Source organism: Prolixibacter bellariivorans ATCC BAA-1284 (genome assembly GCF_000621705.1).
Taxonomy (GTDB): domain Bacteria; phylum Bacteroidota; class Bacteroidia; order Bacteroidales; family Prolixibacteraceae; genus Prolixibacter; species Prolixibacter bellariivorans.
The window spans coordinates 1-115,343 of sequence record NZ_JHXO01000010.1; the positions used below are offsets into that span (position 1 = coordinate 1).

The following is a 115,343-nucleotide window of genomic DNA, read 5'->3' on the forward strand; positions in this document are numbered from 1 at the left end:
CTGAGCGGGAAACGAGACTCGAACTCGCGACCCTAACCTTGGCAAGGTTATGCTCTACCAACTGAGCTATTCCCGCATGTTGCTTCCACCTAAATCCTGCGATAGCGGACGCAAATATAAAAACATTTTTCCTTACGCTGAAAAATCAAATTGATTTTATCTCCGTTTTTTCGTTAAACAGCGTTCCTTTCTGCCGAAAGTTATTGTCCGGCAATTTTTTTGATTTCATTCAGCTTGTTTAATGCCTCCATTGGCGTCAGGTTATTAATATCCAGACTGGCAATTTCGTCACGAATCTGTTTGAGTACCGGGTCGTCTAACTGAAAAAAACTGAGCTGTAAACCCTCCCGGTTTCCCGCTATTTCGCCAACAGGTTTGGCCGGATACTCCTTTCGGTTGTTTTCCTCCAGCTGCTTCAGAATATCATCGGCACGCTTCACCACACTTGGCGGCATACCAGCCATCCGGGCCACGTGAATACCGAAGCTATGGTTGCTTCCCCCCCTAATTAGCTTACGCAGAAAGATGACTTTATTTCCGACTTCCTTCACCGTCACATTATAATTTCGTACCCGATTAAACGATTTTTCCATTTCGTTCAATTCATGGTAATGCGTGGCAAACAGGGTTTTGGCACGGAATTTCGGATGTTCATGAATATACTCCACAATCGACCAGGCGATGGAAATTCCATCATAGGTACTGGTACCACGTCCCAACTCGTCAAGCAGAATAAGGCTCCGCTCCGAAAGGTTGTTCAGTATACTGGCCGCTTCATTCATTTCTACCATGAAGGTCGATTCGCCCAGCGAAATATTGTCCGAAGCGCCGACTCGCGTAAAGATTTTGTCGACAAAGCCTATTTTGGCAGCTTCCGCCGGAACAAAACTTCCCATCTGGGACATCAGCACAATCAACGCGGTTTGTCGTAGCAATGCCGATTTACCGGCCATATTCGGTCCCGTGATGATGATGACCTGCTGTTCGTCGTTATCCAGGTAAACATCATTGGTAATGTAGCTCTCACCTATTGGAAGTTGCTGTTCAATCACCGGATGACGTCCGTCCTTAATATCGATGATCATCGAATCGTTTACTTCCGGCCGTTTATAGTTGTTCTCTTCTGCGATGGTTCCAAACGAAAGCAAACAATCAATCCGGGCGAGAATGACCGCATCGAGCTGAATGGCCTGGATATAATCGGAAATGGAAAAGACCAGATCGGAAAAAAGTTTCGATTCCAGCTCCAGTATTCGTTCTTCTGCTCCCAGAATTTTTGTTTCATACTCTTTCAGTTCCTCGGTAATGTACCGCTCTGCACTAACCAGCGTTTGTTTGCGAATCCACTCCGGCGGAACTTTATCTTTATGCGTATTTCGAACTTCGATGTAGTAACCGAATACGTTATTGAAACCGATCTTCAGCGAAGTAATACCGGTCCGTTCAATCTCCCGGTCAACAATCTTCTTCAGGTAATCTTTTCCCGAAAAGGCGATTCCTCTCAGTTCATCCAGTTCTTCCGAAATACCATCAGCAAGTACCCGTCCTTTCCCAATTTGCGTAGGAGGTTCCGGCACCAGTTCTTTGTCAATGCGCTCTTTGATTGACGTACATGGATTCAGTTGTTCGGCATACCTTTGCAAACTATCGTTTCCCGATTGGTCACAGGCAGTTTTAATCGGCTCAATGGCAGCAAGCGAATTCTTCAAGTGAACCACTTCGCGCGGATTGATACGGCCGGTAGCCACTTTGGAAATGATGCGCTCCAGATCACCAATTTGCCGCAGCGAATCTTCCAGCTCCTCCTTCAAGCCCGGATGAGAGACGAAGTGCTCCACCACATCGAGCCGCTCATTAATGCGCTTGATTTCTTTCAGCGGAAGCGCCACCCACCGTTTTAGTAAACGGGCACCCATCGGCGAAATGGTCCGATCGATAACTTGTACCAGTGTTTTCGCACCTTCGTTTATCGCCGAAAAAAGTTCCAGGTTACGAATGGTAAACCGGTCGAGCCAGACATACCGATCTTCCTCGATGCGCGATAAGCCGGTAATATGCTTTAACTGGTGGTGTTGCGTAAAATCGAGGTACTGCAAAATAGCGCCCGAAGCAATAATTCCCAGTTGTAGCCCATGTACACCAAAACCCTTCAGCGTTTTGGTCTCAAAATGTCGTGTCAGCCTGTCAAAGGCAGTATCTTCAGTATAAACCCAGTCGTCGAGGGTGTATGTATAGAAATTATGCCCGAACGTTTCCTTGAAAAGCTTTTCCTTTCCCTTCTGGAATAACACCTCTTTGGGCTGAAAACTGTTCAGCAACTTATCCACATACTCAAAGTTTCCTTCGGCAGTCATGAATTCGCCGGTGGAAATATCGAGAAACGCTACGCCTGCCATCTGCTTGTCGATGTGCAGCGAGGCCAGAAAATTATTTTCGCGGTGCTCCAGAATGTTATCATTAATGGAAACTCCCGGAGTTACCAACTCGGTAATTCCACGCTTGACAATTTTCTTTGTGGTTTTCGGATCTTCGAGTTGCTCACAAATGGCCACCCGTTGCCCGGCCCTGACAAGCTTAGGCAAGTATGTATCTAAGGCATGATACGGAAATCCGGCCAGTTCCACATAGCTCGCCGAGCCGTTAGCCCGACGGGTTAAGGTAATGCCCAAAATTTCGGCCGCTTTAATGGCGTCTTCACCGAATGTTTCGTAAAAGTCTCCCACACGAAACAGTAATACAGCGTCGGGATGTTTCGACTTGACGCTGTAATATTGCTTCATCAACGGGGTTTCGACGTATTTTTTTGTGCTTTTTGCCAAAGGAATTCAGGTTTTAACAATCTGCGAAAACAAATATAGGAACAATCCAACGGCTGGAAAAGCGTCCTGTTTTCCCGTAACCGGAAGTTTTCAACAAGCGGTCTGCAACACTTGTTTTGCCTATCTAAAAAATATTGTCAACTCTATTTATTTTTCCGTAAACGGATGTCCTCCAGTACATGCTTCCCCGAACGCATTAACAATATCAGCGAAAGCGGAATAACCAGCCAGTGAAACGTTTGCGGCAACAAGGGCATACTTACCAGGAACAATACCAACAGGCCGGCGGTAAACCAGTGATATCCCTTTATTTTTTCACGCATTGGTTTTATCAGCAATATAAAGGCAAACAAAAAATGTGTGGGTAGCGCCCAAATAAGGTTCAGGTTCCAACCTGTTGCCGGATGTGTGGAAACAAATGTCAGGAAAGCCAGTACAAGTCCGGCAATTCCAAAAAGGAGATAAATAATAAAACCAAGCCAAATACCGGCTTTCTTTTTCCGATACTGCCAAACCGATAATGCAAGGACGAGAATAAAGAAAGTCCAAATCACATTGACCGGCGACCATAATTCCGGCTTGAATTTCTTCGGAGGAGCTTCATAAATAGTAGTTCGCGGTAAACACAGTTGAGCATCGACCGAATCTCTGGGGACTTTTGCCTCAGCAAAATCCTTCGAAAGGTAGTCGGGCAGAAACATCTTCTGATAATAGGTAATCTGTTTATCAGCCGGAACGCCTAACGCCATTTTTATTCCAACCCCTGCCCAGGTATTTCCGGGTACGTACCGGTCGAGTAAATTTCGGAAAGTGACCGGCTTTTCTGTTTCCTTTGCCCAAATAATTTTATTATTCAACACTTCTTCCACCCTGTCGCGAATACGTGTTGCACAATTGTCAAAAAAGAAGTTGTACCGGTAAACCCGATTTTCCGGTTTGGCATTTTCAACCAGCAAATCGAAAAGATGCTGCCTTTCATCCGGTGTCAAATCAATTTCCTGTTCATACACACTTCTTTTATAATAGATGTACTCCTGCATAAAATCGGAAAAATACTGCACCGCCAGCATGTAATCCGTTTCTCCCTTGGCAAAGCGATAAACGAAATTCGGAGCATCGAAACTGAATACACCATAGTTGAACACCAGGTCAATTTTATTGGCCGGATCGTGCACCCGCAAGGCTGTATGGCCAAAATAGGAATAGATTTCGTTTCCGGGTTCACAGGTCAAAAGAGAAATACGGGCAGTTGGAGATAACTGAAGGGCACGCGATGCCTGAACAGACAGCGTAAAAAACAACAGGAGAAGCAATAACTTTCGACTCATAATGCAGGGATGAAAATATTTTTGATGGCTAAAAATAAAAAACCGCCGGAAAATTGTCCGGTATTTCCAGTTTTAAAGTTTTAAATAATAGTCTTTTGTCAGTATACGATACGCCTCGGTGTAGTTTCCATCCGCATCCCGGATACATAATTCACTCACCTGGCGATCATCCGGCTTCTTGCTGAATTCCAGCAAAACACGATTGGCTGGTTTGCCTTCGCGGGGAATCACATTGACCACTTTTATCAAATAAAAGCCGTTCAAACGAGCGGTTTCCCTGAACTCATCATATGCAGCGAATGGGATAATAACACAAAAGCGGCCTTCCGGCGAAAGCTTCTTCGTTGCGCCTTCAATCAATTCGGAAAAGGACAAATGCTGATCGTGACGGGCGACAGTGCGATTCTTATCGGGTGATGCAAGCGAATTGGCAAAATAGGGCGGATTGCTTACAATTAAATCATACTGGTCCGGCATTTCTTCAACAAACTCCTGAAATGAAGAGTGAAAGACGGTTACGCGATCAGCCCAGGGTGAAGCTACCACATTCTGATTGGCTTCACAAAATGTGACAGGTTCAATCTCCACCGCATCGACGATGGCTTCCGAACGCTGTGCAAGCATAAGCGCTACCAACCCTGTTCCGGCTCCCACATCCAGAATGGTTTTAGCCCCGGCTACATCAGCCCACGCACCGAGCAGAACACCGTCGGTTCCAACCTTCATGGCCGCCTTTTCCTGTTTGATTTCAAACTGCTTAAAGGTAAATGACTTTGATTCCATTGGTTTAGAATTTCTCAAAAACGCCCAATCCGAACAGGGCAAAATCGTATTTAACCGGATCTTCCGAATCGAAATCCCGAAGACGGGAAGTTAATTCATCCACCGCTTTCCAATCGTTCTGTTTTCGTTTTAACAAGCCCAGCTTTCGTGCTACATTACCTGAATGAACGTCCAATGGCATCATCAGGGCCGAAGCCGGGATATCTTTCCACAAACCAAAATCAACCCCTGTTTGGTTATCCCTTACCATCCACCGCAAAAACATGTTGATACGCTTGGCTGACGAACCTTTCATCGGGTTGGCTACGTGCTTCTGCGTGCGGATCTCCGGCTGGTAACTCAAAAACTTTTCGCGGAAACGGAAAATCCCCTCCATCATACTTCCACTATGTTGAAACCCTTCTGTAAATAAAGCTTCCAAACCATCCTCGTTTCGATAAATTTCCCGTAAGGCAAGAAGAAAATAGCGGCAATCAATTCCATTAAAAGTCCGGTGTACAAAGTCACCAAAACGATCAAACTTTTCCACATCACCCTGAGTGACAAACTCAAACGGGCGGTATCCCATCCAATCCATCAGCCTATGCGCATTGCGAATAATGGTGGGGCGCTGCCCCCAGGCAATGGTCGCAGCCAGAAATCCTGCAATTTCTATGTCCTCCTTACGGGAAAAAAGTCGCGGAATAGAGATGGGATCGGTTTCAATGAACCGGGGCTGGTTATATAAAAGGTATTTTTCGTCGAGAAAGCTTTTCAGTTCCTGGTCGGTCATGCGTTCTAATTCTCAATCACACCATCGCGAATGCGCAACATCCGGTCGGTGGTTTTGGCAAAATGTTCGTCGTGGGTAACAATGATGAAGGTCTGCTGAAACTTTTCCTTCAACTTAAAAAACAGGGTGAACAGATCTTCCTGGTTACGCGAGTCGAGGTTTCCGGAAGGTTCGTCGGCTAATATCACCGATGGGTCGTTGATCAGCGCTCGCGCTACCGCCACACGCTGCTTTTCGCCGCCCGATAACTCCGATGGCTTATGATGAAACCGATCTTTCAGATCGAGACTTTCGAGCAGTTCCTGCGCCTTCGCTTCTACCTCTTTCCTGTCGCGCTTCGAAATATACCCGGGAATACAGACATTTTCGAAGGCAGTAAATTCCGGTAACAAATGATGAAACTGAAAAACAAAACCAATTTCACTATTCCGGAACCGGGAAAGTTCCCGCTCTCCCATTTTAAATACTTCCTTTTTATTGATCTGAACTTTGCCGCTGTCAGGCTTTCCCAAAGTTCCCAGGATTTGTAGTAAAGTGGTTTTTCCAGCACCACTGGCACCAACGATCGATACAACTTCACCCTGGTAAACTTCCAGCGATACACTTTTCAACACCTGTAAATCGCCAAACGATTTGGTGATATTGGTTGCCTGTAATATGATATTCTTTTTACTCATTTTTTTACTGTCACTGCCATTTCAGGTTAGCTAAAAGTACCGAAAAAATAAATGCCGCTCTCCTTTCTTATCGGAAACTCAAATGATGGAAACCACATAAACAACGTAAAATACGAAGAGTAAAAACCCCTCAATACGCAACAACCTCCCTCCATCGAGATTCCCAAGCACAGAAAATTTATGCCAACCCGACTCGCGCAGAGCTACCATATTCTCCCGTAAAGGAATAACAAACAAGAATAAAGCGAGGGCAAATCCCAGCATCCAAATAGTATCAAACCGGAATGCCGTAAAATCTACCGGAATAGGATGAATGGCCGCAGTAAGCCCGATGACACCAAACAGATTGAAAATATTGGACCCAATGATGTTGCCGATAGATATATCAGCTTCTTTTTTTAGCGCGGCCATAACCGATGCAGCAAGCTCCGGAAGACTGGTTCCAAATGCAACGATCGTTATGGAAATAATTCGCTCGGTAATTCCCAGGCTTCGGGCAATGGTCGAAGCACCATCAATCAGGATACGTGAGCCAAATGCCAAAATTCCTACAGAAAGAGCAATAATAAAGAAACTGACGGTGATAGAATAACGCGGTGGAAGTATCTCATGAGCTTCTTTCTGTCGCCGCGAACGCTGGAAACTTTTCCAAACAAACCAAAGCAAAGCGACAAAAAAGACGATTCCTTCGACCCGTTCCACCTTTCCATCCGATATAAAAAAATAAAACACAACGCTGGCAACAAACATAACCGGCCAGGCAAAACGTATCGTTTCCCGCTTAACCGGCATCGCCATCAACGTGGCAGTCAATCCGAGTACCAAAGCGATATTGGCAATATTGGAACCCACCACATTTCCGATAGAAATTTCAGGGTGCCCCGAAATCGCAGCGTCCAGGCTTACGATGAACTCGGGAGCCGACGTTCCAAAGGCTACAACCGTGATTCCAATAACAAGGGTCGAAACTTTAAAATGGCGGGCAAGACTCACCCCTCCCCGTACCAGCAAATCTCCACCGGCAAGTAAAAGAATTAAGCCACCTAGTAATTTCAGATATTCCACACAGGGTAGTTAACGGTAATATTTTTTTCCAATTCTTTTCTATAAAATAAAAACCTCCTTTCACCTCGTGGCGAAAAGAGATCCATCTATATTAAACACAACAAACGCCGACACTTTAGGGTTTACCGATGTGTCGCATCATTGTTTTTTATCCTCAAGCTCTTCCTCAATCTTTCTGCTCAGCTTATTGGATTCGCTGTTTACCGAATCGGTAAAATTGTTGACGTCCTTTTTCAAGTCTGAGGTATGATTTTCAAACTCTTTCTGAATATCACTTGTCGCTTTTTTAAACTCGCGCATCCCTTTACCCAGCGTACGGGCAATTTCAGGAATACTGTTCGCCCCGAAAAACAGCAGCGCCAGTAATAAGACCAGAACCAACTCTGAACCACTCACAAAGAGCAACACATTCCCCATAGTAATTGATTTTGAACAAATATAACATTCATCCGGCAATTGTCATCGCCCTACATCAGATTTTAAAGTTACACCATAAAAAATGCCCGGTTGCTAAAAAGCGACCGGGCATTCATTTAGAAAATATCTTTGTTATTCAGATTATTTCTTCTTGGTAACTCTTTCCTTCACTCTATTGACTGTATCGTAAACAATCGGTGTAGCGATGAAAATCGAAGAATAGGTACCGACAACCACACCCATCATCAAGGCAAAGGTAAATCCTTTAATGGACGTTCCACCGAACAGGAAGATGGCCAGCAGTACCACAAAGGTTGACAGTGACGTACTGAATGTACGACGCAGTGTACTGTTGATGGCTGAATCCATCATTTCCTTACGGTCCTTCTTCGGATGCAAATGGAGGTACTCACGGATACGGTCAAATACAACCACCGTATCGTTTATGGAGTAACCAAGTACCGTTAGAATGGCCGCAATAAAGGCCTGGTCGACCTCCAGCGAGAATGAGAACCAGCCGTCAAATAAGGCAAACATTCCAACAACGATGAAGGTATCGTGCGCCAATGCCACAATTGCACCAAGCGAGTATTGCCACTGCCGGAACCGAATCAAAATATAAAGGAAGATGATTACCAGTGCAAAGAAGATGGATATCAATGCATCTTTCCGGATATCATCCGAAATGGTCGGTCCCACTTTTTGCGAACTCATCCGGTAATCGGAGAGGAATTCCTTCTCAGATGTATTGGCTGGTAAGTACTGTTTTATCCCATCGTACAATTTGGCTTCGATATCTGAATCCACATTATTTCCATCCTCATCGATACGATAATCGGTTGTTATGCGTAACTGGTTGTCACCACCGAAAGTTTTCACTTCAGGCGCCGAACCAAACTCAGGAGTCAATGAATTCATCACTTTCTGTACGGGAACCGGTTGCTCGAAACGAACAACATAAGTACGACCTCCTTTAAAGTCAATTCCGTAATTCAAGCCTTTAAATATCAAGGCCAGAAGAGCTATTGTAATCATGGTTCCTGAAACCATGTAGAAAATCTTCCGTTTATCCAGGAACTTGATAGCTGCATTGCGCAGCCAGCCAGCTGTAAATCTCGAGACAAAACTGATTTTGCGATCCTTTGCCAACCATCTTTCAAATATCAGGCGGGTAATGAAAATCGCGGTAAACATGGAAGTCAGAATACCTATGATAAGTGTAGTCGCAAAACCTTTAATCGGACCAGAACCAAACATGTACAGAACCACACCGGTAAGCAACGTAGTTACCTGTCCGTCGATGATGGCCGAATAAGCATTCCGATAACCATCCTGGATGGCCAGTTTCATCCCCTTACCAGCTTTTAGCTCTTCCTGAACACGTTCATAAATCAGCACGTTCGCATCTACCGACATACCGATGGTTAATACGATACCCGCGATTCCCGGCAGGGTAAGCACAGCCCCCAATGATGCCAGAATACCAATAATATAAAAGAGGTTCGCCACAAGTGCTACGTTGGCTACCATTCCAGCGCTTCCACTATAGAAGAACAACATATAAATAAGGATGAGCACAAAGGCAATCACGAACGACCACATACCGCTGCGAATCGATTCTTTACCCAGTGTCGGTCCTACAATTTCTTCCTGAACGATGTGAGCCGGAGCAGGCATTTTACCTGACTTCAGCATGTTTGCAAGGTCTTTCGCCTCATTTACCGAGAAATTTCCGGTAATGGATGAACGACCTCCAGTAATCTCACCCTGCACAGTCGGGAATGATTGAACCAGGCCGTCAAGAACAATGGCAATGGACTTACCAACATTTTCGCGGGTTAGACGGGCCCAGGTTTTAGCTCCTTCACTGTTCATGGTCATGGATACCTCGCTGGTTGCACGGTTTTGACCGAATTCCTGACGTGCATCAGTAACAGCATCTCCGGTGAGCGGCGCTTTACCATCACGGTTCGTGACCTTCAGCGCAATCAACTGATAATAATCGCCTTTCTTATCCATCGGCTTGGATGTCCAGCGGAATATCATGTTACGCGGGAAGATGGAACGAATCTGCGGCATTTTCAGATATTGGTCAACCCGGGCTGTATCTTTAAAATGCGAGTAGCCAACCACCGGACCACGAAACAACTGTCCGTCGCGTGAAGTATTGGGCGACAATACAGAAAAGAGTGGAAAGTTTTTCGCGATATCAGCAGTCGAACCAGCAGCAAGCGAATCTTTGGTTTGTGCTTTATCCAACTCATTCAACAGACCGGTACCAGTAGTATCTTTCTTCGCTTCAGCTGTTTTTCCTTCCGGTTTTACTTCAGCTGTTTCTGTTGTTTTCTTAGCAGCCTTATCAACCGTATTCTCACCGGTTTCATTCATTTCACGCAAACGCTGGTTTGCTTTCAGCAGGTAAGGATAAACATCACTGTTTTCCCAGGTTTCCCAGAACTCCAACTTGGCAGTTCCTTCCAGCAGCTTCCGGACACGGTCAGCATCTTTTACACCCGGCAATTCGATAAGGATACGACCTTTGGTCTGCAATTGCTGAATGTTAGGCTGAGCCACACCAAAACGGTCGATACGATTACGAAGAATATTAAAGGCATTATCGATGGCACCATCCGTCTCTTTCCTGATAACCTGCAATACCTGTGCGTTAGTCGAATTGTAATTCACCTTATCGCGCAAGTCAACCGTATTAAATATGGCAGCCAGGCGACCATTTGGATCAATTTGCTCGAAAGCCTGACCAAACAGGGTTACAAAATCTTCCTGGCTGTTCTTCTGACGTTCGATCGCCTGTTTCAGCGCAGCATTAAATGTTGAATCTTTACTGTAATTAGCCAGCGAGCGAATCAAATCCGGAACCGAAATTTCGAGGGTTACGTTCATACCACCTTTCAGGTCCAGACCGAGGTTCATCTCGTATTCTTTCACTTCACGGTAAGTATATTTACGAATTCCCAGGAAATTAAATACGGGCTGTCCTGCAACTGAATCGAGATAATACGTTTCACGTTGAGGATTACCGTTTGCGTACTCCAGAGCATCTTTCTCGACCTGTTTGGCCTTGAAAGTAAAGGTTAGCTGGTAAACACAAATTAAGGCTAGCAGGATTGCGAAAAGCCTTATCAATCCTTTATTCTGCATTGGGATATCAGTTTAATTTTCCTATGTAATTTGACAATTCTATACGTTTTCAGCTTAGCACGCAAAGATATTTATTTTTTTCTGAATACAATGGTTTTCACCGGAGCAATGCCCGTCATGTCAGATGCCTCGCAACACATACGAGAGAATGTTATGCAAACTCCACCTCATCGGGCAGTTTCAATAGGAGTTGTTGTTGACCATAATCGATGATTGCTTTGTACCGAATGAGGAAGTCAGAGCCGAGCAGTCCCACAATTTGTTTGTCTGAGAATCTTGCATACTCCTGATTAATGTGTGACAGATCGATTAGCGCAATCGTCAACGAGCCGAAATTGAACTGTCCCAGCCACAATTCACCAATTTCACCAGAAGCGGTTTCCACCAAATCCTTGCCCAAACCAGTTGCCTGCTTTACAGGGTTTTCATCGGGTTGATAATGCTCAGCCATACTTTTGTCGAAAACCGATTTCGATGCGCCGGAATCGATTACCCACCATCCAACATACTCGTTTCCGAACCGGGCTTTCACCAACGGATGGTACGTTCCGGTTTCCAGTTCACACAGTTCAATCGGGATAATAATTTCCATAATGGAGGCATAAAAAAGGGGAACCTGTTTCAGTTCCCCTCCCATTATAATGAAGTATTGATTACTTGCTATTCAATTTGTCGAGTACGCTCATTACTTCGCGAACATGACCTTCACTCTCTTTCAACAGAGCCATTTCATCTTCGTTCAGTTCAAGCTCAATTACTTTCTCGATACCGTTTTTACCCAAAATAACCGGTACCCCCAGGTAGCAATTGTCGATACCGTACTCGCCTTCCAGTCTCACACATACCGGGAATACACGACGCTGATCTTTCACGATGGCTTCAACCATTTGAGCTGCTGCAGCACCCGGAGCATACCATGCCGAGGTACCCATCAATTTCACCAACTCGCCACCACCGGTTTTTGTACGCGATACAATGGCTTCCAGTTTCTCTTCATCAATCAGTTCGGTAACCGGAATACCAGCAACCGTAGTATAACGTGGCAGCGGAACCATGGTATCACCATGACCGCCCATCAACACTGCCTGAATCTCCTTCGGTGAAACACTCAATGCTTCAGCCAGGAATGCACGATAACGGGCAGTATCAAGAATACCAGCCATTCCCATCACCCTCGAGCGTGGGAATTTCGACGACAGGTGTGCCTGATAAGTCATTACATCCAATGGGTTGGATACAATAATAACAATGGCTTCCGGCGAATGCTTAATCACATTCTCGGTAACCGATTTCACGATACCTGCGTTGGTCTCAATCAAGTCATCGCGGCTCATTCCGGGTTTCCGCGGAAGTCCTGACGTAATAACCACAACATCCGAACCAGCTGTTTTTGAATAATCGTTTGATACACCTACCGTGCGGGTATCATATACATTGATGGGAGCTTTTTCCCAAATATCGAGGGCTTTACCTTCTGCCAATCCCTCTTTAATATCGACCAGAATTACTTCGTTTACCACTTCGCGGTAAGCTAATACATCGGCGCAAGTTGCACCAACATTTCCTGCACCTACTACAGTAACTTTCATAAACCTTGCAATTAAGAATTCAGTTATCAATCAGTTTCTATACTTTTTCTAAAAAGCAAACAAATATAACCAGAATAGGATGTAATCAAAAGTATTTTTGCAAGGCTTTCGAAAATCTAAAAGGGTATAACATGGCTGCATTACAGGTAAATCCACATATTTCATTCATCCCCTCGCTTATCTTTATTCATTAGAAATAAGAGTCCCCTTGTGGTAATACTTCCATAAAAAGAGAAGGCCGATTCCTTCGTTAAGGGAAACCGACCTTGTCTCTATATGACTTATAAATGAAAATATTAATTGTCCACTATTGCTTTGATTTCACCAATTATTTTCTCTGCCAGTGCTTCTGCTTTTTCCATGCTTTTACTTTCGGAATATATACGAATGATGGGTTCGGTATTCGATTTTCTTAAATGCACCCATTCTTCAGCAAAATCAATCTTCACACCATCTACATCGTTTACTTGCTCGTGCTTATATTTTTCCTTCATGGCAATCAATACAGCATCTACATTGATTTCCGGTGTCAGTTCAATTTTATTCTTCGAAATAAAATAATTGGGATACTGCGTCCGCAATTCCGAACACTTCTTGCCTGATTTAGCCAGATGAGTCAGGAACAAACCAATTCCCACCAACGAATCGCGTCCATAATGACTGGCCGGATAGATAACTCCACCGTTTCCCTCGCCACCAATCACTGCACCGGTCTCTTTCATCAGAGTGGTTACGTTCACTTCTCCCACTGCCGAGGGCGCATAGGTTCCACCATGTTTTTCGGTGATATCCCGCAGTGCCCGGGAAGAAGATAAGTTGGAAACGGTATTGCCCGGTGTCTGACTCAACACATAATCGGCCACCGCCACCAAGGTATATTCTTCATTGAACATGGTGCCATCTTCGTTGATAATGGCCAGCCGATCAACATCCGGATCGACGACAAATCCAACATCCACACCTTTATCACGAATAATCGCTGAAGTTTCCTGCAGGTTTTCCGGAATAGGTTCGGGTGTATGCGCAAAATGTCCGTGCGGTTCACAGTTGATCTCCACTACCTCTGATACACCGAGCGCTTTTAACATGGCAGGAACGGCCACACCTCCCACAGAATTAACCGCGTCAACCGCTACTTTAAATTTCGCTGCGCGGATGGCTTCCACATCTACCAGGTCGAGGCCAAGCACATGCTGAACATGGTAGTTCGTGTAATCTTTCACCGTTTCCACTCCCAAATCATCCACTTCGGCGAAATAAAAATCTCCTTTTTCAGCAATTGCCAGCACCGTTTTTCCAGCTGCATCGTCAAGAAATTCGCCTTTATTATTCAGTAATTTCAGCGCATTCCACTGTTTGGGGTTATGGCTGGCAGTCAAAATGATTCCACCGTCGGCATTCTCTGTTGTCACCGCGATTTCAGTGGTTGGCGTTGTTGCCAAACCAATATTAATCACATCGGCTCCCATTCCCATTAAGGTTCCGGATACCAAAGCGTTGACCATTTTTCCCGAAATCCGGGCATCGCGACCGACAACGATACGCAGTTTTCCTTCGCTGGTTTGATTATTCTTCGCCCAGGTGCAATAGGCTGCGGTAAATTTTACCACATCGAGCGGACTTAATCCCTCGCCGGGCACTCCACCAATGGTGCCCCGTATTCCTGAAATGGATTTTATCAGTGTCATACAGTGGATCGTTTTGTTTTGGATTGAATGAGCAAAATTGCCGAAAAAGGGTTTCATTTCAAAGGAAAAACCGGTGAACCCAGACTGGCCTCTTTTCAACCCATAAAACACTACCTGTCATCACCAACACTACTGAACCCAATTACACAAAACTTAACTCACTGAAAGACTTCGTGTTTTGCCCCATTGTTATTTTCATGTTAAATGCATCAAATCACATAAAATCATAACGCGATATCCATTTTTTTACGAACTTTGCGGCGATTTAATTAGTTTACAGAATATATTGAAATGATGAAAAAAGGAAGAGGACAGGACCGCCCACAAAAGCGGACCGTCGGAGGAAGAAGCAGCAGCCGTTTGGGCACGAATAAAACCACTGAGCGAGTAGGAAAGCGCAAACGGATTCCCGGAGCAAAAGGCTCAACAAACAGCAATAGTTCTGGGCGATTCTCAGGCCCAAGAGATGCTGAAAGAAATGAAAGACCCAGTCGTTACTCAAGACCGGGAAGCACAGAAAGAAGTGAAAGACCCAGCCGGAATTCACGAACTGAAGGTTCGGAAAGAAGAGGAAATCCAAAGCATTTTTCAAGAACTGAGCGCCCCGACAGAAGCGAACGCCCCAATCGGTTTTCCAGGAACGAAGGTACCGACAGGAGAGAATACTCCGATAGAAAAGACTCTCGCTTTGGGCGTGACAACCACCGATCAGATAATTCTAACTACCGTAAAAACGATCGTTTTTCTGGACGGAATGAAGATCGGGGTGACCGCCGCCAGGAACGTAACCCACGAAGAATTGAGGAAAGACCCGATTCGGACCGCTACATGAACAAGGATGGAAAAGTCATCCGTGGTCGGTTTGGTGAGCAAAATCTGCGCAACAAACGCGTCGGTCGCACCGAGCGCATACAGAGTGTTAAGCGGGAGGATGACGGAACCATTCGCCTCAATCGCTTCATTGCCAATGCAGGCATTTGCTCACGAAGAGAAGCTGATACATTCATTGCTTCGGGTGTGGTAACTGTCAACGGAAAGCCTGTAAACGAAATGGGTATTCGCGTAAAACCTGGTGATGATGTGCGTTTTAATGGTCAGCGTATTTCTGCTGAGCGTAAAGTATATGTATTACTGAATAAACCGAAGGGATTTGTCACTACCGTGGAAGATCCACACGCCGATCGCACGGTGATGGAGTTAATCAGTAATGCCTGTCCCGAAAGGATTTATCCGGTAGGACGACTCGATAGAACCACAACGGGACTGTTGCTTTTTACCAACGATGGTGAAATGACCAAACGTCTCACCCATCCGAAATACAACCGTAAAAAGATTTATCACGTTCATCTCGACAAAAATGTCAGCAAGAACGACCTGCAGCAGATCGTCGATGGAATTACGCTGGAGGACGGTTTAGTGGCAGCTGATTCGGTTAGCTATGTAGAGCCGGAAGACAAAAAACAGGTGGGAATCGAAATCCATTCCGGCAAAAATCGCGTGGTACGCCGTATTTTCGCGCACCTTGGCTACAAGGTACAGAAGCTCGACCGCGTATATTTTTGCGGATTGACAAAGAAAAATCTGCCTCGTGGCAGATGGCGTTTCCTTTCCGAAGACGAAGTGAGCTTCCTAAAAATGGGCTCATTTTAAGGAAGATTTTCAATTTTCGTCTATCTTAGTGTAATTCAAACTTCACAGGTACGACTTATACTTTAGCAAATTGGATCGGGAATTTCTACGAAAAATATCTGAGAACCAAGGGATCATTCATAAGGTCACAGGCATCTACTGTGATAATCCCGAGGATCGAAAGGATCTTTTTCAGGAAATTCTGATTCAGCTATGGAAGTCGTACGAATCCTTCCGAAACGAATCAAAATTTTCTACATGGATGTATCGCGTTGCCCTGAATACGGCCATTACGGCTTTTAAAAAGGCATCGCGGCATCCGTTGAATAATCAGATTGAGTTGGTCAGTTTTCAGCTGACTGCGGAAGAGTACGACTACGAGTTTGAAGAGAATTTGAAGTTGCTCCATAAAGCGATTGAGCAATTGACAGGGGTGGAAAAATCGATCATTTTGCTTTATCTGGAGGATAAAAAATACGAAGAGATAGCTGAAATTACGGGGATTACCCAAAACTACGTCAGGGTGAAAATGAACCGTATCAAAAAGAAACTGAAAGCGATTTTAAACGTGGATGCCTGATGGAACTATCCGAACTGAAAACAGCGTGGGAAAAAGTGGCCGATCGCTCGGCTGATGAAAACAGGCTTGAAGAAGACCAGCTCAGAGAGATTTTGTCCAACCGTGGCAAAGGCATTATTTCCCGGCTCGACCGAAATGTAAAAATCGGGTTTGGTCTGTTGGCTCTGTTCATTCTGCTTACGTTCATCGATAAGTTACTACCCAACTCGATATTAAATAACGGTCTGTTCGAAGAAGTGCCGCAACCACCGGTGTGGCTGTTATTCTCAGGGTGGGTTGTCAGTATTTTCATTGCCTTCACCTTTATCTCATTTGCATGGAAATATTACCGGTTACGCGTACCACATTTGGCTGCCGAACATTTACCTACAGCACTCAACAAATTGCTGATGGTACTGGGTACCTTCAAAAAGCAGTTCTACCTGGCGCTTTTTCTGTTTATTTTCGAAGCCGGATTATCGTTTTCCATCGGGATGTATCATGGATATACTTCAGTGAGTAATACTTTAGGCGATTCGTTTCTGCTTGTCGCACTGGTTATCCTTATCATGCTTTTCATCCTCGGTATTTTCGTCGCTATTCTTGCCTTTATTTTTCACCTGGGGTTCAAGAACCTTTACGGGAAATATCACCAACAACTGAAGGATACCCTTCATGAGCTCAACGAACTCGAAGATTAACAGAATTATCAGATTATTCATCACCGGATGGGCATTGTTCTTTGCCTTACCGGCACATGCCCAAAGTATTTCCGGGCGGGTGCTCGACGAAAGAACCGGTGAACCGCTTCCGTTTGTCAACATTGTGTATAATGCCAACCAGGAAGGAACAGTCACCAACATCGATGGTTATTTCACCATTCCATCGGCGAAAGTGGAATACCTGCGGGCGAGTTACATGGGCTACCGGACGCAATACCTCGACAAGCAACATCTCCTGAAAAAACCGTTACTCATCAGGCTATTGCCCGCCGAAATCCAACTGGAAGCCGTGAATATCTTTCCAGGAAAGAATCCGGCTGAGACCATCATGGAGAAAGTTCTCCGTAACCGGAAGAAGAACGATCCAGACGAGCTGAATGGATATCGCTATACCGCTTACCACCGTTTCTGGGTTACAGCCGAGAGTACCAATAAAACATCTCTCGCGGCTGATACAACATCGATTCGGTTGTTGAAACGGTCACAAAAACAACATCTTTTCCTGATGGAAACCATTAGCCGAAAAAATGTGGAGAAACCCGAGCGGGAACATGAAGAGATTTTACAATCGCGCGTGTCCGGAATTCAAAATCCCTCGTTCATGGTGCTGGCTACGCAACTGCAATCATTTTCCGTTTACCGGAATCAATTCCAATTGTTGGATCAGGAATTTCTTTCGCCACTCAGCCGGAATGCCATTCGTAATTACCTGTTCCTGCTTCGCGATACACTCTATTCACCGGAAGGCGATTCGCTTTTCGTGATTTCCTTTCAACCACGAAAAAACAGGAATTTCAACGGCATGACGGGAACATTGCACATTAACAGCAACGGTTATGCTGTAGAAACCTTCCTGTCCAGGCCGGCGCAAATTCAGAAAGGCACACCCGAAATTAACATCCTCCAAAAATACAACCGCTTACCGGATGGACACTGGTTCCCGCTCGAACTGGACACCGAACTAAAGTTTCGCATGAGCGAACTGCCCGGGTCCAAATCGTCAGACAGCACGCTGAACAAACTATTACTGGTGGGAAAAAGCCGTACCTACCTGATGCAGCGGGAGATTAACCCCGCATTCACGAAGAAAGATTTCCCTAAAAATGCCGTTACTTATTCCGGGGTCAACCAACCGCTTCCGACAGATGTAAAGCAATTCAGGGAACGTCATACCAGTCCGCTCGATGCTGAAACCTATCGTGTTATTGATAGCTTGGGGCGAGCCAGCCACCTGGAAGAAAAGCTGCAAAACTTCAAGTCGCTGATTGACGGACAAGTTCCGTTGGGACCTATCGACTGGGACTGGAAACGATTGGTAAACTACAACGATTACGAAGGATTCAAACCCGGACTCGGACTGGAAACCAACTCAAAACTGTCGCGATACTTCAGCGTTGGGGGATATGCTACATACGGTTTTCAGGATAGGAAAATCCGACACGGCGAATGGTTTAATCTATTTCCATCAGGCTACCGCGATTTACGACTTCAATTGGGCTACCACGATGAAAACCTGGAGATAGGGGGAAATGATTTTCTGGAGAAAAGAGACCTGTTGCAACCGGAATTTTTCCGCGATCTGCTCATTCGGCACATGTATGCCACCCGCCGGTATTCGGCCAAATTCCTGTTCCGTCCGTTACAGACATTGAAGTTGCAACTGACGGCTGATGCTTCGGATAATCGCTTCAGCATCATCGGAGCTGATTCGATTCAGAAATACAAGCTCAGCCGTATTGGCCTTCAGCTACGGTTTGCTCCGGGCGAAAAAACCTATAAAGCACCCGACGGTCTCTATACCTTTAAGCCGGCATCCAGCGAGTGGTTCGTGAATGCTTACAGAGGGGTTCACTGGTTCGACGGGCCGTATTCCTTCACCAAACTGGAGATGAAAGGCCGGATGAAATTCATGCTAACGCCTTCGGGCCCGACACGCGTGATGGTCAAAGCGGGAAATGTAACCGGTGATGTACCGTATCCGGAACTGTTCAACGGCAACGGTAGTTACACGTCGTCTTTTACCCTGTTGGCGCCCTACTCCTTTGCCACCATGCGCATGAACGAATTCACCGCAAACCAGTATGCATCCATTTTTATCAGGCAAAGCCTGGGAAAAATGTTCATGCACCGCAACACCAGCTTTCATCCTGAAATTCTTGTCGTTCAACATGCGGGTGTCGGAAAACTGGACGACAAATACCAAAATGCGTATCAACTGTCACCGAGCGATTTCCGGAAAGGCTATTTCGAGTCCGGCTTCGAAGTGGACAATTTATTACCAAGCGGTTTGCTAAGCTATGGTCTTGGTGTTTATTACCGATATGGACCTTATGCGCTACCGACGGCGTCGGATAACTGGGCTTTTAAAATCGGGATGTTTCTGAATTTTCAAAAACAGTAATCAGCAACATGATTAAAACAACATGAATATAACTCCGGCTTCGGATAACCGATGTCGGGATAAAGCGATATTATTATCTTTGTACCAAAATATTAAGAATAACGAACGTATGGGACATAAATCCGGATTTGTCAACATTATCGGAAATCCGAATGTGGGAAAATCAACCCTGATGAACGCAATGGTAGGCGAAAAACTATCCATCATCACATCCAAGATGCAGACAACCCGTCATCGCATCAAAGGAATTGTGAACGGCGAGGATTTTCAGATTATTTACTCCGACACGCCGGGTATCCTGAAACCGAACTACAAGTTGCAGGAATCGATGATGAAGTTTGTGTCGACAGCTCTCGTCGATGCCGATATCATCCTCTATGTAACTGACGTGGTGGAAGATTTTGAAAAAAATATTGAATACATTGAAAAGATTCGGCAAAACGATATTCCGATCCTGGTTTTATTAAATAAGATCGATCTCTCGAATCAGGAAGAGGTGGAAAGTAAGATGACTCGCTGGCGCGAATTACTGCCCAACGCCGAAGTCTTTCCAATTTCCGCGACTGAAAATTTCAACATCGATGTAGTGTTCAACCGAATCCTGGCACTACTGCCGGAAGGTGCTCCCTTCTTCCCGAAAGATGAATTGACCGACCGGAACGAACGCTTTTTCACGCAAGAGATTATTCGTGAGAAAATCCTATTGAACTATCAAAAAGAAGTTCCTTACTCGGTAGAAATCGAAGTAGAGTCGTTCAAGGACGAAGAAAAACTTCTTCGTATTGATGCCGTGATTTATGTGGCCCGTGACAGTCAGAAGGGAATCATCATCGGGCACCAGGGAAAAGCCCTGAAAAAAGTGGGAACCGAAGCCCGCAAGGACATGGAAGAATTCTTCGGGAAAAAAGTATTTTTGCAGCTTTATGTGAAAGTCGCCAAAGAGTGGCGCGATAAAGAAAACATGCTGAGAAACTTCGGATACGAGTTTCAATAAATTTAGAAGACCGGTAAATGAGCAATATAGTAGCGATAGTTGGACGGCCCAACGTAGGTAAATCGACCCTGTTTAACCGATTAACCGAATCACGGAGGGCCATTGTGGATGATGAATCGGGCGTAACACGCGACCGCCTCTACGGCAAGGTGCTGTGGAATGGCGTGGAGTTTTCGCTCATCGATACCGGAGGTTATGTTTCCGGCTCCGATGATATTTTTGAAGAAAGCATTCGCGAACAGGTGCATGTGGCCATCGAAGAGGCTGATGTGATTATGTTTGTAGTGGATGTGGAAAGTGGCATCACCGATTTGGACCAGTCAGTGGCCCAAATGCTCCGCCGTGTGAGCAAGAAAGTGGTTGTAGTAGCAAACAAGGTGGATAACCATCAGCGTGCACTGGACGCTGTTGAGTTTTATTCACTGGGATTGGATGAAGTATATACCGTTTCGTCTGTTAACGGTTCAGGCACCGGCGATCTGCTTGACGCAGTCGTAAACATTCTGCCAAAGGATACTGAAGAGGAGGAAGAGGAAACCATTCCCAAGATTGCCATTGTAGGAAGGCCCAATGTGGGGAAATCGTCGACTATTAATACCCTTGTCGGGGAAGATCGGCACATTGTAACCGATATTGCCGGCACGACCCGCGATTCGGTTTCGCAACGTTACAACAAATTCGGATACGATTTTATTCTGATCGATACGGCCGGATTGCGGAAAAAGAAAAACGTCAGGGAAGACCTGGAATTCTATTCTGTTCTGCGCTCCGTTCGTACCATCGAAGATGCCGATGTGTGTTTGCTGCTCCTCGATGCCACCCTTGGCGTCGAAGCCCAGGATGTGAACATCTTCAACCTGATTGCACGGAACCGTAAAGGTGTGGTAGCGGTAGTGAACAAGTGGGATTTGGTTGAAAAAGACAACCACACCATGGAACAGTTTCGCCGGAAAATTCTGGAACGATTCGAACCCTTCACCGATATTCCGGTTGTTTTCACATCGGCGGTAACCAAACAACGCATATTCAAAGCACTGGAAGAGGCTCTGCATGTGTACGCCAACCGGACGCAACGTATTCCTACATCGAAAGTAAACGAGGTGATGCAAAAGGTCATAGAGGCCTATCCTCCACCAGCATACAAAGGAAAATACATCCGCATTAAATACGTTACTCAGCTTCCGACGCATACCCCGGCATTTGCTTTTTACTGTAACCTGCCGCAATATGTTCGCGAACCATACAAACGTTACCTCGAAAACAAAATCAGAGAAAACTTCGATTTCACCGGGGTTCCCATTCAGATATTTATGCGGAAAAAATAAAAGCCTATTATGATCAAAAACTATCCTGGCGAAAAATGGAAAGAGATAATCATGGAGGAGGGTGCCCTTCGCATGCGTTATGCCATATCCACTTACGGCAGGATAGCCAGTTTTTCCGATTCACTGAAAGCCGACGGTCAGCTGCTCAAAGGCGGTCTGATTGGCGGTTATCCTTCGCTTCCGCTTCGCCCTTTCGGGAAACCCAAAACGTTTTACATCCATAAACTGGTGGGTGAATATTTTCTGGAACAAAACCGCGAAGGAAAAACCCACATCATCCACCTCGATTACAACAAACAGAACAACCACGTCGACAACCTGAAATGGGCCACGAAAGCCGGAATGATTGCTCATCAGCAAGCTAACCCGGCCGTACTGGAAGGACGTGAAAAGAAGAAAGCCCGCAAAACACAGAAAGGCCACAAACTCACCTCAACGCAGGTTCTCTTGATCAAAAAGAAGATTTTCGACCCAAACCGAAAAACCCGCATGAAGATGATTGCCAAACAATTTGGCATCAGCGAGATGCAGCTATACCGGATCAAATCGGGCGAGAACTGGGGACATGTAAAGGAAGATGAGAACCGCGATAAGGAGAACAAAAAAGGAACGGAGGCGCTGTGAGAAAATTCTCCGCCGCTATATTTCTCCTGTTATTGATTCCTGTCACGTTGCCGGCACAGGAGCAAAAATCCGTGCTCGGGATCAGAAAAGCTTCCCGGATTGTGCATTCGGAAAAGAAACACCGAAAATTTAAATCGGTTGACGAATTGCCGCTTACCTACCGTAAAGCGGCCCGGATTGCGCTAAGTTACTACCCCGAACTGAAAAACACCCGCATCATTTTCAGGGAAAAGAACATCAAAACAACCATGGCGACCCGCCCGCGCATGGACTTTCTGTTTCACCATAAAGGGAAACGGGCATACCGTATTTTTCTCGATACCAGGGTTAAACATGAAGATGGCCTCTTACCTTCTGAGGTGCCGTTCCATGCCTTGGTTGGTCTATTCGGACATGAGCTGGCACATGTCATCGATTACAAACATAAAAGTGCCATCGGTATTGTAACCACAGGAATTCGTTACTTGGGGCACCACTACCGTGAAGAACTTGAGAATGCGACTGACCGGGAGACCATTTCACGTGGACTGGGCTGGCAATTGTATGACTGGTCTGAATTTGTGTTGGAAGCACCGGATGTGTCGGAGAAATACAGGGAATACAAGGAGACGTATTATTATGACCCGGCTCAACTAAAGAAAATCATCCGGCATCAGTAGTTGACGCCCCAAAATGCGCCATCGTCAATTATAAATTTCACAAGGTCCCGAATCCTTCCTCATTTTTAACCTTTCTTAGTTAACATTTCAACACTTTTCCTGTTAGTTTTTATTGAATACGTCGAACATAAAACGACTAAATCATATGGACATTACAGATTTACAAGGAACTGTTACGTTAAGTAATCAGGTAGAAATGCCCTATTTCGGATTGGGTGTTTTCCAGTCGGAAGAAGGTCAAGAAGTGATGAACGCTGTCAAATGGGCGATAGAAGCAGGATACCGCCACGTAGATACTGCCGCGCTTTACCGCAACGAAAAAGGCGTGGGCCAGGCTATTCGCGAAAGCGGCATCGGCCGGAAAGAAATCTTTGTTACTTCCAAGGTCTGGAATTCCGACCAGGGGTATGACCAAACCCTAAAAGCCTTTGAGATCAGCCTGAATAAATTGGGTTTCGACTACCTTGATTTGTACCTGGTTCACTGGCCGGTAAGCGGAAAGTACAAGGATACCTGGAGAGCCCTCGAAAAATTGTATCAAGATGGGAAAGTACGCGCTATTGGCGTTTCCAATTTCATGCAACATCACCTGAAAGATCTCGTGCAGGATGCTGAGATTATGCCGATGGTTAATCAGGTCGAATTTCACCCGCGACTGGTACAACAGGATCTGGTGGATTTCTGCCTGAAAAATAACGTCCGCCACGAAGCGTGGAGCCCGTTGATGCAGGGGAAAGTGCTCGACTTGCCCGAAATCAAAGCCATCGCTGAAAAGTATGGTAAAAGTACCGCTCAAGTGATTTTGCGTTGGGATTTGCAAAAAGGTGTCATCACCATTCCCAAATCGGTACACAGAGAACGCATCATCAGCAATGCCAACATTTTCGATTTCTCTCTGAGTGATGAGGAAATGAAAACACTCGATAGTCTGGACAAAGGAGAACGCAATGGTCCTGACCCAAACAATTTTAATTTCTAGACAATCAATATCGGAAGGCCACTGTGGCAGGTGGCCTTTTTCAATTCGTCACGATTGATCATCATTTTCCAAAACATAACAATGCTTCCAATCTCTCTTAATTGTTATGATTTGCCCTATTGCCTAACATGAACGGCAATTCATTCCTATTTGATGAAAAATCGTTGTACATTTGCCCGACTTTTCCCGACAGGTTGGAAAAGCGTTAATGATTTGTGGCAGACTTGGTTTAACGGTTCGATTAAAGCGGGAAGGCCCAATTAAAATTTTTACATGATACAATTTGAAGAAATGGGCCTGGATCCGAGGATTATCAAAGGGATCCACGAACTGGGATTTAAAGAACCCTCTCCGATTCAGGAGAAAATTATTCCACAATATTTGCAATCACCCGGCGACATGGTCGGTCTGGCACAAACAGGAACCGGTAAAACGGCTGCTTTTGGATTGCCAATACTGCAAAGCATTGATACCAATAAAAAAGTACCGCAGGTACTGATTTTAAGTCCAACCCGTGAGTTGTGCGTACAGATTGCCCGCGAAATGGAACTTTACGCCAAGTATCTCTCTAACGTAGATATTCTTTCGGTGTATGGTGGCGCGGCCATCGAGCCACAAATTCGGGCACTGAAAAAAGGTCCGCAAATTATTACAGCTACTCCCGGACGTATGCACGACATGGTTCGCCGGAGAAAAGCCGACCTTTCCAGCATCGACATCCTGGTGCTTGACGAAGCAGACGAAATGCTGAACATGGGCTTCCAGGAAGATTTGGATGCCATTTTGGCCGGAACGCCGAAGACCAAACGCACGTTGCTCTTCTCGGCTACTATGCCGAAAGAGGTGGCTACCATCTCCAAAAAATACATGACTTCGCCGGTGGAAATTACCGTGGGTAAGAAAAACGCCGGTGCCGATAATGTAAGTCACATCTATCACATGGTGCATGCCCGCGACCGTTATGCGGCGCTCAAAAGGGTTATGGACTTTCATCCCGACATTTACGGTATTGTTTTTTGCCGTACCCGGATGGAAACTAAAGATGTGGCTTCCAAGTTAATTCAGGACGGTTATAATGCCGAAGCTTTGCATGGCGACTTGTCGCAGGCGCAGCGCGATTTTGTGATGGATAAATTCCGCACCCGTGGGGTACAGATGCTGGTAGCTACCGACGTGGCTGCCCGCGGGCTGGATGTGAACCATCTGACCCACGTTATCAACTTTAACCTGCCCGACGACACGGAGAACTATACCCACCGAAGTGGCCGTACCGGTCGCGCCGGACGTTCCGGAACTTCCATCTCCATCATTCACATGAAGGAGCAAGGGAAAATCCGAATGATTGAAAAGAGCATCGGTAAGAAATTTGAAAAGATGCCTGTTCCGGCTGGTGAAGCTATTTGCGAACGGCAGTTGCTTCATTACATCGATCGCCTCGGTGAAACAGAGGTTGATGATTCTCAGATTGAAAGTTACATACCGGCCATTCACGAAAAACTGGAAGGCTTAACCCGCGAAGAGCTTATCAAGCATTTCGTGGCTATGGAGTTTAACCAGTTGTTGAAATACTACCGTGAAACGGAAGATCTGAATACGGTAGAAGCTCCGGCAGGCAGAGACGGAAGACAGCGGAACAGCAAACGGGAGAGTCACAACGAAAAGGGTATCCCGATGACTCGCTTCCATATTAATATCGGCAGCAAAAAAGGATTAAGTCCCAAAGAATTAATTTCCATTGCTGTGCGCGCCACGGGAAAACGCAACCTGGAGGTAGGTCGCATTGACCTTCTGCGCAATTTCTCGTTTGTAGAAATCGATAGTTCACAGGCAGGTTCATTCGTTCAACAGGTGAAAAAACTGATGTTCGATGGTATTCCAATTGTGGCTACCGAATCAAACGAACGTCCGCCGCAACAAAAGCCGCGCTTCAATAGCAACAGCAACGGCAAGAGACGTGGTGGTGGCGGTGGCGGTGGCGATTTCCGCAGGAACAACGACAGAAGAAAACGACGCTAAGTCAGTTCATAGATATTAGATAATACAAAGCCCGGAAATAACTTCCGGGTTTCTTTTTGCCTTAAAAAAAGCCCTGCCATTTCCGGCAGGGCTTTTCCTTACTGTTTGATGATTTTATCAAGGCTTAATTCTTTGCAGGCTTTTCGGGCTTTGCTGGTTTTTCTGGCTTCTCTCCCTTTTCAATATCATTCAGGTGCTCCAGCCCATCGATGTGAACGCCCTGACCGATTTTGGCAATCTCATTCATATCGAGATTACCCGTAATACTGATGATTGCATTATCGTCGCCGCCAACCACCATCAACAGGTGCGATACACGTTTCTCCTTGTTCTCTTTGATGTAGAACCTAACGACTTGACCTTTTTCCTTCACATCCATCAACAGCTCATATTCGCCTTTGATTTTGTCGAAGAAATGATCCTTGTTCAGTTCATCATAGAAGTTGAGGGATTTGTTCAGGGCTTCATCGTCCACCGAAAGGATGCGAATTCCCGAAAGGCTCGACAGCATGTTCTGGGCTTCCTTGTCGTCCTGCTCAAACTGCGAGGCCATTCCCAATAGTTTTCCTGAAATATTCACGGTAGTAAATCCATCCTTACCTGAATATTTATCAAATAATTTAGTTACTGCATCCTGTGCCATCATCTGAAACGGCAACAACATCAACAGGATAATAATTAACTTCTTCATGGCTTATTGTTTTAACTTCAAATTGACAATTACATTCATTTGCGCATACCCTTTACCATAGAATTCCAGTGCCTGGTAAAGTGGTTTCGTATCTTTTTCCATATTTGGAATCTTGTCCAGCTGCTTAATTCCCTTGTTGTAATTCACCGATACATACTTCAGCGCATCCATGCTCATTTCGTAGGCTTGCTTTGGATTTTCCGGCGCGTTCATGGCCAGTTGATTTTTCTGCATTTGCTGGTTATTCCAGATATTCAGTGTAAACAGCACCACAATTATCGCTGCAGCAATACCGGCCATCCAGGTAACCTGGTGTGTAAAACGCTTCCGCTGAATAATCCGTTCGCGCGTTTCTATCGCTCCGGTAATTCTTTCGGCAAATGCCATCTCCTCCATCGTATCCACCGGTTCATCCAGTCCTTCGAAAAACGGACGGTTGATTTCCAACGCTTCCGGCAAATCCCGGTTTTCCCGGAAAAAGTCCCGAAGCTGCTGCTCTTCCTCTAAGGTGCTTTGCCCTTCAAAGAACTTTTCCAGTAATATTTCTACTCTTCGGGTTTCCATAGTTCATTCGTTTAATCATTTCATCACGCACTTTTTTTCGTGCCCTCGACAGATTTGCCCGAACTGCACTGTTCTGCATATCCAGTACCCGGGCAATTTCATTCAGTTCATAGTGTTCGATATCCCGCAGGTGAATCACGGCTCGCTGCTGTTCCGGCAGCATGTCGATGATTTCTTTTGCCAACCGGGCAGTATCTTTTTGCTCAGCCAACTCGTCGGCCTGCTTCATATTCGATATCCATTCGTTCCGGGCCTTTAACTGTTCCATCGGAATCGTCCGATGCTTCTGTATCTCGTCAACGCACAAATTCCTTGTCATCCGCATCGCGTAAGCTTCCATGTTATCGACTCCTGCCAGGTCCTTCCGACGGCTCCACAATTTCATGAATACCTCCTGCACCACATCTCTCGCCTGCTCATCGTCGCGGAGAAACCGGACGGCGAACCGGAGCAACTTACCGGACATCGGGACAACCTCTGTTTTAAATGTTTTGGAATCCATTGCTTGCGAACGATTCGTTTGGTTCTGTCAGTATCATGACTCCCCTATCGGGAATTCGTTACACCAACCGGTTTACTTTTTCACCTTTACGCTGTCAATCCTGCTCAGCTGCTGCATTCCATCCATGTGGAGCGAACGATCGAGCTCGGCTATCTTTTTCAAATCCATCCGGCCGGTGATGGATACCAGCGTATTTTCCTGACCTCCCACAATAATGATCAACTCGCGGATGTAATCCATTTTATCCATTAGGGCAAAAATGTGCACGCGATCACCATGGTCATTCGTTTCCAAAAGCAAATCGTAATTCTTCTTCAGCTTATCAAGAGCGCCACTGGCCCGAAGGTCGGTGTAAAAATCAACCCGGTTATTCAGCTCCTTATCTTCGATGCTTATCACACGTACTGAATTAACCTGACTGAGAATCTCTTTGGCATCCTGATCCTCGTCATCTACAAACCACCGGGCAAACCAGATGAGCAGATGCGGAACATTCACACTTTCCACCCCTTCGCGACCAGCATATTTATCGAACAGGTAATCGGTGGGGTTGCTTTGCGCCATCGATGCGAATGGCAACAAAAGAAACAGAAGGATAACAAGCTTTTTCATTTGACTGGTATTTTAGGTTTCATTGACAACGATTCAACATTCTCATATTTTGCCACCTTAATGTAGGTGTTTTATCAAGAAGACCCGGTTCGGGAAAATATGTTACACGCGCTGATGCTTTTTTTTGAAATAAATAAAAACAAAAAGCCCCTCCGTTTCCGGAGAGGCCGTTGAGAAATCTTGCTGAATGTTAATCCGGCAGTAAAATTAGCACAATGTTGATCATTAATATTTTCTGCGTCAAGACCAATCACATCGAACGATTGAGGTGCCCTAGCGAGTTTACATATTCAGCAGATTGCCGATTTTTATTCCTATATAAATGGAACGAGGTAGTCCCGGCCCATAAATATATCCCGGATCACGATCAACTCCCCGGTCAAAATCTTCTTGATAGGAATTAAAGATATTTTTTACTCCTCCATAAAGTTGCAAGATCGCCCCGTTGAGTTTGATGTTATATCGAACCTTCATCCCAAAATCAAAAAACGGATCCGATTCGCGCAATTCCCCTTCTTCCGGGTTTGCCAGGGTATTACCAAAATAGGGAATTAGCATCTTTCCTGTATAGTTTGACGAGGAAGAGATTCCCAAATTAGCTATCGGCTTCCAATCCAATGTCAGGTATCCATAGCTATTGGGAGTACGGAAGAACCGCTTCTCGTTAAACTCCTGCACCTCACTATACCGACTGCGTTGAAAGGTTAATCCTGACTTCATCGAGAAACTTTTCCCGGGAACAAAATTCAGCTCCAGGTTAACTCCCTGAACAGTCGCTCCTCCTTTTGCATTCGTCCGGGTATACACCACCACGCCGTTTCCATCGGGTGCCCCGTATTCGTTCACAAAGGCATCGTTCAGCTGGGTGTAAAATCCTTCAGCTAGGAATCCCAAAGACACCTTGCCCAATTGTTTGTTAAAATCAAGCGATGCCATGGTACTGTGGCTCGTTTCCTGTTTCAAGTCCGGATCATTTTGGTGAATCACTTGGCGAGAACCAGACGTCTCGATGTGCAAATCTTCGTCAAAAATTTGAGGAGCACGATACCCCTTTGAGTAACTTATTCGCACCTGTAAATAATCCTGAATGTCATATTTCAACGTTACACGGGGACTGAAAACATTTCCCTCTTTTTCTTCGCCCGAAGTAGTTTCATCAGTGACCTTATAATGGTCAAGACGACCTCCAACCGACACATTCGTTTTATTCCAGGTAACATCATATTGTCCGAATATCCCAAAGGTATTGCTGGTTTGATCGGCTACCAGGGTATTGCTGGTATGCGGAATTTCCACAATCCTATTATTAACAATAATCGCATTCTCCCAGTCGGGATAACCCAGTTTTTTATCATTCAATGTTTCTCTCCGATTTTCCAGTCCCACGATTAAATTGGTACCGTCGAAACGGGCATTGTACTGTGTGCCTGCGACACCTGTAACTCCTTTGGTTTTCCCATAATCTTGTAATGATTGTTCTGCTCCGTAATAGGAATCACGATTGATCAGTTGACCCGAAACATAAACAGACCACAAATCGGTTTCCCGGAAAAACTGCTCATACGTAAGCGCACCCGTAATCATATCATGATTCACTGCTTCGGCAATATCCGATTCATGCTCCGGATAATCAAACTTGTCCCCGCCACGACGGTTCTCCTTAATATTAAAAAAATCGGCCGTTAGTTTGTTACGAAACCCAAATCGATGAAAAAGCCGGGTTCCGAAAGTTGTATTATTCATTTTAGGAAGCTCCGAAAAGCCGTCACCATTCGCATCAAACGGAGCCTTGTCACGGAAAAAACCATAGACAGACATTCCTGTTTTATTATCGCTTGAAACCACCGATGCGTTGGCATTTACACTGTAGTCCTGTGCCGGATCACCTGCATCTTTAATTCCGACACCATTGACACCCCCATTCACTCCAAACTCATATGAGTTCCGGATAGGTTCCTGAAGAATCAGGTTAATGGTCCCTGCAATCGCATTACTTCCGTACAAAGCAGAACCACCACCGCGAACCACCTCTATCCGTTCGATCATGTTCGATGGAATCAGTTCCAGCCCATATACGCCAGCCAATCCGCTAAAAATGGGCCGACCGTTGATCAGTATCTGGGAATAAGGACCTTCCATACCATTAATCCGTACCTGGCTGAACCCACAATTCTGGCAATCATTCTCCATGCGAACTCCCGGGCTAAAATTCAATCCTTCGCTAAGTGTAATCGCATTCATCGTGGTCAGCAGTTTGGGAGTAATTGTATTAACAATGACCGATGACTCTTTCCGGTCTTTCGCGTTTCTATCCCCCGTTACTACAACCTCATTAATGTTTAATACATCAGGAGAAAGCTGAAAATTGACCTCTTCCGTTTCTCCCTTTTTTATAAAAATCTTCTTCGTTATTGGTTTATATCCCAATGTCTGAGCTTTTATTGTCCATGTACCTTCCTGAAGATTAAGCAAACGGTAATGACCGGTTTCATCGGTCACTGTACCCATAGTGGTTCCCTCAACTACGATGGAAACAAATGGCAGATGCTCATCAACCGACTTGACATGACCTACAATATTGGCATCGGTATTTAAACGTTGAGCTTTAACGCCAGGAACAAATAATATGAACGAATACAGAATATATAGAATGAATTGTTTCACGTTTGAGAATATTTAATGGTTGATGTATAACTCCTTTATTGCAGCATTACTCTTAGATTTGTAGCTGCTCTAATTTTACATGAGAAAAATAATACGCGCATTTATCTGTCATGCCACCAGTATCCCTGATTTCTCTTTCGTTATTTTTTTCATCACCTTATAAACCAGGCAATTACACATAATTAGTTACTCCGGAGATGGCAGATCCATTCCCGACAAGACAAACAACTAATGAAAATCCATGTGCTCATCCTGCAAAGAGTAAATCAGGGTATCAGCAGAGAGAGCTGATACAGCTGCTAATGCTCAAATTGCGTATTATATACTTGAATATCTAATGGGTGGGGCTCTCTCTGAATTTTGTGAGAGCAATGTCTGATAATAAGAAGAATGACAAAGAATAGAACGCTTTAACAGCTTTGAGTGAGTGAATACCGTTAAAACGAAAAATGAAGAAATAAAAAGAATATGAACGCTGTGAACATGCATACAACCTTCGGTCGTATGATGATGATGTTTTATTGGCTTGGAATCACTGTGCTTGTTGTATGGATGAGCATGTACCAGAACCTGTCCGTTCGGTAACTGGTGCACATGCATAAACAAAGCATCGTTAGTCACCAACAAAAGGACGACCATAGCGCCAAGGAGCGCGACAATTTGTTTACCCCTATTTTTAAAAGACAGGTTCATTTAACGAATATAGACAAATTCAAGTTATTATAGCTGTCAAAAGCCCCTCCGTTTCCGGAGAGGCGATTGAGGTCTGCTCTTTTCATTAGACCGACTATTCAACAGAGCAGATTGGTTAGGCAGGTATATGAATACGAATCGCTGTGTTTTCTTTTCAGGAACAACAGGAATGACTTTTACTCACCTGTTTAACCGGACTATGACAGGCTTTGGCACCGGCCATATTTTTTAAATCGCAACCACTGCATCCGGCACATCCTCCTGACGCACCTTTCGAGCGCAAACTTTTGACAATGCTGTATACCATATAGGCAAACGCTGAAAAGACAATGATATAGACCAATATATTTTGTACCATCACGTGTGATTTTTTCGGGTTAAACAAACAAACTTCCAATCTGGTACGTGGCAAAGGCCACCACCCAGGCAATCCCCGTGGTATACACCATACTAAAGACAGCCCACTTCCAGTTCGACTCTTTCTTGATGGCAGCAATCACCGCTACGCACGGGAAATAGATCAAAATAAACAGCATAAAACCAAAGGCAACCAACGGTGTAAACACCCTCTCTCCTTTTAGTTTTCCGGAAGAATGTCTCTGTTGCTGCAGCTTCTGCACCAGCGTGCCCGAATCGCCGTCACCCTTTGCATGGTAAAGAATTCCCATCGTGCTCACCACAATTTCCTTGGCGGCCAGTCCGGTGAGAATACTCACTCCTATTTTCCAGTCAAAACCCAGTGGTTTCAATACAGGTGCCAGGGCATGTCCCATCCGACCGATGTACGAATTCTCCTGATGTTCGGAAGCTTTGTCCATCTCCAGCTGCGAAATCTGATGTTGCTTTTGCGTTTCGTTCAGCGATGCATTGTTTTCCACCTGGGCAATACTTGCATCATAATTCTGCGTGTAATTTACCTTTCGGGGGAAGTAACTTAAAGCCCATATCAAAATCGAAGCGACCAGAATCACTCCACCCATTTTCTTCAGGTACTGAACACCTTTGTGCCACATGTGAATAGAAGTGTTCCGCAAGGTTGGCATCCGGTAAGGCGGCAATTCCATCACAAACGGAACTGCGGCTTTGCGGAAGACCGTATTCTTCAGCACCAGCGCCACCACAATGGCCATGATGATGCCAATCATGTAAATGGAAAAGAGAACCAGTCCCTGGTTTTTCGGGAAGAAGGCAGAAATGATCAATACATATACCGGCAGCCGTGCACTGCATGACATGAACGGCGTAATCATCATCGTCAGGATGCGGTCCTTCCGGTTCTCCAGTGTCCGGGTCGCCATCACGGCGGGCACGTTACAGCCGAAACCCATGATAAGCGGAATGAATGATTTCCCGTGCAACCCGATTTTGTGCATCAGCCGGTCCATGATGAATGAAACACGCGCCATGTAACCGGTGTCTTCCATAAAGGAGATAAAGAAGAACAGGATCAGGATATTGGGCAGGAAGACAATTACACCGCCCACGCCGCCTATCACACCGTCGACCAACAAATCCTTCAGCGGGCCGGCCGCCATGTGGCTTCCCACAAAGTCACCGATGTAGCCTACGCCCGTGTTAATCCATTCCATGGGGTAATTGCCCAGTGTGAACGTAGCCTGAAACATCAGCCACATGACAAAGATGAAAATGGGAAAGCCCAGTATCCGATTCGTAATAAATGAATCAATCTCTTTGCTGCGCTGCCGCCTCTTCTCGCGGCTCTCGATGTAGGTCTCACTCAGCGCCCCCGCCACAAAACCGTATTTGGCATCAGTAATCACCGTTTCCGACGATTCGCCAAAAGCCTTTTCCAGCTTGGCAATCTCGCGGTCGGTCAGCTCGTTGATGCGAGCAAAATTATCGCGCTTCTTCAGCATCGAGCGGGTTGTCCGGTCGTTTTCCAGCAACTTCACTGCCAGGTAACGCGACGAATATTTATCGATTAAATGTTCGTCCTTGTCCAGCTCCTTCCGGAGAATATCGATGGATTTTTCAATATCGTGTCCGTAATTGATGTTCACGTAACGCACAACCGGGTCACGGTCTTCGTACACATCAATCACTTTTCGCATCAGGTTTTTAATGCCCTGCCCTTTCACGGCAACGGTAGGAATAATAGGAATGCCGAGCATTTCGCCCAACTCGCGGAATTTTAAACGGGCGCCTTTCTTCTCCAATTCATCGTACATATTCAGGGCAATCACCACCTTGATGTTCATATCGATGAGCTGCGTGGTGAGGAAGAGGTTCCGCTCCAGGTTCGAAGCATCCACCACGTTGACAACCACGTCGGGCATGCGCTCCATGATGTGGGAGCGGACATATAATTCTTCGGGGGTATATTCCGTAATGGAATAGGTTCCCGGAAGGTCGGTAATGTTAATCAGGTAACCATCCTGCCGCATGCGGGCCATCTTCGCATCGATGGTCACACCGCCGTAGTTTCCTACCCGTTCGTGCGAGCCGGAAGCCTGGTTAAAGAACGAGGTCTTTCCGCAGTTGGGGTTGCCCACCAGCGCCATATTGATGGTCTTACTTTTTTCGTGGGCTGTTTTTTTCAGGACGTTGTCGGAAATAATGCCGTTGAAGCCGTTCAGCTTCTGACTGTCGGCTTCGGCGCCAGACAACACATCAATCAGGTTGGCCTCGCTGCGGCGCAACGACACATTGTAGCCCATGATTTCGTATTCGACCGGGTCCTGTAACGGCGCATTCTTGATGACACGCACCTTTTTTCCCTTCACGAATCCCATTTCGGTAATCCGTTTCCGGAAGGCTCCGTGTCCCAACACTTTCGTGATAACGCCCGATTCACCAGTGCTCAAATTCGCTAACCGGTCAACCGTCAGTTCTGTCGTCTCCATATTCCGTCCCTCTCTTAAAAAGTAATTCCCAGCCTGATCATCCCAACTTTCGCTGCCGGCAGTTCAACGTCCGTTCCGGCTGGATGCACGATGTACTGAAAATCGGGTTGCAGGTATATATTATTGGTTACATTGCATTTATAGGTCAATTCGATAGCGGTTTCATCCAGCTTGATGACCCCCATGTGTGCGTGGGCAATTGCCAGCCCCAGCACATCGTCGCCATCCTTGTTGAAAACCCCGTAGTAGTTGATTCCGGTGCCGATGTAGAATGACACCGGGTTGTCTTTCGTTGGAGCAATCCCCAACTGCGTGAAAAATCCCAGCGAACGGTTATGTCCTTCCGCCTGGTAAAGGGTTTGGTCGCCCAGGAAATAATAGCCGATGCTTTTCGATTGCTGCGCCGGCGTATTTCCGTTTCCGGAAGAAGGGAAATAGTGATAGAATCCCATCTTGTAGGTTCCGTCCAGATTTCCCGATAGGGTAACCGGCAACTGCACCTCCGAAATGGCGAGCAAGCCTTCCTTGCTATCCAGGTTCCATTTCAGGTTATGGGGATTGGCATCGAATCCGGTGGAACAACCTTCGTACAAAGCAGCCATTACTGTGAACCTGTCGTTGGCCGACCATTTTACCGAAGCGCCCAAAGCTGTAAGCGGGAAAATCGGAGCAGGCAAATTGCACGAAATGGTGGGTGGAATTCCAAACGAGCTGTTCAGGTATTCGCCGGCATATTCGGTATTGGCATACTCCACATTCAGGTCCTGTAGTCCGGCAGTTATTTCAAATTGCCCCAACTTCTGAGAAAACCAAAATTCCTGGAAGAAGGTATGATCGCCAGCTTCGATATTCGACGCTACCTGCACATCGCCAATTAAATCAGCCGAAGGTGAATCGCCGTGTGTGGAGGTCGCATGCAGATAAAACGTTCCGCCGTTCCACCATCCGGCTTTTTCGGTATCGAATCCCAGGCAAAACTGCGCCATGCCCAGGTAGGCATAACCACTTTCGATGCCTCCGTTAAAATTATATGTGTTATCAGCGGTGTAATTCGCTTCCAACTTAAATGCTTCCTCTCTTTTGCGTTCCACGTCCTTTGCCATTCCGGTAAACGGAAGACAAAAAATGCAATTCGATAATAGGAACGTACGCCATCGCAAACTCATCTTTATCCGGTATTTCAAATCAACACTACAAAAATACCGGACACAAGTCGCCCGTGGAATACCTACTTATAAGGATATCCCGGCATTGGGTCACTATATGTGATGAGGCTATTCGGAAAGATAGTCGAGCGAGACGAGTTTTTTCACCACGGCGTAGATGGTGAGGCCCGATACCGACTTGATGCCGGTTTTCTGGGTGATGTTCTTCCGGTGGGTAATTACCGTGTTGATGCTGATGCTGAGTTTTTCGGCAATTTCCTTGTTGGTTAGTCCGGTGGCCAGCAGCTTCAATACATCGGTTTCGCGTTCGCTGAGCACCTCTTCGGTAGCGGTTTCCTTGTTTTCGGTACTGGCGTTTTGCTTGACCAGCTGAATAACCGATTCGGGTGAATCGGATATGGAGATACTACCATCGAAGAGCGAAATCAACCGCTGATCGAAGAAGGCGTATACCAGCGCCACCCAACTGGTAGCCGGATAGCCTGCCCGAAGGGAGTGGAACCCTTTTTCGTTATTCTGGACATACAACGGGTTGACAATTGCCACATTGACCTTCTTGCTAAGGATGCACTGCTCGATAGCATCGAAATTTTCGGCACGATACACCCGCAACCGAAGACCTCCTCCGGATAATATGCGGTTCAGCCCTTCGTAAATAATCGATGAAGGTTCGACAATCAGAATATTGATATAGGAATGTGTATTCACGTTGTCTTGCGGCTTAAATAGTTCTCCATTTGCTGTACCAGCGGGATGAGTATCTGATCTTCAATTTTGGAGTGAATGGTCAAATCGTAATCGAGCTCGAACAGCGTGAACAGTAATTTCCGTCGTACCTGCGGCTCATCATTGTTGGGGAGGTATTTCACCAACAGGTTGGTCAGGTCGGTAAGCTTCTCCTCGATGTCGTCGTGATGTTCCTGGTAATCGGCTACCGAATAGGTGTCGGGCAGCTTGACATTCCCCCGCTCCGCAATTTTCTGATACAATCGGGTGATGTACGGAAAAACCGTATCGTTCTCGTAATTGAGATGCTCCCGAACCTCGTTGAAGTAGTTGTTGAAAAACTTCTCCACCATCGCCTGCTCCGGCTGACTCTTATCCTTAAACATTTCCTGAATCAGTTTCAGGATGTTGGGATAAATTTCAGCCAGGTAATAGCTATGGCTGTTACTCAGGTAATTAATGATGGACCTCACTTCCCGGTAGGTAAACCGCTCGGCCGGTTTATAATCCACTCCGTTGTAGAGGTGTGCAAACGTGAGGAAAACCTCGGGATGTAGCTTGTGCTCGTCGCAGATTTCCCGAATGGTCTTCTCCTGCAACGGCGCACTGATGCCAAAGTGCTCGAGCAACAACATGAGATACGGGTTGTTGAGCACAACCTCCGCCATCTTCATGTCGGGTGACAGGTACAGATTTGCCGTTTGATACATGTTTTTCCGGTTAAGGGATATAGTTTTTCCAAACAAACAGTGATTTGGGGGAATTGTTTTGGGAAGCAAAATTGTCAACCTCCACAATTGATACTCTCCCAAAACAATTCCCCCAAACCCCTGAAGGGGCTTTAGGACACTGAGTAATTGTTACAACAACGCTTTAATTGGTGATTGAAAGGAATACCAGATGTTGCTAATTTACAGTTACCGTAATCGGGGAATCAAGTCCCCTTTAGGGGATTTAGGGGTGTAAACCAGGCAAACCCCTGAAGGGGCTTTAGGACACTGAGTAGTTGTTGCATCAGTGTTCTTGTTGATAGATAGAAAATCGAAACGAACTTGCAGCGCCCTATATCGAAGCGTTTTAGTCCCCTTTAGGGGATTAGGGGTGTAAATCGTGCAGACCAATGAAAAGGCTTTAGCCCAAATCATCCCAGAGGGATGACATGTTGTTAGAAATCATCACAACAAAAAGGAGTGCAACCCCGGCCGGGGTCGAATATTATAACGCATTACCAAACGCTAACAATATGCGATCTCGCTGAGGTCGGCTAAAATAATCTGCCCTTTCAGGGCGAAAATATCTACATCGAACTCATATTCCCAAGCCTGTCCCGACGAACGTCGCGGGGCGTTGCCATTGGGCTGAAATAACCTGTCCCGTCGGGACGAAAATACCTGCGATCCCCTTCGGACTGAAAGTCCAATTCAATTCAGCCCTTCAGGCTGAGGTCGGACCACAACACGGCACCCAAACAGTCACGGGAATAATCGGTCACGATGTATCGTGAGCCTACCACCGCCTCCCTTAAGCCAATCATTTCTCATTGTTCATTTTTCATTTCTAATTGTTCATTGTCCATCGCTTACAATTTATAACTCCCCCTCCTGCCGTATAACATATTGGCTAACCAAATTTTAGCCGAACGTTCAATTTTATATGCCGAACGGTTCAATTTCAGTGGTGAACGAAACTTACAATTTGTTACCACCTTCATTTCCAAAGCCCGTTTTTTATCCATTTTTTGGCATTTTGGTTAGCATAAATTAAATTATGGATACAGACAGATAAAATCAGAAAACAATCAATCAGTCGATTACCAAACATCTATTGAAACCACTGACAAAAATTCATGGAAAATCCATGTACTTATAATTTCAAATTAAAAATCAATTTAAAATGCCAAACGACGATCTAATTAAGGTGGTATATACGCCCGAGGAGACGGATGCCATCAACCAGGGATTGCAGGCTGTTCTCACAGTGATTAATGCCAAAGCTCCGGTATTAACCAACGAGGAGCGCCGGAAGTACGGTTCGGTAGCCGATCAAAACAAACTGGTCATCAACAAGTCGAAGACCTATATGCAGCAATTCCCGCAGTTTAAGCCGGCGAAGCTGGACGAAACGGAATTCAACAACGATTATGAGAGCCGTGCCGCCCACGAGTCATTTTTATTAACCCTGGCCGATATCGAGCGGAAACTGACCGATATCAAGATTCTGCTCGACCACGATAACTACCAGGCCGCCCTGGCATTTTACCGCTCGGTGCGGTACCATGCGCAGGAGAAGGAGGCCAGCGCCATCCCTATCTACAACGACCTGAAGCAATATTTCACGCATTCCGAATCGGCTGCGAAGGAAGAAGCTGAATAATGGCTGACCAACCCGACCCTGTCAGGTTTTGATAATCTGACAGGGTTTTTTGTTCATTGAAATTCATCCATCCCGCTTGTACAAGGGGTTTCAACACGCCCCTATGGGGGGTCCGATAACCCCGTTTACCCCGTCGGACAACCCCGTTTACCCCGTCCCGGTACCCCCTCGACGGGGTGATTTACGGCGTCGGCGGGGTCTTTTACCGCGACGAAGGGGTTGCATAACCCCGTGAACGCGGTCTTTCACCGCACTGACGGGATAATTCACTGCTTCGACGGAGTGATTTGCCACGCCAACGGGGAAATTCAGAGCGATGATGCGGTAATTTACCGCAACAACGGGGGATTCCGGAGCAGTGATGCCGTAGTTGATACCCCGCAACCGGGTGCGTTTGAGCAGCGATGGAGTATGGTGGTGCGTGGACGAGGAAGAGAATTGGGAGGTAGTACTCATTTTTTGGGATGGAAGAGGTGATGGATTGGGTTGAGTAGAGATAATAAAAAGTGGAAATAATAATGAACCGCATACGAACATAATGTGTAGATTTAGGAATAAAAACAAGCAAAAAAATGGGAAACTATAGTCCTAAACAATGTTACATAACTGATTTAGACACAGAAAACTTTCCTTCCAGTTACGACCTTGTTGAATATTTAATCACGATTAATGGCAAGCGGGTTTTATTCAGATTTCTATGGGAGCATCGAAATAGTGAATTTGTTGAAGCAAACAAACACATTCTTTACGGATTACTGCTCAACGACAAGTTTCCCAAGGAATATAGCGATGTAAATGGCCCAATACTTGACAATGAGACTTTGGAAAAAATAATTAATGAAAGTCCCGTCCCAAAATCTCCTCCAGAAAAATTGAACAACCTCTTAACTTACCTTCACTCCTTACAGGAATATGAAGGAGCATACATTCAATTCCCGAAAGATGAAGAATTGGTTGTATTAGCGAAGAAACTATATTTTAAAAACTATAATGAAATGTCATTCTACCTTTTTACTCTTCTACAACAAAATTACATAGAAGGTAGAGCATCAATTTCAAAAGTAGGACGCAAATTAAACAATATAAAACTCACTTATGAAGGTTTAGCAAGAGTAGTTGAATTAGCTGAATCAGGAGAGCAATCAGATAGATGTTTTGTCGCCATGTCCTTTTCAAAAGACCTTAATAAAACACGTCATGCGATAAAAACAGCAATCAACCTAGCAGGTTTCACCCCAATACTGATAGATGAATTACATTTTGACGCTGATGTTACCATAAATGATGCAATTATAAGTGAAATTAAAAAATGCAAATTTCTTGTGGCTGATTTTACACAACACAAACATGGTGTATATTTTGAAGCAGGATTTGCCTTAGGATTAGCACGCCCCGTAATTTATTTATGTCATAAAGATGACTTTTCGAAGACTCACTTTGATACGAATCATTATCCACACATTATTTATCAAGATTTAGCTGACCTTACGGAAAAACTTAAGACCAAGATAGAAGCCTGGATAAAGCAACCAGTTTTTAACTAGGAAAATATACATATGAGTTCAATAAAACATCAAAAAGTATTCTGCAGAAATTGCAAAGGATTAAGGAATTATAAAGTATTACACGAAGCCTCAAAACATACAGTAGAAGATGAGGGATTCTGGGAATGCACAAACGAATATTCTCTGATTGAATGTAGTGGATGTAATACTATTTCATTTTTACACGTCTATTCTGATTCCGAAATGGCATTCATAAATGACCAAAGTCAAGTAGAATATTACGACAAGGTCAGTATTTTCCCTCCATATCTAGAGCATGGAAGAGAAATAGAACAGACTCATTTCCTTCCTGAGAGAATACGACAAATATACAATGAAACTATTTTATCATTTAAAGCAAATTCTTTCATTTTGACAGCTGGAGGATTGAGGGGAATAATCGAAGCAACCTGTAATCATTTAGAGATCAAAAAAGGCAACTTAGCTGAGAGAATAGACCAACTTTACAAAAAAGGTCATCTAACTTTGAATGAATCCAAAAGGCTCCATTCAATAAGATTTATGGGAAACGATGCCTTACATGAGATAGAAACACCAAAGAAAGAACAATTGTATCTGTTATTAGATATTGTAAATCATCTCTTAGATAACTTATTTATAAGTGATAGAAGGATGAAAGGCAATATTGATATGATTATTGATAACTATGAAGATTTCTATAGTCTTTTAGTAGAGTCAATTACAGAAAATCAGATTAAACTTAAGCTAACGCTAAAAGCCATTTTGGGTCGTTCAATTAGGTTGATCGCGAAACAACATCTTGAAGAATTGGAAAATAAACTTCGTAAAGAGATTAATGAGGGTGAAATTGATTTTATTAGTATTGAGAATAATCAACCGGAATATTACTATAAAGTAGTTAAAGAACCTATTCCAACATTCAATTTTTAGATTAACGTTTTTCGTTCAAATAGATTGCCCCATGAAAAACTTCGTATACAGCAGTCTGGTGAGTATCGGCTTCTTCATCGTCGGTCTATTCCTGGTCAATACTCATTTCTTCTCGTTGGTAGATAACCACGATGGCATTCTCCTTATTTCCATCAGTGTGGTACTGGGGCTTTTGGTGGCCCGCAGCATCACCCCTATGAACAGCACAAAGCGGTCGTTGCAATCGGCCAGGTGGTTACTGTTTGCCTTTGCATTCCTCTCTGTCTACGATATCATCAGCATACTGCGGCATCCAAACGAATTAAAATATTACGGTTGGCTGTTGGTACTTCTCGGTTTTACCGTCTCCTTTTACTTTATCCGGAAGGAGCTGGTGAAAAAGATTCGGGAAGAGGACGCCACACCCCAATAAAATCTTCTCTATTCCACTATTTCAATCATCTATTAAACCTAACCAGTATGAAAATTTTTGGATTCACGATTAACAAACAAAACCTGCTAAAAACAATAATAACCATTGTTGCAGTGGGCTACTTGCTTATCTACTTTGCAATGAACTATGACAGGCTTATCGAAGGAGCTCTTGATGTGATCAAAGAGTTTTTTTGATTCACCCCAAACCCCTGAAGGGGCTTTAGGACAGTGAGTAGATGTTGCTTCAGTGTTCTTGCTGATAGATAGAAAATCTAAACAAACAAATTAGCAGCGCCCCAAATCGAAGCGTTTTAGTCCCCTTTAGGGGATTAGGGGTGAAGCTCAGCAAAGTAACTAAATCATTTCAATATGGGTATCAGCAACAAGGTTTCCATGTTTTACAATGCCTCCTCTACCATATTTGAAAGAGCGAAACTGTTACGCGAAAACATGACCGAGGCAGAGTTAAAACTATGGGAGTGCCTAAAAGAAAGGAAACTACTCAATCTGCGGTTCAGACCACAACATCCTGTCGATATGTTTATTGCTGATTTCTATTGTCATCCGCTGAAACTGGTTGTTGAAATAGACGGTGAGATTCATCTTTCCAAAACTAATAAATCATACGATATCGGAAGGGAAGCTGAATTAGAACGATGGGGACTCAAAGTAGTACGCTTTACCAACCAAGAAGTGCTGAATAACCTGGACCAGGTACTCAGGAAGCTTGAGAAGATTTGTGTAGAAAGGCAAAAGGAGCTTCACTAATTCACCCCAAACCCCTGAAGGGGCTTAAGGGCAGTGGAAGCTTTTAGCTGTAGAGTATTAAAGTTGATGGGATTACAGGCTCGCTATAATTTACAGCCTTCATCGAAGCGTTTCAGTCCCCTTTAGGGCTCCGATACTTCGGAGTAGGGGTGAATAATTGTCTGGGCAGAGTAAAAAGGGAGTCTTTGTCCAATCAACGTTTATTCATCTTCCATTCAGCTCCACGCTGCTCTCTTATTTTCTACCTTTGCTGCCAACAAACCAGGAAACAATGCAATTAATCTATTTTTCACCAACGCACACCACACAAAAGGTAGTCGAAGCAATCGCCCGGGGCATCAACGACGGCAAGGCCAATCACCACCATGTAGTCCACCGCAATCTCACCCTCACATCGCATGAATGTGAAGTACCTACGGATGAAATTACCCTTTTCGGGGTACCGGTGTATGGTGGCCGCGTGCCGGCCGAAGCAACCCGCCGGTTGAAACAGATCAAAGGAAACCAAACACCTGCTGTGGTGGTCGTCGTGTACGGCAACCGCGCCTACGAGGATGCCCTGCTCGAACTGCGGGATATCGTGACCGAACAGGGCTTTGTGCCGATTGCCGCTGCCGCCTTCATCGGGGAACATTCGTACACCACCAGCGATTATCCCATTGCTCCCGGCCGTCCGGATACAGAAGATTTGCAGAAAGCGGCTGCCTTCGGTGCAAGAATCAACGAACTGCTGCAGGAAGCAAAGATGCTTTCTCCAGTAGCGGTTCCCGGAAACTTTCCCTACAAACCACTGGGACAAAAACCGTCCATAGCCCCTATTACTGTTGCTGACAAATGCGACCAATGCGGTATCTGCGTATCCGTCTGCCCCACCGGCGCCATCACCCTCAACGACCTCCCCGAAACCGATGCCAGCGCGTGTATTCTTTGCTGTGCCTGCATCAAGGAGTGCCCCACCGACGCCCGCGTAAATGATTCGGGTTTTATCAAAGAGAAGAGCCAGTGGCTGGTGGATAACTATTCGGAAAGGAAGGAGCCTGAAATTTTTGTTGAGTAGAATTGGATTTTGGCTAAAGTCATAGACAAATCCTCCTCCGGCCTGTCGGCCACCTCCTCCCAAGGAGGACAGGTCGCAAATGTCAGTGCAATGATTTCATTGAAAACATAAAACAAGCCATCTTTTACCTTGGAAAAAAGCTTCGTCGCTTGGGTCGTTGGCGCGCTGTCCCCCTTTGGAGGGGGAATTAAAGGGGGAGGATTCGGAGCAACAAAAAAACCTGACAAGCCTCAAGGGCCCGTCAGGTTTTCGGGAAAGTTACCTAACAAGAGGTAATGTCTTATTTCAACGCGGCGAGGCGTTCTTCCAGGAGTTTGATTTTCTCCTCGGCATCGGCCTGCTTTTTACGCTCGGTGGCGACCACCTGTTCCGGGGCACCGCTTACAAAGCGTTCGTTGCCCAGCTTCTTCATCACCGAAGTGAGGAATCCCCGGGTATATTTCAACTCTTCTTCAATTTTGGCTATCTCCTCTTCCACATTCACCAGGTCGCCCAGCGGAACATAGTATTCAGTCGATTTCACGCGGAATGACAGCGCGCCGTCCACCTTCTCTTTCACCACTTCCAGTTCACTAAGGTTCCCCATCTTCCGGAGCACCGCATCGAATACCGGCGAATAGCCTTTTTCGCCCGGCAACACCGCTACGTACAGCGTTTCCTTGTTGGCGATGTTCTTCTCCTTACGCACATTGCGAAGGCCGGTGATGGCATCTTCCACGTTTACAAACTGTTCCACCAGCGAAGCATCGGCTTCAGCAACCGTTGGCCATGCTGCCATCATGATGGACTCGCCTTCTTTACGTTCGACCAGTAACTGCCAAATCTCTTCCGAAATGAATGGCATGAACGGGTGCAACAAGCGCAGCATCTTGTCAAACAAGGCTACTAACTCGTCGTAGGTCTGCTTGTCGATGGGTTGCTGATACGCCGGTTTCACGATTTCGAGCAACCAACCCGAGAAATCGTCGCGCATAGCGGTATAGATGGTCATCAACGCATCGCTCAGACGATACTTGCTGAAGTGGTCGTCCATCGTGGCAATCACTTCGTTCAGTCGGGCGTTAAACCAGTCGAGGCCCAGGCGCGCATGCTCCGGCTGCGGCAGCGATGCATCTACTTCCCAGCCGTGTACCAAACGGAAAGAGTTCCAGATTTTTGAGCTGAAGTTCCTCCCCTGCTCGGTTAGCGATTCCTCGAAAAGAATATCGTTTCCGGCCGGAGAACAGAGCAACATGCCCACGCGAACACCGTCGGCGCCATACTTGGCGATCAGGTCGAGCGGGTCGGGCGAGTTCCCCAGCGACTTCGACATCTTCCGACGCAGCTTGTCGCGCACAATACCGGTGAAGTATACATTCTTGAACGGGAAGGTCCCGCGATATTCGTACCCGGCAATGATCATACGGGCCACCCAGAAGAAGATAATCTCGGGAGCAGTCACCAAATCGTTGGTCGGGTAATAGTAATTAATCTCTTTGTTGTCCGGGTCGTTGATACCGTCGAAAACGGCAATCGGCCAGAGCCACGACGAAGCCCAGGTGTCGAGCACATCCTCGTCCTGATGCAGGTCGTTCATGGTCAAATCCATGCGACCAGTGGTTTCACGGGCCAATTGTAATGCCTTCTCATCGGTTTCCGCTACCACAAAGCTTCCATCGGCCAGGTAATACACCGGAATGCGATGTCCCCACCACAGCTGACGCGAGATACACCAGTCCTTGATGTTCTCCATCCAGTGACGGTACAGGTTCTTAAACTTGGGCGGGAAGAACTGCACGTCGTCATTCTCCACAGCGTCTAAAGCCGGTTTGCCCAGCTCTTCCATTTTCAGGAACCACTGTGCCGACAGTTTCGGTTCAATTACCACGTCAGTTCGCTCTGAGTAGCCCACCTTGTTGGTGTAGTCTTCCACTTTCACCAGGTTGCCGGCCTCTTTCAGCATCGGGATGATTTGCTTGCGCGCTTCAAATCGGTCGACACCAATGAGGAAGCCGGCTTCTTTGCTCAGCGTACCGTCGTCGTTGAAGGTGTCAATCACCTCGAGGTTATGGCGCAAGCCAATTTCGTAGTCATTCACATCGTGTGCCGGCGTAATCTTCAAACAGCCGGTTCCGAATTCCATATCCACGTATTCATCCTGGATAATCGGAACGCTGCGATTCACCAGCGGCACCAATACACGTTTTCCGGCAAGGTGTTTAAAGCGGTCGTCATTCGGATTCACACACACTGCCGTATCACCCAAAATGGTTTCGGGACGGGTGGTAGCTACCGTAACGAATTCACCATCGGCATCTTCGATTTTATAGCGAACGTAATACAGCTTCGATTGCTCTTCCTTATGGATTACCTCCTCGTCGGAAAGAGCGGTTTTGGCTGACGGGTCCCAGTTCACCATGCGCACACCGCGGTAGATGTATCCTTTGTTGTACAGGTCGACAAATACCTTGATAACCGACTCCGAACGTTTTTCGTCCATGGTGAATGCCGTACGCTCCCAGTCGCACGATGCACCCAGCTTTTTCAACTGCTCCAGGATAATGCCGCCATGTTTGTGCGTCCATTCCCAGGCATGTTCCAAAAAGGCGTCACGGGTCAAATCATCTTTTTTGATGCCTTCTTCACGTAGCTTGCCTACCACCTTCGCTTCGGTAGCAATGGAGGCATGGTCGGTTCCCGGCACCCAGCAAGCGTTGTACCCCTGCATCCGCGCGCGGCGCACCAGTATGTCCTGAATGGTATTGTTTAGCATGTGGCCCATGTGCAGCACGCCCGTCACGTTTGGCGGCGGGATAACGATGGTGTAAGGTTCCCGGTCGTCGGGCTCCGAATGGAAAAAACCTTGTTCCATCCAGTACTGGTACCACTTGTCTTCAACTTCTACAGGATTGTACTTGCTTGGGATTTCCATGGTATATGTATTCTTTATTAATTGTCTGTTTATAACGAACCGGCTTTCGCCGGAAGAAGGTTTCGCACGAGGCGAATTCCCTGAATATGATTTTAAAGGGTACAAAAATAGAAAAAACGTCGCTGGTTTCCGTTGGATTGGAGGGGAAATTCATTGGACAATTAGAAATGAACAATGCGTAATGAGAAAAAAGTGAGTAAAGACTCTGGCACAAAAATATTTTCAGAACTAAAGATTAATCCTCAGATAGTTGAGAACCATTTTTAAATAACATAATTTTTGTTCATCCCACAGATTTGACCATTCACATACCAGATCGGTACGTTCGTCAAAAAGTTTTGAAAATCAGATTGCTTTTTTTTTACTTAATCGATTAATAAGGTGCGTACTTACGTCCTGAACTTTTACCTAACACGACTAACCCATGAAAAATTTATTCGTTTATTATCTGGCCATCCTTTCCCCCTTTGCCCTGATGTTTTGGATGATCTCCAACGAGCATGATCTCGCATTCGTCATTACCATGCTGCTCTACTCCACCATCTACCGTGGAGTGACCGACTATTTCAGGCTGAAAGCCCGCGGATACATTGGACTCGAAATTGCCCGTCTTCTTATTCCGTTTCATGGCCGACGAAGGTTTCTCAGGGATTTATATTTTCGTTAACGGTTTATAACGTAATGCAATTAAACCTTTCCCTTCTCCCACTCCTTTAATAAAAGAAACCAATTTATTTCCGCTATGCGTAAATGGATCACATTATCCGGGATTTCACTGGTAGCCGGATTATTTTTCCTCTCCGGTTGTACCGGAAAAAAGGAACCACCTTATGCGCCGGTAACCGGATTTGACCTTCAAAAATACCTGGGGAAATGGTACGAAATTGCCCGGCTTCCCAACCGTTTCGAGAAAGACTTAGTGAATGTAACCGCCACTTATTCCCTTCGTGACGATGGAAAGGTGCGGGTACAGAACGAAGGTGATAAACCGGACGGCAAACACAAAATCGCTATTGGTAAAGCCAAGCTGGCAGGGAAACCCGGCGAAGGGTACTTGCGGGTGTCATTTTTCGGGCCCTTCTACGCAGATTATGTAATTGTAGCCCTGGACAAAGAACATTATCAATATGCTTTGGTAGCCAGTTCAGACAAGTACCTGTGGGTGCTTTCGCGTACACCGCAACTGGACGAGAATACCTATCGGCAGCTCCTGCAAAAGGCCCGCGAACTAGGCTTCGACACATCAAAATTATATGTGGTTCCACAGAAATCTTCTGAAAAACAGGCGGACAACCGGTAACGCGCGAACGATTTTTTATTTTATTTGTTTATACACCCGGAAGAATTATTCGGGAAGGTTTAAACCTTAATTAAAAAATTTCATTATGAAAAAGAACATGGGAACCACCGACCGGATTATCCGCGTCCTCCTCGCCATTGTATTTGTAGCTCTTTATTATGCCGGTATTGTTACCGGAACAATTGGCGTTATCCTGCTCATCCTGGCGGCCGTTTTTGTGCTCACCAGTTTGGTCAGCGTCTGCCCGCTGTATGCACCTTTCGGCATAAAAACGTTTTGTACTCCGAAAGAAGAGGACTCCAAAGAGTAGCGGGAATTCTTTTTCACCTTGATGACGATAAAACTTACAGGTTAATATCCACACGAAACAACCGGTATCAACGGAATCATTTTCCGCATGAGCCGGTTGTTTTACGTCAGGATATGTATATTCGCAATTAGTAAGTTTCATTTCTGCCGAAAAAAGACCGTATGCCTTTTTATTCCATCTTCCGGTTTTTCTACCTGCTGGGAGCCGTTAATGCTCTTTTCTTTGCGTTTCTTATTTTTTCGCGAAGCAACCGGAAACGCTCTGATGTCATTCTGGGAGTCTGGCTGGTATTCCTCTCCGCACAACTGATGATTCCGTTCATTTACATGACCAATATCCGTGTGTATACCTATATGGTCGGATATGAATCAACGCTGTTAACCCTCCACCCCATTTTCCTGTATAATTACGTACTGACGCTGACCAACGAAAAAAGAAAGCTGAAATCCATCCTTTTGAGTTTTAGTCCGGCAATACTGGTCGGCATCATGATGTATCCATACTTTCAAATGCCCATGGAGGTGAAGTACCGTTTCGTGAACAGCGGAGAGAGAATCCCGCTGAATGTACTGCCTTCAGTGATTGTATCAGGGGGTTGTTTCATCTGGTACATTGTTGCTACATTCAAAGCACTGAAAAAGCACAAACAGCAAATCCTACAGGTATACTCCTACCGGGATAATGTCGATCTCCTTTGGCTGCGACGGTTGGCTGTTACTTTTTCGTTTTTCTTTTTCTTCGATATGGGCCTGGCCATTGTTTTTAGTATCATAGAAATTCCGTTGGCGTGGACAGATTTTTCCTTTTACATCATGCTCACTTTCTTCATCTTCATCCTGGGCTATTTCGGTTACCGGCAAGGCGAGATTTTCCGGTTCGAACCACTTAATATCGCCCGGGAGGCTCACGAGAGTCGTGCCAAGGAAGAATTGCATGACCATAAAGCAGAAATTCCTGTAATCAACGAAGCGGATGCGCAAAAACTGAGTGCACTGATGAAAGAAGAACAACCTTTCCTGGAAAGTTCACTCACCATTAACGATCTCTCGCGGATGATGGACATGCCTCCTCACCAGTTGTCGCGTGTCATCAACCGTCATTTCGGGATGAATTTCTTCGAGTATGTGAACCAGTACCGCATCGAATATTTCAAACAACTGGCAGCCGATCCCAAATACCAGCACTACTCTTTGCTGGGGCTCGGACTGGAATGCGGCTTCAATTCCAAGTCATCATTCAACCGGGTTTTTAAGGAACATACCGGCCTCACGCCGGGTGCTGTGCGTAAGCAGATCGAAGCCGAATTGGTGTCTCAATAAAACGGGACTTCATTTTCTTTTCCTCTCTTTATCAGCACTTTTCATCAAGTGTCATTTCAGCTCATGTCCCGATTTCGGAACATGAGACGCTCCCTCTACGCTCGCATGGTAGTTTTGTCCTCAACATTACTTCTGAAAATTTAACCAATGGTACCCGACCATTGAAATCAAAAAAATATGAAAATGAAAACACGTATTTATTCTGTGGGAGTTTTGCTCCTGTTGACATTGTTTATCGCCCGGCCGGCTCATGCACAGAATCAGCCGGCAAAGGATGATCAAGCCGCCAAAGAGATTGTTTCCAAATCGTTTAATCTTTTCCTGGGGAAAAGCAGCTTCAGCACCATGACTATGACGGTTGTCCGTCCATCATGGAAGCGTTCTATCGAGATGCAAACCTGGTCGCTGGGCGATGACTACTACATCACCTATATTATGTCTCCAGCCCGCGACAGAGGACAAGTGTTCCTGAAGTACAACAAAGACATGTGGAACTTCATTCCGGCCATTAACCGGATCATAAAAATTCCGCCTTCCATGATGATGCAGGCCTGGATGGGATCCGATTTTACCAACAACGACCTCATGAAGATGAATTCGATAGTCACCGATTACACTCATCAACTTAACGGCAATGAAAAAATCGATGGTTACGATTGCTATGTCATCGATTTGAAACCGCTTCCGGAAGCTCCGGTTGTATGGGGTGCCATAAAGATGTGGATTGCTAAAAAGAACCTGAATACGCTGAAAGAAGAGTTCTACAATACGAAAGGTAACCTGGTAAAAACAGAAACCGCTTCCAATCTTAAAATGATGGGTGGACGCTTGCTACCGTCGCATCTCGAAATGGTTTCTAATATAAAACACGGACATAAAACCGTGATTGACATCTCTCATCAGGAATTTGACTTGAAAGACATCAATCAGAATTTCTTTTCGATCCAGCACATCAAGAATATTCAGCCCCGAAATCTGTAAATCACCAATAACATGAAGACACTGATTAAAATAGCCTGGAGGAACCTTTGGAGAAACCGGCGACGTACTTTACTAACAGTCGCATCGGTGGTACTGGCACTGGTATTGGCTTTGTTCATGCGTTCCATGCAGTTGGGTTCTTACGAGCAAATGATAAAAGCCGGAGTCAATCAAGTGGGATATTTGCAAATACACAGCAAAGGCTACTGGGAAGAACAAAGCATTGACCGGGCTTTTTTCGACAAAGACAGCATTGATGCTGCTCTGAAAAGCACCTCTGGAATCTCCAAAACGCTTCCGTTTTTACAAACATTTTCATTGGCATCATACGGAAATCTAACTAAAGGGGTTCTGGTCGATGGCATTAAGCCTGACAAGGAGGACAGCCAGACGAACCTGTCAGGAAAAATTGTAAAGGGAGATTACCTGACGAAGTCAGAACACTCTGTCATCATTGGGGATAAACTGGCTCAATACCTCAAAATGGATGTGGGCGATAGCCTGGTACTCATCGGGCAAGGATTCAGGGGAATTACCGCTTATGGTATCTACCCGATTTCCGGAATCTTTCATCTTCCCTCGTTGCAGATGAACAGTCAATTGGTGTATATGAACCTGAAAGACGCCCAGGCTTTCGTTTATCCTTACCAGGAAGGGCTTTTAACCGGAATTTCTGTCTTTCTGAATGATCCGGACCATCTTCCACAGGTTAAAAAGAGCCTGTTAACCAAACTTGGAAAACACTATGAAGCTACGAGCTGGAAAGTGATGCTATCGGATATTTTGCAAGCAATTGAAGTTGATAACGTTTCAGGAGAGCTGATGCTGTTCATCCTCTATATCGTGGTCGCTTTCAGCATATTCAGCACGATCCTGATGATGACCATGGAACGAAGCAAACAATATTCGGTGATGATTTCGGTAGGTATGCAACGCTGGCAGCTCGTATTGGTCAGCATGATCGAAACAGTTATTATATCGCTCCTTGGTGTCTTAATAGGGCTTCTGATCATTAGCCCTGTGCTTTATTACTTCCACGAGAATCCAATTCCACTTGCCGGGAGCATGGCTGACCTCTATTTGCAGTTCAACATTAAACCGGTTCTGCCCTTCTCGGTTAAGCCGCATATTTTTGCCAGCCAGACCACTATCATCTTCATACTGTCGCTGGTATCGGTACTCTACCCGGTCGTTTTCATTTCCCGATTTAATATACTAAACGCCTCCCGGCATTAAACTGTAAAAGAACTATGTTACGAGCAATCGCTTGGAGAAATCTTTGGAGAAATAAATTGAGAAGCAGCATTATTATGGCTGCCCTCACCATTGGCATTATTGGCGCTGTGGAAATGGACGGTTACATGACCGGTCTGACCAATCAGCGGGTCGATGCAGCCATCGCTAACGAAGTTTCCGACATCCAACTACACAATCCGGGATTTCTTCTTAACCAGGAAACTAAATATCTCATTCCCCATGCGGGAAAAAAAGCGGATGAAATCAGGAAAATCGCTAATGTCAAAGCCGTCAGTGTCCGGTTAAAAGGGGCAGCCATGGCTTCCTCGGCCAATGCCGGTGCCGGTATCAGCATCAACGGTGTTGTTCCCGATGACGAGTACCGCGTCAGCGACTTGCATGATCACATTATTGAGGGGACCTATCTCAACAATAAGCAAAAAATCCCGGCCGTCATTGGTCAGAAACTGGCTAAAAAACTCAACATTGGAGTTTCCGATAAACTCATTGTCACCATGACCGATTCTACCGGAACCATTACCAATGGTGCTTTTCTGGTGGTTGGGATATACAAAACATCCAATACCGACTTCGATAAAAGCAATGTTTTTGTTACCCGGAAAGACTTAGCCAATTTAATTGGTTACCCGACCAATGCTGGAGACGAAATAGCAATTCTGCTGAACAGTAATCAACATACGAAAGCAGTAACGAAAAAGCTCAATACCCTTTTTTCGGCAGAGGTCAAAAGCCACAAATTAATCATCCAGAGTTGGGATCAGATTCAGCCACTGTTAAAATCGATGGTGGATATGATGAACTATTTCTCCTACCTGTTTCTGATCATCGTTTTGGCTGCCCTCACCTTCGCCATTATCAATACCATGTTAATGTCCATGATGGAGCGAACCCGTGAAATCGGAATGCTCATCGCACTGGGCATGAACAAACGGAAAATAGTCAGGATGGTTATGTTGGAAACGCTGTTCCTTTCGATTATTGGCGCATTGGTCGGACTTGCCATCAGCATTTTACTGGTTGACTATCTGTCAATTCATGGCCTGGACCTTTCCTCCTTTGCCAAAGGACTTAATTCGATTGGATATAGCTCAACCGTCTACTTCCAGGTAAACCGTGAGTTCTACTTTACGACCGTAATCGTTGTTGTCCTGCTCGCCATTCTAGCCAGTATTCCGGCTATGATGAGAGCGCTCAAACTGCAACCGGCTACTGCCATTCGAGAAGAAGATTAAAAACATTTAACATATTGACAAAATGAGTATCATTGAAACAAAAGGGGTTTATAAGACCTACAATACAACCAAAGTCCCTGTAAACGCTGTTAACGGAGTTGACCTGAAAATTGAAGAGGGAGAATTTACCGCCATTGTTGGACCTTCCGGTTCCGGGAAAACCACCCTGCTCAACATGTTGAGCGGGCTCGATCTCCCCACCCGGGGTGATATCTTTATCGAGAATACGAATTTGAAGGGGCTCAGTTCCTCTCAGCTGATTGACTTCAGGCTGAATAACATCGGATTTGTATTCCAGGCCTACAACCTGATACCGGTACTAACGGTAAAAGAGAACACGGAGTTCATCATGTTTCTGCAGAAAGTGCCCAAAAGAGAACGTCAGAAAAGAGTAAAAGAGTTGCTTGGGGCTGTGGGAATCGGTGACAAAATGGATTACAAACCCAGCCAGCTGTCGGGCGGTCAGCAACAACGGGTAGCAGTTGCCCGTGCATTGGCTTCGCGCCCTAAGTATATCATTGCAGATGAACCTACGGCCAACCTGGATTCCGTCTCAACCAGCGAGTTACTCGAATTGATGGCACAAATGAATAAAAAGTATAATACCACCTTCATCTTCGCCACCCACGACCAACGTGTGATGGATAAAGCCCGAAGAATTTTAACCATTGAAGATGGAAAAATCCTGAAAGACGAGCAATTTGACAGGTAAGGTCAATTTGCAGAGGTTGCCTCAGAAACAGCGCTATAATAAAAAGGAGTTTCCAATTTGACCTGTTGTTTTATGGTGACCTCTGCTTTTCAATTCATTTTACAGAATTACTGCAGCTATGAACTTTATTAGCAAAAACCATACTTCCATGTGGAACAAAAACTTCCATCTGTTTATTTCGAAATGGTTATTCAGAAGTAGTGTTGCCATATTGTTCCTCTTAATGAGTCAACATCGTGCATTTGCAAAGAATAACCATCTGCTGGTTACCGGATATACCGAGTACCTGAATAACACATGGATACCTCAGGGCTCTATTTACAGCACTTTGGGAATCAACAACTGGCAAAGTCAATCAGGGATTTATAACCGCTTTAATTTTCAGTATTCACTGCTCAATAATCTGAAGGTTAATGTGAGCATGCGCAACAATTTTATATTCGGTCCGACCATAGCCACCTACAACAAATTATTCGAACAGGCCGGCTTCAACTATAATAAGATGGCCATGGCTGATAATGGTTATCTCGATCTGACAATGAGGTATTCCGATAACCCTTCGTATCTTTTTTACACCAATTTCGACCGGGCCAATTTAAAACTGTCTCTCAATAAACTGGAAATAACGTTAGGACGTCAACGAATCAACTGGAGTAAGAACCTGGTTTGGAACCCCAATGATATTTTCAATGCTTATAATTATTTCGAATTCAACTACGTGGAAAAACCAGGGAGTGATGCCGCACTGGTGCAATGGTACACCGGTAACTTTTCATCGGTTCAGTTGGCAGCAAAACTAGGTTATACAGAACTTCCTGATAGTAACGGCGTATTAAGGAGAGAACAGAAAAAAACAATAGCTGCCATGTATCACCTCACCAAATGGAACTATGATTTCCAGGCATTTGGTGGTGTAATGGAAGATGATGTCACCGCCGGAATGGGCTGGGCAGGCTCTATTGCCGGTGCCGGATTTACGGGTGAAGTATCGTGGTTCAGAAACCAGCAACAGTTTGCTGACACCAGCAATGTGTGGGTCGCATCGGTCGACATGAACTACACCTTCAAAAACAATTTGTTTGCTCAGTTATCAGGCATTTACAATAGTGCAGGTGCAACCGGACCAGCCTATGCCCAATATGGCAGTCTGTCAGGCTCTTTCTCGAACCTGCTGATGAATAATGTGAATGCCAAAACTTTAACACGTTCCCGTTTCGACCTGTTCGGCGAACTGTCCTACCCGATAACACCGCTCATCAAAGTTGATGTAGCTTCCATTTACAATCCATACGACAAATCTGTTTATGTTGGCCCAACAGCGACTTTTAGTCTTACTGAAAACTTGGCATTGTCAGCTGTAGGACAACTGTTTTGGGGTGACAGCCTCACAGAATTTGGGGATATTGGTCAGATGTTGTTCTTCGACCTCAAATGGTCATTTTAAATTTCGCCCACGAGAGAGCATAAGATTAAAACTAGTGTGTTCGAATACTACAGAAAGTAGCTGAAACAAGAAAGCCTGGCTGTATTAGCCAGGCTTTTCTCATCATTTAATTCACTATCTATAACGGAATGTTTCCGTGCTTTTTGGGCGGATTGGTTTCGCTTTTGTTTTTGGTCATCTCCAATGCCGAAATCAATTTCTTACGGGTATCCTTCGGCATGATTACCTCATCCACATAACCCAGCTCAGCTGCGCGATACGGATTGGCGAAATTGTCACGGTAGTCATCTACACGTTTCGCTTTCGACTCATCATCTTTATCATTACGGAAAATGATATTCACCGCACCTTCAGGGCCCATCACTGCAATTTCGGCGGTAGGCCATGCCAGATTCATGTCAGCCGACAAGTGCTTGCTGGCCATCACATCGTACGCACCACCATAAGCTTTGCGGGTAATCACGGTAATCTTCGGAACAGTGGCTTCGGCATAAGCGTAAAGCAATTTCGCTCCGTGACGAATGATACCTCCAAACTCCTGGGTCGTTCCCGGAAGGAATCCCGGTACATCCACAAAAGTGACCAATGGAATATTGAACGAGTCGCAGAAACGAACAAAACGAGCGCCTTTCACCGACGAATCGATGTCGAGCACACCGGCCAGGTGATTGGGCTGATTGGCCACAATACCTACGGAGCGGCCACCCATGCGGGCAAATCCTACCGTGATGTTCTGTGCGAAATGCGGCATCACTTCGAAGAAGTGGTTATCATCGACCACCGAACTAATGATTTCGTGCATATCGTACGGTTTGTTCGGGTCCGGCGGAACAATGGTTTGCAAATGCTCATCTTCCCGCTCCACATCATCGGTGCAGGGAATCGACGGAGCATCCTCCATATTATTCGACGGCAGATAGCTGAGCAATTCCCGGATCATCATCAGGGTTTGCTCGTCGTCCTGTCCCAGGAAATGGGCCACACCACTTTTGGCGTTGTGCGTCATCGCACCCCCAAGCTGCTCCTTGGTCACCTCTTCGTGGGTTACCGTTTTCACCACCTCCGGACCGGTTACAAACATATAGCTGGTATCCTTTACCATGAAGATGAAATCGGTAAGCGCCGGAGAATAAACGGCACCTCCGGCACACGGGCCCATAATGGCAGAAATCTGCGGTACCACGCCCGAAGCTTTCACGTTCAGCCAGAAAATATCGGCATAACCAGCCAGGCTGCGAACACCTTCCTGAATACGGGCACCTCCCGAGTCATTCAGTCCGATGATGGGAGCACCCATCTTCATAGCCAACTTCGTTACCTTTACAATCTTATCGGCATTGGTACGGCTCAGTGAACCTCCAAAAACAGTAAAATCCTGTGCAAATACGTACACCAGACGTCCGTCGACTTTTCCGTAACCGGTTACCACACCATCGCCGGGAATTTTGTTTTCGTCCATCCCGAAATTGGTGCAACTGTGTGTAACCATTTTATCCAATTCGACAAAGGTTCCTTTGTCCAGGAAAATATCGACACGTTCACGGGCCGTCAGTTTACCACCGTCATGTTGTTTGGCAATTCGTGCCTCGCCACCGCCGGCTTCAGCCGCTTTATTTTTATCTTCAAAAATCTTGTACTTATCTTCAAGTTTCTGCATGAAATCTCAATTTAAAGGTCAATCCTCTAAAGGTTCAAGTTCAATTAACGGCTGATGTCCCTCAATGGTATCACCTTCGTTTACCAAAATCTTTTTCACGGTTCCGCGGAAAGCACTTTTGTATTCACTCTCCATTTTCATGGCCGATATGGTGATAACCGTCTGTCCGGCATCAACCTCATCGCCTTCCGCAACCGGAATACGAACCACTTTCCCGGGCATGGGTGTCGTAATCACATTGCCCGAAGCAGCTAAATCACCTTTGGTATTGTTTCGGTACTTTGTAAGGGCATCAATCACTTCAACGTCGTACTGACTGCTGAGAGTTTTGACACTGTACTGGTTGGCTTTTCCGACCTCAATCATTTCCATATTGGTCGACTTGCCGTTGTGAAGCACAGAATATATTCCCGGCTCCACCCGAACCACGTCAAATTCATATTCGCGGTCGTCGATGCGGGCCCGGTACCTGGTTCCTTCCTTACCTAACAGCTCGACTTTCGCGGTCCGCGAATTGATCTTTACTTCGTTCTGCATAACAATTTTATAGTTGATTAAAATCGAAGTACACTTTTACGTCGTGCAAATTCTTTCCAGGGCGACGAACCACCATTTTTTACTTCGGTTGGTTCCGAAACCAGTTTCTTCATCTTCTCGGTGTAATCGAGATAGGCGATAAACAAGGCCATATCTTCACACTCCTGGTTGCAATCCGATGGAATTTCCAATACCGCCGGATTCTTCTCGATAAAATGAGTGTCGTAATTACCGGATACAAAATCTTCCGCTTCCATAATTCGTTTCAGGAATGGAATGGTGTTTTTCACCCCGCTGATTTTGTATTCATACAATGCACGTTTCATCCGCTCAATAGCCTCATTACGGGTTTGAGCCCATACAATCAGCTTGGAGATCATCGGATCGTAATAAATCGGGATTTCGTACCCTTCATACACATAGCCATCGGTACGCACTCCCAGCCCCAATGGTTCGGTAATGTGTTTCACCAATCCCGGACTCGGCATGAAATTATTTTTCGGATCTTCTGCATAAATCCGACATTCGATAGCGTGTCCGGTTTGAGTAAGTTCTTCCTGTCTGAAAGGCAGCTCTTCGCCATTGGCTACTGTGATCTGCGCTTTTACCAGGTCAACTCCGGTTACCCTTTCGGTGATAGGATGTTCCACCTGCAACCGGGTATTCATCTCGAGGAAGTAGAAGTTCAAATCGTTATCGACCAGAAACTCCACTGTACCAGCCCCCACATAATTCACCGATTTGGCTGCTGCTACAGCTTCTTCGCCCATTCTGGCACGCAACTCAGGTGTCATCAATGGCGACGGTGTTTCTTCGATTACTTTCTGGTGACGACGCTGTACCGAACATTCACGCTCGAAAAGATGCACGGTATTTCCATGCGAATCAGCCATCACCTGGAATTCGATATGGTGCGGCGATTCGATGTACTTCTCCATATAAACCACATCGTTGCCAAAGGCACTACCGGCTTCGGAACGGGCTCGCCGGTACGAACTAACCAGTTCACTTTCCGACCGAACCAGGCGCATTCCTTTACCGCCACCACCGGCCGATGCTTTGATCATGATTGGGTACCCAATCGAATCAGCTGTTTCTTTTAATTTGTCTTCGTCTTCAATAAGATCTCGGGTTCCGGGGACTACCGAAACGCCAGCATCCATCATGATTTTCCGTGCAGTCAGCTTATCACCCATGGCCAAAATGGCTTCCGGTGAAGGACCAATAAAAATCAGTCCTGCCTCTGCTACCCGACGCGCAAATTCCGCATTCTCGGAAAGAAATCCGTAACCCGGATGAATTGCGTCAGCTCCTGATTTCAGCGCCGCATCCATAATCTTGTCGATGTTTAGATAACTCTCAGACGATGGAGACGGTCCGATAAAACAGGCCTCGTCGGCATAACGAACATGCATGGCACTGCGGTCGGCCTCTGAAAATACTGCCACACTCTGAATTCCCATCTCGCGACAGGAACGCATCACCCGCACCGCAATTTCACCACGGTTCGCAACCAAAATTTTTCGGATCATAAGAACTTTTGATTATTAAAATTCGGACTAAATTATAGTTTGCTATTGAGTTTTCAAAATATGTCTATAAATTAATATTTTCGAACATTTTGTTATAAAATCTGAATCTCGTATTGACAAACCTTCAGAGATAACAATCAAAACCGAAAAATGCTTAAAAGAATTTTTCCTGCTTAAACGAAAAAACCCCGCAATTTTTTTTGCGGGGTTCACGCTTCGTTAAAATCAGTCTATTTTAATACAAAGGAGTTTTCCTGTACATCGTCGGAGTTCGTTCCGACAAATACTTTAAAGTCTCCTGGTTCTGCTTTCTTCTTCAAATCGGCACCATAAAAAGCCAAATCATCTGAAGTCAACGTGAACGTCACTTTTTGTGATTCGCCTGGTTTCAATGCGATCTTACGGAATCCCTTCAACTCTTTCACCGGACGGCTTACACTGCCTACCAAATCCCGAATATAAAGTTGCACGACTTCTTCTCCGGCAACTTTTCCCGTATTCTGCACATTCACCGACACTTCCAGTTTTCCGCCCATGCTCATTTCATGTGAACTGAGTTTGACCGGTGAATACTTAAACGTCGTATAACTCAAACCGTAACCGAACGGGAACAATGGAGTTTTCTTTTGGTCGGTATAGTGCGACCAGAAAACTGTTCCGGTAGGATCGGGACGCCCGGTACTTTTATGGTTATAATATATAGGTAGCTGTCCAACGGCGCGCGGAAACGAAACCGGCAACTTTCCGGAAGGATTGTAATCGCCAAACAGCACATCAGCAATCGCGTTTCCGGCTTCCGAACCCAAATGCCATGCCTCAACAATGGCCGGAACGTGCTCAGCCATCCAGTCAATTACCAATGGACGACCATTCATCAGAACGACAACCACATTTTTATTGGCTGCATACACTGCTTTCATCAACTGCTCCTGCAGTCCTTTCATGCCAATCTCAGTTTGGCTGCGTCCTTCGCCGGTCTGGAAGCAATTTTCTCCAACCGCCAATACAACCACATCGGCTTTTTTTGCCATCTGGCGGGCTGCATCGAAACCAGAGCTATCTGTCGTATTGAATTTCAATTCCTGGGTAAAGGTTCTCGGACCAACAGTTAGCGCAGTGCCTTCAGTATATTCCACGCTATTTTTATCCGCAACGGCGGCTTTCACTCCTTCGAGCAAGGAAACAGCTGAACCGGTAACGGCCTGAGCACGCCAGCTTCCCAATGGAGAATCTTTATCGGCTGCCAACGGACCAATCACCGCAATGGTTTGTCCCTTCTTTTTCAGCGGAAGCAGATGGTTATCGTTTTTCAACAGAACAATAGAATGACGAGCCACTTTTCGGGCCGCCGCCAGATGTTCGGGTGAAAGAATTTCTTTCTTCTCGCGCTCGACATTACTGTAACGGTATGGATCGTCAAACAGTCCGAGTTCGAATTTCACGCGCAAAATGCGGCGAACAGCATCATCAATCAACGACTCCTTCACCTTACCTTCTTCCACTAGCTTTTTCAGTGAAGTAATGTAGCAATGACCTTCCATGTCCATGTCACTACCGGCATTGATAGCCAGTTCGGCTGCTTCGGCTTTATTGGCTGCCACCCCGTGAGGAATCAGCTCACCTATCGAATTCCAGTCGGAAACCACAAAACCTTTAAATCCCCATTGTCCTTTCAATATGTCACGCTGCAGATGAGCGCTGGCAGTGGCAGGAGTTCCGCCAATTTCGTTGAACGAGTTCATCACGGTAGCTACGCCAGCTTTAACGGCTGCCTCGAAGGGTGGCAGCACGGTGTTACGCAGCGTATGCTCGCTAATGTCAACCGTATTGTAATCGCGGCCCGACTCGACAAAACCGTAGGCAGCAAAGTGCTTGGCACAGGCAGCAATGGTGCTGTCTTCCGACAAATCACTGCCCTGGAAACCATGAACACGGGCAGCAGCAAATTCTGCTCCCAGGTAGGGGTCCTCGCCCGAACCTTCCATGGTGCGCCCCCAGCGGGCATCGCGACTAATGTCCATCATCGGAGCAAAGGTCCACTGCAAACCGGCAGCCGATGCCTCAACAGCGGCCACATGTGCAGAGAGCTTTGCCAGTTCGGGTTCCCAGCTGGCCGCTTCTCCCAACGGAATCGGGAACATGGTTTTAAATCCGTGGATGACATCATATCCGAAAATCAACGGAATGTGCAACCGGGAGTTTTTTACCGCCAGCTCCTGTGTTTTCCGGGTAGCTTCAGCTCCTACAACATTCAACATCGAACCGACAGCACCGGATTTAATTTCCTGTAACTGCTTCTGTGCGGATGCTCCCTGCGGTGCAGGTCCGGTCATTTCCCATTGACTGGTGTACTGATTTAACTGACCAATCTTCTCATCAAGCGTCATCTTGCTGAGAAGCTCATTTACTTTCTTCTCAATAGCTTCATCGTTTGCTTTTGGCTTCAATGCGTACAAGTTATTGCCCAGAGCTAGAAATAATAATAGCAGAATTGCTGACCACTTCATGTGTTTAATTTTTAGTTTTTTAATTACCACATGGAACTCGCCACCACAATCCTGTTCTTGTAGGAAAAGTTGACTCTTTCGGCTCGTTTCATGTTAATTTGCTTTAGTTGTGTTTTTATCTGACTGTTTGAATTTATGAATTCAATCCGAAACAAAGGAACGGATTTTCCGGTAAAAACAGAAGTAACTGTATAATAAACAATATTGATCTTCCTAATGAAAAGACGGAGATACGAGATATTCTTAACGAATCTTAAGAGTAGCTCTTATTAATCGTACATCATCAGCGTAGCACCCAGCAATCTCTTGATGTTAGGATTCAGTGGGGGAATGCGTTCATCCAAATGCTCCCAGTATTCTGTTGTATAAGAATGCGACAAAGGGATCCTCCAGCCTGACGAAGGTCTCTCCTCTTGCATTACTGATTTGGGGATATAATAGCTTTCCAGAACATAAAATTCACTAATTGTTTGAATGTTCTTAAATCTCGTCTCCTTTTTCTGCTTAAAAAAGTATTGATAATACCTTCGCCAGCTTTCCAAATTGGCTTTCGACGCCATTGACTGACTTTTGGCCAGGTACGTTTCGGTCACATCGTGATGAGTGATCCGAACCTGGTACCCAAATAAACTTCTTTCTCTTACTTTGGCCGGGGCTATCCAGTCGATGTTGATTTGTACCTGTTTTCGGGCTTCATCCGTTCGGATGCTCCCGGCCACCGAATCTTCTTTCAAAATCAGCGTCCGCCCATGATTTCCATCGATTGAATAGTTCTTATTGAGTTGCTTAACGATGGTTTTGGGCTCGATATAGGGAAGTGTCAACGAACCTTCAGACACGGTGACTGCATGATATTGTATGGCATCAAGAAGCTCCTGATTCCGAAATAGACGGTAAGCATCCTTTTGGCATTTAAATCGTTTGCCGTCGTTCCAGATATAATACTCTACTATCCCATCGGCAAAATATTCCGGGATACTGTCTTTTAACTGATAGCTCCGGAAAAAGCCTTTCAGCACCAGTACCATTTTCTCCTTCTTATTCGTTACGGTTATCTCGTGCAATGCTATTTCACGTGGCGCTAACAGGATAGTACCGGCAAGCTTCATCTGCTTCCAGGTCATCGCGCTGTTTTCGTAACTGAGGTGTTGAACCACCAGCGAGTCACTGTTTTTCACAAAACAATTGACTGATACGGTATCTATCTTCCCTTCGGTGTTGGATGTGCCTACCAACCGGCCATCAGGGGCAATTAACTGGGCAAAAGAGATAGCTGAATGATCATCCCCATCAACAACACGAATCTGGGCATGAGAAACGGTAGATAAAAACACGAGAAAAAGAAGGATGGTTAGCCTTCGTTGATGGTCATTCATACGATGGAAATAATTGTTAGCATTATTGTTTATTGCTCAATAGATGCAATAAACGGACAAAAGGTATATCCCGACCAATAGTATAAATACGATTACTTATTTTGGGAGCTGATATAACATTTCACCGTTCTTTTTTTTGTTTGATACAAAGTGATCCCATAATTTTCCATCAACGTACGCTGAAGCTGTTCCGTGCTGTCTTTCGGGATAACCCATGTATATTTCGTTCGGTTTTCTGAAAGACAGTTCACTTTCATAGGATAGAGTCCCTCTATTTTATCTGCCAAATCTCTTATCGTTGCATCCTTCAGAACAACACTGCTGGGTACTTCATCTCCTTCATTCAGCACTGCAGTGTCTTCTTCTGCTTTCACAAACTGACTTCGATATAGTACCCAATTCCCGACAGGAATAAAACAGAGCTGCGCCCTGAGGTTGTATTTTTTTAGGAGTTGCTGAACGACAAAACGTCTGGACATTTTGAAATCATCCATGTTTTCTTTATTCCTATCGGTAAAATGCAGGTCGATAACCCGGTTCGCAACAGCGGTATCTTGAAAAACAACATCTTCCGGTCGAAATATTGCCAGCTTAGCAAGAGCCAAACGTACAGTTGCACGTTCGAAATCTATTCCTGTAGGTGATACTTTACAGAAATTATAACGATGTTTTCCGACCTCTGAAATCTCCAGGGAATAATTTTTGGGAGCGGGCACATGTCCCGGATATGCCATAACCATTTCATCTTTAAACACCTTATCCCCACTCAAGCCTGGCTTGAATAGCAAGACAGGAAGAAGCAGAAAGACGACATTGTGTAATCCATGCAACACAAATCCCCACCAAAACCCCTGACGTACCCGTAAATAACCGATATTAAATCCCGCAAAAATCTGCGGCGAAACAAAAACGGGAGATAAAACCAGGAATGTTAATGTCAGCGTGTAATTCTGCAGATGATAGAATCCAAACAAGATGGTAGAAATATAAAACACCCGCGCATAATTTCGACGCCAAAATCTTCCGAGGAGCAAAAATATCCTTCGTTGAAAGAATAGATAAATCGCCAGCAACAACAATCCAGCCGCCACAGCTATAATAGCAGGCTGTTTGTCAGAAGCATGACTATAAGACAGAATTAAGGCGCCGACAACCAACAATACGCCAATGAACGATAAAAGAAAGTTCTGCTTCCCCGGTCGCAAGTGCGTTCTGAATGTCAATTCCTCCAGCAGCGGAATGAAAACCGTTACCAGCAGACTCCATGTGAGTAAGCCATACCTCTGATGAGAGATCGGAATTTTGTGCACCTGAACATCTGGCCCAACAATGTGTCTCAAATGATCAACAGGCCAAACCAACGCAGCTGTGACAGCAATATCAACAATCAATACCACTAAGAAATTCAGAAGTTTGGTAGTAAACTGATATTGTTTCTCCTCTAAATTCGGATGCAACAAAAAATTCCAATAGGCTTTCAGGCTATTTTCTTTCGGGGTCATTTAGTCTTATTTATTAGATTAGGGGTTATAAGAGCTTTCAGTCAATTCATCAGGACATTAAAAAGTCTCACCAACAATCATCGTCGCAACAAATGCTTCTCAAGCATCAAATATGCTAAAGACTAATTTTGGACTGAAAGTTTTTTCTTATACCATGTTAGTAGACTTCAAGAACATCATCAAATGTATTTCAAGGTTTAACTTCAACTTTTATTCAGAAAAAGAAAAACCGACCAGCATCAAAAGATGATGCAATCAGTTTTTCAAATCCTTCAACCTTTTCCCTCAAAATACACTTGCTATTCGGAGCAAAAGTGGAGTGGAGAACTCCTCAATATCTGTCTTGGTCTTCGCTCGTTAATACCCTGTTTCCTGAAAAGGTTACCCCCTTTTTTCGAATAAAAAATAAAACCATTTAAATTTTCGCTGTTCATAACCGGCGTTTATTAATCATTGAAAGCTAAATATAAACCACTTACACATGTTAATAACATAACATTAGAAAAACGAAGTTGATGCAATATGATAACCAGTTAAAATAAAAAGAGGCCGTCAGTAAACTGACGACCTCCCGGTTTTTATCGTTAAGCAACTGCTTACAGAATGCTGTCTACATCGTAATAAGTAAGACCAAACGCTTCGGCAACACCTTTGTAAACCACTTTGCCATCTACCACGTTCAATCCTTTTTTCAAGGAGTTGTCTTCGCGGCAAGCTTGCTTCCAGCCTTTCTCAGCCAAATCGATGGCGTGAGGCAGGGTAGCATTGGTCAACGCCAGTGTAGAGGTACGCGGAACGGCACCTGGCATGTTGGCTACTGAATAGTGAATCACATCGTCAATCACGAAAGTGGGCTCATCGTGTGTCGTCGGATGGGTTGTTTCGATACAACCGCCCTGGTCGATAGCTACGTCAACCAACACTGTGCCCGGCTTCATGGTTTTCAGCATGTCGCGGGTAATCAGGTTCGGAGCTTTTGCACCCGGAATCAATACGGCGCCAATAATCAAATCGTGATCCTGAACCATCTGGCGAATATTGAATTCATTCGACATCATGGTTTTTACGTTCGCTGGCATGATATCATCGAGGTAACGCATGCGCTTCAGGCTCACGTCCATAATGGTTACATCGGCACCCAGTCCGGCAGCCATTTTGGCCGCTTCGGTACCTACAATACCACCACCGATGATCAGCACCTTGGCAGGATGAACTCCGGGAACACCACCCAACAGCATTCCACGTCCGCCATAAGTTTTCTCCAGGTATTTAGCACCTTCCTGTGCAGACATACGACCAGCGACTTCCGACATCGGAACCAGCAACGGCAGTGAACGGTCGGGCAACTCAACGGTTTCGTAAGCCAAACATACCGACTTGTTGCGGAGCATGGCGTTGGTTAAAGCTTCGGATGATGCAAAGTGGAAGTATGTGTAGAGCAACTGGCCTTCGCGAATCAGTTCGTATTCAGGCTCGATAGGCTCTTTTACTTTGATAATCATTTCGGCTTTGCCGTATACATCTTCAATGGTCGGGAGCATTTGCGCACCGGCGGAAACATATTCCTCATCGGTGAAACCACTTCCCATACCTGCTGTAGCCTGAACATATACTTCGTGACCACGCTTAACTAACTCTGCAGCACCGGCAGGCGTTAACGCAACCCGGTTTTCGTTGTTTTTAATTTCCTTTGGAACTCCTATTATCATGACTAATTTATTTTTTGGGTATTTCCCAAAAATAGAGGAAATAATCTCACGCTAATATGACGAACCCCCATAATTTTCAACTATTCAGCTTAAATTAACATATCACTCGTATGACCAATTTAAAAGTTCATTTTTTATGATTGTTTGACACTTTTTTCAATATTAATATTACAATAATTAAACATCAACCCCATTTGACTGACAGTTTATAATATTAACTTTGCCAATTCCAACTTGAAAGTATAAGATTGCAGGATGCCTAAAATTTCAAACCGCGGGGATTTATTACCCGAATCATCGATACGGAAGCTGGTACCTTACGCAGAGAAGGCCAGAGAGCAGGGAAAGAAGGTTATACAACTGAATATTGGTCAGCCCGATATCAAAACCCCGCCACATGCAATTGAGCGTATCCGAAACTTCAATTTCGAACTGATTCCTTACGGACAATCGTACGGAAACGATTCGTACCGGAAAAAGTTAGCGCAATACTACCGTAACCGGAAAATCGATGTGGAATACACCGACATCCTGATTACCACTGGTGGTTCGGAAGCCATATCGTTCACCTTTATGATCTGCTTTAACCCGGGTGACGAAATCATTATCCCGGAACCTTTTTACGCCAACTACCGCTCGTTTGCCGTTGGTACCGATGTGGTGATCAAGCCTATTGCTTCACACATCGAAGATGGTTTTCAACTACCCTCTATTTCCGAGTTAGAGAAAGTCATCTCCCCGAAAACCAAAGGCATATTCATCTGTAATCCCAATAACCCGACGGGATACCTCTATTCCCGGGAAGAGTTGGAGCAGTTACGTGAACTGGTGCTCAAACACGACCTTTACCTGATTTCTGACGAGGTGTACAAGGAATTCGTATACGACGGATTTCAGCATCACTCGGTTATGGAATTGCCGGACATCGAGGACCATGTTATCATGATTGACTCCGTTTCGAAGCGATTCAGTGCCTGCGGTATCCGCATTGGATCGGTTGTTTCCAGAAACAAACACATCATTTCGTCCATTCTAAAGCTGGGAATGGCCCGGTTGTGTCCACCGATTCTCGGACAGGAAGTGGCTGAAGCCGCTGTCGACAGTCCGCCCGAATACATGGAAGAGGTGTACAACGAATACCTCCGCCGCCGGAATTATTTCATCAATGCCTTGAACGAAATTCCCGGGGTTTATTCTCCCATGCCGAGAGGTGCCTTCTACTCCATGGTCAGGCTACCGGTTGAAGACAGCGATCATTTCTGCCAATGGATGTTGGAAGAGTTTGAATACAATGGCTCTACGGTAATGCTGGCTCCGGCTTCCGGTTTCTATAGCTCCGACGATAGCGGGAAAAACGAAGTGCGCGTAGCCTATGTCCTCAACGTGGAAGACCTGAAAGAGGCCGTCGCGTGCATACGTGAAGCGCTGAAAGTTTACCCGCACCGGACGCCGGACGCAGAAGGTTGATAACTTATTCAGTCAATTCTTTTGCCGGATTTTGGTAAAACTGACGGTAAGCCAACCAGCCGCTGAGTGCCAGAAGTACGATCAAAGTCACCAACGAAGCATTCGGCCCGAAAGAACCTCCGGTCAGGCTCTCATTACCATGAAGCCACATGAGAAATATACCGTGGGTACGAGGACTTCCGCTGACGGAAAATCCGAAGATAGGCCCCTGCATGAAGTTCCACAGGAAATGCAGTCCAATTGGTGCCCAGAGATTTCTTCCGCGAATGCGGATTAAACCAAGAACAACACCTAAAAGGATAACATTCACCAAAGCAAGGGCATTAAAACTTCTGTTCGCCATGTGCATTAACGCGAAAACCACTGCCGTTAGAATTACTGCCAGATACACCGGCATTTGTTTGGTGTAATAACCAAGCAAGTACCCGCGGTACAAAAACTCTTCATACAGCGATACAAAAAGGTAATACAGCAGCAGGTAAAGCATACTTTGCATATGAAAATTACCTTTCCCCAAGCCCACCTGGTTCATCGATATTAAGATAAAGGTAATCAGGATAATCAATCCGGCACCGAGCAAACTTCCGTATCCAAATTGGTTCAGGTTAAACCTGATTTTCAGCATGTCACGCATCGAACGCTTATCGATAAAGCGAACCAGTAACAAAATGGTTAAAAAGGCGGCCAGAAAAGTGATTATGGCCATTATCATTTGATTATGGGGAACCTCCGCATATGATCGGGGCGTAAAACCGGTACCTTCTATCTCCCCTCGCAGGAAGTAATATATGCCGGTAAGTCCCAGCAGTAGTAAAACAAATACCGCATGCAACAGGATAGTCCTGAGGAGAACAAATAAGACTTTTTTCATTAGTTGGTTGGTTAGTTTACCGTTTTAACGGCCAGTTTATTAGGTTGAAATAAAAAAAAGAGAACCTGCCACCAGGCTCTCTTTGTATGTTCGTTTATAGTTATTTCCGACTAATTTCCCATCTCACTCAGGAATTTGATCCGGACCAGCCGGACCTCCTCCTCACTGTATTCTTCGCCCAGTTCGGCCATTGCCTCTTCCAGCGAATCGCTCTCGGCATCTTCCCTGAAATAAGCAAAAATGTCACTCACCTGATCTTCATCGAGTACATCATTTAAGTAATAATCAATGTTGAGTTTTGTACCCGAATGGACGATGGCTTCGATTTCACTTAACAAATCATCCATCGACTGATCTTTCGAAGAAGCGATCTCATCTAACGGGATTTTCCGATCGATCCCCTGTATAATAAATACTTTATTTTTCGATTTGTTGGCTACCGAACGGTACACCATGTCCTGTGCCCGCTCAATACCTCTTTCTTCCACATATTTGGCAATCAGCTCAACAAACTCTTTCCCGTACCGGCGTGCTTTTCCTTGTCCTACCCCGGCAATTCCCTGAAGCTCTTCCAATTTAGTCGGATACTGAATCGACATATCGGAAAGTGACGGATCCTGAAAGATGACAAACGGCGGTAGATTGAGCTTTTGAGATATTTTCCTACGTAACTCTTTCAGCATTTTAAAGAGTTCCGGATCACCGGCTGAAGCTCCTTGTGGAGCAGTTGGCTCTTCGTCCGCTGCCTCGTAGTTATGATTTTTCACCACCATAAACGATTGCGGATTCTTCAGGTAGTTACGGCCTTCGTCCGTCAGCTTCAGTACACCATAATTCTCAATATCCTTGCGGAGAAAACCAGAGATAATACACTGGCGGAAAACTGCATTCCACAGCCTCACATCGTACTCTTTTCCCGAGCCGAAGATCGATATTTCATGATGCCTGAATGATTTTACAGCGGCGGTATCGTTTCCGATCAGGATATTGACAATGTGTTCTCCCTTGAACTGCTCTTTCACCTCGGTTACAGCGTTCAGCGCCAACACAACCATCTCTTTGCCTTCAATTTGCTCCTTCGGATTCATGCAGTTATCACAAGACCCGCAATTTTCTACTTCGTAATGCTCACCAAAATAATGCAGCAAAATAGTCCGCCGACACAATGCCGATTCAGCATAAGCTACTGTATCGAGCAACAGCTGCTGGCCAATCTCCTGTTCAGCAACCGGCTTACCCTGCATGAATTTCTCCAGTTTCTGAATATCCTTGTAGCTGTACATTGTAATACAATGCCCCTCGCCTCCATCGCGTCCGGCCCGGCCCGTTTCCTGATAATAACCTTCCAGCGATTTGGGAATGTCGTAGTGAATCACAAAACGGACATCGGGTTTGTCGATTCCCATCCCAAAAGCAATCGTGGCCACAATCACATCCACCTCCTCCATCAGAAATTTGTCCTGATTTCCGGAACGTGTTGACGAGTCCATGCCAGCATGATAAGCCAACGCGCGAATACCGTTGACTTGCAATGTGGCAGCCAGCTCTTCTACTTTTTTCCTGCTAAGACAATATATAATGCCCGATTTACCGGTATTGTCCTTGATATACTTGATGATTTGCTCAACAGGCTTAACCTTTGGCCTGACTTCGTAAAAAAGATTGGCCCGGTTAAACGACGACTTGAAGACCCTCGCATCCAGCATACCCAGATTTTTCTGAATATCATGCTGAACCTTTGGGGTAGCCGTAGCAGTCAGCGCAATAATGGGCGCATGCCCTATTTCGTTCACAATGGGACGTATCCGACGGTATTCCGGCCGGAAATCATGTCCCCACTCCGAAATACAGTGCGCCTCGTCGATGGCATAAAACGAAATATTGACGTTTTTCAGGAATTCAATGTTTTCCTCCTTGGTCAGCGATTCAGGGGCTACGTACAAAAGTTTCGTACGCTGTGCCAGGACATCATCCTTTACCTTTTGAATAGCTGTTTTGGTCAAGGATGAGTTGAGAAAGTGGGCCGCTCCTTCTTCGGTACTGAAACTACGAATGGCATCCACCTGGTTCTTCATCAATGCGATTAGGGGGGATATGACAATGGCTGTTCCTTCCTGCAACAAGGCTGGTAACTGGTAGCACAACGATTTTCCACCACCAGTGGGCATTAATACAAAGGTATCGTTCCCTTCCAGCACGCTTTCAATAATCTCCTCCTGCTGCCCTTTAAACCGGTCGAAACCGAAATATTTTTGCAATTGGGCAGAAAGAGAAACACCTTTATTCATAATCTAATCTCCTTTAACTCTTAAGGCCGCTCCGACATAGCCTCCACTAAGATATCTAAATAATATTAGTAGTACAAATTCGCTCCAGCCAGCAGAAGTTCAGGCAAAAAACGGTTTTCGTTTTCGTCGCCCAAACCTAAAAAAAAAGGCCAAAGATTGTATATTTGTCTGGAATTTTATTGGAGCATTAGTCTCCAAATTAAACCCAAACATGCTAATTTGAATCTGATGGCTGAACAGGAAAAATTACCTGGCGGAAAATCAACGAACGAAAATAGGAAAAAAAAGGAAGAGGAAATGTCTTTCCTTGAACATCTGGAAGTTTTAAGGTGGCATCTGGTTCGTGCCGTGGTGGCTGTCGTGATTTTCGCTATCCTCGCTTTTGCCAACTACCATTTCATTTTCGATACGCTGATATTGAAACCCAAAACACCCGAATTCGCAACCAACCAGTTTTTTAACTGGATTTCACAGGTCCTGAATATTCCGGCCCTGGCAATTAATGACAAACCGTTGCAGATTATCAATATTAATATGGCCGGACAGTTTGCAACCCATATAAAGATTTCTTTGCTTGCAGGTGTCATACTCGGATTTCCGTATCTCTTCTGGGAGTTCTGGCGATTCATCAGGCCGGCTTTGTACGAAAAAGAGCAAAAATATGCCACCGGAGCCGTAGTTTACAGTTCACTACTTTTTATTATCGGTATCCTGTTTGGTTACTACCTGATTGTTCCACTTTCGGTGAATTTTCTTGGCTCGTACGACATCAGTGATCAAATTACCAACCAAATCAACCTGAGCAGCTACATCAGTACCGTCAGTTCCATTGTGCTTGCCGGAGGTGTTGTTTTTGAACTTCCCGTAGCCATATACTTTTTGAGTAAAGTAGGGCTGGTTACTCCCGCATTCATGCGGAGATACCGGAGGCATGCCTACGTTGTTCTCCTACTGCTTTCGGCCATTATTACTCCACCCGATGTTTTCAGCCAAATAATGGTCTGTTTCCCATTGGTTTTCCTTTATGAAATCGGAATTGTGATTTCGAAGCGGGTGGCTAAAAAGCGTGAAGAGGATTTGCTCGAAGCGTAACTTGTTCCTGTCTGTTCATTATTTTTATCTTTGCAATTCAATCCATTGAATTATGAAGCTTAGGGCTGAAAATATTGTTAAGAAATACCGGAAACGCACCGTTGTGAAAGGAGTGTCGATTGATGTGCAGCAGGGAGAGATTGTCGGGCTGCTGGGACCAAACGGTGCAGGAAAAACCACATCATTTTATATGATTGTGGGCCTGATTCGTGCCAACGGTGGTCGTATTTTCCTGGACGATAAAGATATTACTTCCTATCCGGTTTACCGAAGAGCGCAGCTTGGCATCGGATATCTGGCCCAGGAAGCTTCGGTTTTCCGGCAGTTGAGTGTGGAAGACAATATCAAGGCTGTTCTCGAGATGACCAAGTTCTCGAAGGAATACCAGAAGGAGAAACTGGAATCGTTACTGGATGAATTTGGATTACAACGCATCCGGAAAAGTAAAGGGATTCAACTTTCGGGAGGCGAACGCCGTCGAACGGAGATCGCCCGTGCTCTTGCCATCAACCCCGCTTTTATCCTTCTGGATGAACCATTTGCCGGAGTCGACCCCATTGCGGTGGAAGATATTCAGCAAATTGTTTATCGCCTGAAGGACAAAAACATTGGCATCCTGATTACCGACCATAACGTACACGAAACCCTCTCCATTACCGACCGCTCGTACCTATTGTTTGACGGTAATATTCTAAAAAGCGGAACGGCAGAGGAATTGGCGGCAGACGAAGATGTGCGCAAGGTTTATCTCGGCAAAAACTTCGAACTAAGAAGAGGAAAACGTGAAACCAAGCCACAATAGGTAGCTCATTTGCGTCATTCCAAAGTGCTTAATTAATTGCTCACAATTTAGTTGTTTTAAAAAATTACACTATATTTGCACCGCCAAAAAAAAGCGGACGTGGCGTAATTGGTAGCCGCGCCAGACTTAGGATCTGGTGCCGTAAGGCGTGTGGGTTCGAGTCCCTCCGTCCGCACCATTACCTTAACCGCCTTCGCTTCCGGGTGCCGGATTGCAGAGGCGGTTTTTTAAATGGATGTTTTTAGCAGGAAGGGACGCTCGCCGGACTCTTCCCTCAGGCATTTAAAATCACTCAAGAAAAACGTTATGAACATCACCAGAGAAAACATCGATGATTTGAATGCTGTTGTCACACTAACCGTTGAAAAAAACGATTATGAGGCAACGGTGAACGAAGCACTGAAGGATTACCGTAAGAAAGCTAATATGCCTGGCTTCCGTCAAGGGAAGGTTCCTGCTGGGCTAATCAAAAAAATGTACGGAAAATCGCTCCTGGCCGAAGAAGTAAACAAGATTCTTAGTCGCGAGCTCATGAAATATATCAGCGAGGAAAAACTGGATATTCTGGGCGAACCGCTTCCTAACGAAGAGAAACAGCCGGCTATTGACTGGGACAAAGACGAAAACTTCGAGTTTGTTTTCGACATTGCGATGTCTCCCGAAATCAATGTCACGCTCGATAAGCGCAGGAAACTTCCTTACTATCTCATCAAGGTTGATGACGAGCTGATCGACAAACAGGTAGAAAGCTACACCAACCGTTTCGGCACCAACGTCGCAGCTGAAGAGGTAGGCGAAAAAGAGACCATGCGTGGTGACTTCGTTGAGTTGGATGCTGAAGGAAACGTTGTAGAAGGCGGCATCGAAGCTAAAGATGTTCTGGTTTCAGTTGACCTGATTAAAAATGAAGACATCAAAAAACAGTTCATTGGAGCTAAAGTTGGTGATGTGATTCGTTTCGATCCGAAAGTTGCTTTCGAGAATGACCACGAAGTAGGTCACATGCTGAACCTGGATCACGATGCTTCTCATGCGCTGAATGCTGAATTCAACTATACCATCAATGTTATCAACACGTTCGTTCCCGCTGAGGTGAATGAAGAGATGGTAACTAAAATTTATGGCGAAGATTCGGAAGTGAAGACCGTAGAAGATATGCGGAATAAAATCGCGGAAGAATTGAAGGATAACCTGGTATATTCAAGCGATTACCGCTTCCTGGTTGATGCGAAAGAAGTACTGACCAAGAGCGCTAAAATTGAATTGCCTGAAGCATTCCTGAAACGCTGGTTGGTGGCTACCAACGAGAATCTGACTGCAGAACAAATTGACACGGACTTTGAAAACTTCCGTACCGATCTCGAATGGCAGCTAATTAAGAACAAGCTGGGTAAAGAGAACGAACTGAAAGTGGAAGAAGCTGAAATTCGTGACATGGCCCGCGAAATGGCATTGATGCAGTTCCGCCAGTACGGTATGATGGACGTACCGGACGAGCACCTCGACCAGTTTGCTAACTCGATTCTGCAGAATGAAGAAGAACGCCGCAGAATGGTAGAGAAAAAACTGGAAGACAAAATTCTGGAAGTCATCAAAGAAAAAGTAAACATCGAAGAAAAAGAGGTGAGCCAGGAAGAGTTCGACAAGCTCTTTGAAAAATAAACAGGCCAACCGCCTTTAATACCATATTTTTATAACTTTGTGGAGCGGGCCGTTCTCCGTGCAGTTAAAGCACAGAGAATTGTCCGGCATCACAAAGTTTTTTTATTTAAATCAATACAGTATGAATTCAAATAGTGACGAGTTTCGTAAATATGCGACCAAACACATGGGGATCAGCAGCCTGACCCTCGATCGCTATAATTCTGTTTACGCCAATTATATTTCCCCGACCATTATTGAGGAACGTCAGATGAATGTTGCCTCTATGGACGTGTTTTCCCGTCTGATGATGGACCGCATCATCTTCCTCGGTGTTCCCATCGACGATTATGTGGCCAATATCATTCAGGCACAGTTGCTTTTCCTTGAATCATCTGACCCGGGAAAAGATATCCAGATTTATTTCAACTCTCCGGGAGGTTCGGTTCACGCCGGTTTGGGAATTTACGATACCATGCAATACATTGGCTGCGATGTAGCAACAATCTGTACCGGAATGGCGGCATCGATGGCTGCTGTGCTGATGACTGCCGGAACTGATGGGAAACGTTCAGCGCTTCCACACTCCCGCATCATGATTCACCAGCCTATGGGTGGTGCACAGGGACAAGCTTCCGATATCGAAATCACGGCCCGCGAAATCATGAAACTGAAAAAGGAACTGTACGAGATCATTGCTTATCACAGCAAACAACCTTTTGAACAAGTCGAGAAGGATTCGGACCGTGACTACTGGATGACTGCACAGGAAGCCAAGGATTACGGAATGATTGACGATATTCTGACAAGAGATAAAGTGAAGAAATAAAGAAAACGATTTCTTGAAAATAGATAAAGGGGTGAAGAGCCAACGGTTTTTCAGCTCCTTTTTTCGATAAAACAGCATATGGATAGATGTTCATTTTGTGGTAGAGAAAAGAAAGATGTTAATCTTTTGATTGCCGGTATGGAAGGTCACATTTGTGACAACTGTATCGAGCAGGCTCATGCCATTATTGAAGAGGAATTCAAAAAGAGCGACGGATTTGACCTGAGCGGTATTGAGTTGAAGAAACCCAGGGAGATTAAAGAATTTCTCGACCAATACGTTATTGGACAGGACGATGCTAAAAAGATTCTTTCGGTAGCCGTTTACAATCACTACAAACGGTTAAACCAAAAGGTAGAGGATGACGGAACCGAAATTGAAAAATCGAACATCATCCTGGTTGGTCCTACCGGGACCGGAAAAACATTGCTGGCCAAAACCATTGCCCGGATGCTGCATGTGCCGTTCACGATAGTGGATGCCACGGTATTGACCGAAGCCGGTTATGTGGGCGAAGACATTGAAAGTTTGCTCACCCGTCTGCTCCAGGCAGCCGACTACAATATTGAAGCTGCTGAGCGTGGCATTGTTTTCGTTGATGAGATTGACAAAATTGCCCGTAAAGGTGATAATCCCTCTATCACGCGCGATGTTTCAGGCGAAGGTGTTCAGCAAGGGTTATTGAAACTGCTGGAAGGTGCGGTCGTGAATGTTCCACCGCAAGGTGGCCGTAAACACCCGGAACAAAAAATGATTCCGGTGGATACCAAAAATATCCTATTCATCTGTGGAGGTGCGTTCGAAGGCATTGATCGGAAAATCGGTCAGCGACTGAACACCAAAGTGGTGGGTTACAATGCCAGCAAGGATACCGAAAAAATCGATCGGGAAAACCTGCTGCAATATGTATCACCGCAGGACCTTCGCTCATACGGACTCATTCCTGAAATCATCGGTCGTCTGCCCGTTCTGACTTATCTCAGCCAACTGGATCGGGAAGCCCTTCGCCGCATATTAATCGAACCCAAAAACTCCATCATCAAGCAGTACATCAAGCTGTTTCATATGGATAACATCAAACTCGAATTTGCGGATGACACCCTTGATTACATTGTTGACAAGGCCATCGAGTTTAAGCTGGGCGCCCGCGGATTGCGTTCCATCTGCGAAACCATCATGATTGATGCCATGTATGATATGCCATCAACCGAAGAAGGTGAAGCAGAAATCGTTATCGAGAAAGAATTTGCCAGCGAGAAGATTAATCGCCTGAGTGCAACCCGCCTCAAAGCAAGCTAAGCTGTTTTCGAAAACAACATAAAAAAGGGTGCCCGTTTTGGACACCCTTTCTTGTTATTCGGGCAATGCTTCGTCCGTAATAAATTTATCGGGTATTTCCTTTTGCGCCTTAGCACCGAGCACCCTGATTTTTTCCGCTGTCCGCACCAGGTTGCCCCGACCGGTATGCAACTTATTCATTGCTTTGTCGTAATTGTCGCGGGCACTATCCAGCCCCTTTCCAATTTTCTCCAAATCAATGATGAAATTGACAAATTTATCATACAATGACCCACTCTGCTGGGCAATTTCTATCGCATTACGTGTCTGGTTCTCCTGCCGCCAAATGGATGCAATGGTCCGGAGCGAGGCAAGCAAAGTAGAAGGACTGACAATCACAACCTTATTGTCCCAGGCATAGCCAAACAAATCCTGATCCTGTTGAACTGCAACGCTAAATGACGACTCAATGGGCAAAAAGAGCAGAACAAAGTCCGGTACATTTAAATTCTTTGCCGATGGATAATGTTTCTCGCTCAACGTTTTCACATGCGTGCGCAGCGACAGCAGATGTTCCTTCATCGCTTTTTCACGTTCTTCATCAGTCGTCGCGTTTACCAATCGCTCATAAGCAACCAGCGAAACCTTGGAATCGATAATCAAATGCTTCTTATCAGGAAGATGCACAATCACGTCGGGACGAATAACTTTCCCTTCCATGTTCGTATCCACTACCTCACGTTCAAACTCCTGCCCTTCCGTCAGGCCTGAACGTTCGAGTACACGTTCCAGTACAATCTCGCCCCAGTTTCCCTGCTTCTTCACATCACCTTTTAATGCTTGGGTCAGATTTTGCGCATCGGTTGAAATCTTCAGATTCAAATCCTGCAGCTTTTTTAATTCAGCTTTCAGATCGGTCTGATCCTTCAAGCCTTTTTCGTAGGTGTCTTCCACCTTCTTTTCGAATAGCTGAATCTTCTCCTTCAGTGGATTGAGAATATCCGAGATATTTTTCTGGTTGACTGTGGTAAATTCCTTCGAGTTTTCTTTCAGTATTTTCCCGGCAATATTTTCGAATTCGGTCGTGAACTTCTTCTGAATCTGTTCCAGCTCTTTGGCCTGATTTTCCAACTTTTCCTGCATGTTTCGCAAGTCGGTCTGTGCCTCAGCCAAATGCCGATTCAAAATTTCGCTTTTCTCCCGCTCCCCATTCAATACCTTTTTCCACTCCTCCAGCTCCAATTTAAGTGAATTGGTCTGTTGTTCCGCCAGCGATTTTTCCTTATCGGCGGAAGCCAATTGGGTCATAAATTCCTGCTCCGTTTTTGCCAAATTTTGTGCTCCAACCATTTCAGCAGCTTTGACTTTGGAACGTTGAATAAGCCAGCCGATTGCCACACCAACAACAACTCCTGTAACTAAAAAAACAATTTCCATTTTGCGTTGAGATTTCAGGTTTGCTTAAAGGTATAAAAAAAGCGCACGCATCGTTTCAACCGATGGTGCGCCAACTATTTTGTTGTAATTATTTTCAGGGAATCCGGTAAATAATCGAATTGATTATCATTCCCGCACCAACAGATGTGAGAACAATATTATCGCCTGAATTAAATGTATGATCCTCCATCTTGCCTTTGCTGATCAAATCAAACAGCGTAGGCACCGTTGCTGAAGAGGAGTTACCAAATTTACGGATGGTCATTGGCATCAAATCCTTCGGATAGCTTCGCTTACCATAGAGTTTGAACAAACGCCCGAGAATGGCATCATCCATTTTTTCATTGGCCTGATGAATCAACACTTTGCTCACATCCTCCAGTCCAAGACCCGCATCTTCCAGACTTTTCCTCACAACTCCGGGAACAACGGATAAGGCATAAACATATACTTTGTTACCCATCATCCGGATATACAACTCATTTCCGTCGTAAGCCGGATTGACCGATTCAGCCATTTTTAGCCACTCTCCACCATCAATGGCATCGGCGCGACTGGCATGTGATATAATGCCGACCGGTACATCGCTTTCGCGGGCTTCCACAATCACCGCTCCCGCACCATCGGAAAAAATCATCGAATCACGATCATGCGGATCACGTACGCGAGAATTAACGTCCGAGCCGATAACCAGGCCACGCTTGAAATTGCCACTCTTAATGTAAGAGTCGGCGACAATCATCGCCGTGGTCCATCCGGGACATCCGGCTACTACATCATGACACATACATGCCGGATTCTTGATGTTCAGCATCCGTTTCACTCGCGTGGAAATGGGAGGCATGATATCGGTACGCGGGTTGTTTATGTCCATGTCGCCAAAGTTGTTGGCCACAATCAGGAAATCGAATGATTCAGCGTCGTACCCGGAAGACTCGATGGCGTCTTTCGCTGCAAAGGCTGCCAAATCACTTGTTTTGTGTTCCGGCTCTGCATAACGGCGCTCTTCGATATTGGTAATTTCGTTAAATTTTTGAATGATCTCGGCGTTCGGCCGATCAAACTTCTCTCCGGTTGCCGGGTCGTGAAACTCCCAATCAAGGAAATGGTCGTTCGGTATTACTACTGGAGGAATATACGAACCACTACCGACAATAACGGTATAAAGCTTCTTATCCATACAATTTAATTTTTCCCCGTTGGGGGAGTATTATGAATTTTTTCCAGTCGAAAATCAGTACCGTCATATACACCGTAAGAATACTCCCTAATCCATTCTCCCAATAAAAACAACTTGCTCTCCTCATTCAGGTTGTATTCGAGTGCCAGGTGACGGTGTCCAAAAACAAAGTAATCAACGTGTTTTCCCTCGTTAATCATTTTCCGGGCAAACGAAATCTGTTCCTCCTTCTCTTCGCCCATGAATTTTGCTCCTTCAATTCCGTTGGACAATCGGCTGTGTTTCGACCAGCGATGCGCCAGGCCAAAAGCAAAATTGGGGTGAAGTCTGGAAAATAACCACTGAGCTGTGCGATTATGAAAGAGGGACTTGATAAACATGTAGCCTTTATCGGAAGGATTCAGGCCGTCGCCATGTGCCAGAAAAAATCGTTTGCCCTTTATCTCGGTTTCAAACGGCTCCCGGTGGACAATAACTCCGGTTTCGGACGGTAAATAATCAAACACCCATACGTCGTGATTTCCTGTAAAGAAATGCACAGGAATGCCTTTATCTGTTATTTCTGCTATTTTCCCCAGTACCCTGACGAATCCGCGAGGAGCGACTCTTTTGTACTCAAACCAAAAGTCGAAAATATCCCCCATCAGGAAAATCATCTCGGCATCGCGACTGATCTCCTCAAGCCATGAGACAAACAGCTTTTCCCGCTCACGATTGTTCTTTAAAGCCGGTGCCCCAAGATGCACATCCGACACGAAATATATTTTGTTGCGAGACGTCACCCTACTACCTGTATACGAATCTATTTCTCATTTCAAAATCACTGCAAATATAGATGTAAAAACGAAGAATTCAAGTGTAAAAATGCTTTGCAGCACTGTTTTCATCCGGTATAAAAAGAAAAAAGACCAACTCTGCGCTGGTCTTTTTCCGGATTATTTCGAATGAAATATCACTTCAAATATTTTTGCAACGCATTGTTAAGAGCCGGCCCCATCAGGTTTTTAGCCAGAATGGAACCATCCTTGCCCAACAGATAGTTGGAAGGAATGGATTGGATGTTGTAATTTCTTACAGCCTGAGCACTCCCCTCCATGTCCCCAACATTCGTCCAGTCGAGATGATCTGCCTCAATCGCATTGATCCATGCTGTACGGCTGGTATCGATACTCACCTGGTAAATATCGAATCCCTTCGGATGATATTTGCGGTAATTGGCCACCAAAACAGGATTCATAACGCGTGAATCACGATCCTGTCCGGCCCAAAACTGAACCAAAACATATTTCCCGCGCATCGATGAAAGTGAAACTTCCTTTCCATTAATGTTCGGCAGCGTGATATCAGGACTATTCTGACCTGCCTCTTTTATCAACTGCGTCATTTTGCGACTGTTCTCCTGACGCATAATTTGTAGCGTGTTGGAATGCAATGCTTTTACCTGGCTGCTGTTCGGAAACATGGCCGACAATGCCGATGCTGCTACTTTCATTGTATGTAAATCCTGAACAATGAAATTACCGTCGTCCCATTTTTGGTAAAGCGCCATCACACTTGCCAACGAAAACGGATGGTCCATTACGAATTTCTTAAGGTAAGCCGCGTGCTTGTTTTTCAACGCTACATACTCGTCATTCCACTGTTTCCGCTCACTGTCGTAATTCGCATCCTGTTTATGCGTATCGAACAGATTGCTGAGAGAATCGAGTTGGTGCTTTACGTCGGTATAATGTATATTCAGTTCTCTGACCAGTTTTGAACCTAAAGACCCCTTCACCGAATAATCCGACGGAAGGTTTTGATAGCTTCCGGCTACGGTTGCATGCTCCGTTGAATCGAGCAACAGGGTCACGAAGTTGTGATCATTGAATTTCAACAGGTAGAACGTGGGCTCTGTCGCATTGCCTTTGAGCTCGAACTGTCCTTTATTGTCCACTTTCACCGAATCAACCGGAATCTGTGAACTAACTTTCAGCTCATTCAGGTATATCATTTTTCCGTTGGCGCCGTTGATGGTTCCCGAAACAGAAAAATTGGTTTTTTCTCCGCACGAATAGAGCAGAAAAAGAATGGCTACTGCAAAAAACAATTTTTTCATGTGCTGTTTTCTTTTCTTCAAAGGTTAAGGTGCCTTCTCGTCATTCCAGTAAATCGAAAAGCTTTATCTCACCTGTGGTTTTAGTCTGACGCAAACTCCGGACGATTGTCACCCGGATTTTGCGTGTCGGTTTGCATCGTCGTATTCACAAAATAAGACAGCTATGCAGGGAGCAAAAATATAAATTCCGCGGATAACTTAACATCTTCCGAAAGGTTTGTAAAACATTCCCTGCCGATTAGCTGTTTTTCTGAACCTCCGACATACTTATTTTTCTTTATTTTTGTCGCGAATAAAATTTACCACAAGTGGAGATTCATAACGGACTTGAACATTTTAGTGCCGGCAAACCGGTGATTACCATAGGAACGTTCGACGGAGTGCATCTGGGACACCGACAGGTTATTTCCCGTTTAAAGAAAATTGCCGATTCGGTTAATGGGGAGTCGGTGATTTTTACGTTCTATCCGCATCCCAGGTTAGTCGTTAGCCCCGAGGAAAATAATCTGCGCTTACTGACAACCCGGGACGAAAAAATTGAGTTACTAAAGGAAATTGGCATCGACCATTTGGTTGTTTTTCCGTTTACCAACGAATTTTCCAAACTTTCTTACGAAGATTTTGTCCGGACGGTTTTGGTCGAGAAAATGAACATCAGCCACCTGGTGGTTGGGTACGATCACAAGCTGGGAAGGAACCGCGAGGGAAACTATACGGTACTGAAAGAACTTTCGAAAGAACTTCATTTTACCATTGAACAGCTTGATGTACTCCTGATGGAGGATGTCAATGTCAGTTCGACGAAAATACGGCAGTCGCTGGAAACAGGGGACGTGGCCAGAGCCAATCGTTATCTGGGATACGATTATACCCTAACCGGGAAAGTCATTGCCGGTAATCAGCTGGGACGTAAACTGGGATTTCCAACGGCTAACATCGAAACGCTTGATGAGCACAAACTTATTCCACATGACGGCGTTTATGCTGTAAGAGTAAAAGTTGACAATACCTATTACAAAGGAATGCTGAATATCGGAACGCGTCCGACGATAAGCCATAATGCAGATCATCGCAGCATTGAAGTACATATTTTTGATTTCAATGAGGATATTTACCTGCATGAACTAACACTTTACTTTGTGGGAAAAATCCGCGACGAGCATAAATTCGACTCAGTGGATGCATTACGCGAACAGCTGGAAAAGGACCAAGAAAGTGCGCAAAAAATCCTTTCAGGTCAATAAGCTTTCCACCATTAATATGGTTGATTGTCAGCCTTCGGTTTCGTTCTATTTTTGTTAATTTTGTGTGATTATTAATATCGTTTAAATATGAGTGTTGTAACTGATACCAAAACAGATTATAAAGTCAGGGATATTTCGCTGGCCGATTTCGGAAGAAAAGAGATTGAGATTGCCGAGAAGGAAATGCCCGGACTGATGTCCATCCGTGCCAAACACGGGAAAGAAAAGCCGCTGGCCGGTGCCCGCATCATGGGGTCTTTGCACATGACCATCCAGACTGCCGTTTTAATTGAAACATTGGTAGAACTGGGTGCCGAAGTCCGTTGGGCTTCCTGTAATATTTTCTCCACACAGGATCACGCTGCCGCTGCCATCGCTGCTGCCAACGTACCTGTTTTCGCCTGGAAAGGTGAAACACTGGAAGAGTACTGGTGGTGTACGGAGCGCGCGCTGGATTTCGGCGATGGAAAAGGCCCGCACCTGATTGTTGATGACGGTGGCGATGCTACTTTGATGGTGCATCTGGGTTACAAAGCAGAGAAAGATGCTTCTGTTCTGGAGAAAGAAACAGAAGGCGAAGACGAGGTTGAGTTGCATAAAGCACTGAAGCGTATTTTGAGTGAAAACCCAAATCGTTGGGCTAACGCTGTGAAAGACCTGAAGGGTGTTTCGGAAGAAACCACTACCGGTGTTCACCGTCTTTACCAGATGATGGAACGCGGCGAATTGCTTTTCCCCGCCATTAACGTAAACGATTCGGTTACCAAATCGAAATTCGATAACACTTACGGTTGCCGCGAGTCGTTGGCTGACGGTATCAAGCGCGCTACCGATGTGATGATTGCCGGTAAAGTAGTTGTGGTTTGTGGTTATGGCGACGTTGGTAAAGGTTGTGCCCGCTCGATGCGTGGTTACGGTGCTCGTGTGGTCGTTACCGAGATTGACCCGATTTGCGCTCTTCAGGCTGCCATGGAAGGTTTCGAAGTGAAAACCGTTGAAGATGCGCTGAGCGAAGGTAATATCTACGTGACCACCACCGGAAACAAAGATATCATTACCGCCGAGCATATGTCTCAGATGAAAGATCAGGCAATTGTCTGCAACATCGGTCACTTCGATAATGAAATTCAGGTATCGAAACTGGAATCATGGCCAGGAATCAACAAAAAGAATATCAAGCCGCAGGTTGACAAATACGAATATCCTGACGGACATTCTATCTTCCTCCTGGCTGAAGGTCGTCTGGTGAATTTGGGATGTGCCACTGGTCACCCGTCATTCGTGATGAGTAATTCATTTACCAACCAAACACTGGCTCAGCTCGACCTCTGGAAAAATGATTACAAAACAGATGTTTACCGTCTTCCCAAACACCTCGACGAAGAGGTAGCACGTCTCCACCTGGAACAGTTGGGTGTGAAGATGACAAAGTTGACGAAAGAACAGGCTGATTATCTCGGCGTTCCGGAAAACGGACCATTCAAACCCGACCATTACCGCTATTAATTGGCAACTGGAAACATATAAAAAAGGGATGGCCGCCGAATAGCCATCCCTTTTCTATTTTACTGAGAAAGAATTTAGTTATGCACCCACAATCTTCCCCCTGTCGATGTAACTTGATATCGATGAAGATTTCGGGTAGCAGGCCCTTCAATCGGATAACCACCACCGAAAAGGCTGTATTGTGAACCACAACACGAACATGTAGCGATTCCACTGTCATCGGGGGTAACCGTACAACCAGCCTGCGCTTCGTACGGACAACAGGTGTCGAAAGCATAAAACCCATTGCCGTTATTCATGACAATAATCCCGGTGTACCCTTTAGCAAACACCTCGTAATTACCGGGAACAGAGAGATCATTATGCGTTGCCAGGTTGATATAAAAATCCACCTGAACATAGGGAATTAACTGTTGCTGATCCTTCTTACAGCTGCTCGCAGTTAGAAGAAACAATACGATCAAACTAAATTGCAGCAATGGCTTCGATAATCCCTTCAACATTTTTAGTATATTTAGCAACACAGCAGCAAATTTAGAAAAATGCCAAGCAACATTGTTTTACTTACAGAAATAAATACTGCCGGATTCGGTGATTATATCTTCCTGATACTGGTAATTGTAGCTTCCGTAGTACAGGCTATTGTGCAACAGCGCAAAAAGCAACGGCTGAAACAAATGGAAGATAACGGCGAACAGTATAATCACGAAGAACCCAAACGGCAACGCGAGGTATACAATCCAATGGATGAACAACGTGAAGATCCGTTCGGTACGTTATTCGACCATATGGAAGAGATGTTTGACCCGGTACAATACCCTTCCAACGAGCCCGAACCGCAAATGGAACCCTCGTATGATACTGGTAAACCGGAAATCGATCAGAAAAAAGTTGAAGAAATTCTGAAGAAAGCACAAGCGACGAAAATGCCGGGAGACATTACGGCTCCATCGGTCTATCATAAAGAGAAAAAGGACTCACTCAGGAAAAATATCCGACGAGATTTTGACCCGCGAAAAGCTGTGATCTATTCCGAAATAATCAACCGTAAGTATTGAAAATGGAATAGTTGCGTTTTTCGTGAAAAAACATTTTTTACAACATCCTTCGTGGGATATTCAGGAAAAACCTTAAATTTGTGTTTTAGCAAAAGGAAGAGTTCCGTTTTTTTCGGGATTCTTCTTGTTTTTTTTATGTGTTAACGAAAAATCATAAGTCAAATGGCAAAGGTTACGTATATAACTGCTGAAGGTTTAAAAAAATTGAAAGCTGATCTGGAACAACTGATGTCGGTTGAACGGCCGGCAATTTCAAAGCAGATAGGTGAAGCCATTGAAAAAGGCGATATTTCGGAGAATGCTGAGTATGATGCGGCCAAAGATGCCCAGGGTATGCTCGAGGCGAAAATTGCCAAACTTCAGGAACAGGTAGCCAACGCCCGCATTATCGACCAATCGAAAATTGATTGTTCTTCCGTTCAGATTCTGAACAAGGTGACCATCAAGAATAAAAAGAATAATGCCGTAATGGCTTATACCATTGTGTCGGAACATGAAGCCGATTTGAAAGCCGGCAAAATCAGCGTCAACACTCCCATTGCCCAAGGATTGCTGGGAAAGAAAATTGGCGACGAGGTCGAGATACAAGTTCCCTCGGGTGTTATTCCATTCGAAGTGGTAAATATTGAAATGGGTGTTTAGTACCGATAAAGCGTTAATTCATGGCAAGCATTTTCACGAAAATAGTTGAAGGCGAAATTCCGGCATATAAAGTAGCGGAAGATGAAAATTACCTGGCCTTCCTCGATATTTTTCCTCTGGCCAAAGGGCATGTACTGGTTATTCCTAAGAAAGAAGTAGATTATCTTTTCGACCTGGATGATGAGTTGTATGCCGGTTTGCAGTTATTTGCCAAACGGGTGGCCGTGGCGTTGAAGAAAGCCATTCCTTGTAAAAAAGTGGGTGTTGCTGTATTGGGACTGGAAGTGCCTCATGCTCATATTCATCTGGTGCCCATGCAAAGTGAGAAAGACATCAATTTTTCCAATCCGAAGTTGAAACTATCGGAAGAGGAATTCAAAGAAATTACAGAAAAGATTAAAAAGGAATTATAATACAGCTTATTATCTGCCTGTTACAACAAAGGGATTGCATTTGCAGTCCCTTTTTATTTTTTACTGGTACCAATTTCATTTGATTCTGTCCGGATTTTTCCGGATAAACTCTTCCCAGCTATTATATGATTTTCCCTTGGCGGGATTTCTTCCCTGCAGGTAGTGGCACACCGCTGCCGCCAAACCATCAGTAGCATCCAACTCCTTTGGACGTATTTCCATGTTGAACATCTGTTTCAGGAAATAGGCAACCTGTTCTTTCGATGCAGAACCACTTCCGGTGATGGCCTGTTTGATTTTCAACGGAGCATATTCAAAAATCGGAACACCGCGATACAATGCTGCTGCCATAGCCACCCCCTGTGCACGCCCCAGCTTCAGCATCGACTGTACATTCTTCCCGTAAAACGGAGCTTCCAAAGCGGCCTCATCCGGCTGAAAAGCATCCACCAAATAGAGGGTCCGCTCAAAAATGTGACGAAGCTTTTGATAGTGATCGCCAAATCCGGACGTCTTCACCACACCCAACGTCACAATCTGAGCTTTTGTACCAACAACTTTTATTACTCCGTACCCCATCACGTTCGAACCAGGGTCTATTCCTAATATGGTTTTTTCTTTTTCCAATACAATTAAATTTCGGTTCGAATTTACCGGTTTTATCAGCGAAAAGAAGTGTGAATTGTAAAAAATAAAAAAAACGAATCTGTTCATTCACCACTCAGATCGGTACTTTCACCACCCAGATCCGTACGTTCATCAAAAAGTTGAGAAATCGGGGTTACCCTATGACCAAAATTAGCATAAAGTATAAATGCACATCTTATGACCTTGCTGAAATGAAAGAACTAGTCCCCGGGAAAAATGACTCCCTGCTATTGAAGACCTGGAAACTGGCAGCCATCGTTGCCATGATTTACTTAACCGCAATATCCATTTTCTGGTACATGAAAAAATTCGATTTTGTTGTTCTGGTCTTTGTCCTCTTCTCGTTCGTACATTTTTTGGTTCGCGAAGTAGAATCATAGATTTTTCTCCAACCTACTTCTCCCTAAGTGTCCGGAATCTTTTTCGTGCCTCTTCGATATAAATACTGCCGGGATGATTCAAAACAATGTCCTTATAAACAGCTTTGGCCTTATCCGGAAGATTCAACTTCTCTTGATATAACTGCCCAAGCCTGAAACGGGCTTCCTCGCAATTTCTTCCTTCGGGATACCTTGCCAATAAATCACTGTACACTTTTGCTGCCTCAGGGTATTTCTGAAGCTTCACCAAAATTTCTGCCTTACGGGAAAGCACCTCCTCAACTAAATCGCTGCTAGGAAACTTCTGTTGCAACGAATCGAGTACCGAAAGTGCCTGCTCCGTGCGATTGCAAAACAGATTCAAATCCGCGCGAGCCAGCATTTGCAAATCGCTGTTCAGCGAATCAGGTGCTTCATGGCTCTCTATAAGTAAAGAGAGTGCCAGCGCATCGTTGGCTGTTAGCTTCGCCGTACTTCCTTTTAAAATATCCATTTGGGCCTTTACCCAATTAAAATCGCCCATGTAGTAAGCCAATTTTGCTCTTTTGAATTTCGCCTCATCGGCCAGGGCCGTTCCCCTCATTGCCTTGTCTACCTGAGCATACAATAAAACCGCTTCCCAATAATCGCCCGCACACACATTGCAATCGGCCAGTTCCACCTTCAGCGCGCCTCTTTGTGCCTGATTCAGTCCCTGCATCTTTTCAGCTTTTTTCAGCAAACTGATGGCTTTATCGGGTTGATACCGGTAGAATGCCAAAAAACGGGCATAGTCTTCCATTAAAAACAGGGTGTAACGGTCTTCTCCCAGCTGATGAAATGTTTCCTGAAATAATTGATCCAGACTATCAACAGCTGTTCGTCGCTCAGGAAAGTCGGCCAGAAAATGTTGGTAGGCAACTTGTGTTTGCCTCAACTGAGCTTCTTCCCGGTAGGAATTGTCGCCTTTTCGGTTTTTCAGGTAATCGTATGCCCGAAGTGCTTCGGAATAAGCTCCGCCTTTGGCTGCCAATTGAGCCAGATTCAACAAAATAGAAGCTTCGTTTCCGGTTCTCCGATCGAGAGCCAGTGCCTGACTTAGTGCTGCCGAATAATTTTTTTGCTGAATGAGAAACCAAACATACAATTTGCTGTACACCACATTACCAGGCTGTGCCTGCAAACGAGCCAGAATTGTCTTCTGCATTTCATCCTTTAGCTCTCCATCGATATCGTAGTAAAATGCGGTCATTAATCGCCCCTCAACAATGGTTAGTGCTTTAGGTTGCGATTTCAGCAAATCGAGATAAGCATTCAGCATCAACGGATAATTCCGGGTACGGAAATAAATTTGTGCCAGCTCGTAATGAAATTCCTGCGAAGGAAATTTCTTTTGCGCTTCCTGGTAGACCCTGGCCGCCCAATCCATTTCACCCAACGTATAAAAAGCATTTCCCAGCTCAACAATACGCGAACGTTCCGGTTGAAGACCGTCGATAGCTTGTTGGTAACTCTCCTGCGCACGTTTATTATCTCCTTCCCGACTATACACGTATCCCTGCCATACCAGGTATTTAGGCCGTTTACTTTCCCTAAACTTCTGACGGATGGTTTTTAAGGCCGTTTTATAATCAGCCGATTCAACTAAACATCGCAGGTAATACTCAAAGTAGGCATCGGCTCCGGTATCGTTGTAAAGGGATTTGAAAAGCTCGGCTGCCTTGTCATATTTCTGCTCCTGGTAATAGCGATTGGCCTGCTCTCGAATCATCACCTTCGCATCCTTTTTCTGGGAAAATCCTTGAGGAATACCTGTGAAAAAGAAAAGGAATGTCAGGAGGCAAAAGTATATCGTAAAGGAAGTTTGTCCCTTTTTCATTTTAAATCGAGGTTAGAGAATTCTTCAATCTCACCGGCTGAAAATCGTTTATTCTTCTTTCGGGCGTTCGCTATGCTCACATTCAATTCAAATCCCACCAACAAAATTACTGCATTGAAATAAATCCAAATCATCACCACGAGCAACGTACCAATGGAACCATAGAGTTTGTTATAACGCCCAAAATTATTGATGTAAAAAGAAAATCCCAGGGAAGTAATCAATGAAAGAATAGCTGCCAGGCTCACCCCGGCTGAAATGAAACGAAACTTGGACTTCCGCGCGGGAGCGTAATAGAATAAAAACGCAAAGGTGAAAAAGAACATCGCACAAATGACCAGCCACTTACCGACCTGCAGTAAATAGTACGTAAAGTCTTTTACCAGAATATGCTTCTCGACCAGAAAATTAAGTGCTAACTGTCCGAAAGTGATCAACGCAATTCCGACCGTCATCAATAATGTGAGAATGATAACCAGAGCCAACGAAACTACCCGCTGGTTCCACCACGAGCGGGTATCCATTTCGTGTACCGTCGCATTGAATGCTGAAATCAACGAATCAACTCCATTCGTAGCGAAAATCAGGGCGAAAAAGAAACCGAACGACAATAATCCACCGTGTGGTTGCGTAACGATATCCTCCACCGTACTGCTAATGGCTTCAAAAGCGTTCTGCGGAACAATGCTCTCAATCAACCCCAGTAATTCCGACTGAAAATTCTCAATGGGAACGTAGGGTATTAAAGTAAAGATGAAAATGATGGCCGGAAACATGGCCAAAATAATATTAAAAGCAATAGCTGAAGCCCTTGTGGTGATGGAACCATTTTCAATTCCTTTCCAGAAAAACAGACCAACATCGTAAAGGGGTACATCTTCAAAAATTGGTAATGAAATCTTCTTTGCCCGCTCCCGAATGTGTTCCAGCCGCTTGCGGACATATTCCTTCACTTCTGTCACAGGCATAAGCAAGCAGTTGCGTAATTTTGGTTACTCTTTCTCGATGCGAAGTTGATGGATCAATGGCTTATTACCCTTATTCTTTAATAAGAAATATACCCTGAATGTTTCCTTGCCTGTATCCAGACTACCAATGGCGTAGCGGGCATCTTCCTTTCCGCCCTGGTGGATCACCCGGAATTCCCTGGGTTTATTTTTAGTAAAGAAATCCTTCAAAATCTGTTCTGCCTGAGCCTGCGAACATACGTTTTCCCTGTTTAAAATAACAAGCTCAACATTATCGTTAAAGTAAGCTGCCAGCGTTTTTGCATTTCCGGAGCTTAACCCGATAATAATTTGGTCCGGCATTTGTGCATATAGTGCAGTGGCCGGAAGGATAAACAGGAACAAGGCGATCAAAATTTTTCCTGCCTTTTTCTTCATATCGCTATATTTAGTTACCGAAACAGTCATGCAACAATCATGCAAAACATCAAGCAAGATACAAAAATATTGTAATTCGAAAGGGTCGAACAGTGGCTCTCCTTTTAAATCATTAAATTTAACCATCACAAAATAACTCAGGGAAATTGAAACATGAAAGTAACACTGGTAGTCATCGGTAAAACGGATAAGGATTATTTAAAAAAGGGAATCGATATTTACGGTAAACGACTGTTTCATTATCTGCCATTTGAGATAAAAACTATCCCGGATATCAAGAACAGTAAAAATCTGACCACCGAACAACAGAAAGAAAAAGAAGGCGTCCTGATTTTAAATCAGGTTACCGCCATGGATCAACTCATTCTGCTTGATGAGAAGGGTGAAGAACTTAGTTCAGTTGATTTTTCGAAATGGATGGAGAAACGCATGGTCGCCGGAACAAAACATCTGGTTTTTGTCATTGGCGGCCCTTATGGTTTTTCACCGGCGGTTAAGGAACGGGCAAACGGGAAATTATCACTGTCGAAAATGACTTTTTCTCACCAGATGGTCCGATTGATTTTCATTGAACAACTCTATCGTGCCATGAGCATCTTAAATGGCGAACCTTATCATCACGAATAAATCCTATGCGAAAAATCTGGCGTCAACACCGGCTACTGCTTTTCTCTATTATTTTTCTGGGCGTTGCCTGGTTTGGGGAACACCTTCTTCTTAACAATTCTACACTTCATCACGAGGTAACTCATGTTGCTCATGTGGTAGAGGAAAAAGAATCAGTGCTCGATGAGGTTTTGGAAAATGTGGCACTTCATCCTGTCGCTGTTTCCTCCGACCGGTATTCGTTAAAGGTTGCCAACCACTGGGATAAACTGTCAAAAGAAGGAATCTCATTCAATATTTATCGGGGTGATTCGCTGCTATTCTGGACGTCATCTGAAACTGCATTCGACGATTCATTACCGCTTATTTCAGCTGATGAGTCAGTTCAAAAGTTGCCAACAGGATGGTATATGGTCAAACGGGTAAAAGCAGACAGCCTTACATTGGTCGGTTTTATTCTGCTCAAACAAGTTTATCCATATCACAACAAATATCTTCGTGATCATTTCCCGGACGATTTCCGGTTGCCGCCAGACTTCTTAATTCAAAAAAAACCTTCTGCCAACCCTGTTTACAATGTAAACGACAGCAATGGAAAATTTCATTTCTCGCTGGAACCTACCGGAGAACTGGTTTCTCCGGAATATGATCTTTATTTCCCATCCGGCTTGTATTTTATCTCATTGCTCTTTTTATTAATCTATACCGTTCAAATACTGAACCTGCGAACTCCTATTAGAGGACCCGTAAAAATCATTTTTAGTTTACTGATTGCTGTCGGGATTTATTATCTCGTTAACCAACTGGATCGACCGGCTATTTTCGAATACCTGCGGCTGTTTTCACCCGTATACTTTGCCGCCGGGTCATGGCTGCCTTCACTGGGCGAATTTTTCCTCCTCTCCTTGTTATTACTTTATGTGGCGCTGGTATTCTTCCGTTCATTGGATGTCAAAGATTTTCATCACCCCAAATGGGGCCGTTTTTCACTGGTACTCCCATTTCTTTTTGCCGCATTCTATTTTACATTCACCATTTTTCTGTTTCAGGTTCTCATCCTGAACTCTTCGATCGATTTTGAGTTTTACCAGGAAATGCGAATCTCCCTTCCCAATGTTTTGGGATTCATTTCGCTGGTCCTTCAGTGTCTGGGATTCCTGCTCATCGTCCTTCGCCTGCGATTCATTGCCGGTAGTATTCTTAACCTGAAACAATATCTTTTATATGCAGTTGTTTCGGCCGTATTGGCTCTTATCATTTTCATGCTGGGCGGACAAGCGGTCAACTGGTTTCCATTTTCTTTTTACATCATTGTTATTACAGCGCTCTATTTTATTCGCTACGATGCCTTACTGAAATACCGGACAACATTCCTTGTCGTTTATTCCCTCCTGGCAGCATTGCTTTTCGATCATATGCTATTTGTTCAGGTGCAGGAGCGCAATACCAATATTCAAAAAGTACTGGCCGTTAACCTGGCATCGGAACGTGACCCGGCAGCCGAGCTATTTCTTTCCGATTTGGAACCACGTCTCCATCGCGATACGCTTCTTCAAACGCTTCTTGTTCCACCGTACGATGTGCTGGAGCAATACCTGCGAAAAAACTATTTCACCGGCTTTTGGCGCGATTATGATTTGCAGGTAACGGTTTGCGGTGACCAGGATAGTGTGCTGGTGAAACCCGACAACGATTTGCATCCGTGTCACGCTTTCTTCGAGAATATGGTATCGCAAAGCGGAGTGGAAATACCGGGCAGCGATTTCTATTTCATGGACAAGCTAAACGGACGCATCTCCTACTTTGGACAAATGGGCTTCAAAAGCGCAGTCGATGGAAGACCCCTTACCGTTTTTGTGGAATTGAATTCCCGGTTAATCCCGGAAGGACAAGGTTACCCCGAGCTTCTGCTTGACGAACGGGCTGCGCGTAAAAATCGTCGCGACGGCTTCTGCTATGCAAAATATTACAACAATCAATTGGTCGATCGCAGCGGTAAATTTGCATATACATTATCTATTAAGGAATACCTTCACGGGAATGGGGAATTTTACTTCTACGATCTCGATGGCTATTCACATTGTGCTTACCACATCAGTGGCGACAATTATACGGTCGTCAGTTACCCGAAAATGTCTTTTGTAAAACGGCTGGCATCATTTCCATATTTGTTTTTACTTACTTACATCGCCGGGCTACTGGTGATCGGTCTGACGAACCCGAAAGGCTGGTATTTCTTCCGGCGACACTGGGACTTCCGCCGAAAAATTCAATTCTCGCTCATTTCCATTTTGCTGGGAACTCTACTGATCATTGGATTTGGTATTATTGCCTATAACTATGCACAATTCAAGGCATCTATTCAGGAAAACCTGAACGAAAAAATCAGAACAGTATCTGCTGAGCTGGAAATGAGGTTGGGACGCGAAGATCAGATTTCTCCCGACATGGAGAATTACCTCGATTTTGAATTGATTCAGCTTTCAGATATTTCCTGGGTCGATGTCAATCTCTTTGATACATCCGGGACGCTGATTGCCACTTCGCGCGATGAAATTTACGAACGAGGTTTGACTGCTCCAAGAATGAATCCGCGGGCATTTTATGCCATGTCGGTGGAGCACCGGACCAATTATCTTCATCGGGAAAAGTTGGGAAACATGACCTTTTACTCATCGTATGTCCCGGTTTTCAATAACAACAACGAACTGTTAGGCTACCTGAACATTCCCTACCTCAGCAAACAAAACGAGTTGATGCAGCAAATTTCGGGTTTTATTGTGGCCTTCCTCAACATCTACATTTTCCTTACCCTCATTAGTGTCATGGTGGCGGTATTCATTAGCAGCCGCATCACGGCGCCGTTGCGAACCATCGAGGAGAACCTGCGCGGTATCCAACTGGGAAAAGCCAACGACAAAATTGACTACCGTGCCAACGACGAAATCGGCCGGTTGGTAAAAGAATACAACCTAAAGGTGGACGATCTGGCAGAAAGTGCCGATTTGTTGGCACGTTCGGAGCGCGAAAGTGCCTGGCGGGAGATGGCAAGACAAATTGCTCACGAGATAAAGAATCCACTCACCCCGATGAAGCTGAGTATTCAATATCTCCAACGTGCCCGTCAACAGGAAAAAGAAAACTTCGATGAATACTTCCAGCAAGTAACCAAAACACTCATCGAGCAGATAGAAACACTATCCGCTATTGCATCGGCCTTTTCCAACTTTGCCCGGATGCCTAAAGCTCATTACGAGAAATTGGACTTATGTGACCGGCTTCAGGAAGTTGCGAATCTTTTCGATAACAACCCACAAGCCTCGGTTCGTTTCGAACAGTCATCCAGTTGCCCGGTATTTGTTCTGGCTGATAAAGAACAGCTGAGCCGGGCCTTCATCAACCTGGTGAAGAATGGTATGCAAGCTATTCCCAGGAACCGGAAAGGTTCGATTGAGATCAGGCTGGATGCCGAAGCAGAATACGCACAGGTAGAAGTATCCGACAACGGAATTGGCGTAGCCGAAGAGCTCAGAAGCAAGTTATTCGAGCCAAACTTCACAACCAAAACCAGTGGTATGGGACTGGGGCTGGCCATTACCAAAAACATTATCGAAAACCTAAGCGGGAAAATCTGGTTTGAGACATCGCCCAATAAGGGTACCTGTTTCTTTATCCGGTTACCATTATACAACAAAGAACTCCATGAAAATCACGATTCTGAATGACAATACAGCCGGCAAGGTTTGCCGTGCGGAACATGGATTATCCTTTCTGATAGAGGCCGATCAAACCATCCTGTTCGATACAGGACCGTCAGATATTATTCTTCACAATGCCCGAATCTTAGGAATCGACCTGAAAACGATTGACGCCATCGTGTTGAGTCACGGTCACTGGGATCACGCCAATGGCTTGATGCATCTCGGGCACAAGCCACTCATATTGCATCCCGATGTGTTTCTTTCCCGTTTCCGGAAAGCCGATCATTCACCGCTGGGTATGCCGGCAAGTCGCGAAGAACTCTCCAAACGATTCGAGATTATTAAAAGTCGCGAACCCTACCCCATTTCGGATGAACTTTGGTTTTTAGGCGAAATTCCCCGCGTCACGGATTTTGAGGCAAAAGAAACGCCGTTCGAGCTGGCAGATGGCAGCGATGATTTTGTTCCCGACGATTCAGGAATGGTGGCACTGACTGACCATGGACTCGTGGTGATTTCAGGATGTGCCCATGCCGGCATCTGCAACATAGTGCTGCATGCGCAGAAAGTTATTCCAGGGTTTCCGGTATATGCCGTCATTGGTGGGTTTCACCTGACCAGCGAAACGGAAGGAGTTGAAAAGACCATTGAATTTATGAAGGAACACAAGGTTACCCGGGTCATTCCGTCACATTGTACTGGCTTACCCGCATTGACCCGCTTTTACCAGGAATTTCCTTTTATGCAGATAAGAACAGGACAAACGCTGGAATTCTAAATAAAAAAAGCCGGCAGTGAACTACCGGCTTCCAGTTTTATCTTAATAATCGATCTTAATTCATGATTTCAGTTCCCATGTAAGGCACCAACACTTTCGGTACGCGAATACCGTCCGCGGTTTGGTAATTTTCCAGAATAGCTGCAACAATGCGCGGCAATGCCAGTGCGCTTCCGTTCAACGTATGTGCAATCTGCGGCTTTTTCTGGCCTTCTTCGCGGTAACGCAATTTTAAGCGGTTCGCCTGGAAGGACTCGAAATTGGAAACCGATGAAACTTCCAGCCAACGTTCCTGTGCGGCCGACCACACTTCGAAATCGTAAGTGAGTGCTGATGTGAAACTAATGTCACCGCCACAAAGACGTAGGACACGGAACGGCAGTTCGAGTTTTTCGACCAGCGATTTTACATAGCCCACCATTTCATCCAACACTTCGTACGATTTATCTGGATGTGCTATTTGTACCACTTCCACTTTGTCGAACTGGTGCAAACGGTTCAATCCACGAACATCTTTTCCATACGAACCAGCCTCACGGCGGAAACAAGCCGAATAGGCAGTGTATTTAATCGGAAATTCTTTGGCATCCACAATCACATCGCGGAAAATGTTGGTTACCGGAACCTCTGCCGTTGGAATCAGGTAGAGATTGTCGGCAGTGGCATGGTACATCTGTCCTTCCTTATCGGGAAGTTGGCCGGTACCAAAACCTGATGCTTCGTTGACCACGTAAGGAGGTTGCACTTCGGTATAACCGTTTTCGCGTGCCTGATCGAGAAAGAAATTAATGAGCGCTCGCTGCAAACGGGCTCCCCAACCTTTGTAAACCGGGAAACCTGCACCGGTAATTTTCACACCCAGTTCAAAGTTAATCAGGTCGTACTGCTCAGCCAGGTCCCAGTGTGGCTTGGCATTTTCACCCAATTCAGGTTTTACGCCACCTTCTTCCACCACCAGGTTATCTTCGTCGGTTTTTCCTTCAGGAACCAGCGGCGAAGGAATATTCGGTAACTGCACCTGCAGATTCATCAACTCTTCATCTATCCGGTCGAACTCCTGATCCATCTCCTTAATCGACTCTTTCAATTCAGCGGTACGGGCTTTGGCAGCATTGGCTTCATCGGTTTTTCCCGATTTAAACAACATGCCGATCTCTTTCGAGAGTTTATTCATTTCCGCTTTGCGCGAATCCACTTCGTTTTGGGTTTCGTTACGCTTACGGTACAAGTCAAGTACCTGGTCGACAATCTCACGCGCGTCGAACTGCTTTACAGCCAATCGTTCGACAACCAAATCAGGGTTTTCCTGGATAAATTTCAGACTTAACATGGTCGGTATGTTATTTTCTATAATTAACTGTTAATCGCGAATAGTTGACAAATTTAAGCATAAAAAAATCTCCTGCCTCATTACCGGAGTAACAAAACAGGAGATAAATATCGTTGAGCTGAATACGGTCGTTTATTCAGCAACTTCTACATACGGTTCTACCGTTACGTAGGATCTGTTGTTCCGTTTTTTCTGGAATTTTACGGTTCCGTCGATCAGGGCAAACAAGGTGTGGTCTTTACCCATACCTACATTATCACCCGGATGATGAGCGGTACCACGCTGACGTACCAAAATGTTACCAGCTTTGGCAACCTGGCCGCCATAAATTTTCACTCCCAGTCGTTTACTTTCCGATTCGCGACCGTTTTTGGAACTACCTACTCCTTTTTTATGTGCCATGGTAAAATGTTTTTAACGTTTACGCAACTACTTCAGCAATTTGAATTTGAGTAAAAGACTGACGGTGTCCGTTTTTTACCCGGTAACCTTTCCGGCGCTTTTTCTTGAAAACAATTACTTTGTCACCTTTTACGTGTGTAAGCACCTTGGCAGTAACCTTAGCCCCTTCCACTACGGGAGTTCCAACTTTTACTTCGCCTTCGTTGTCAACCAGCAATACTTTGTCGAATTCTACGTCAGCGCCTTCTTCATTCTGGAGACGATGTACGAAAAGCTTCTGGTCTTTTTCAACCTTGAACTGCTGTCCGGCGATTTCTACAATAGCGTACATTTCTGTTCTTTTAACTGTTATGTCCGGAAGGCGGATATACAATTAATATACATCACTTGAAGAGCCAACTCGGATTTATTTGGATTGCAAAAGTATGCATTCTGGTTTTGATTACCAAAGTATTAACCAAAATATTTTTGACTTTACTCACGCTATAAATCAACCCTGCATGGTGGTTTCATCCCTTTACCCCTTAAAATCCCTAAACTATTTTTATATTTGTTCTCATAGTCTTTATGATACCATTAAGACCTGATGAGAAAAATAAAACTTAATATTCTTGGATTATCCTACAGTCAAACCCAGTCGGGAGCCTATGCTCTTGTGCTGTCGGAAGAAGATGGTAACAGGAGAATTCCAATCATAATCGGCGCCGTAGAGGCGCAGGCAATTGCGATTCAACTTGAAGGTTTGAAACCTCCCCGACCGTTAACCCACGATCTGTTTTTAAACACGGCGTTGGCCTTTCATATCGATGTCGTTGAAGTTTTCATCCATAAGCTGGAAGAAGGCATCTTTTATGCCGAACTCGTTTGCGAACAAGACGGAAGTAAAATAACTGTCGATTCGCGTACTTCGGACGCTGTAGCCCTCGCCCTCCGTTTTGAATGTCCTATCTATACTACGGAGGATATTCTGGATAAAGCGGGTATCATACTCGATTTCGAGGAAGAGGAAAGCGAAGAGGACGAGAACTCAGACGCAGAGAAAGAAATGGTTGGACCGGAAGATGACGAAGATTCTGACTATTCTGTTTATTCTACCGAAGAGCTCAACACCATGCTTGACAAAGCTGTCTCGGAAGAGGATTACGAAAAAGCCTCCGAAATCAGAGACGAAATATCAAGAAGAAAAAAAGAAGATTAATTCATTTTCACAGGCATTTATGAACAATACTAAAATGCGCTTAATATTGATGAACTTTTTAGAGTTCTTCGTATGGGGCGCCTGGATGATGACTTTAGGCACGTATGCTTTTGGCGTGAAGCATTGGGATAGTGCCGAATTTGGCATTATCTTCTCCACAATGGGAATTGCATCGCTGTTTTCACCAGCGCTATTTGGTATTATCGCCGACAAATGGGTAAAATCAAACGTTTTGTTTGGTATACTACATTTACTCTTTGCTATTACGCTATGCATATTGCCAATGATTAATAATCCGTGGGTGTTTTTTGGATTCATGTTGTTAGCCATGTGCTTTTACATGCCAACCATTGCACTTAATAATTCCATTGGATTTGAGTTGCTTGTGCGGGAAGGAAAAGATCCGCAAGTGGCCTTTCCTCCTATCAGGGTTTGGGGTACTATTGGTTTTATTGCAGCTATGTGGATTACCAATATCGTTAAACTAGCTGTACCTGATATTTTTACGAAAGGATATTTTGCCGGTTATAGCTTTTTGATTGGAACAGCGGGTGCAGTTGTTTTGTCTATTTTTACATTTACACAAATTCCTTCCATTGAGCCCGAAAACAAAATGAAAGGCTCTAAAAAACTGGTCGACAAATTAGGATTGCAAGCTTTTAGTCTGTTCAAAGATTCTAAAATGGCTGTGTTTTTTATTTTTAGCATTTTGCTGGGAGCCGCACTTCAACTCACGAATGCTTATGGCGATGCATTCATTAGCAGTGTAAATCATCCGTTCACTAAAGAATATAGTACCATAATTCTATCTGTCTCTCAGGTATCGGAAACACTGTTCATTCTTACCATCCCATTCTTTTTACGCCGGTTTGGTATTAAAAAAGTAATGCTGATGAGCATGTTCGCATGGATGTTGCGTTTTGGCTTATTCGGTATTGCGGGGCCAACCCTGTGGGGCATTGTATCGATTTTTGCTTCATGTATTGTGTATGGTATGGCTTTCGATTTCTTCAACATTTCAGGAGCTTTGTTTGTAGAAGAAGCAACAGGCGAGAAAATTAGAAATTCAGCCCAGGGAGTGTTTATGATGATGACCAATGGAGTAGGTGCTGTGCTTGGGAATGTTGCTGCAGGATATGCTATAAAAATGTTTTTTACCGGCAGCAATGGTTCGCTAGATTGGCCATCTATCTGGTATACATTCGCAATATATGCATTGATTGTTGCTATTTTATTTATGGTTTTGTTTAAATATAAACATACTCCTAAAAAGAAATTGGAACTATCATGAATGGACAATGAGCTGAGCTCATGAAAATTTAGACGATGAAACAATACCTCGATTTACTCCAGCATGTTCTCGATAATGGTGCTCCGCGTGAGGACCGCACCGGAACCGGAACCCTTAGTGTTTTCGGTCACCAGATGCGTTTCGATTTGTCGGAGGGTTTTCCGGTATTGACTACCAAAAAGCTGCACCTGAAGTCGATTATTCACGAACTACTTTGGTTCCTGAAAGGTGAAACCAACGTAAAGTATTTGCAGGAAAACGGCGTACGAATCTGGAATGAATGGGCTGACGAAAATGGCGAACTGGGGCCTATTTATGGTTACCAGTGGCGGTCGTGGCCTACACCGAAAGGTGAGCACATCGATCAGATTTCCAATGCCATCGATCAGATAAAAAATAACCCGCTTTCGCGCCGCATCATTGTGAGTGCATGGAACGTTGGGCAACTCGACGAGATGAATTTACCGCCGTGTCACATCCTCTTTCAGTTTTATGTAAATGATGGTAAACTTTCGTGCCAGCTGTACCAGCGAAGTGCTGATATTTTTCTGGGTGTACCCTTCAACATTGCCTCGTATGCTTTGCTGACGATAATGATGGCACAGGTAACCGGATTGAAACCGGGCGATTTTGTGCATACATTAGGTGATGCGCATATCTATAATAACCATATGGAGCAGGTAAAACTGCAGTTGACGCGCGAACCGTATCCGCTGCCGCAGATGAAAATCAATCCGGAGGTGAAAAGCATTTTCGATTTCAAATACGAAGATTTCGAGTTGGTCGGTTACCAGTCGCACCCACACATCAAAGGAAAAGTATCGGTATGATTCATCAGAATATCTCCATCATTGTAGCCATTGCCAAAAACTATGCAATTGGTAGCAACAATAATCTGCTGTTTTATTTACCTGATGATCTGAAACGATTCAAGCGGATTACAACTGGTCATCCCATTATCATGGGAAAAAACACGTTGTTGTCACTCCCTAACGGTCCACTTCCCAACCGAAGAAATATTGTTATCTCACAATCACTGGAATCATTCGAAGGTGTTGAAATTGTTCGGAGTATAGAAGAAGCCATTGAAAAAGTGAAAAACGAAAAGGAGGTATTTGTTATTGGCGGAGGGATGATTTATGAACAATTCTATCCTATCGCAGGAAAACTCTACCTAACCCTGGTACATGAGAAGTTTGATGCCGATACTTTTTTCCCAGAGATAGACTATACTGAATGGGAAGAACTGGAACGGGAAGAGCATCACGACAAAAAGAATAATTTCGATTACACTTACCTCACTCTTCAGCGTTAAGCTATTCGAATTGCTTTCCTTATTTATCTGTTTTGTCGTAGTACTATTCGGTGCATCAGGTAAAAAATGGCAATCATTCCGAGAGCAAGACCAACCTCCTCAAAAAGCAACCTTCCATTATCATCTGGCAATTGATTTTTCGCAATCGATATCAATGGATTACCATCCAGCCAGGAAAAGAAAATGAGAAAATTCCAGGCAATGTGAAAAATAATACTCGAAAAAAGTGATCGGGTAGTGACATATAACAAACCGGAAACCACCCCTAACAGGAGGGCCGTGAGCAGGTGTTCATTCCCCCATTGTGCCAGTGAGTAAAAAAAAGAGGAGATAACAATTGCCTTGGTAACATTGAGTTTTAGCAACATGTGCCCCAATAACATTCCCCTGAAAAAGAACTCTTCAATTAATGGCAACAGGATGACAAATAAGATGAACGTTAAAGGATTAGGAGTCAATCCAAATGGATGAGGATTCATTCCTCTGAGATCGATGGGTTGCAGAAAATGCAATGGCCCTGCCCCTAAAGCAAAAACAACTGTTAACAACATTACCATCGGGATAACGAGTGTAGGCAATGCCCGAATCCTTAAATCAACCGCTTTTGCTCCGCAAAAATTCACACCAGCATACAAAATCAGCATTGTTACCACCCATATTCCGCCATGAAATAGGAAATTATTGCCCTCCCAGTGAAAAAGCTCTGAGATACCCAGAAGCATCCAGATGGCTAAAACGACAATAGAGCCAACAAAAAACAACCATTTTAGTGGTGGCAAGTACTGATTGGAATAGGAGGTAAAACTGAATCTTTTTTTCATAATCCTAATTTCAATACACCTATCGATACGAATGATGCTGAAATGAAATTAGAATCATTAATCGAGACAATCAACTTTTTTCCGTGAATGGCCGATTTTATATGGTGAAGGCCGTAAACTTTCTGACGAACGGAATTTCTAACACAAAAAAATCCCCGGATTTTGGTCCGGGGAACTATCTTGTTTAATCGTCAAGCGATAAAAGTTTTCCTAAGTTCTCGAAGCGTTGGCTATAATCGGCAATCGATCGTTTGATCACCTCTATCGCTTCATCATGTTCGTAAATATGCGTAATCTCCGAATTACGAACTTCATCCGGGATATCCTTGTAGGTAAGGAAATAGTGTTTCAACCGGATGATAATGTTTTCAGGAACATCTTTGAGTGAAGTAAAATGACTGTAGACAAAGTCATTATCCAGAACCGCAATGATTTTATCATCCGCTTCGTTCTTGTCAATCATCCGAAAACCACCGATAGGACGAGCCGATACCAGAATATCACCGTGATGAATGGCCTTCTCAGTCAATACCACAATATCAATCGGGTCACCATCACCTTTTATTCCGGGACGCCCGGTTTTCTCGCTACAATAATCACCGACCTGTTTGCCACAATACGTCTGTGGAATAAAACCGTACAGAGCGGGAACCACATTGGAATACCGCTGAGGGCGGTCGATTTTCAGGTAGCCTGTATCTTTATCTACCTCGTACTTAACGGTATCTGTTGGAACCACTTCAATATAAGCGGTCACTTTTTCCGGAGCTTCACTACCGATATGCACTCCGTGCCAGGGATGCGATTTATAGCGCAACCCCATCAGCCGGCCTATCGGATCCGAAAATTTATCAGCCATAGTTCATTTATTTTAAGACACAAAACTAAACAAAAGATTCAAGGACTGGTTCAAACCTGCCTATTATTCAACTGAACAACATCTTATTCTTTACCCAGTTTTCTTCCCTGCCACTACCACAATGGACTTCCTCAGTTCATTACCCTGACCGTCAATTAAGGTAATGAGATGTTTCCCTACCGACGGACTCACTGGCATCTGGTGCTTTCCTGTTGTTTGCCCGAGGTATTTATCATCGAGATGCCAGTAAATCACAGCATCCGGATTGGCATGAGCTGCTTCCAGTATAACTTTCCCGGGCGAACCATCCAGTTGTACGGGCACAAACACCTGGTTGTTTTCCCGCGGGTAAATCATCTCCATCACTTTTGAGGCAGGTGTTTCGGCACAATCAGGCCGAAAAGGCGGCAGCGGTTTGTACAACGTATTTCTTCGCTTATAGTACCACTCCATTACGGGTGGCAGCACAAACCACGATTTGTGAATCATTTTGTCCACCGCCACACACTGACTTGTTACCTGCCATTTCCCGGTCGGATCGAGGTGCACCAACCGGTGAAACGGACAGGCTTTTGTGTTCAATCCTTTCAGCATAATCCACGTCGTATCGGCATCGGTACAATAGGGTCCCATCCGATATCCGCTTTCGCGACATAAGGGGACTCTGACCATCTCATCCACCGGCTGCGTAAACCACTTTCCGGCAGGAAGCAGATGGAAAATATCGAACATGATGGGCGCGGCAGCTGTTGTTCCGGTCAGCCCGGGACGACCTTCGCCGTCGGCATTGCCGCACCAAACGGCTACCAGGTAATTCCTATCGAGCCCCACGGCCCAGCCATCACGGAAGCCAAAGCTGGTTCCGGTTTTCCAGGCAACCTTCCAGGAAGAGGCGAATGATTCCCAGCCGGCTTCTTCCGACGGCCGATGGACCTTCAACAATGCTTCAAAAGTTAACCATGCGGCTCCGGCCGAAATTGGAATATTTTTCGCTTCCAGTTTCGAATAATTCTTTTCCTGGTAAGACGGTTCCCGGAAATCATTCGCCAATGCTTTTCCGTCCGCCGTTTCGTAATGTATAAGGATGCGTCCGAGCGACGAATAAGCTCCGGCCAAATCCCACAAATCCACTTCGCCGCCTCCCAAAATCAGCGAAAGTCCGTAATGCCCAGCTGGTTGGTTTAGCGTGGAAAAATGCAATTGCTTCAGCAATGAATGAAAACGGGCGACGCCGAAATCACGCAACATACGGACGGCCGGAATATTCAGCGATTTGGACAATGCCATGGAAGCGGGAACGGCTCCTTCAAATTTCAGGTCAAAGTTCTGCGGACTGAATCCACCGATATTCGTTGGAATATCCGGAATCAACGTGTTGGGAAGAATTAAACCGTCATCCTGCATAGCGGCATAAAGGAAAGGTTTCAGGATACTTCCCGAACTTCGCGGAGCAGTTACCACATCCACATCCCCGCCATGTTCACCGTTCCCCCTGTCCGGATCGTTTCCAATGTATGCGAGCACCTCTCCTTTTTCCATATTCAACACCAAAGCCGCCGCGTTAAAAACGCCGTTGGCTTTAAGAGAAACAAGATGTTGCCGGACCACATCGTTCACATGCTCCTGCAGATTACGCTCTATAGTCGTTTTAATGCGTTCACCAGAATGTTCAGTTAAAACCCGGTTCAACAACTGTGGAGCAATTCGCGGAATAGCATAAACTTTTTTCGGAAGCACCTCCAGTTTGGACAGCCGGCAGGTCATCGAGTCAATTTTCCCCTGATGTTCCAGCCGGTCAAGCAACCGGTTTCGTTTCGCCAGCAACAGCTTGTTTTGCCTTCCGGGATACATCAGCGAAGGCGCGTTGGGCAAAACGGCCAGCGTAGCTGCCTCGCTCCACGACAACTGGTCGGGACTGCGACCGTAATACCGCCAGGCCGCTGCGTCCAACCCGACAACATTTCCCCCGAAAGGAGCATGAGAAGCATATAAACACAGGATTTCATCCTTGGAATAACGCACCTCGGCACGGACAGCCAGTGCCATTTCCACCAGCTTTTGCCAAAGGTTACGCGGTTTTCCCTTCCGGGAAAGACGAATGAGCTGCATGGTAATCGTGCTTCCTCCGCTAACAATTCGCCCGTTCCGGATATTCTGAATCATCGCGCGTCCCAGTGCCAGTGGATTGACCCCGGGATGCTGGTAAAAATGCTCATCCTCAAAAGCGAGAACCGCGGTTTTGTACTTTTCCGGTAACGATTTAATTTCGGGAAAACGCCACTGCCCGTCATTGGCGATGTGGGCACCAAGCAATGATCCGTTTTCGCTTTCGATGACGGTAGAGCAAGGGTCCGAAAAAAGTGGATTGGGTAGGCTGAACCACCAAGACACGAAAAGTGCCAGCAGTCCACCACCAACATACATCTTCCACTTTTTCCGAACCCTCAACTTCCTCATGCTCATTCGTCCATCTTCCGGGAAAACTATTTAACGACTTCCACCCATTGTCCCGGCCGCCGTGCACTGATGCGGTTATCGTACATCGCCTCACAGAGGACCGAAGGCAGGTAGAACTTCCCTTCGTAAGATGCATTCAGCATCACCCGGAAAGTTTTTCGTTCATTCGGTTTCAACTCAAAATAGGTATTTACCCGGTCATCGCGGATATCCTGGTAATCGAACGCATCGTTTTGCAATGAGCTCGGCACATCATTCAGTCGCTGATTGATAATTTCCCACCCCGACGGGAAAATCGTAGTGAGCGCCATTTCACGGTAGATTCCTCTCTGTCCGGGATTTTGAACCGTGACGACAGCCACAAAATCAGTTCCCTGCTCCAGTTTCAACGGATCGATTTTGTGTCCCTGCATATCGGTGTACCGGACATCCATAAACAAATTGTTTTGTACCGATGTGGTGTCGCCCGTTACAGGGATGCCTTCGGTGATAAGGCGGGCATACATGATGTCAGCGGTTTCATTCTTCACACTTAATTCCGCCGACTTGTTGTTAATCAAAGCGACCGATTGCTGCCATAATGGCTTGTTGGTCGTTACCGCTTTCGCGGAAGATTTGCCAACAGCGACGCTCGCTTTCAACAACTTATCGGTCAGCTTTTGTTTCCCGGCAAACTCAGCAATAGCGATTAATGAATAAGCCGTGGTTTGCGTACTCATCCAATCGTCCGTTGAAAGCTGATGCGCCAGCTCCGTTACCAATGGGAAAGCCTCCGTTTTCCGGTTCATCAACGAAAGTGTTTCCAGGATCATCGCCTCATCGCGCCAGTTGGAGCCGTATGTTCCGTACAATTCCCGGTAGGTTTTTACCTCCCGGCTGAGTCCGCTGATGATTTGCGACGCTACTTCCGGTTGACCGGCAACTGCATAAGCCGCCGCCAATCGCCATTTAGCCATGGTACTGACATCTTTCTCTTCCCGCAAACGATTCATTGCCCCCATGTCGGGATGCTGTGCCAATGCCAGCGTATATAAACGGTAAGCCTGAATAAGATCCGATTGCCGGTAGCGATTCGAACCATTTTTCCAGTTGCGGGCCATATTCTGCTGATAGTTCAGCCATTTGCTCTTCATGCCGTAAGGCAATGTATAACCGGCTTCTTCTGCTTTGAGGATGAAATGCCCCGCATAGTTACTACCCCACGGCGAAGCGTATGCCGAACCTGGCCAGTAACTGAATCCGCCGTTGCTCAACTGGAAAGTAGTCAACTTATTCAATGCAGTCCGGATATTATCTTCGATTTGACTCTCTTTATCCGATGGAATTTCAATCAAACGATTCAATAACAATTGCGGGAAAACGGCGGAAGTTACCTGTTCGATGCAACCATGCGGATAATGAATCAGGTAATTCAACCGGCGACTCAAATCGAGGGGAGGAATACCCGAAAGTTCCAGACTGGCCGTATTGGTTCCTTCCATTCCCGGAGCTGTCACGCTGGTTTTCCAGGTTTGTCCAGGCTGAATGATTTGCTCCAAAACGTTTGTCACGCGTGGATTCGATGGCCGAACGTCGAGCTTGATTTCGTAGCTGGCGGTATATTTTCCGCTTTGCGCGGTAATTTTCACTTTACCGATTCCAGTCTTATCAGCCACTTTTAGTTTGAAACCGGCCAGTTGATCGCCAATCTCGTTGAAATGGATTTGTTGTGTACGACTTCCGACGGGTGTGAAAAGTTCGTTAGGCTCTATTTTCACCGTCACATCCTTCACTTCCGGTTTCATGGCAAACACGTTGACCGGTAGTTTTACCTCTTCGCCCGGTCCCAGCACGCGGGGCAAAGTTCCCAACAACATCAACGGCTTGATGACCTTCACCGACTTATCGGCTTTCCCATAAGCGCCTTCATTTCCGGCAACGACCATCACGCGAACGGCACCCACGTAATTGGGCATTTTCAGCGTGTGCGTCTGCGTCTGATTTTTTTCTAACGTGAAAGGACCGATAAACTGTGCCACCGGTTCAAAGCGGTTGACCTTTTTCCGTTTCGAAGCGGCCAGGTTTTGGTCTCCACCCACAGCAAAAGCTTTTTCGAGACGAGCACCGTAAGCGCCAATCACATTATCGTAAAAGTCCCAGGTTTTCACGCCGAGTGCTTCCCGCGCATAAAAGACCGGCCACGGATCGGGCGTTTGGAAACGCGTCAAATCGAGCAGACCTTCGTCCACCACAGCCAGCGTGTAAGTCATCTTGCGGCCATTCTTTTCCGACACTTTCACCTCGTATGGCTTTTCCGGCGCCAGTTCATCTGGCATTTCAATCTGGGGCTGGAGGTGTGTCGTCGGATCTTCCACCATGATCGGGATGACGCCATACAGTCGTATTGGCGCGTCGTTTTCTGTTTGTTCGTGTGGTTGAATCAGGGAAATGTGAATAAAAATGTTCGGCGCCATATCAGGCGTTACATCAAACTGAAAGACGGTGTTTTTCTCTTTCGTTTCCACCCAGAACATTTTCAGCACCTTTGAGCCATTTTCCAGGCTCACCAGCGCCCGGCCATTCTTCCCGGAAGGAATAGTCACCGTCACTTTGTCGCCAACCTTGTACTTGTCTTTGTCGGCCTTAAATGCCAACATGGTGGCCATGCCCTGCATACCGTCCGTGGCCCATCCGCCCCACTTCGAAAAGTAAGCGGTTATTCCGGTACTGTGTCCGCTTACCGGATCGGTCACGTAAATCAGGTAACGGCCATTGTCTTCCCAGTTCTTATACGGAATTTTGAGTGAAGCCTTAGCTTTTCCATCGACCGTATTGACGGTTCCCTGCAGCACCGGCCGACGATAATGCCCCGTCACGTAACGCGCCAGGTGATCTTCGCCGGAATCCCACCACCAGCGCCAGTCCACTTTGTACACACTAATTTTTAGTCCCTTCCGGGAAACCGGTTCTCCCTTCGGGTTAACGGTTACGATATCCAACGGATAAGTCGTTTCGGTTTTGTACCAGCCCGATTCGGAACCCGGCAACTTAATACCCACAAAAGAACTATAAGGCGCATACTGAATTTTCTGTACATCGATGCTAAAATCACCGGTTTCTTCGAAAACACGGGTTGTGAAAAAAGCATTCAGCATTCCGGGTGCCGAAGTCAGTTTCGGCAACTTAAAATCGACTCCGGTCTCGCCTTTTTCGTTCAGCCTTCCATCGAAAATATTTTGCTCTTCCGAGACCAAATCCTTAGACGGATCATCGAATTGATAGTTGGCGTATTTCGGGAATGCCGTTTTTGCCGCTGAGAAATTGACTGCAATGCGAGCCTTCAAGTTCTTGGCAATACCGCCATGCAGCCAGGTTGCTTTCAACGTGCCATGCAGCGGTTCCGGGGAATAAATCAACTGCTTCGCGTGAAAGTCGAGATTGATTTTTAAGCGGTTGGGCTTCACCGTCTCTACCTTGATACGTTTCGTGAAGGTTTGTCCACCAACTTTTAGCACTGCCTGCCAATTCCCGGTAGGAGCATCTGCATCGGTTTTGGCGGTAAAACAGTAAAATCCGTTTTCACCGGCCGTTTTTACCTGTCGACTCACCGTTTGCCCTTTCGGATTGACCAATTCAAAAATCACCGGATGCTGTTCCGGCAACTGATGGTTTTTATCTTCCAAAATGAAGGTCAGGTAAATGCGATCGCCAGGGCGCCAAACGCCACGCTCTCCATAGATGTATCCTTTGATTCCCTTCTGAACGACGCCTCCTGTGATATCGAAATTACTAAGCGACAGGGATGAACCATCGTCCAGACGCAGGTAGGCGTATTGACCATCCTTTTCGGCAACCAGCAAGAAAGGTTTATTTTTCAACTGAACATTCGCAAAACCATCCGCATCGGTGGTCAGTGTTTCCATCAACTGATCCTGATAATTGTAGATCTTCAATGCAACACCTGATTCAGGCTCGGTTGTCTTCAGGTTGGTCACGGCAAAATTCATCGACTTGTCGTTGCCGCCTTTGGCAATGATGCCCAGATTGGTCGCAAACAGATTTTTTGCAACAAATCGATTGGAGTTAAAATAAGAGATATTCTCCGGATTGTCGCGCTGTGACCAATCATATCCATCCGGATAATAATAGTCGCTGTACCAACCCGGCTCGTCCCATTGCTCCATCTCTTTCTCCTGCTTGCGCGAAGCTTCCAGTTCATCAATGGCCGAAGTTTGATGGTCGGACAGTTTACTCATGCCATAAACTGAATAATCTTTATGAAACCGAATCTGCACCCGATAAATAGCACCCGGCTCAATCTTTATCAGCTTAGCTAAATCGATTTTGTATGTATTCCAGTTCTTCAACTTAGAAAACGAGGAAACATTCAGATTGATTTGCTTTTGCAGAATAAGCCGGCCGACCCGTTTGATATCGGAATTTCCGTCGTATTGATTCTCCTGAAAAAATTGATGAATATTATTGGTGTAAATTTTTATCACCCGCAAATCAATCGCTCTCAAATTGACAGCTTCGAATGGCAGAATCAATCCGTCGGATGAAGGCATAATGGTTCCTTTCCCTATGAACTTTACTGCCGGTTTCAAATCCTCAAACCGCACTGCCATGCCGGAACTTTTTCCCAGCTTGTAACCCAGTGCATTCCGGATTCCTTCGGAGATATAGATTTGATGCTCCCCGGTAAGAGGTGAAGGAGTAAAAACCTGTAACGTATTATTGTCGACCAGAAAACGCAAGTTCTTACTGCTCTTATCGATGGTTACCAAACCCTCAAGATTTTGCTCCTTATCCAAGGGATCTGAGAAACGAAGCACGAGATATTGTTGCGGCTGCTGCACCACGCGAACTTCGGTTACCTTGAATTGGTCAAGAGCCGGCAACTCAACCTTTTGTTCGCCCTCGCTATTCACGTCCAACGGCTTGCCATTCCAACTGACGGTCAATTCCTGCGTTGCATTGGTCCGCTCCAGACTATCGGTCGTAAATGTGTGATTCCTGCCATCACCACTGTGTTCCCAAATCAGCGGTAACGAATGATTATTCAGGGTAACCTTCACCAGCGACTCTACATTCTTATCCGAAGCCACATCGGCCGTGTGAACCATTCCTGATAAATACTGCCACTTTAAATCCTGATCATCAAATGCTTTTATGGCCAGATTGTTTACAGTAAATGATTGCCGGATCGTTTTCACCGGAAACTTCATCACCTTGTACTTATCCGGAACATCGACCAGCTTACCCAGGGCAACCTTCACCTCGTATTTAGTGTCCGAATTCATCGGTTCCGACGGCGTAAAAGCCAACGTTCGGGCATCCATCCATTGAACCGTTCCTTTCACGGAAGGAGACAGTGTTATCAACTTGCCATCAACTTCTGTTCCGGGTTGTTTCGGATTTTTGGGCTCCTGATTCAGCTCAACTATAATCGGCGCTTTCACCGAGATAACGCCACTCGTATAGCGACTAACATATTGTCCGAATCCGCTATCCGGAGCAGATGCTTGTTTTTTCCCTTTATCATTACATGATACAAGAATGGATAGTGCAACAAGAATTGTTGCCAATCGAAAGGCAAGTTTCATTTCTCAGGTCTATTTGGTAAACTTTTGTTTTTTGCTTGAAATGGAATAGCGATTCAAGATATAAATCTTTGAGGATAGTCCGGAAAAAGTTCTTATCTCATTTCAGAAAAATTATCCTCATGTTCCCCAATTTTCTTTATCGAGACTGCGATACTGAATAGCTTCCCCCAAATGATCAGCCTGAATATTTTCAGAACCTTCCAGATCGGCAATCGTTCGTGACACCTTCAAAATCCGGTCGTAAGCCCGAGCCGAAAGTCCCAGTCGTTCCATGGCGTTTTTCAGTAATTGGTTACCGGCTTCATCCGGATTGCAATATTTGCGAAGCATGCGCGAACTCATCTGTGCGTTGGCATGTATTTCGGTTCCCCGGAAACGTTCCGCCTGAATATTCCGTGCCCGCATTACCCGTTCACGTATTTTTTCGCTGGGTTCACCGGCCCGCAGCTCTGAAAGCTTATTGAATGGAACCGGAACCACTTCCAAATGAATGTCAATCCGGTCGAGTAACGGCCCCGATATTCGGTTCAGGTATTTTTGCACCATGCCGGGTGCACAGACACACGGCCGGGTGGGATGATTGTAATATCCGCACGGACAAGGGTTCATGGAAGCTACCAGCATAAAACTGGCCGGATATTCCACGGCAAACCTCGCCCGTGAAATACTGATGACCCGATCTTCCAGCGGCTGCCGCATCACTTCCAAAACCGTCCGCTTGAATTCGGGCAATTCGTCGAGAAAAAGCACGCCATTATGCGCCAATGATATCTCACCGGGCTGCGGAAAAGTGCCTCCACCTACCAAAGCGACATCCGATATGGTGTGATGGGGACTTCGAAATGGCCGCATCGTCATCAGTGACGTTTCTGTGTCAATCTTCCCGGCAACCGAATGTATTTTGGTCGTTTCGAGGGCTTCTTTCAGGGTAAATGGAGGTAGAACCGTTGGAATTCGCTTGGCAAGCATGGTCTTGCCGGCACCAGGCGGACCGATTAACAAAATATTATGTGCCCCTGCCGCTGCTATCTCCAGTGCCCTTTTCACATTTTCCTGCCCTTTCACATCGGAGAAATCAAAATCGCTGTGATTTATATTGGCGAAAAACTCATCACGGGTATTCACGACCGTCTCTTCCAATGTTCCGCTACCATTGAAAAAAGCGATCACCTCACTGATATTTTCTACTCCATAAACTTTCAAATCATCGACAACTGCTGCTTCCCGGGCATTCTCTTTGGGAACAATAAATCCTTTAAAGCCTTCCTCACGCGCCTTGATGGCAATGGGAAGAATCCCTTTGGCCGGTTGCAATCCGCCATCAAGCGAAAGCTCACCAATCATGACATAATGTTCCAGTTCCGCATCGTTGATCTGATTCGAGGCAGCCAAAATTCCCATGGCAATGGGCAAATCGTAAGCCGAGCCTTCTTTACGAATATCGGCCGGAGCCATATTTATCACAATTTTCTTGCCGGGGATTTGAAATCCGTTAATGCGCAAAGCGGACTCTATCCGTTGCTGGCTTTCTTTTACGGCATTATCGGGGAGGCCAACCAGAAAAAAACGAAGGCCAATGGTAACATCTGTTTCGATGGTGATCGTAGTGGCATCAATTCCATGAACGGCGCTGCCATAGGTTTTCACAAGCATGACTCGATTGTTTTTAGGTCTTGTCCTATTTAAGTTACTACTTTTTGTTAACTATTTTGTAAACCAGCTCCAATTTTCTTTCACTGATTCACCTGATTATCCCCCTTAGATTAGGCTATTTTATCGGTTATTGGGCAAACAGTTCCGGCATGTCATGACAGAACGAAAATTACCGTTATCTTTGTATTTCGAACCAAAAATTATGTGGTTATGGGAATGAAGTTCTTCCATGTGCCTCGGAGCAAAGATTTTCATATGCCCTACCGTTTCTACGATCCACACAAGGAGGAAATGGCAGACAGGGAAGCTCGTATCAAGGCAGAACTGGGCATTAAGGAAGAAGGGGGGAAAGACAAAGTTGCACCGGAGACCTTCAAAACGTCGATAAAGGGATCATTCAGGCAAGGTCTTAGCCAAGGCCTGTTTGCCCAGCAACAGCGACGAAAATCCAATATCCGGGTAATCGTTATTCTAGTCCTTCTGGCCTTACTGGCCTTTTATATGTTGAAATAACAAACTGATTATTAGTGTCAGACATTATCCAGCTTTTACCCGACTCGGTGGCAAATCAAATTGCTGCCGGAGAGGTTATCCAACGTCCCGCATCGGTTGTAAAGGAATTGGTGGAAAATGCAATTGATGCAGGCGCCAATCAAATAAAAATAAATCTGAAAGATGCCGGTCGCACCTTGATTCAGGTAACCGACAACGGGAAAGGTATGTCTCCGAGCGACGCAAGGCTGGCTTTCGAACGTCATGCCACATCGAAAATCAAATCAGCGTCCGATCTGTTTTCCATCCGAACAATGGGATTCAGAGGCGAAGCGCTGGCTTCCATTGCCGCTGTGGCCGATGTGGAGTTACGCACCAAACAGGAAGGCGATGAGCTGGGAACGCGGTTGCACATCGTAGCGTCGGAAGTAAAATCGCAGGAAGCAGACAATTGTCCGGAAGGTTCCAACTTCTCTATTAAGAACCTTTTTTTCAATGTGCCGGCCAGACGTAAGTTCCTGAAAGCGAATAGCACCGAACTGAAGCATATCATCACCGAGATACAGCGTGTGGCATTGGCCAACCCGGAACTGAGTTTTTCCCTTATCCACAATGACTCGGTCATATACGATTTACCGTCCGAAAATCAGCGCAAGCGAATTGTCAATATTTTCGGCAAAAATATTAACCAGAGCCTCGTGCCTGTGCAAACGGACACGACCATCATCCGCATCTCCGGTTACATCGGACAACCCCGGTTTGCCCGGAAAACCATGGGAGAACAGTTCTTTTTTGTGAACGGCCGCTTTATGCGGCATCCTTATTATCACAAGGCTGTACTACGGGCTTATGAGAAAATACTTCCACCCGAAACCGTTCCGGCTTATTTTCTTTACTTCGAAGTCGATCCGGGAACCATCGACATCAACATTCACCCCACCAAAACGGAGGTGAAATTCGAAGATGAACGATCGGCCTGGCATATTATTCATGCCTGCATCCGCGAAGCGCTGGGGAAATTCAGCGTTATGCCATCTATCGAATTCGATCAGGCCGGCGCCATCGATATTCCAATTGCCCCAACACCCGGAACTCTCATCCCTGAACCTGAAATTCAGGTAAATCCGGCATACAATCCCTTTGAGGAAGAAAAAAAAGCTCCGGTTAATCCATTTCAGCAGTCTCCAAACTGGACCAAAGATCCGAACCTGAAAAGTTGGGATAAACTTTACCAGGGATTTGAACGCACCAACGATATTCCGGACACGGAAGAAGAAATTTTTTCAGACGAGACGGAAGAAGTAAATCAACAACCGTCTCAGCGAAGCTTTAACGAAGAAACCGAAAACGGACAGCTTAACCACAACTTTCTCCAGGTAAAAAACAAATACATCATTTCGCCTGTTAAATCGGGACTGATGGTCATTGACCAGCGGAGAGCTCACGAGCGGGTGTTGTTTGAGCATTTCATGGCTGTGCTGGAGAAAAATCCGGGCATCAGTCAACGACAACTTTTCCCGCCAAGGCTTGAATTGCATGCTGCTGATGCCGAAGTACTCGACAGTATTCTGGATGAACTGAAAAAGCTGGGTTTTGAAATCCGCAAAGCGGACGAACAAGCTTTCTTTGTGGAAGGCGTTCCCAGTATGCTTAGTCACCTGGATGCACGCGAGTTGGTGGAGAAATTGTTGGAAGATGTAAAAAACCGGCCGGTTGATGTGAAAGAAGAAATTAAGACGAATCTGGCACAGGCACTGGCGCGGGCATCGGCCATCAATTATGGTTCAGTATTAAAAACAGAAGAGATAAGCGAGTTGTTTGACAGTTTATTCGCCTGTAAAACGCCCAATTATTCCCCTACCGGGAAGAAGATCATTACCATTATTTCGCTGGAGGAATTCGAAAAATTGTTAAAATAAAGTAACAGTTTGCCTTACAGGAATGGTTATTTTTATTTTTAACATTTCAAAGCAGTATTTATGACACAATTCAGACCGCCTTCATATAACGCAATTCCCCCGGTGGTGAAAAACCTCATTATGCTGAACGTGCTGATGTTGGTTGCCACCTGGGCCCTGAAAAGTTTTGGTATTGACCTGACCGAAAAGCTGGCGCTTTATTATCCGGGGTCGCCGCATTTTCAGCCCTACCAGTTTGTGACGCATATGTTTATGCATGGTGGCTTTATGCACCTGTTCTTTAATATGTTCGCGCTTTATATGTTCGGACGGGTACTGGAAATGGTTTGGGGGCCTAAGCGCTTCCTGATTTTTTATTTTATTACCGGACTGGGTGCTGCTGCATTTTATACGCTGGTTAACTACATCGAACTCTCATCGCTGAGGGATTCTGTCGCAGCGTTTATTAATACGCCTTCGCCGGAACTTCTTTCCACATTTGTGAAAGAACACCTGAAAAATGCCAGTCCGTGGGTTTACGATCTCATCAACAACTGGATGGATGCCCCCAATAATCCTGCATACATCAACCAGGGAACCGAACTGGTACAGCGAATACTCGAGATGAAAATGAATATCCCGGTAGTTGGAGCTTCCGGAGCCATCTTCGGAGTTTTGCTGGCTTTCGGAATGTTGTTCCCCAATACTCAATTGATGTTGCTGTTTCCGCCAATTCCAATTAAAGCCAAGTATTTTGTGATTGGGTATGGTCTAATTGAGTTATTTTTAGGTGTCCGAA

General features: G+C 45.2%; 98 protein-coding genes and 2 tRNA genes (1 of these 100 running past the window's edge). 50 read left to right on the top strand and 50 right to left on the bottom strand.

Going from position 1 to position 115,343, the window contains the following annotated elements; translation table 11 throughout:
* Positions 1 to 3: 3 nt before the first annotated feature.
* From T426_RS0113355 to glmM, 12 genes are all read right to left on the bottom strand, one after another.
* Positions 4 to 76: transfer RNA gene (locus tag T426_RS0113355), tRNA-Gly, on the bottom strand.
* A gap of 124 nt (positions 77 to 200) precedes the next feature.
* Positions 201 to 2,780 carry a DNA mismatch repair protein MutS gene (gene mutS / locus T426_RS0113360; RefSeq protein ID WP_036984234.1) on the bottom strand — a complete coding sequence of 860 codons (2,580 nt, stop codon included), beginning with the start codon at positions 2,778 to 2,780 and terminating at the stop codon, positions 201 to 203.
* Positions 2,781 to 2,962: 182 nt separating this feature from the next.
* Entirely contained in the window at positions 2,963 to 4,147 is a 1,185-nt protein-coding gene (locus T426_RS0113365) for an Lnb N-terminal periplasmic domain-containing protein (protein ID WP_025863185.1), read from the bottom strand.
* A gap of 72 nt (positions 4,148 to 4,219) precedes the next feature.
* Positions 4,220 to 4,930, bottom strand: a complete 711-nt coding sequence (locus T426_RS0113370; RefSeq protein WP_025863184.1) for a tRNA1(Val) (adenine(37)-N6)-methyltransferase — start codon at positions 4,928 to 4,930, stop codon at positions 4,220 to 4,222.
* Positions 4,931 to 4,934: 4 nt separating this feature from the next.
* On the bottom strand, positions 4,935 to 5,702 hold the full coding sequence (locus T426_RS0113375; protein WP_027585832.1) for a TIGR02757 family protein: 768 nt from the start codon (positions 5,700 to 5,702) through the stop codon (positions 4,935 to 4,937).
* Positions 5,703 to 5,707: 5 nt separating this feature from the next.
* Positions 5,708 to 6,379 (bottom strand): ABC transporter ATP-binding protein, encoded by a 672-nt coding sequence (locus T426_RS0113380; protein WP_234406396.1) that lies wholly within the window; start codon positions 6,377 to 6,379, stop codon positions 5,708 to 5,710.
* A 78-nt stretch (positions 6,380 to 6,457) separates the two neighbouring features.
* On the bottom strand, positions 6,458 to 7,444 hold the full coding sequence (locus T426_RS0113385) for a calcium/sodium antiporter (RefSeq protein ID WP_025863182.1): 987 nt from the start codon (positions 7,442 to 7,444) through the stop codon (positions 6,458 to 6,460).
* Positions 7,445 to 7,582: 138 nt separating this feature from the next.
* Positions 7,583 to 7,861, bottom strand: a complete 279-nt coding sequence (locus T426_RS23720; RefSeq protein WP_025863181.1) for a Sec-independent protein translocase subunit TatA/TatB — start codon at positions 7,859 to 7,861, stop codon at positions 7,583 to 7,585.
* Between the two features lie 141 nt (positions 7,862 to 8,002).
* Positions 8,003 to 11,020, bottom strand: coding sequence for a protein translocase subunit SecDF (gene secDF, locus T426_RS0113395; RefSeq protein ID WP_027585833.1), 3,018 nt, complete (start codon positions 11,018 to 11,020; stop codon positions 8,003 to 8,005).
* Positions 11,021 to 11,171: 151 nt separating this feature from the next.
* Positions 11,172 to 11,657: a retropepsin-like aspartic protease gene (locus T426_RS0113400; protein WP_025863180.1), complete on the bottom strand. Its 486-nt coding sequence runs from the start codon at positions 11,655 to 11,657 to the stop codon at positions 11,172 to 11,174.
* Positions 11,658 to 11,673: 16 nt separating this feature from the next.
* A complete protein-coding gene (gene mdh / locus T426_RS0113405) occupies positions 11,674 to 12,609 on the bottom strand; it encodes a malate dehydrogenase (RefSeq protein WP_025863179.1) in 936 nt (311 codons plus the stop codon).
* Between the two features lie 296 nt (positions 12,610 to 12,905).
* The gene (gene glmM / locus T426_RS0113410) at positions 12,906 to 14,297 is read right to left on the bottom strand and encodes a phosphoglucosamine mutase (RefSeq protein ID WP_027585834.1); all 1,392 of its coding nucleotides are present in this window, start codon (positions 14,295 to 14,297) and stop codon (positions 12,906 to 12,908) included.
* Between the two features lie 478 nt (positions 14,298 to 14,775).
* Here glmM and T426_RS26015 point away from each other — a divergent pair, with 478 nt between their 5' ends.
* From T426_RS26015 to T426_RS23730, 11 genes are all read left to right on the top strand, one after another.
* A complete protein-coding gene (locus T426_RS26015) occupies positions 14,776 to 15,129 on the top strand; it encodes a hypothetical protein (RefSeq protein WP_199898451.1) in 354 nt (117 codons plus the stop codon).
* Positions 15,126 to 15,947 (top strand): pseudouridine synthase, encoded by an 822-nt coding sequence (locus T426_RS26020; RefSeq protein WP_025863177.1) that lies wholly within the window; start codon positions 15,126 to 15,128, stop codon positions 15,945 to 15,947. The genes T426_RS26015 and T426_RS26020 overlap by 4 nt, the downstream gene beginning before the upstream one ends.
* A 70-nt stretch (positions 15,948 to 16,017) precedes the next feature.
* Entirely contained in the window at positions 16,018 to 16,506 is a 489-nt protein-coding gene (locus tag T426_RS0113425; protein WP_025863176.1) for an RNA polymerase sigma factor, read from the top strand.
* Positions 16,506 to 17,186, top strand: coding sequence for a hypothetical protein (locus T426_RS0113430; protein ID WP_025863175.1), 681 nt, complete (start codon positions 16,506 to 16,508; stop codon positions 17,184 to 17,186). Before T426_RS0113425 ends, T426_RS0113430 begins: the two co-directional genes overlap by 1 nt.
* Positions 17,161 to 19,608 carry a DUF5686 and carboxypeptidase-like regulatory domain-containing protein gene (locus T426_RS0113435; protein ID WP_025863174.1) on the top strand — a complete coding sequence of 816 codons (2,448 nt, stop codon included), beginning with the start codon at positions 17,161 to 17,163 and terminating at the stop codon, positions 19,606 to 19,608. Before T426_RS0113430 ends, T426_RS0113435 begins: the two co-directional genes overlap by 26 nt.
* 109 nt (positions 19,609 to 19,717) lie before the next feature.
* The gene (gene era / locus T426_RS0113440) at positions 19,718 to 20,602 is read left to right on the top strand and encodes a GTPase Era (RefSeq protein ID WP_027585836.1); all 885 of its coding nucleotides are present in this window, start codon (positions 19,718 to 19,720) and stop codon (positions 20,600 to 20,602) included.
* 17 nt (positions 20,603 to 20,619) lie between these two features.
* Positions 20,620 to 21,927: a ribosome biogenesis GTPase Der gene (gene der / locus T426_RS0113445; RefSeq protein ID WP_025863173.1), complete on the top strand. Its 1,308-nt coding sequence runs from the start codon at positions 20,620 to 20,622 to the stop codon at positions 21,925 to 21,927.
* Positions 21,928 to 21,936: 9 nt separating this feature from the next.
* Positions 21,937 to 22,551 (top strand): NUMOD4 domain-containing protein, encoded by a 615-nt coding sequence (locus tag T426_RS23725; RefSeq protein WP_025863172.1) that lies wholly within the window; start codon positions 21,937 to 21,939, stop codon positions 22,549 to 22,551.
* Positions 22,548 to 23,210 (top strand): hypothetical protein, encoded by a 663-nt coding sequence (locus T426_RS0113455; protein WP_027585837.1) that lies wholly within the window; start codon positions 22,548 to 22,550, stop codon positions 23,208 to 23,210. Before T426_RS23725 ends, T426_RS0113455 begins: the two co-directional genes overlap by 4 nt.
* A gap of 145 nt (positions 23,211 to 23,355) precedes the next feature.
* On the top strand, positions 23,356 to 24,189 hold the full coding sequence (locus tag T426_RS0113460) for an aldo/keto reductase (RefSeq protein ID WP_025863170.1): 834 nt from the start codon (positions 23,356 to 23,358) through the stop codon (positions 24,187 to 24,189).
* Positions 24,190 to 24,462: 273 nt separating this feature from the next.
* Complete coding sequence (locus T426_RS23730; protein WP_051568996.1) at positions 24,463 to 26,205, top strand: DEAD/DEAH box helicase; 1,743 nt, start codon at positions 24,463 to 24,465, stop codon at positions 26,203 to 26,205.
* Positions 26,206 to 26,329: 124 nt separating this feature from the next.
* Here T426_RS23730 and T426_RS0113470 read toward each other — a convergent pair whose 3' ends face one another.
* The 10 genes from T426_RS0113470 to T426_RS0113520 all read right to left on the bottom strand — a co-directional run bounded on the left by T426_RS0113470 (position 26,330) and on the right by T426_RS0113520 (position 37,397).
* Positions 26,330 to 26,896: a DUF4252 domain-containing protein gene (locus T426_RS0113470; protein ID WP_025863169.1), complete on the bottom strand. Its 567-nt coding sequence runs from the start codon at positions 26,894 to 26,896 to the stop codon at positions 26,330 to 26,332.
* A 3-nt stretch (positions 26,897 to 26,899) separates the two neighbouring features.
* Positions 26,900 to 27,460 carry a hypothetical protein gene (locus tag T426_RS0113475; RefSeq protein ID WP_025863168.1) on the bottom strand — a complete coding sequence of 187 codons (561 nt, stop codon included), beginning with the start codon at positions 27,458 to 27,460 and terminating at the stop codon, positions 26,900 to 26,902.
* Positions 27,417 to 27,962 (bottom strand): RNA polymerase sigma factor, encoded by a 546-nt coding sequence (locus T426_RS0113480; protein WP_025863167.1) that lies wholly within the window; start codon positions 27,960 to 27,962, stop codon positions 27,417 to 27,419. Before T426_RS0113480 ends, T426_RS0113475 begins: the two co-directional genes overlap by 44 nt.
* Positions 27,963 to 28,034: 72 nt before the next feature.
* A complete protein-coding gene (locus tag T426_RS0113485) occupies positions 28,035 to 28,574 on the bottom strand; it encodes a DUF4252 domain-containing protein (protein WP_025863166.1) in 540 nt (179 codons plus the stop codon).
* Between the two features lie 282 nt (positions 28,575 to 28,856).
* Positions 28,857 to 31,238: a TonB-dependent receptor gene (locus T426_RS0113490; protein ID WP_027585838.1), complete on the bottom strand. Its 2,382-nt coding sequence runs from the start codon at positions 31,236 to 31,238 to the stop codon at positions 28,857 to 28,859.
* A gap of 847 nt (positions 31,239 to 32,085) precedes the next feature.
* Positions 32,086 to 32,289 (bottom strand): FeoB-associated Cys-rich membrane protein, encoded by a 204-nt coding sequence (locus T426_RS0113500; protein ID WP_027585839.1) that lies wholly within the window; start codon positions 32,287 to 32,289, stop codon positions 32,086 to 32,088.
* Positions 32,290 to 32,308: 19 nt separating this feature from the next.
* A complete protein-coding gene (gene feoB / locus T426_RS0113505) occupies positions 32,309 to 34,795 on the bottom strand; it encodes a ferrous iron transport protein B (RefSeq protein WP_027585840.1) in 2,487 nt (828 codons plus the stop codon).
* A 14-nt stretch (positions 34,796 to 34,809) separates the two neighbouring features.
* The gene (locus T426_RS0113510; RefSeq protein ID WP_036984185.1) at positions 34,810 to 35,961 is read right to left on the bottom strand and encodes a carbohydrate porin; all 1,152 of its coding nucleotides are present in this window, start codon (positions 35,959 to 35,961) and stop codon (positions 34,810 to 34,812) included.
* Between the two features lie 108 nt (positions 35,962 to 36,069).
* Positions 36,070 to 36,669, bottom strand: coding sequence for a helix-turn-helix transcriptional regulator (locus T426_RS0113515; protein ID WP_025863163.1), 600 nt, complete (start codon positions 36,667 to 36,669; stop codon positions 36,070 to 36,072).
* Positions 36,666 to 37,397, bottom strand: a complete 732-nt coding sequence (locus T426_RS0113520) for a hypothetical protein (RefSeq protein ID WP_027585841.1) — start codon at positions 37,395 to 37,397, stop codon at positions 36,666 to 36,668. Before T426_RS0113520 ends, T426_RS0113515 begins: the two co-directional genes overlap by 4 nt.
* A 1,183-nt stretch (positions 37,398 to 38,580) precedes the next feature.
* On the opposite strand from T426_RS0113520, the gene T426_RS0113530 reads away from it, so the two are divergent.
* Positions 38,581 to 39,060 carry a hypothetical protein gene (locus T426_RS0113530; protein WP_025863161.1) on the top strand — a complete coding sequence of 160 codons (480 nt, stop codon included), beginning with the start codon at positions 38,581 to 38,583 and terminating at the stop codon, positions 39,058 to 39,060.
* A 147-nt stretch (positions 39,061 to 39,207) separates the two neighbouring features.
* On the opposite strand, the gene T426_RS25790 is transcribed toward T426_RS0113530, so the two are convergent.
* Complete coding sequence (locus tag T426_RS25790; protein WP_148303669.1) at positions 39,208 to 39,516, bottom strand: hypothetical protein; 309 nt, start codon at positions 39,514 to 39,516, stop codon at positions 39,208 to 39,210.
* Positions 39,517 to 39,632: 116 nt separating this feature from the next.
* Here T426_RS25790 and T426_RS0113535 point away from each other — a divergent pair, with 116 nt between their 5' ends.
* The 6 genes from T426_RS0113535 to T426_RS0113560 all read left to right on the top strand — a co-directional run bounded on the left by T426_RS0113535 (position 39,633) and on the right by T426_RS0113560 (position 43,755).
* On the top strand, positions 39,633 to 40,604 hold the full coding sequence (locus T426_RS0113535; protein ID WP_025863159.1) for a hypothetical protein: 972 nt from the start codon (positions 39,633 to 39,635) through the stop codon (positions 40,602 to 40,604).
* A gap of 12 nt (positions 40,605 to 40,616) precedes the next feature.
* Entirely contained in the window at positions 40,617 to 41,516 is a 900-nt protein-coding gene (locus T426_RS0113540; RefSeq protein WP_036984184.1) for a DUF4145 domain-containing protein, read from the top strand.
* A 31-nt stretch (positions 41,517 to 41,547) separates the two neighbouring features.
* Positions 41,548 to 41,928 (top strand): hypothetical protein, encoded by a 381-nt coding sequence (locus T426_RS0113545; protein ID WP_027585843.1) that lies wholly within the window; start codon positions 41,548 to 41,550, stop codon positions 41,926 to 41,928.
* Positions 41,929 to 41,975: 47 nt separating this feature from the next.
* Positions 41,976 to 42,125 carry a hypothetical protein gene (locus T426_RS25795; protein WP_153637569.1) on the top strand — a complete coding sequence of 50 codons (150 nt, stop codon included), beginning with the start codon at positions 41,976 to 41,978 and terminating at the stop codon, positions 42,123 to 42,125.
* A 174-nt stretch (positions 42,126 to 42,299) separates the two neighbouring features.
* Positions 42,300 to 42,698, top strand: a complete 399-nt coding sequence (locus T426_RS0113555; protein ID WP_025863157.1) for an endonuclease domain-containing protein — start codon at positions 42,300 to 42,302, stop codon at positions 42,696 to 42,698.
* 271 nt (positions 42,699 to 42,969) lie between these two features.
* Complete coding sequence (locus T426_RS0113560) at positions 42,970 to 43,755, top strand: EFR1 family ferrodoxin (RefSeq protein WP_025863156.1); 786 nt, start codon at positions 42,970 to 42,972, stop codon at positions 43,753 to 43,755.
* 280 nt (positions 43,756 to 44,035) lie between these two features.
* On the opposite strand, the gene T426_RS0113565 is transcribed toward T426_RS0113560, so the two are convergent.
* A complete protein-coding gene (locus tag T426_RS0113565) occupies positions 44,036 to 46,666 on the bottom strand; it encodes a valine--tRNA ligase (RefSeq protein WP_025863155.1) in 2,631 nt (876 codons plus the stop codon).
* Between the two features lie 424 nt (positions 46,667 to 47,090).
* Between T426_RS0113565 and T426_RS0113575 the strand changes: the two genes are divergently transcribed.
* From T426_RS0113575 to T426_RS0113615, 9 genes are all read left to right on the top strand, one after another.
* Positions 47,091 to 47,333 (top strand): hypothetical protein, encoded by a 243-nt coding sequence (locus tag T426_RS0113575; protein ID WP_025863153.1) that lies wholly within the window; start codon positions 47,091 to 47,093, stop codon positions 47,331 to 47,333.
* A gap of 75 nt (positions 47,334 to 47,408) precedes the next feature.
* On the top strand, positions 47,409 to 47,966 hold the full coding sequence (locus T426_RS0113580; RefSeq protein WP_025863152.1) for a lipocalin family protein: 558 nt from the start codon (positions 47,409 to 47,411) through the stop codon (positions 47,964 to 47,966).
* An 85-nt stretch (positions 47,967 to 48,051) separates the two neighbouring features.
* Entirely contained in the window at positions 48,052 to 48,276 is a 225-nt protein-coding gene (locus T426_RS0113585) for a YgaP family membrane protein (RefSeq protein WP_025863151.1), read from the top strand.
* Between the two features lie 161 nt (positions 48,277 to 48,437).
* Positions 48,438 to 49,595: a helix-turn-helix domain-containing protein gene (locus T426_RS0113590; RefSeq protein WP_027585845.1), complete on the top strand. Its 1,158-nt coding sequence runs from the start codon at positions 48,438 to 48,440 to the stop codon at positions 49,593 to 49,595.
* Positions 49,596 to 49,778: 183 nt separating this feature from the next.
* On the top strand, positions 49,779 to 50,576 hold the full coding sequence (locus tag T426_RS0113595; RefSeq protein ID WP_025863148.1) for an outer membrane lipoprotein-sorting protein: 798 nt from the start codon (positions 49,779 to 49,781) through the stop codon (positions 50,574 to 50,576).
* Positions 50,577 to 50,588: 12 nt separating this feature from the next.
* Positions 50,589 to 51,812, top strand: a complete 1,224-nt coding sequence (locus tag T426_RS0113600; RefSeq protein WP_025863147.1) for an ABC transporter permease — start codon at positions 50,589 to 50,591, stop codon at positions 51,810 to 51,812.
* Positions 51,813 to 51,826: 14 nt separating this feature from the next.
* A complete protein-coding gene (locus T426_RS0113605; RefSeq protein WP_081782348.1) occupies positions 51,827 to 53,065 on the top strand; it encodes an ABC transporter permease in 1,239 nt (412 codons plus the stop codon).
* A 22-nt stretch (positions 53,066 to 53,087) separates the two neighbouring features.
* Complete coding sequence (locus T426_RS0113610; protein ID WP_025863145.1) at positions 53,088 to 53,777, top strand: ABC transporter ATP-binding protein; 690 nt, start codon at positions 53,088 to 53,090, stop codon at positions 53,775 to 53,777.
* A 148-nt stretch (positions 53,778 to 53,925) separates the two neighbouring features.
* Positions 53,926 to 55,221 carry a hypothetical protein gene (locus T426_RS0113615; RefSeq protein WP_027585847.1) on the top strand — a complete coding sequence of 432 codons (1,296 nt, stop codon included), beginning with the start codon at positions 53,926 to 53,928 and terminating at the stop codon, positions 55,219 to 55,221.
* Between the two features lie 118 nt (positions 55,222 to 55,339).
* Here T426_RS0113615 and T426_RS0113620 read toward each other — a convergent pair whose 3' ends face one another.
* The 7 genes from T426_RS0113620 to ald form a co-directional block, all read right to left on the bottom strand.
* The gene (locus tag T426_RS0113620) at positions 55,340 to 56,878 is read right to left on the bottom strand and encodes an acyl-CoA carboxylase subunit beta (protein ID WP_025863143.1); all 1,539 of its coding nucleotides are present in this window, start codon (positions 56,876 to 56,878) and stop codon (positions 55,340 to 55,342) included.
* Positions 56,879 to 56,896: 18 nt separating this feature from the next.
* Entirely contained in the window at positions 56,897 to 57,415 is a 519-nt protein-coding gene (locus tag T426_RS0113625) for a biotin/lipoyl-containing protein (RefSeq protein WP_025863142.1), read from the bottom strand.
* A gap of 17 nt (positions 57,416 to 57,432) precedes the next feature.
* The gene (gene accC / locus T426_RS0113630; protein ID WP_025863141.1) at positions 57,433 to 58,947 is read right to left on the bottom strand and encodes an acetyl-CoA carboxylase biotin carboxylase subunit; all 1,515 of its coding nucleotides are present in this window, start codon (positions 58,945 to 58,947) and stop codon (positions 57,433 to 57,435) included.
* Between the two features lie 230 nt (positions 58,948 to 59,177).
* Positions 59,178 to 61,454 carry a beta-glucosidase BglX gene (gene bglX, locus T426_RS0113635; protein ID WP_025863140.1) on the bottom strand — a complete coding sequence of 759 codons (2,277 nt, stop codon included), beginning with the start codon at positions 61,452 to 61,454 and terminating at the stop codon, positions 59,178 to 59,180.
* Between the two features lie 269 nt (positions 61,455 to 61,723).
* Positions 61,724 to 62,830 (bottom strand): hypothetical protein, encoded by a 1,107-nt coding sequence (locus T426_RS0113640; protein WP_027585849.1) that lies wholly within the window; start codon positions 62,828 to 62,830, stop codon positions 61,724 to 61,726.
* A 92-nt stretch (positions 62,831 to 62,922) separates the two neighbouring features.
* Positions 62,923 to 64,332: a CPBP family intramembrane glutamic endopeptidase gene (locus T426_RS25200; protein WP_025863137.1), complete on the bottom strand. Its 1,410-nt coding sequence runs from the start codon at positions 64,330 to 64,332 to the stop codon at positions 62,923 to 62,925.
* Positions 64,333 to 64,928: 596 nt separating this feature from the next.
* The gene (ald, locus tag T426_RS0113655) at positions 64,929 to 66,041 is read right to left on the bottom strand and encodes an alanine dehydrogenase (protein WP_025863136.1); all 1,113 of its coding nucleotides are present in this window, start codon (positions 66,039 to 66,041) and stop codon (positions 64,929 to 64,931) included.
* Between the two features lie 255 nt (positions 66,042 to 66,296).
* Between ald and T426_RS0113660 the strand changes: the two genes are divergently transcribed.
* A complete protein-coding gene (locus T426_RS0113660) occupies positions 66,297 to 67,508 on the top strand; it encodes a pyridoxal phosphate-dependent aminotransferase (protein ID WP_025863135.1) in 1,212 nt (403 codons plus the stop codon).
* Positions 67,509 to 67,512: 4 nt separating this feature from the next.
* Here T426_RS0113660 and T426_RS0113665 read toward each other — a convergent pair whose 3' ends face one another.
* Together T426_RS0113665 and recQ are read right to left on the bottom strand one after the other, a co-directional pair.
* Entirely contained in the window at positions 67,513 to 68,379 is an 867-nt protein-coding gene (locus T426_RS0113665) for a CPBP family intramembrane glutamic endopeptidase (protein WP_027585850.1), read from the bottom strand.
* 110 nt (positions 68,380 to 68,489) lie between these two features.
* Entirely contained in the window at positions 68,490 to 70,667 is a 2,178-nt protein-coding gene (gene recQ / locus T426_RS0113670; protein WP_025863133.1) for a DNA helicase RecQ, read from the bottom strand.
* 228 nt (positions 70,668 to 70,895) lie between these two features.
* Between recQ and tatC the strand changes: the two genes are divergently transcribed.
* The 6 genes from tatC (at position 70,896) to clpX (ending at position 76,330) form a co-directional block, all read left to right on the top strand.
* Positions 70,896 to 71,759 (top strand): twin-arginine translocase subunit TatC, encoded by an 864-nt coding sequence (tatC, locus tag T426_RS0113675; protein WP_025863132.1) that lies wholly within the window; start codon positions 70,896 to 70,898, stop codon positions 71,757 to 71,759.
* A 52-nt stretch (positions 71,760 to 71,811) separates the two neighbouring features.
* Positions 71,812 to 72,561, top strand: coding sequence for an LPS export ABC transporter ATP-binding protein (gene lptB, locus T426_RS0113680; RefSeq protein WP_025863131.1), 750 nt, complete (start codon positions 71,812 to 71,814; stop codon positions 72,559 to 72,561).
* Between the two features lie 93 nt (positions 72,562 to 72,654).
* Positions 72,655 to 72,739: transfer RNA gene (locus T426_RS0113685), tRNA-Leu, on the top strand.
* A 128-nt stretch (positions 72,740 to 72,867) separates the two neighbouring features.
* Complete coding sequence (gene tig / locus T426_RS0113690) at positions 72,868 to 74,223, top strand: trigger factor (protein WP_025863130.1); 1,356 nt, start codon at positions 72,868 to 72,870, stop codon at positions 74,221 to 74,223.
* Positions 74,224 to 74,344: 121 nt separating this feature from the next.
* Entirely contained in the window at positions 74,345 to 75,031 is a 687-nt protein-coding gene (gene clpP / locus T426_RS0113695; RefSeq protein ID WP_025863129.1) for an ATP-dependent Clp endopeptidase proteolytic subunit ClpP, read from the top strand.
* 78 nt (positions 75,032 to 75,109) lie between these two features.
* Positions 75,110 to 76,330 (top strand): ATP-dependent Clp protease ATP-binding subunit ClpX, encoded by a 1,221-nt coding sequence (gene clpX / locus T426_RS0113700; RefSeq protein WP_025863128.1) that lies wholly within the window; start codon positions 75,110 to 75,112, stop codon positions 76,328 to 76,330.
* A gap of 54 nt (positions 76,331 to 76,384) precedes the next feature.
* Here clpX and T426_RS0113705 read toward each other — a convergent pair whose 3' ends face one another.
* From T426_RS0113705 to T426_RS0113720, 4 genes are all read right to left on the bottom strand, one after another.
* Entirely contained in the window at positions 76,385 to 77,746 is a 1,362-nt protein-coding gene (locus tag T426_RS0113705; protein WP_025863127.1) for a DNA recombination protein RmuC, read from the bottom strand.
* A gap of 94 nt (positions 77,747 to 77,840) precedes the next feature.
* The gene (locus T426_RS0113710; protein ID WP_025863126.1) at positions 77,841 to 78,926 is read right to left on the bottom strand and encodes a 3-oxoacyl-ACP synthase III family protein; all 1,086 of its coding nucleotides are present in this window, start codon (positions 78,924 to 78,926) and stop codon (positions 77,841 to 77,843) included.
* Between the two features lie 5 nt (positions 78,927 to 78,931).
* Positions 78,932 to 79,681, bottom strand: a complete 750-nt coding sequence (locus T426_RS0113715) for a UDP-2,3-diacylglucosamine diphosphatase (RefSeq protein ID WP_234406390.1) — start codon at positions 79,679 to 79,681, stop codon at positions 78,932 to 78,934.
* Positions 79,682 to 79,878: 197 nt separating this feature from the next.
* Positions 79,879 to 81,024 carry a TlpA disulfide reductase family protein gene (locus T426_RS0113720; RefSeq protein WP_027585852.1) on the bottom strand — a complete coding sequence of 382 codons (1,146 nt, stop codon included), beginning with the start codon at positions 81,022 to 81,024 and terminating at the stop codon, positions 79,879 to 79,881.
* Between the two features lie 308 nt (positions 81,025 to 81,332).
* On the opposite strand from T426_RS0113720, the gene T426_RS0113725 reads away from it, so the two are divergent.
* Together T426_RS0113725 and ahcY are read left to right on the top strand one after the other, a co-directional pair.
* A complete protein-coding gene (locus T426_RS0113725; RefSeq protein WP_025863123.1) occupies positions 81,333 to 82,268 on the top strand; it encodes a bifunctional riboflavin kinase/FAD synthetase in 936 nt (311 codons plus the stop codon).
* A gap of 87 nt (positions 82,269 to 82,355) precedes the next feature.
* Positions 82,356 to 83,774: an adenosylhomocysteinase gene (gene ahcY, locus T426_RS0113730; RefSeq protein ID WP_027585853.1), complete on the top strand. Its 1,419-nt coding sequence runs from the start codon at positions 82,356 to 82,358 to the stop codon at positions 83,772 to 83,774.
* Positions 83,775 to 83,848: 74 nt separating this feature from the next.
* On the opposite strand, the gene T426_RS25205 is transcribed toward ahcY, so the two are convergent.
* Positions 83,849 to 84,277: a Rieske (2Fe-2S) protein gene (locus T426_RS25205; protein ID WP_025863122.1), complete on the bottom strand. Its 429-nt coding sequence runs from the start codon at positions 84,275 to 84,277 to the stop codon at positions 83,849 to 83,851.
* Between the two features lie 39 nt (positions 84,278 to 84,316).
* On the opposite strand from T426_RS25205, the gene T426_RS0113740 reads away from it, so the two are divergent.
* The 3 genes from T426_RS0113740 (at position 84,317) to T426_RS0113750 (ending at position 85,887) form a co-directional block, all read left to right on the top strand.
* Positions 84,317 to 84,832: a hypothetical protein gene (locus T426_RS0113740; RefSeq protein WP_025863121.1), complete on the top strand. Its 516-nt coding sequence runs from the start codon at positions 84,317 to 84,319 to the stop codon at positions 84,830 to 84,832.
* 162 nt (positions 84,833 to 84,994) lie between these two features.
* The gene (gene greA, locus T426_RS0113745; RefSeq protein WP_025863120.1) at positions 84,995 to 85,474 is read left to right on the top strand and encodes a transcription elongation factor GreA; all 480 of its coding nucleotides are present in this window, start codon (positions 84,995 to 84,997) and stop codon (positions 85,472 to 85,474) included.
* 20 nt (positions 85,475 to 85,494) lie between these two features.
* Positions 85,495 to 85,887, top strand: coding sequence for an HIT family protein (locus tag T426_RS0113750; protein ID WP_025863119.1), 393 nt, complete (start codon positions 85,495 to 85,497; stop codon positions 85,885 to 85,887).
* A gap of 75 nt (positions 85,888 to 85,962) precedes the next feature.
* Here the strand turns inward: T426_RS0113750 and ruvC are convergent, their stop codons facing one another.
* Complete coding sequence (ruvC, locus tag T426_RS0113755; protein WP_025863118.1) at positions 85,963 to 86,514, bottom strand: crossover junction endodeoxyribonuclease RuvC; 552 nt, start codon at positions 86,512 to 86,514, stop codon at positions 85,963 to 85,965.
* Between the two features lie 212 nt (positions 86,515 to 86,726).
* On the opposite strand from ruvC, the gene T426_RS0113760 reads away from it, so the two are divergent.
* Entirely contained in the window at positions 86,727 to 86,915 is a 189-nt protein-coding gene (locus T426_RS0113760; RefSeq protein ID WP_025863117.1) for a hypothetical protein, read from the top strand.
* A 13-nt stretch (positions 86,916 to 86,928) separates the two neighbouring features.
* Here the strand turns inward: T426_RS0113760 and T426_RS0113765 are convergent, their stop codons facing one another.
* Genes T426_RS0113765 through T426_RS0113775 form a run of 3 tightly spaced genes read right to left on the bottom strand, consistent with a single transcriptional unit; the run spans position 86,929 to position 90,158 of the window.
* Positions 86,929 to 88,773 carry a tetratricopeptide repeat protein gene (locus T426_RS0113765; protein ID WP_025863116.1) on the bottom strand — a complete coding sequence of 615 codons (1,845 nt, stop codon included), beginning with the start codon at positions 88,771 to 88,773 and terminating at the stop codon, positions 86,929 to 86,931.
* The gene (locus T426_RS0113770; protein ID WP_025863115.1) at positions 88,770 to 89,741 is read right to left on the bottom strand and encodes a YihY/virulence factor BrkB family protein; all 972 of its coding nucleotides are present in this window, start codon (positions 89,739 to 89,741) and stop codon (positions 88,770 to 88,772) included. The genes T426_RS0113765 and T426_RS0113770 overlap by 4 nt, the downstream gene beginning before the upstream one ends.
* 24 nt (positions 89,742 to 89,765) lie before the next feature.
* Positions 89,766 to 90,158 (bottom strand): DUF4783 domain-containing protein, encoded by a 393-nt coding sequence (locus T426_RS0113775; RefSeq protein ID WP_051568997.1) that lies wholly within the window; start codon positions 90,156 to 90,158, stop codon positions 89,766 to 89,768.
* A 153-nt stretch (positions 90,159 to 90,311) separates the two neighbouring features.
* On the opposite strand from T426_RS0113775, the gene rlmH reads away from it, so the two are divergent.
* The 3 genes from rlmH to T426_RS0113790 are packed head-to-tail and all read left to right on the top strand — an operon-like array spanning position 90,312 to position 95,243.
* Complete coding sequence (gene rlmH, locus T426_RS0113780) at positions 90,312 to 90,785, top strand: 23S rRNA (pseudouridine(1915)-N(3))-methyltransferase RlmH (protein ID WP_025863113.1); 474 nt, start codon at positions 90,312 to 90,314, stop codon at positions 90,783 to 90,785.
* A 5-nt stretch (positions 90,786 to 90,790) separates the two neighbouring features.
* A complete protein-coding gene (locus tag T426_RS0113785; protein WP_027585856.1) occupies positions 90,791 to 94,489 on the top strand; it encodes a sensor histidine kinase in 3,699 nt (1,232 codons plus the stop codon).
* Positions 94,467 to 95,243, top strand: coding sequence for an MBL fold metallo-hydrolase (locus T426_RS0113790; RefSeq protein ID WP_025863111.1), 777 nt, complete (start codon positions 94,467 to 94,469; stop codon positions 95,241 to 95,243). The genes T426_RS0113785 and T426_RS0113790 overlap by 23 nt, the downstream gene beginning before the upstream one ends.
* A gap of 55 nt (positions 95,244 to 95,298) precedes the next feature.
* Here the strand turns inward: T426_RS0113790 and serS are convergent, their stop codons facing one another.
* The 3 genes from serS to rplU form a co-directional block, all read right to left on the bottom strand.
* Entirely contained in the window at positions 95,299 to 96,573 is a 1,275-nt protein-coding gene (gene serS, locus T426_RS0113795; protein WP_025863110.1) for a serine--tRNA ligase, read from the bottom strand.
* A 132-nt stretch (positions 96,574 to 96,705) separates the two neighbouring features.
* On the bottom strand, positions 96,706 to 96,975 hold the full coding sequence (gene rpmA / locus T426_RS0113800) for a 50S ribosomal protein L27 (protein WP_025863109.1): 270 nt from the start codon (positions 96,973 to 96,975) through the stop codon (positions 96,706 to 96,708).
* A 19-nt stretch (positions 96,976 to 96,994) separates the two neighbouring features.
* Positions 96,995 to 97,306 (bottom strand): 50S ribosomal protein L21, encoded by a 312-nt coding sequence (gene rplU, locus T426_RS0113805; protein ID WP_027585857.1) that lies wholly within the window; start codon positions 97,304 to 97,306, stop codon positions 96,995 to 96,997.
* A gap of 255 nt (positions 97,307 to 97,561) precedes the next feature.
* On the opposite strand from rplU, the gene T426_RS0113810 reads away from it, so the two are divergent.
* The 4 genes from T426_RS0113810 to T426_RS0113825 are packed head-to-tail and all read left to right on the top strand — an operon-like array spanning position 97,562 to position 100,779.
* On the top strand, positions 97,562 to 98,173 hold the full coding sequence (locus T426_RS0113810) for a bifunctional nuclease family protein (protein ID WP_025863108.1): 612 nt from the start codon (positions 97,562 to 97,564) through the stop codon (positions 98,171 to 98,173).
* Positions 98,091 to 99,464, top strand: a complete 1,374-nt coding sequence (locus tag T426_RS0113815; RefSeq protein WP_234406387.1) for an MFS transporter — start codon at positions 98,091 to 98,093, stop codon at positions 99,462 to 99,464. The genes T426_RS0113810 and T426_RS0113815 overlap by 83 nt, the downstream gene beginning before the upstream one ends.
* 35 nt (positions 99,465 to 99,499) lie before the next feature.
* Positions 99,500 to 100,294: a thymidylate synthase gene (locus tag T426_RS0113820; RefSeq protein WP_025863106.1), complete on the top strand. Its 795-nt coding sequence runs from the start codon at positions 99,500 to 99,502 to the stop codon at positions 100,292 to 100,294.
* The gene (locus T426_RS0113825; RefSeq protein ID WP_036985456.1) at positions 100,291 to 100,779 is read left to right on the top strand and encodes a dihydrofolate reductase; all 489 of its coding nucleotides are present in this window, start codon (positions 100,291 to 100,293) and stop codon (positions 100,777 to 100,779) included. Before T426_RS0113820 ends, T426_RS0113825 begins: the two co-directional genes overlap by 4 nt.
* A gap of 23 nt (positions 100,780 to 100,802) precedes the next feature.
* Here T426_RS0113825 and T426_RS0113830 read toward each other — a convergent pair whose 3' ends face one another.
* The 5 genes from T426_RS0113830 to T426_RS0113855 form a co-directional block, all read right to left on the bottom strand.
* On the bottom strand, positions 100,803 to 101,600 hold the full coding sequence (locus T426_RS0113830) for a CPBP family intramembrane glutamic endopeptidase (RefSeq protein ID WP_025863105.1): 798 nt from the start codon (positions 101,598 to 101,600) through the stop codon (positions 100,803 to 100,805).
* A 184-nt stretch (positions 101,601 to 101,784) separates the two neighbouring features.
* Positions 101,785 to 102,459, bottom strand: a complete 675-nt coding sequence (locus T426_RS0113840; RefSeq protein ID WP_025863104.1) for an inorganic pyrophosphatase — start codon at positions 102,457 to 102,459, stop codon at positions 101,785 to 101,787.
* 90 nt (positions 102,460 to 102,549) lie between these two features.
* Positions 102,550 to 104,922 carry a penicillin-binding protein 1C gene (gene pbpC, locus T426_RS0113845; RefSeq protein WP_153637571.1) on the bottom strand — a complete coding sequence of 791 codons (2,373 nt, stop codon included), beginning with the start codon at positions 104,920 to 104,922 and terminating at the stop codon, positions 102,550 to 102,552.
* Positions 104,923 to 104,942: 20 nt separating this feature from the next.
* Entirely contained in the window at positions 104,943 to 110,501 is a 5,559-nt protein-coding gene (locus T426_RS0113850) for an alpha-2-macroglobulin family protein (protein ID WP_027585860.1), read from the bottom strand.
* Positions 110,502 to 110,618: 117 nt separating this feature from the next.
* Positions 110,619 to 112,154 (bottom strand): YifB family Mg chelatase-like AAA ATPase, encoded by a 1,536-nt coding sequence (locus T426_RS0113855; RefSeq protein ID WP_025863103.1) that lies wholly within the window; start codon positions 112,152 to 112,154, stop codon positions 110,619 to 110,621.
* A 210-nt stretch (positions 112,155 to 112,364) separates the two neighbouring features.
* On the opposite strand from T426_RS0113855, the gene T426_RS23745 reads away from it, so the two are divergent.
* The 3 genes in view from T426_RS23745 to T426_RS0113870 are tightly spaced (at most 60 nt apart) and all read left to right on the top strand, a layout consistent with a single transcriptional unit that may run on beyond the window.
* On the top strand, positions 112,365 to 112,667 hold the full coding sequence (locus tag T426_RS23745; protein ID WP_025863102.1) for a hypothetical protein: 303 nt from the start codon (positions 112,365 to 112,367) through the stop codon (positions 112,665 to 112,667).
* Between the two features lie 14 nt (positions 112,668 to 112,681).
* Positions 112,682 to 114,565, top strand: a complete 1,884-nt coding sequence (gene mutL, locus T426_RS0113865; RefSeq protein ID WP_025863101.1) for a DNA mismatch repair endonuclease MutL — start codon at positions 112,682 to 112,684, stop codon at positions 114,563 to 114,565.
* A gap of 60 nt (positions 114,566 to 114,625) precedes the next feature.
* Positions 114,626 to 115,343: the 5' portion of a rhomboid family intramembrane serine protease gene (locus tag T426_RS0113870; RefSeq protein ID WP_025863100.1), read on the top strand. 101 nt of this gene lie beyond the right edge of the window; the window shows 718 of its 819 coding nt (coding positions 1-718); the start codon lies at positions 114,626 to 114,628; its stop codon lies beyond the right edge, outside the window.

Bases quoted from the DNA above. Each gene is read 5' to 3' on its own strand.
- accC (WP_025863141.1), bottom strand. From the start codon at position 58,947: ATGATCCGAAAAATTTTGGTTGCGAACCGTGGTGAAATTGCGGTGCGG.
- T426_RS0113370 (WP_025863184.1), bottom strand. From the start codon at position 4,930: ATGGAATCAAAGTCATTTACCTTTAAGCAGTTTGAAATCAAACAGGAA.
- T426_RS0113760 (WP_025863117.1), top strand. From the start codon at position 86,727: ATGAAAGAACTAGTCCCCGGGAAAAATGACTCCCTGCTATTGAAGACC.
- glmM (WP_027585834.1), bottom strand. From the start codon at position 14,297: ATGACACTGATAAAATCCATTTCAGGAATACGGGGCACCATTGGTGGA.
- T426_RS0113705 (WP_025863127.1), bottom strand. From the start codon at position 77,746: ATGGAAATTGTTTTTTTAGTTACAGGAGTTGTTGTTGGTGTGGCAATC.
- T426_RS0113660 (WP_025863135.1), top strand. From the start codon at position 66,297: ATGCCTAAAATTTCAAACCGCGGGGATTTATTACCCGAATCATCGATA.
- ahcY (WP_027585853.1), top strand. From the start codon at position 82,356: ATGAGTGTTGTAACTGATACCAAAACAGATTATAAAGTCAGGGATATT.
- tig (WP_025863130.1), top strand. From the start codon at position 72,868: ATGAACATCACCAGAGAAAACATCGATGATTTGAATGCTGTTGTCACA.
- T426_RS0113470 (WP_025863169.1), bottom strand. From the start codon at position 26,896: ATGAAGAAGTTAATTATTATCCTGTTGATGTTGTTGCCGTTTCAGATG.
- era (WP_027585836.1), top strand. From the start codon at position 19,718: ATGGGACATAAATCCGGATTTGTCAACATTATCGGAAATCCGAATGTG.
- T426_RS0113365 (WP_025863185.1), bottom strand. From the start codon at position 4,147: ATGAGTCGAAAGTTATTGCTTCTCCTGTTGTTTTTTACGCTGTCTGTT.
- T426_RS0113770 (WP_025863115.1), bottom strand. From the start codon at position 89,741: ATGCCTGTGACAGAAGTGAAGGAATATGTCCGCAAGCGGCTGGAACAC.
- T426_RS0113575 (WP_025863153.1), top strand. From the start codon at position 47,091: ATGAAAAATTTATTCGTTTATTATCTGGCCATCCTTTCCCCCTTTGCC.
- T426_RS0113750 (WP_025863119.1), top strand. From the start codon at position 85,495: ATGGCAAGCATTTTCACGAAAATAGTTGAAGGCGAAATTCCGGCATAT.
- T426_RS26015 (WP_199898451.1), top strand. From the start codon at position 14,776: ATGAAAGACCCAGTCGTTACTCAAGACCGGGAAGCACAGAAAGAAGTG.
- T426_RS25205 (WP_025863122.1), bottom strand. From the start codon at position 84,277: ATGTTGAAGGGATTATCGAAGCCATTGCTGCAATTTAGTTTGATCGTA.
- T426_RS23745 (WP_025863102.1), top strand. From the start codon at position 112,365: ATGGGAATGAAGTTCTTCCATGTGCCTCGGAGCAAAGATTTTCATATG.
- T426_RS0113640 (WP_027585849.1), bottom strand. From the start codon at position 62,830: ATGAATGACCATCAACGAAGGCTAACCATCCTTCTTTTTCTCGTGTTT.
- T426_RS0113840 (WP_025863104.1), bottom strand. From the start codon at position 102,459: ATGGCTGATAAATTTTCGGATCCGATAGGCCGGCTGATGGGGTTGCGC.
- T426_RS0113775 (WP_051568997.1), bottom strand. From the start codon at position 90,158: ATGAAGAAAAAGGCAGGAAAAATTTTGATCGCCTTGTTCCTGTTTATC.
- T426_RS0113480 (WP_025863167.1), bottom strand. From the start codon at position 27,962: ATGGATTCCAAAACATTTAAAACAGAGGTTGTCCCGATGTCCGGTAAG.
- T426_RS0113400 (WP_025863180.1), bottom strand. From the start codon at position 11,657: ATGGGAGGGGAACTGAAACAGGTTCCCCTTTTTTATGCCTCCATTATG.
- T426_RS0113590 (WP_027585845.1), top strand. From the start codon at position 48,438: ATGCCTTTTTATTCCATCTTCCGGTTTTTCTACCTGCTGGGAGCCGTT.
- T426_RS0113720 (WP_027585852.1), bottom strand. From the start codon at position 81,024: ATGAAAAAATTGTTTTTTGCAGTAGCCATTCTTTTTCTGCTCTATTCG.
- T426_RS25790 (WP_148303669.1), bottom strand. From the start codon at position 39,516: ATGAGTACTACCTCCCAATTCTCTTCCTCGTCCACGCACCACCATACT.
- T426_RS0113710 (WP_025863126.1), bottom strand. From the start codon at position 78,926: ATGGATAAGAAGCTTTATACCGTTATTGTCGGTAGTGGTTCGTATATT.
- T426_RS0113520 (WP_027585841.1), bottom strand. From the start codon at position 37,397: ATGTATCAAACGGCAAATCTGTACCTGTCACCCGACATGAAGATGGCG.
- T426_RS26020 (WP_025863177.1), top strand. From the start codon at position 15,126: ATGAACAAGGATGGAAAAGTCATCCGTGGTCGGTTTGGTGAGCAAAAT.
- clpX (WP_025863128.1), top strand. From the start codon at position 75,110: ATGGATAGATGTTCATTTTGTGGTAGAGAAAAGAAAGATGTTAATCTT.
- T426_RS0113820 (WP_025863106.1), top strand. From the start codon at position 99,500: ATGAAACAATACCTCGATTTACTCCAGCATGTTCTCGATAATGGTGCT.
- T426_RS0113485 (WP_025863166.1), bottom strand. From the start codon at position 28,574: ATGAAAAAGCTTGTTATCCTTCTGTTTCTTTTGTTGCCATTCGCATCG.
- T426_RS0113565 (WP_025863155.1), bottom strand. From the start codon at position 46,666: ATGGAAATCCCAAGCAAGTACAATCCTGTAGAAGTTGAAGACAAGTGG.
- T426_RS0113765 (WP_025863116.1), bottom strand. From the start codon at position 88,773: ATGAAAAAGGGACAAACTTCCTTTACGATATACTTTTGCCTCCTGACA.
- mutS (WP_036984234.1), bottom strand. From the start codon at position 2,780: ATGAAGCAATATTACAGCGTCAAGTCGAAACATCCCGACGCTGTATTA.
- T426_RS0113620 (WP_025863143.1), bottom strand. From the start codon at position 56,878: ATGCAGAAACTTGAAGATAAGTACAAGATTTTTGAAGATAAAAATAAA.
- tatC (WP_025863132.1), top strand. From the start codon at position 70,896: ATGGCTGAACAGGAAAAATTACCTGGCGGAAAATCAACGAACGAAAAT.
- T426_RS0113615 (WP_027585847.1), top strand. From the start codon at position 53,926: ATGTGGAACAAAAACTTCCATCTGTTTATTTCGAAATGGTTATTCAGA.
- T426_RS0113540 (WP_036984184.1), top strand. From the start codon at position 40,617: ATGAGTTCAATAAAACATCAAAAAGTATTCTGCAGAAATTGCAAAGGA.
- T426_RS25795 (WP_153637569.1), top strand. From the start codon at position 41,976: ATGAAAATTTTTGGATTCACGATTAACAAACAAAACCTGCTAAAAACA.
- mdh (WP_025863179.1), bottom strand. From the start codon at position 12,609: ATGAAAGTTACTGTAGTAGGTGCAGGAAATGTTGGTGCAACTTGCGCC.
- T426_RS23720 (WP_025863181.1), bottom strand. From the start codon at position 7,861: ATGGGGAATGTGTTGCTCTTTGTGAGTGGTTCAGAGTTGGTTCTGGTC.
- lptB (WP_025863131.1), top strand. From the start codon at position 71,812: ATGAAGCTTAGGGCTGAAAATATTGTTAAGAAATACCGGAAACGCACC.
- T426_RS0113560 (WP_025863156.1), top strand. From the start codon at position 42,970: ATGCAATTAATCTATTTTTCACCAACGCACACCACACAAAAGGTAGTC.
- secDF (WP_027585833.1), bottom strand. From the start codon at position 11,020: ATGCAGAATAAAGGATTGATAAGGCTTTTCGCAATCCTGCTAGCCTTA.
- T426_RS0113665 (WP_027585850.1), bottom strand. From the start codon at position 68,379: ATGAAAAAAGTCTTATTTGTTCTCCTCAGGACTATCCTGTTGCATGCG.
- T426_RS0113605 (WP_081782348.1), top strand. From the start codon at position 51,827: ATGTTACGAGCAATCGCTTGGAGAAATCTTTGGAGAAATAAATTGAGA.
- T426_RS0113790 (WP_025863111.1), top strand. From the start codon at position 94,467: ATGAAAATCACGATTCTGAATGACAATACAGCCGGCAAGGTTTGCCGT.
- T426_RS23725 (WP_025863172.1), top strand. From the start codon at position 21,937: ATGATCAAAAACTATCCTGGCGAAAAATGGAAAGAGATAATCATGGAG.
- greA (WP_025863120.1), top strand. From the start codon at position 84,995: ATGGCAAAGGTTACGTATATAACTGCTGAAGGTTTAAAAAAATTGAAA.
- T426_RS0113825 (WP_036985456.1), top strand. From the start codon at position 100,291: ATGATTCATCAGAATATCTCCATCATTGTAGCCATTGCCAAAAACTAT.
- T426_RS0113380 (WP_234406396.1), bottom strand. From the start codon at position 6,379: ATGAGTAAAAAGAATATCATATTACAGGCAACCAATATCACCAAATCG.
- rplU (WP_027585857.1), bottom strand. From the start codon at position 97,306: ATGTACGCTATTGTAGAAATCGCCGGACAGCAGTTCAAGGTTGAAAAA.
- rpmA (WP_025863109.1), bottom strand. From the start codon at position 96,975: ATGGCACATAAAAAAGGAGTAGGTAGTTCCAAAAACGGTCGCGAATCG.
- T426_RS0113595 (WP_025863148.1), top strand. From the start codon at position 49,779: ATGAAAACACGTATTTATTCTGTGGGAGTTTTGCTCCTGTTGACATTG.
- T426_RS0113810 (WP_025863108.1), top strand. From the start codon at position 97,562: ATGAGAAAAATAAAACTTAATATTCTTGGATTATCCTACAGTCAAACC.
- serS (WP_025863110.1), bottom strand. From the start codon at position 96,573: ATGTTAAGTCTGAAATTTATCCAGGAAAACCCTGATTTGGTTGTCGAA.
- T426_RS0113535 (WP_025863159.1), top strand. From the start codon at position 39,633: ATGGGAAACTATAGTCCTAAACAATGTTACATAACTGATTTAGACACA.
- der (WP_025863173.1), top strand. From the start codon at position 20,620: ATGAGCAATATAGTAGCGATAGTTGGACGGCCCAACGTAGGTAAATCG.
- T426_RS0113610 (WP_025863145.1), top strand. From the start codon at position 53,088: ATGAGTATCATTGAAACAAAAGGGGTTTATAAGACCTACAATACAACC.
- T426_RS0113460 (WP_025863170.1), top strand. From the start codon at position 23,356: ATGGACATTACAGATTTACAAGGAACTGTTACGTTAAGTAATCAGGTA.
- T426_RS0113585 (WP_025863151.1), top strand. From the start codon at position 48,052: ATGAAAAAGAACATGGGAACCACCGACCGGATTATCCGCGTCCTCCTC.
- T426_RS0113625 (WP_025863142.1), bottom strand. From the start codon at position 57,415: ATGCAGAACGAAGTAAAGATCAATTCGCGGACCGCGAAAGTCGAGCTG.
- T426_RS23730 (WP_051568996.1), top strand. From the start codon at position 24,463: ATGATACAATTTGAAGAAATGGGCCTGGATCCGAGGATTATCAAAGGG.
- ald (WP_025863136.1), bottom strand. From the start codon at position 66,041: ATGATAATAGGAGTTCCAAAGGAAATTAAAAACAACGAAAACCGGGTT.
- bglX (WP_025863140.1), bottom strand. From the start codon at position 61,454: ATGAAGTGGTCAGCAATTCTGCTATTATTATTTCTAGCTCTGGGCAAT.
- T426_RS0113510 (WP_036984185.1), bottom strand. From the start codon at position 35,961: ATGAGTTTGCGATGGCGTACGTTCCTATTATCGAATTGCATTTTTTGT.
- T426_RS0113555 (WP_025863157.1), top strand. From the start codon at position 42,300: ATGGGTATCAGCAACAAGGTTTCCATGTTTTACAATGCCTCCTCTACC.
- T426_RS0113580 (WP_025863152.1), top strand. From the start codon at position 47,409: ATGCGTAAATGGATCACATTATCCGGGATTTCACTGGTAGCCGGATTA.
- T426_RS0113850 (WP_027585860.1), bottom strand. From the start codon at position 110,501: ATGAAACTTGCCTTTCGATTGGCAACAATTCTTGTTGCACTATCCATT.
- T426_RS0113375 (WP_027585832.1), bottom strand. From the start codon at position 5,702: ATGACCGACCAGGAACTGAAAAGCTTTCTCGACGAAAAATACCTTTTA.
- feoB (WP_027585840.1), bottom strand. From the start codon at position 34,795: ATGGAGACGACAGAACTGACGGTTGACCGGTTAGCGAATTTGAGCACT.
- T426_RS0113530 (WP_025863161.1), top strand. From the start codon at position 38,581: ATGCCAAACGACGATCTAATTAAGGTGGTATATACGCCCGAGGAGACG.
- T426_RS25200 (WP_025863137.1), bottom strand. From the start codon at position 64,332: ATGACCCCGAAAGAAAATAGCCTGAAAGCCTATTGGAATTTTTTGTTG.
- T426_RS0113855 (WP_025863103.1), bottom strand. From the start codon at position 112,154: ATGCTTGTGAAAACCTATGGCAGCGCCGTTCATGGAATTGATGCCACT.
- T426_RS0113545 (WP_027585843.1), top strand. From the start codon at position 41,548: ATGAAAAACTTCGTATACAGCAGTCTGGTGAGTATCGGCTTCTTCATC.
- recQ (WP_025863133.1), bottom strand. From the start codon at position 70,667: ATGAATAAAGGTGTTTCTCTTTCTGCCCAATTGCAAAAATATTTCGGT.
- clpP (WP_025863129.1), top strand. From the start codon at position 74,345: ATGAATTCAAATAGTGACGAGTTTCGTAAATATGCGACCAAACACATG.
- T426_RS0113500 (WP_027585839.1), bottom strand. From the start codon at position 32,289: ATGGTACAAAATATATTGGTCTATATCATTGTCTTTTCAGCGTTTGCC.
- T426_RS0113430 (WP_025863175.1), top strand. From the start codon at position 16,506: ATGGAACTATCCGAACTGAAAACAGCGTGGGAAAAAGTGGCCGATCGC.
- pbpC (WP_153637571.1), bottom strand. From the start codon at position 104,922: ATGAGCATGAGGAAGTTGAGGGTTCGGAAAAAGTGGAAGATGTATGTT.
- T426_RS0113830 (WP_025863105.1), bottom strand. From the start codon at position 101,600: ATGAAAAAAAGATTCAGTTTTACCTCCTATTCCAATCAGTACTTGCCA.
- T426_RS0113600 (WP_025863147.1), top strand. From the start codon at position 50,589: ATGAAGACACTGATTAAAATAGCCTGGAGGAACCTTTGGAGAAACCGG.
- T426_RS0113740 (WP_025863121.1), top strand. From the start codon at position 84,317: ATGCCAAGCAACATTGTTTTACTTACAGAAATAAATACTGCCGGATTC.
- T426_RS0113435 (WP_025863174.1), top strand. From the start codon at position 17,161: ATGAGCTCAACGAACTCGAAGATTAACAGAATTATCAGATTATTCATC.
- T426_RS0113785 (WP_027585856.1), top strand. From the start codon at position 90,791: ATGCGAAAAATCTGGCGTCAACACCGGCTACTGCTTTTCTCTATTATT.
- rlmH (WP_025863113.1), top strand. From the start codon at position 90,312: ATGAAAGTAACACTGGTAGTCATCGGTAAAACGGATAAGGATTATTTA.
- T426_RS0113475 (WP_025863168.1), bottom strand. From the start codon at position 27,460: ATGGAAACCCGAAGAGTAGAAATATTACTGGAAAAGTTCTTTGAAGGG.